Annotated in this window: 104 protein-coding genes and 1 pseudogene (2 of these 105 only partly in view); 52 read left to right on the top strand and 53 right to left on the bottom strand. The window is 67.2% G+C overall.

All coding sequences use genetic code 11. The features are described from left to right. Positions 1–690 carry the 5' portion of a lipase family protein gene (locus tag ED208_RS11095; RefSeq protein ID WP_123211959.1) on the bottom strand. It extends 624 nt beyond the left edge of the window, so only the first 690 of its 1,314 coding nucleotides appear in the window; the start codon lies at positions 688–690; the stop codon falls past the left edge of the window. Positions 691–738: 48 nt separating this feature from the next. Next, positions 739–2,304, bottom strand: a complete 1,566-nt coding sequence (locus tag ED208_RS11090; RefSeq protein WP_158608519.1) for a M28 family peptidase — start codon at positions 2,302–2,304, stop codon at positions 739–741. Positions 2,305–2,470: 166 nt separating this feature from the next. On the opposite strand from ED208_RS11090, the gene ED208_RS11085 reads away from it, so the two are divergent. From ED208_RS11085 to ED208_RS11015, 18 genes are all read left to right on the top strand, one after another. Further along, the gene (locus ED208_RS11085; RefSeq protein ID WP_123211957.1) at positions 2,471–3,547 is read left to right on the top strand and encodes an AraC family transcriptional regulator; all 1,077 of its coding nucleotides are present in this window, start codon (positions 2,471–2,473) and stop codon (positions 3,545–3,547) included. Positions 3,548–3,646: 99 nt separating this feature from the next. After that, positions 3,647–4,309 carry a YitT family protein gene (locus ED208_RS11080; protein WP_123211956.1) on the top strand — a complete coding sequence of 221 codons (663 nt, stop codon included), beginning with the start codon at positions 3,647–3,649 and terminating at the stop codon, positions 4,307–4,309. A gap of 74 nt (positions 4,310–4,383) precedes the next feature. After that, positions 4,384–5,838: a trypsin-like serine peptidase gene (locus tag ED208_RS11075; protein ID WP_123211955.1), complete on the top strand. Its 1,455-nt coding sequence runs from the start codon at positions 4,384–4,386 to the stop codon at positions 5,836–5,838. Positions 5,839–5,902: 64 nt separating this feature from the next. Continuing rightward, complete coding sequence (locus ED208_RS11070) at positions 5,903–6,823, top strand: MBL fold metallo-hydrolase (RefSeq protein ID WP_123211954.1); 921 nt, start codon at positions 5,903–5,905, stop codon at positions 6,821–6,823. Between the two features lie 14 nt (positions 6,824–6,837). After that, positions 6,838–7,668, top strand: coding sequence for an SDR family NAD(P)-dependent oxidoreductase (locus ED208_RS11065; RefSeq protein WP_123211953.1), 831 nt, complete (start codon positions 6,838–6,840; stop codon positions 7,666–7,668). Positions 7,669–7,747: 79 nt separating this feature from the next. Next, positions 7,748–9,520, top strand: coding sequence for a DUF885 domain-containing protein (locus ED208_RS11060; RefSeq protein ID WP_123211952.1), 1,773 nt, complete (start codon positions 7,748–7,750; stop codon positions 9,518–9,520). Between the two features lie 7 nt (positions 9,521–9,527). Then, positions 9,528–9,941 carry a PaaI family thioesterase gene (locus tag ED208_RS11055; RefSeq protein WP_148044739.1) on the top strand — a complete coding sequence of 138 codons (414 nt, stop codon included), beginning with the start codon at positions 9,528–9,530 and terminating at the stop codon, positions 9,939–9,941. 91 nt (positions 9,942–10,032) lie between these two features. Beyond that, complete coding sequence (locus tag ED208_RS11050; RefSeq protein ID WP_123211950.1) at positions 10,033–11,391, top strand: hypothetical protein; 1,359 nt, start codon at positions 10,033–10,035, stop codon at positions 11,389–11,391. An 11-nt stretch (positions 11,392–11,402) separates the two neighbouring features. Beyond that, complete coding sequence (locus tag ED208_RS17815) at positions 11,403–11,618, top strand: oxidoreductase-like domain-containing protein (protein ID WP_123211949.1); 216 nt, start codon at positions 11,403–11,405, stop codon at positions 11,616–11,618. Positions 11,619–11,630: 12 nt separating this feature from the next. Continuing rightward, on the top strand, positions 11,631–12,872 hold the full coding sequence (locus tag ED208_RS11040) for an NADH:flavin oxidoreductase/NADH oxidase family protein (RefSeq protein WP_123211948.1): 1,242 nt from the start codon (positions 11,631–11,633) through the stop codon (positions 12,870–12,872). Positions 12,873–12,886: 14 nt separating this feature from the next. Beyond that, positions 12,887–13,522: an arylesterase gene (locus ED208_RS11035; RefSeq protein WP_123211947.1), complete on the top strand. Its 636-nt coding sequence runs from the start codon at positions 12,887–12,889 to the stop codon at positions 13,520–13,522. A gap of 93 nt (positions 13,523–13,615) precedes the next feature. Then, positions 13,616–14,074 carry a hypothetical protein gene (locus ED208_RS11030; protein ID WP_123211946.1) on the top strand — a complete coding sequence of 153 codons (459 nt, stop codon included), beginning with the start codon at positions 13,616–13,618 and terminating at the stop codon, positions 14,072–14,074. 227 nt (positions 14,075–14,301) lie between these two features. Continuing rightward, complete coding sequence (locus ED208_RS11025; RefSeq protein ID WP_123211945.1) at positions 14,302–15,174, top strand: DUF1295 domain-containing protein; 873 nt, start codon at positions 14,302–14,304, stop codon at positions 15,172–15,174. Positions 15,175–15,793: 619 nt separating this feature from the next. Beyond that, entirely contained in the window at positions 15,794–16,069 is a 276-nt protein-coding gene (locus ED208_RS17110) for a hypothetical protein (RefSeq protein ID WP_148044738.1), read from the top strand. 55 nt (positions 16,070–16,124) lie between these two features. Further along, complete coding sequence (locus ED208_RS17105) at positions 16,125–16,499, top strand: hypothetical protein (protein WP_148044737.1); 375 nt, start codon at positions 16,125–16,127, stop codon at positions 16,497–16,499. A gap of 75 nt (positions 16,500–16,574) precedes the next feature. Continuing rightward, entirely contained in the window at positions 16,575–16,898 is a 324-nt protein-coding gene (locus ED208_RS17100; protein ID WP_148044736.1) for a hypothetical protein, read from the top strand. Positions 16,899–17,466: 568 nt separating this feature from the next. Then, a complete protein-coding gene (locus tag ED208_RS17470) occupies positions 17,467–17,652 on the top strand; it encodes an HNH endonuclease signature motif containing protein (RefSeq protein WP_199720593.1) in 186 nt (61 codons plus the stop codon). 108 nt (positions 17,653–17,760) lie between these two features. After that, on the top strand, positions 17,761–18,174 hold the full coding sequence (locus tag ED208_RS11015) for a hypothetical protein (protein ID WP_123211943.1): 414 nt from the start codon (positions 17,761–17,763) through the stop codon (positions 18,172–18,174). A gap of 791 nt (positions 18,175–18,965) precedes the next feature. Here ED208_RS11015 and ED208_RS11010 read toward each other — a convergent pair. The 3 genes from ED208_RS11010 to icd all read right to left on the bottom strand — a co-directional run bounded on the left by ED208_RS11010 (position 18,966) and on the right by icd (position 22,357). Next, positions 18,966–19,343, bottom strand: a complete 378-nt coding sequence (locus tag ED208_RS11010) for a group I truncated hemoglobin (RefSeq protein WP_123211942.1) — start codon at positions 19,341–19,343, stop codon at positions 18,966–18,968. 370 nt (positions 19,344–19,713) lie between these two features. Beyond that, positions 19,714–20,478 carry a competence/damage-inducible protein A gene (locus ED208_RS11005; RefSeq protein WP_123211941.1) on the bottom strand — a complete coding sequence of 255 codons (765 nt, stop codon included), beginning with the start codon at positions 20,476–20,478 and terminating at the stop codon, positions 19,714–19,716. A gap of 106 nt (positions 20,479–20,584) precedes the next feature. Next, complete coding sequence (gene icd, locus ED208_RS11000) at positions 20,585–22,357, bottom strand: isocitrate dehydrogenase (NADP(+)) (RefSeq protein WP_123211940.1); 1,773 nt, start codon at positions 22,355–22,357, stop codon at positions 20,585–20,587. A 188-nt stretch (positions 22,358–22,545) separates the two neighbouring features. On the opposite strand from icd, the gene ED208_RS10995 reads away from it, so the two are divergent. Continuing rightward, on the top strand, positions 22,546–23,100 hold the full coding sequence (locus ED208_RS10995; protein ID WP_123211939.1) for a DJ-1 family glyoxalase III: 555 nt from the start codon (positions 22,546–22,548) through the stop codon (positions 23,098–23,100). Positions 23,101–23,207: 107 nt separating this feature from the next. Here the strand turns inward: ED208_RS10995 and ED208_RS17330 are convergent, their stop codons facing one another. The 3 genes from ED208_RS17330 to grxD form a co-directional block, all read right to left on the bottom strand. Continuing rightward, entirely contained in the window at positions 23,208–26,453 is a 3,246-nt protein-coding gene (locus tag ED208_RS17330; protein ID WP_158608518.1) for a beta propeller repeat protein, read from the bottom strand. Positions 26,454–26,638: 185 nt separating this feature from the next. Further along, positions 26,639–29,848 (bottom strand): WD40/YVTN/BNR-like repeat-containing protein, encoded by a 3,210-nt coding sequence (locus ED208_RS17325; RefSeq protein ID WP_158608517.1) that lies wholly within the window; start codon positions 29,846–29,848, stop codon positions 26,639–26,641. A gap of 200 nt (positions 29,849–30,048) precedes the next feature. Beyond that, a complete protein-coding gene (gene grxD, locus ED208_RS10980) occupies positions 30,049–30,378 on the bottom strand; it encodes a Grx4 family monothiol glutaredoxin (protein WP_123211938.1) in 330 nt (109 codons plus the stop codon). 278 nt (positions 30,379–30,656) lie between these two features. Between grxD and ED208_RS10975 the strand changes: the two genes are divergently transcribed. From ED208_RS10975 to nadC, 3 genes are all read left to right on the top strand, one after another. After that, positions 30,657–31,232: a superoxide dismutase gene (locus ED208_RS10975; protein ID WP_123211937.1), complete on the top strand. Its 576-nt coding sequence runs from the start codon at positions 30,657–30,659 to the stop codon at positions 31,230–31,232. A 65-nt stretch (positions 31,233–31,297) separates the two neighbouring features. After that, positions 31,298–32,194 carry an ornithine carbamoyltransferase gene (argF, locus tag ED208_RS10970; RefSeq protein ID WP_123211936.1) on the top strand — a complete coding sequence of 299 codons (897 nt, stop codon included), beginning with the start codon at positions 31,298–31,300 and terminating at the stop codon, positions 32,192–32,194. Positions 32,195–32,216: 22 nt separating this feature from the next. Beyond that, a complete protein-coding gene (gene nadC, locus ED208_RS10965; RefSeq protein WP_123211935.1) occupies positions 32,217–33,080 on the top strand; it encodes a carboxylating nicotinate-nucleotide diphosphorylase in 864 nt (287 codons plus the stop codon). A 188-nt stretch (positions 33,081–33,268) separates the two neighbouring features. Here the strand turns inward: nadC and ahpF are convergent, their stop codons facing one another. The 4 genes from ahpF to sppA form a co-directional block, all read right to left on the bottom strand. Further along, entirely contained in the window at positions 33,269–34,852 is a 1,584-nt protein-coding gene (ahpF, locus tag ED208_RS10960) for an alkyl hydroperoxide reductase subunit F (RefSeq protein ID WP_123211934.1), read from the bottom strand. Between the two features lie 125 nt (positions 34,853–34,977). After that, a complete protein-coding gene (gene ahpC, locus ED208_RS10955) occupies positions 34,978–35,541 on the bottom strand; it encodes an alkyl hydroperoxide reductase subunit C (protein ID WP_123211933.1) in 564 nt (187 codons plus the stop codon). 147 nt (positions 35,542–35,688) lie between these two features. After that, the gene (locus ED208_RS10950; RefSeq protein ID WP_123211932.1) at positions 35,689–36,588 is read right to left on the bottom strand and encodes an alpha/beta fold hydrolase; all 900 of its coding nucleotides are present in this window, start codon (positions 36,586–36,588) and stop codon (positions 35,689–35,691) included. A 15-nt stretch (positions 36,589–36,603) separates the two neighbouring features. Beyond that, positions 36,604–38,466, bottom strand: a complete 1,863-nt coding sequence (sppA, locus tag ED208_RS10945) for a signal peptide peptidase SppA (protein ID WP_123211931.1) — start codon at positions 38,464–38,466, stop codon at positions 36,604–36,606. A gap of 289 nt (positions 38,467–38,755) precedes the next feature. On the opposite strand from sppA, the gene ED208_RS10940 reads away from it, so the two are divergent. The 5 genes from ED208_RS10940 (at position 38,756) to ED208_RS10920 (ending at position 42,748) form a co-directional block, all read left to right on the top strand. Beyond that, positions 38,756–39,352 (top strand): peroxiredoxin, encoded by a 597-nt coding sequence (locus ED208_RS10940; RefSeq protein WP_123211930.1) that lies wholly within the window; start codon positions 38,756–38,758, stop codon positions 39,350–39,352. 92 nt (positions 39,353–39,444) lie between these two features. Further along, the gene (gene trxB, locus ED208_RS10935) at positions 39,445–40,404 is read left to right on the top strand and encodes a thioredoxin-disulfide reductase (protein WP_123211929.1); all 960 of its coding nucleotides are present in this window, start codon (positions 39,445–39,447) and stop codon (positions 40,402–40,404) included. Positions 40,405–40,560: 156 nt separating this feature from the next. Continuing rightward, a complete protein-coding gene (locus ED208_RS10930) occupies positions 40,561–41,178 on the top strand; it encodes a glutathione S-transferase family protein (RefSeq protein ID WP_123212023.1) in 618 nt (205 codons plus the stop codon). Beyond that, a complete protein-coding gene (locus tag ED208_RS10925) occupies positions 41,178–41,630 on the top strand; it encodes a C40 family peptidase (protein ID WP_123211928.1) in 453 nt (150 codons plus the stop codon). The genes ED208_RS10930 and ED208_RS10925 overlap by 1 nt, the downstream gene beginning before the upstream one ends. A 77-nt stretch (positions 41,631–41,707) precedes the next feature. After that, a complete protein-coding gene (locus ED208_RS10920; protein WP_123211927.1) occupies positions 41,708–42,748 on the top strand; it encodes a cyclic nucleotide-binding domain-containing protein in 1,041 nt (346 codons plus the stop codon). Between the two features lie 25 nt (positions 42,749–42,773). Here ED208_RS10920 and ED208_RS10915 read toward each other — a convergent pair whose 3' ends face one another. The 11 genes from ED208_RS10915 to rrtA form a co-directional block, all read right to left on the bottom strand. Further along, on the bottom strand, positions 42,774–43,133 hold the full coding sequence (locus ED208_RS10915; protein ID WP_123211926.1) for a PilZ domain-containing protein: 360 nt from the start codon (positions 43,131–43,133) through the stop codon (positions 42,774–42,776). Positions 43,134–43,177: 44 nt separating this feature from the next. After that, complete coding sequence (gene holB / locus ED208_RS10910; RefSeq protein WP_123211925.1) at positions 43,178–44,206, bottom strand: DNA polymerase III subunit delta'; 1,029 nt, start codon at positions 44,204–44,206, stop codon at positions 43,178–43,180. Beyond that, positions 44,203–44,823: a dTMP kinase gene (gene tmk / locus ED208_RS10905; protein ID WP_123211924.1), complete on the bottom strand. Its 621-nt coding sequence runs from the start codon at positions 44,821–44,823 to the stop codon at positions 44,203–44,205. The genes holB and tmk overlap by 4 nt, the downstream gene beginning before the upstream one ends. Beyond that, positions 44,820–45,854 carry an endolytic transglycosylase MltG gene (gene mltG / locus ED208_RS10900; RefSeq protein WP_123211923.1) on the bottom strand — a complete coding sequence of 345 codons (1,035 nt, stop codon included), beginning with the start codon at positions 45,852–45,854 and terminating at the stop codon, positions 44,820–44,822. Before mltG ends, tmk begins: the two co-directional genes overlap by 4 nt. 40 nt (positions 45,855–45,894) lie before the next feature. Then, positions 45,895–46,746 (bottom strand): aminodeoxychorismate lyase, encoded by an 852-nt coding sequence (gene pabC, locus ED208_RS10895; protein WP_123211922.1) that lies wholly within the window; start codon positions 46,744–46,746, stop codon positions 45,895–45,897. After that, complete coding sequence (locus ED208_RS10890) at positions 46,743–48,077, bottom strand: aminodeoxychorismate synthase component I (RefSeq protein ID WP_123211921.1); 1,335 nt, start codon at positions 48,075–48,077, stop codon at positions 46,743–46,745. Before ED208_RS10890 ends, pabC begins: the two co-directional genes overlap by 4 nt. Next, positions 48,077–49,318: a beta-ketoacyl-ACP synthase II gene (gene fabF / locus ED208_RS10885; RefSeq protein ID WP_123211920.1), complete on the bottom strand. Its 1,242-nt coding sequence runs from the start codon at positions 49,316–49,318 to the stop codon at positions 48,077–48,079. Before fabF ends, ED208_RS10890 begins: the two co-directional genes overlap by 1 nt. A gap of 49 nt (positions 49,319–49,367) precedes the next feature. Continuing rightward, positions 49,368–49,613: an acyl carrier protein gene (acpP, locus tag ED208_RS10880; RefSeq protein WP_123211919.1), complete on the bottom strand. Its 246-nt coding sequence runs from the start codon at positions 49,611–49,613 to the stop codon at positions 49,368–49,370. Positions 49,614–49,759: 146 nt separating this feature from the next. Then, positions 49,760–50,503 (bottom strand): 3-oxoacyl-ACP reductase FabG, encoded by a 744-nt coding sequence (gene fabG, locus ED208_RS10875; RefSeq protein WP_123211918.1) that lies wholly within the window; start codon positions 50,501–50,503, stop codon positions 49,760–49,762. Positions 50,504–50,505: 2 nt separating this feature from the next. Next, on the bottom strand, positions 50,506–51,459 hold the full coding sequence (gene fabD, locus ED208_RS10870; protein WP_123211917.1) for an ACP S-malonyltransferase: 954 nt from the start codon (positions 51,457–51,459) through the stop codon (positions 50,506–50,508). A gap of 88 nt (positions 51,460–51,547) precedes the next feature. Continuing rightward, positions 51,548–52,228, bottom strand: a complete 681-nt coding sequence (gene rrtA, locus ED208_RS10865; RefSeq protein ID WP_233575034.1) for a rhombosortase — start codon at positions 52,226–52,228, stop codon at positions 51,548–51,550. A gap of 53 nt (positions 52,229–52,281) precedes the next feature. On the opposite strand from rrtA, the gene gspG reads away from it, so the two are divergent. The 11 genes and pseudogenes from gspG to ED208_RS10810 all read left to right on the top strand — a co-directional run bounded on the left by gspG (position 52,282) and on the right by ED208_RS10810 (position 60,185). Then, positions 52,282–52,728 (top strand): type II secretion system major pseudopilin GspG, encoded by a 447-nt coding sequence (gspG, locus tag ED208_RS10860; RefSeq protein ID WP_123211916.1) that lies wholly within the window; start codon positions 52,282–52,284, stop codon positions 52,726–52,728. Between the two features lie 212 nt (positions 52,729–52,940). Then, positions 52,941–53,534, top strand: a complete 594-nt coding sequence (gene gspH / locus ED208_RS10855; RefSeq protein ID WP_158608516.1) for a type II secretion system minor pseudopilin GspH — start codon at positions 52,941–52,943, stop codon at positions 53,532–53,534. Continuing rightward, positions 53,531–53,929: a type II secretion system minor pseudopilin GspI gene (gspI, locus tag ED208_RS10850; protein ID WP_123211914.1), complete on the top strand. Its 399-nt coding sequence runs from the start codon at positions 53,531–53,533 to the stop codon at positions 53,927–53,929. The genes gspH and gspI overlap by 4 nt, the downstream gene beginning before the upstream one ends. Further along, complete coding sequence (gspJ, locus tag ED208_RS10845; RefSeq protein WP_158608515.1) at positions 53,926–54,675, top strand: type II secretion system minor pseudopilin GspJ; 750 nt, start codon at positions 53,926–53,928, stop codon at positions 54,673–54,675. Before gspI ends, gspJ begins: the two co-directional genes overlap by 4 nt. Further along, on the top strand, positions 54,672–55,628 hold the full coding sequence (gspK, locus tag ED208_RS10840; protein ID WP_123211912.1) for a type II secretion system minor pseudopilin GspK: 957 nt from the start codon (positions 54,672–54,674) through the stop codon (positions 55,626–55,628). Before gspJ ends, gspK begins: the two co-directional genes overlap by 4 nt. A gap of 9 nt (positions 55,629–55,637) precedes the next feature. Further along, entirely contained in the window at positions 55,638–56,846 is a 1,209-nt protein-coding gene (gene gspL, locus ED208_RS10835) for a type II secretion system protein GspL (RefSeq protein WP_123211911.1), read from the top strand. Then, entirely contained in the window at positions 56,843–57,409 is a 567-nt protein-coding gene (locus ED208_RS10830) for a type II secretion system protein M (protein WP_123211910.1), read from the top strand. Before gspL ends, ED208_RS10830 begins: the two co-directional genes overlap by 4 nt. Continuing rightward, a complete protein-coding gene (locus tag ED208_RS10825; protein ID WP_158608514.1) occupies positions 57,406–58,161 on the top strand; it encodes a type II secretion system protein N in 756 nt (251 codons plus the stop codon). Before ED208_RS10830 ends, ED208_RS10825 begins: the two co-directional genes overlap by 4 nt. Continuing rightward, positions 58,158–58,598, top strand: a pseudogene (locus ED208_RS10820) (NUDIX hydrolase); the annotation flags it as partial. The gene ED208_RS10825 and the pseudogene ED208_RS10820, both read left to right, overlap by 4 nt. Positions 58,599–58,719: 121 nt before the next feature. Beyond that, positions 58,720–59,799, top strand: a complete 1,080-nt coding sequence (gene mnmA / locus ED208_RS10815; RefSeq protein ID WP_123211907.1) for a tRNA 2-thiouridine(34) synthase MnmA — start codon at positions 58,720–58,722, stop codon at positions 59,797–59,799. Between the two features lie 98 nt (positions 59,800–59,897). Beyond that, positions 59,898–60,185 carry a hypothetical protein gene (locus ED208_RS10810; RefSeq protein ID WP_123211906.1) on the top strand — a complete coding sequence of 96 codons (288 nt, stop codon included), beginning with the start codon at positions 59,898–59,900 and terminating at the stop codon, positions 60,183–60,185. A 383-nt stretch (positions 60,186–60,568) separates the two neighbouring features. On the opposite strand, the gene ED208_RS10805 is transcribed toward ED208_RS10810, so the two are convergent. Next, complete coding sequence (locus tag ED208_RS10805; protein ID WP_123211905.1) at positions 60,569–61,714, bottom strand: response regulator; 1,146 nt, start codon at positions 61,712–61,714, stop codon at positions 60,569–60,571. After that, entirely contained in the window at positions 61,711–66,813 is a 5,103-nt protein-coding gene (locus ED208_RS10800; RefSeq protein WP_123211904.1) for a PAS domain-containing protein, read from the bottom strand. The genes ED208_RS10805 and ED208_RS10800 overlap by 4 nt, the downstream gene beginning before the upstream one ends. Before the next feature lie 251 nt (positions 66,814–67,064). Between ED208_RS10800 and acnA the strand changes: the two genes are divergently transcribed. From acnA to ED208_RS10785, 3 genes are all read left to right on the top strand, one after another. After that, positions 67,065–69,728, top strand: a complete 2,664-nt coding sequence (gene acnA, locus ED208_RS10795; RefSeq protein ID WP_123211903.1) for an aconitate hydratase AcnA — start codon at positions 67,065–67,067, stop codon at positions 69,726–69,728. Positions 69,729–69,907: 179 nt separating this feature from the next. Beyond that, positions 69,908–70,942, top strand: coding sequence for a hypothetical protein (locus ED208_RS10790; protein WP_123211902.1), 1,035 nt, complete (start codon positions 69,908–69,910; stop codon positions 70,940–70,942). A gap of 133 nt (positions 70,943–71,075) precedes the next feature. Next, positions 71,076–71,840 carry a ParA family protein gene (locus ED208_RS10785; protein ID WP_123212021.1) on the top strand — a complete coding sequence of 255 codons (765 nt, stop codon included), beginning with the start codon at positions 71,076–71,078 and terminating at the stop codon, positions 71,838–71,840. Between the two features lie 67 nt (positions 71,841–71,907). On the opposite strand, the gene ED208_RS10780 is transcribed toward ED208_RS10785, so the two are convergent. From ED208_RS10780 to bcsD, 7 genes are read right to left on the bottom strand one after another with little or no spacing between them, the layout of a single operon-like run. After that, entirely contained in the window at positions 71,908–72,729 is an 822-nt protein-coding gene (locus tag ED208_RS10780; RefSeq protein ID WP_123211901.1) for a tetratricopeptide repeat protein, read from the bottom strand. Further along, on the bottom strand, positions 72,726–77,444 hold the full coding sequence (locus ED208_RS10775) for a cellulose synthase subunit BcsC-related outer membrane protein (RefSeq protein WP_158608513.1): 4,719 nt from the start codon (positions 77,442–77,444) through the stop codon (positions 72,726–72,728). The genes ED208_RS10780 and ED208_RS10775 overlap by 4 nt, the downstream gene beginning before the upstream one ends. Then, positions 77,423–78,589: a cellulose synthase complex periplasmic endoglucanase BcsZ gene (gene bcsZ, locus ED208_RS10770; protein ID WP_123211899.1), complete on the bottom strand. Its 1,167-nt coding sequence runs from the start codon at positions 78,587–78,589 to the stop codon at positions 77,423–77,425. The genes ED208_RS10775 and bcsZ overlap by 22 nt, the downstream gene beginning before the upstream one ends. A gap of 18 nt (positions 78,590–78,607) precedes the next feature. Continuing rightward, positions 78,608–83,125: a UDP-forming cellulose synthase catalytic subunit gene (gene bcsA, locus ED208_RS10765; RefSeq protein WP_123211898.1), complete on the bottom strand. Its 4,518-nt coding sequence runs from the start codon at positions 83,123–83,125 to the stop codon at positions 78,608–78,610. After that, the gene (gene bcsQ / locus ED208_RS10760) at positions 83,122–83,895 is read right to left on the bottom strand and encodes a cellulose biosynthesis protein BcsQ (protein WP_123211897.1); all 774 of its coding nucleotides are present in this window, start codon (positions 83,893–83,895) and stop codon (positions 83,122–83,124) included. Before bcsQ ends, bcsA begins: the two co-directional genes overlap by 4 nt. A gap of 24 nt (positions 83,896–83,919) precedes the next feature. Then, positions 83,920–84,876, bottom strand: a complete 957-nt coding sequence (bcsR, locus tag ED208_RS10755) for a BcsR/BcsP family cellulose biosynthesis protein (RefSeq protein WP_123211896.1) — start codon at positions 84,874–84,876, stop codon at positions 83,920–83,922. A gap of 12 nt (positions 84,877–84,888) precedes the next feature. Further along, a complete protein-coding gene (gene bcsD, locus ED208_RS10750; RefSeq protein ID WP_123211895.1) occupies positions 84,889–85,371 on the bottom strand; it encodes a cellulose biosynthesis protein BcsD in 483 nt (160 codons plus the stop codon). A 244-nt stretch (positions 85,372–85,615) separates the two neighbouring features. Here bcsD and sthA point away from each other — a divergent pair, with 244 nt between their 5' ends. Further along, positions 85,616–87,010 carry a Si-specific NAD(P)(+) transhydrogenase gene (gene sthA / locus ED208_RS10745; RefSeq protein ID WP_123211894.1) on the top strand — a complete coding sequence of 465 codons (1,395 nt, stop codon included), beginning with the start codon at positions 85,616–85,618 and terminating at the stop codon, positions 87,008–87,010. Positions 87,011–87,236: 226 nt separating this feature from the next. On the opposite strand, the gene ED208_RS17095 is transcribed toward sthA, so the two are convergent. Continuing rightward, positions 87,237–87,509 carry a hypothetical protein gene (locus ED208_RS17095; RefSeq protein ID WP_148044734.1) on the bottom strand — a complete coding sequence of 91 codons (273 nt, stop codon included), beginning with the start codon at positions 87,507–87,509 and terminating at the stop codon, positions 87,237–87,239. Between the two features lie 228 nt (positions 87,510–87,737). On the opposite strand from ED208_RS17095, the gene ED208_RS10740 reads away from it, so the two are divergent. Then, positions 87,738–87,953, top strand: coding sequence for a helix-turn-helix domain-containing protein (locus ED208_RS10740; RefSeq protein ID WP_199720592.1), 216 nt, complete (start codon positions 87,738–87,740; stop codon positions 87,951–87,953). Positions 87,954–87,956: 3 nt separating this feature from the next. On the opposite strand, the gene ED208_RS10735 is transcribed toward ED208_RS10740, so the two are convergent. The 5 genes from ED208_RS10735 to ED208_RS10715 all read right to left on the bottom strand — a co-directional run bounded on the left by ED208_RS10735 (position 87,957) and on the right by ED208_RS10715 (position 92,891). Further along, the gene (locus ED208_RS10735; RefSeq protein ID WP_123211892.1) at positions 87,957–88,898 is read right to left on the bottom strand and encodes a DegV family protein; all 942 of its coding nucleotides are present in this window, start codon (positions 88,896–88,898) and stop codon (positions 87,957–87,959) included. A gap of 77 nt (positions 88,899–88,975) precedes the next feature. Further along, the gene (locus ED208_RS10730) at positions 88,976–89,605 is read right to left on the bottom strand and encodes a CoA pyrophosphatase (protein WP_123211891.1); all 630 of its coding nucleotides are present in this window, start codon (positions 89,603–89,605) and stop codon (positions 88,976–88,978) included. Next, complete coding sequence (locus ED208_RS10725) at positions 89,602–90,786, bottom strand: O-succinylhomoserine sulfhydrylase (RefSeq protein ID WP_123211890.1); 1,185 nt, start codon at positions 90,784–90,786, stop codon at positions 89,602–89,604. The genes ED208_RS10730 and ED208_RS10725 overlap by 4 nt, the downstream gene beginning before the upstream one ends. A gap of 9 nt (positions 90,787–90,795) precedes the next feature. Next, positions 90,796–92,310 (bottom strand): amidophosphoribosyltransferase, encoded by a 1,515-nt coding sequence (gene purF, locus ED208_RS10720; protein WP_123211889.1) that lies wholly within the window; start codon positions 92,308–92,310, stop codon positions 90,796–90,798. A 44-nt stretch (positions 92,311–92,354) separates the two neighbouring features. Beyond that, complete coding sequence (locus ED208_RS10715; protein ID WP_123211888.1) at positions 92,355–92,891, bottom strand: CvpA family protein; 537 nt, start codon at positions 92,889–92,891, stop codon at positions 92,355–92,357. Positions 92,892–93,027: 136 nt separating this feature from the next. Here ED208_RS10715 and ED208_RS10710 point away from each other — a divergent pair, with 136 nt between their 5' ends. Continuing rightward, a complete protein-coding gene (locus ED208_RS10710; protein ID WP_233575024.1) occupies positions 93,028–94,524 on the top strand; it encodes a M48 family metalloprotease in 1,497 nt (498 codons plus the stop codon). A 34-nt stretch (positions 94,525–94,558) separates the two neighbouring features. Here ED208_RS10710 and ED208_RS10705 read toward each other — a convergent pair whose 3' ends face one another. The 14 genes from ED208_RS10705 to ED208_RS10640 all read right to left on the bottom strand — a co-directional run bounded on the left by ED208_RS10705 (position 94,559) and on the right by ED208_RS10640 (position 107,792). Continuing rightward, entirely contained in the window at positions 94,559–95,692 is a 1,134-nt protein-coding gene (locus ED208_RS10705) for a tetratricopeptide repeat protein (protein WP_158608512.1), read from the bottom strand. Positions 95,693–95,698: 6 nt separating this feature from the next. Then, positions 95,699–95,989, bottom strand: a complete 291-nt coding sequence (locus ED208_RS10700; protein WP_123211885.1) for a LapA family protein — start codon at positions 95,987–95,989, stop codon at positions 95,699–95,701. After that, a complete protein-coding gene (locus ED208_RS10695) occupies positions 95,986–96,285 on the bottom strand; it encodes an integration host factor subunit beta (RefSeq protein WP_123211884.1) in 300 nt (99 codons plus the stop codon). The genes ED208_RS10700 and ED208_RS10695 overlap by 4 nt, the downstream gene beginning before the upstream one ends. 160 nt (positions 96,286–96,445) lie before the next feature. Continuing rightward, positions 96,446–98,110, bottom strand: a complete 1,665-nt coding sequence (gene rpsA, locus ED208_RS10690; RefSeq protein WP_123211883.1) for a 30S ribosomal protein S1 — start codon at positions 98,108–98,110, stop codon at positions 96,446–96,448. Positions 98,111–98,246: 136 nt separating this feature from the next. Next, a complete protein-coding gene (gene cmk / locus ED208_RS10685) occupies positions 98,247–98,924 on the bottom strand; it encodes a (d)CMP kinase (RefSeq protein ID WP_123211882.1) in 678 nt (225 codons plus the stop codon). Next, on the bottom strand, positions 98,921–100,240 hold the full coding sequence (gene aroA, locus ED208_RS10680; RefSeq protein ID WP_123211881.1) for a 3-phosphoshikimate 1-carboxyvinyltransferase: 1,320 nt from the start codon (positions 100,238–100,240) through the stop codon (positions 98,921–98,923). Before aroA ends, cmk begins: the two co-directional genes overlap by 4 nt. Positions 100,241–100,242: 2 nt before the next feature. After that, the gene (locus ED208_RS10675) at positions 100,243–101,103 is read right to left on the bottom strand and encodes a prephenate dehydrogenase (protein ID WP_233575012.1); all 861 of its coding nucleotides are present in this window, start codon (positions 101,101–101,103) and stop codon (positions 100,243–100,245) included. Between the two features lie 114 nt (positions 101,104–101,217). Next, positions 101,218–102,342: a histidinol-phosphate transaminase gene (gene hisC / locus ED208_RS10670; RefSeq protein ID WP_123211879.1), complete on the bottom strand. Its 1,125-nt coding sequence runs from the start codon at positions 102,340–102,342 to the stop codon at positions 101,218–101,220. Positions 102,343–102,354: 12 nt separating this feature from the next. Next, the gene (pheA, locus tag ED208_RS10665) at positions 102,355–103,446 is read right to left on the bottom strand and encodes a prephenate dehydratase (protein WP_123211878.1); all 1,092 of its coding nucleotides are present in this window, start codon (positions 103,444–103,446) and stop codon (positions 102,355–102,357) included. Between the two features lie 91 nt (positions 103,447–103,537). Continuing rightward, a complete protein-coding gene (locus tag ED208_RS10660; protein ID WP_123211877.1) occupies positions 103,538–104,713 on the bottom strand; it encodes a phosphoglycerate dehydrogenase in 1,176 nt (391 codons plus the stop codon). 192 nt (positions 104,714–104,905) lie between these two features. Beyond that, positions 104,906–105,991 carry a 3-phosphoserine/phosphohydroxythreonine transaminase gene (gene serC / locus ED208_RS10655; protein ID WP_123211876.1) on the bottom strand — a complete coding sequence of 362 codons (1,086 nt, stop codon included), beginning with the start codon at positions 105,989–105,991 and terminating at the stop codon, positions 104,906–104,908. A gap of 35 nt (positions 105,992–106,026) precedes the next feature. Next, a complete protein-coding gene (locus ED208_RS10650) occupies positions 106,027–106,431 on the bottom strand; it encodes a PIN domain-containing protein (protein WP_233575010.1) in 405 nt (134 codons plus the stop codon). Then, positions 106,428–106,679 carry a CopG family ribbon-helix-helix protein gene (locus ED208_RS10645; RefSeq protein WP_123211875.1) on the bottom strand — a complete coding sequence of 84 codons (252 nt, stop codon included), beginning with the start codon at positions 106,677–106,679 and terminating at the stop codon, positions 106,428–106,430. The genes ED208_RS10650 and ED208_RS10645 overlap by 4 nt, the downstream gene beginning before the upstream one ends. A 252-nt stretch (positions 106,680–106,931) precedes the next feature. Beyond that, entirely contained in the window at positions 106,932–107,792 is an 861-nt protein-coding gene (locus ED208_RS10640; protein WP_123211874.1) for a DUF4394 domain-containing protein, read from the bottom strand. 177 nt (positions 107,793–107,969) lie between these two features. On the opposite strand from ED208_RS10640, the gene ED208_RS10635 reads away from it, so the two are divergent. Continuing rightward, a complete protein-coding gene (locus tag ED208_RS10635) occupies positions 107,970–111,083 on the top strand; it encodes an efflux RND transporter permease subunit (protein ID WP_123211873.1) in 3,114 nt (1,037 codons plus the stop codon). Beyond that, positions 111,080–111,616 (top strand): lipocalin family protein, encoded by a 537-nt coding sequence (locus ED208_RS10630; protein ID WP_123211872.1) that lies wholly within the window; start codon positions 111,080–111,082, stop codon positions 111,614–111,616. Before ED208_RS10635 ends, ED208_RS10630 begins: the two co-directional genes overlap by 4 nt. Positions 111,617–111,619: 3 nt before the next feature. Here ED208_RS10630 and pspF read toward each other — a convergent pair whose 3' ends face one another. Continuing rightward, entirely contained in the window at positions 111,620–112,705 is a 1,086-nt protein-coding gene (gene pspF, locus ED208_RS10625) for a phage shock protein operon transcriptional activator (RefSeq protein ID WP_123211871.1), read from the bottom strand. A gap of 185 nt (positions 112,706–112,890) precedes the next feature. Here pspF and ED208_RS10620 point away from each other — a divergent pair, with 185 nt between their 5' ends. The 6 genes from ED208_RS10620 to ED208_RS10595 form a co-directional block, all read left to right on the top strand. Then, positions 112,891–113,268, top strand: a complete 378-nt coding sequence (locus ED208_RS10620) for a hypothetical protein (RefSeq protein WP_123211870.1) — start codon at positions 112,891–112,893, stop codon at positions 113,266–113,268. 56 nt (positions 113,269–113,324) lie between these two features. Next, positions 113,325–113,543 carry a hypothetical protein gene (locus ED208_RS10615; protein ID WP_123211869.1) on the top strand — a complete coding sequence of 73 codons (219 nt, stop codon included), beginning with the start codon at positions 113,325–113,327 and terminating at the stop codon, positions 113,541–113,543. A gap of 15 nt (positions 113,544–113,558) precedes the next feature. Further along, the gene (locus tag ED208_RS10610) at positions 113,559–114,212 is read left to right on the top strand and encodes a PspA/IM30 family protein (RefSeq protein ID WP_123211868.1); all 654 of its coding nucleotides are present in this window, start codon (positions 113,559–113,561) and stop codon (positions 114,210–114,212) included. 12 nt (positions 114,213–114,224) lie between these two features. After that, positions 114,225–114,539: an envelope stress response membrane protein PspB gene (gene pspB, locus ED208_RS10605; RefSeq protein ID WP_123211867.1), complete on the top strand. Its 315-nt coding sequence runs from the start codon at positions 114,225–114,227 to the stop codon at positions 114,537–114,539. Between the two features lie 269 nt (positions 114,540–114,808). Then, on the top strand, positions 114,809–115,261 hold the full coding sequence (locus ED208_RS10600) for a PspC domain-containing protein (protein ID WP_123211866.1): 453 nt from the start codon (positions 114,809–114,811) through the stop codon (positions 115,259–115,261). Positions 115,262–115,269: 8 nt separating this feature from the next. Continuing rightward, on the top strand, positions 115,270–115,343 hold the beginning of the coding sequence (locus tag ED208_RS10595; RefSeq protein ID WP_123211865.1) for a hypothetical protein. It continues 133 nt past the right edge of the window; only the first 74 of its 207 coding nucleotides appear in the window; the start codon lies at positions 115,270–115,272; its stop codon lies beyond the right edge, outside the window.

Here is a 115,343-nt window from a genome sequence, read left to right as displayed (position 1 = left end):
CAGCGTCCAGTCGGCCTGGGCGGTGCCCTTGTTGGCACCGGCCATCGAGGTCCAGCTGGCCAGATGCCGATACATCAGCTCGCCGCTGAATTCATTGCGCACCGCCGCCAGCATGTAGCGCGAATCCGGGCAGCCCTGCGAATGACAGATCAGGTTGAACTTGAGGCCACGCCGGCAGCTGTCCTCGTCGCCAAACCCGCTGCGCGCGCGCAACGCGGCATCGCCGCAGTACTGCAACGTCGCCAGGTAGACCCCGTCAACCGGCTGTGGCCGGTCGCCCTCGCAGAGCAGTTCCGGCAGGGTGCTGCCCGCGCACTTCTTGTAGAGGAGCCGACCACGGGTCTCGTGCGCGCCGTAGGCCAGTTTGTCTGGCTGGTAGACCACCGCCCCGCCCGCTTCCAGCATCTTCTTCACCCCGTAGGCGTCGAAGCCGCTGCCCTCCGGCGTGTCCCCCCGGAACGAGCGTTCCGCCGTCAAGGAAAACGGATGCGACAGCAAGATCGGCCAGCGGGTGGCGAGCGATTTTCCGCTGCCATCGGCCGGCGCCGCGTAGAAGCTGCCGTCGGGACCGGCTCCGGGTATCAGCGGCACTGCCGCCAGGCGCCCAGTCACCGGGTCGCCGTCGTCAGTACCGCAGGCGCTGAGCAGGCACAGACCTGATAGCAGGCCGCAGGCAAGCACGCTCTTCATCACCGGCTCACTCCAGCACGGGGCTCTGGCAGCGCCCGGCAAGCACGCTCATTCGCGCAGGCTCGCGGCGGTCGGCAGCGCGGAAATGCCGGGAATCCCGATCAAGGCCGAGGGCGTGGCGTCCATCGCCTCCACCAGCTCGGCGAAGAACCGGTTCACCGGCACCAACTGGTCCTTGGCGACCTTGTCGAGGGTATCGGCCTCGTCATAGAGATAGTTGGGACCGGCGATCAGGCTGGCAGTGGGAACCCCGGCCACGCAGGCGAAGGCGTCGGTGGGGATGCCCACGGTCGGGCACAGCAGGTGCGCCTGCAGCAGCGCGGTGCGGCGCAGGTCGTGCTTGATCAGGCCATTGATCATGGTCAGCTTCAGTGACGGCCCGAGGTTCTCGAAGATGCCGCGAAACTCCGGCTGGTCGGTGACCGCGAGGTTGCCGTCGGCATCCTTGATGCCCTGCTTACCGATGTGCTCGATGGTGACGTTGCCGACGATGTTGTAGGGCGTGAGCTTGTCGGTGATGTACTTCTTGGCGAAGGCCTTGTGCACCTGGTAGCCGGTCCAGTGGCTGTCCATGGTGGTGAACAGCAGGGTTTTCTGACGCTCCTGCGCCGGCTTGGAGGCGAAGTACTGCGCTTGCGCGATCACGCTGGCGGCGCCGCTGCCGTCCTCGACCGCGCCGTTCCAGGCGGCGTCGTGATGGGAGGTGACCAGGATGGTGTCCAGGCTCTGCCCCGGCAGGGTGCCCACCACCGCCCGGCCTTGGGTTTCCTCGCGACTGCCTTCCATCACCAGGTTGGCGGTGGGTTTGTCGCCGGCGGCCTTCATCAGGGCGCGGATCCGCTTGCCGTCCTTGGGCGCGACCCAGACGCCGGGGATGGTCACCGCCGTGTGGTAGGACTCGTTGTAGTACTTGTTGGAGTTGAAGTAGTCGGCCAGCACGCCGACGAAGCCCGCCGCGCCGGCATTGAGCACCTGCTGTACTGCGGTCTCGTAGGTGGTCTGGAAGGGATTCGCGACCAGCACCGACAGCGAGGGATCGAGCAGAGTGGTCAGCGCCGGGTCCCAGAGGAACTCCATCAGCGGCGCCAAGGCAGCGGTCGGCACCAGGAATTTCAGGTCGAACACCACGATCTTGCCCTTGACGTCCTTGACGATGGGCACGCCGAGGCCGACATCGACGATCTCCGCATTCAGCCCGCCAGGGCCGGTAGAGAACACCGAGGGCTTGTCGGCGGTGATGAACGAGAACGCGGTCGGCGTGCTGTCCACCGCTTCGCCAGCCACCCGCAGGCTGGAGCGTGTCGCCTCCCACTTCCAGGTGGTGGCGGTCTCGTAATGGACATCCTCCAGCCCCAGGGCCTCGAAGCGGCACTTCATGTAGGCCGCCGCCTTCTGGCCACCGACGGTCCCGGTGCGACGGTTGCCGAAGCGGGTGAGATCGGCGATCCAGCCGAAAATACGGTCCTCGCTGGGCATACCCTGGGCTTCGGCACTGGTATCACGCAGGCACTTGCCGTCGGCATCGTAGGCCTCGCCGCCGCCCTCCCCGGAACCACAGGCGGCGAGCAGCAACAGTCCAGCCAGGGCCGCAGCCCTCGCGCAGGTTTTCAACACGGTCATCTCCTCGGTAAGGCAGCTTGGGCGGCGATGAGTCATCGCCGTCTCGTCTTGTTTTCAGGGCGCCATTGTTGCGCCGGCCGGCCCGGGACCGCTTTTCATCAGCGGTCAATCTCGCATTCATTTTCCGCCACTGACCGGTGGGCTCGCCCTAGAATCGGGCATGCGAACCAACGACCTGATCGTCCCGACCGTCCCCATCAGCTACGTACTGCTGATGCTGGACATCGCTGCCGACCTGGGCATCGAGCGGGAGCGGCTGCTGTCCGGCATCGCCATCCCACCAGAACTGCTGCTGCGCCCGGATGGCCGCATCAGCCTGTTGCAGGAATACGCGACGCTCTGCCAGCGCGCACTGGATCTGACCGGCGAACCGGGCCTGGCCTACGAGTTCGGCCTGCGCGCCACGCTGACCACCCACGGCATCCTCGGCTACGGCCTGATGAGCCAGCCCTCGCTGCGCCAGGTCTTCGATTTTGCCCAGCGCTACGCCTCGATCCTGCGCATGCCTGCCTGGGACATGCGCTTCTACACCGAAGGTCCCTATGCGGTGATGGAGGGTCACGAGTCGATCTCGCACGGACACTTGCGCCGCTTCTCCTGCGAGCAGCTGCTGGTCAGCGTGTCCTCGATTGCCCGCCAGCTGCTGCCGGCGGACGCGCCGCTGGAACTCTGGTTCGACCACCCGGAGCCCGACTACCACCCCCGCTTCCGGCACCGCCTGCCACAGGCGCGCTTCTCGACCGGCCTGACGCAGGTGCGGATTCCGAGCCAGTACCTGGATATTCCGCTGAAGATGGCCGACTCGGTATCGGCGCAACTCGCGGAACGGGAATGCGAGCGCGAGTTGACGCTGCTCGGCCACAACCGCGATCTGGTCAACCAGGTGCGTGCGCTGCTGGTCAACCAGCCGGATGGCTATCCCTCGCTGGACGCCGTCGCCGACAGCCTGCACACCACCAGCCGCACGCTCACCCGGCAGCTGGACAAGCGCGGCAGCGGCTTCCGCCTGTTATTGGAGGAGGCGCGCAAGCGCGACAGTCTGAATCTGCTCAAGGATCCCCGCCTGACCCTGACCGACATCGCCCACCGCCTTGGCTACAGCACCATGGCCAACTTCGCCCGTGCCTTCCGTTGCTGGCATGGCGACTCCCCCGGCGGGTGGCGCCAGCAGCTGGGTGCCACCGAAGGCCCGGCGCCGAGCCCGCCGGCACGGCCTTCCGGCGTGCGGGGAGCTTAGACCGCCCGCCGTCGCTGGCTGGCTGGCTGGCACGAATGTAGCTACCCAGCGCGCTCAGGCGCGCATACTGCGCGCCGCTCGACCCGCTGCCTGCTTTCGATGTCCGACGACGCCCCCGACAATGCCCCGCTGCTGCCGGCCCTGAACGAAGAGCCGGAGCGCATCGCCCCCGAGCCGCACAGCCTGCTGGACGACATCCAGGGCTTCCTGATGGGCGGCATGCTCAGCGCCATGGGCGTGGTGCTGCTCAGTGCCTGCGGGCTGATGACCGGCGGCACCGCCGGCCTGGCGTTCTTCCTGCACTACCTCACCGGCTGGGGCATCGGCCTGGTGTTCTTCCTCATCAATCTGCCGTTCTTCCTGCTGGCCATACGGCGCATGGGCTGGCTGTTCACCTTCAAGTCCTTCCTGTCGGTGAGCCTGCTCAGCCTGCTGGTGGACCTGATGCCGCGCTATCTGAGCTTCGCGCACGTCAACACCGCCTTCGGCGCGGTGGCCGGCGGCATGCTGCTGGGCATGGGCGTGCTGGCTTTCGTGCGCCACGGCTCCAGCCTGGGCGGCATCAACATCCTGGCGGTGTATCTGCAACAGAGTCGCGGCCTGCGCGCCGGGCATATCCAGATCGCGGTGGATGCCGGCCTCACCATCGGTGCGCTGTTCGTGCTGGAGCCCCGGCAAGTCCTCTACTCCGGGCTCGGTGCGTTGGTGCTGGGAGCGGTACTGGCCTTCAACCACAAACCCGGGCGCTACATGGGCGTCTAGCGGTCTTGGACGAACGCCGTCCGCGCTGACGCGGTGCCCATCCGGGGCACCGCCCGCACCGGGTCTCGTCCGCCATGCGCCACCGCTGCACGCTGCTGCTCGCCATCCTGCTGCTGGGCCTCACGCCGCTGGCGCGTGCCGCCATCCCGCTGCTGGAGATGCCGGCGGTGGACATCGCCACCACGCTCGCCGCCGATGCCCGCAAGGCCGGTCCGCAGCCCTACCGCTTCGCGCTGCCGGTGCCGCTGGCTGCCGCGATCAGCCCCGACAGCGCTGGCGACTGGCAGACCCTGGCCGACGGCAGCAGCGTCTGGCGGCTGCGCATCCGCTCGGCCGGCGCGACCTCGCTCAACTTCGGCTTTACCCGCTACCAGCTACCAGCGGGCGCGAAGCTCTACGTGCAGACCGCCGACGGCCGCGAGCGGCGCGGCCCCTACACCGACAGCCACAACCGCCTCGGCCAGCTCTGGACGCCAGTACTGCGCGCCGAAGAGGCATTGATCGAGCTGCACCTGCCCGCCGGCAGCCGGCCGCAACTGAGCCTGCTGCTGGGCGTGGTCAATCACGGCTTTCGCGGCTTCGGCGCCAAGGACACGGTCAACGCCAAGTCCGGCAGTTGCAATATCGACGTGGTCTGCTCCGACGGCGACGGCTGGGGCAACGAGATTCGCAGCGTTGCGCGCTACACCATCGCCGGTGCGCTGCTCTGCACCGGGCAGTTGGTCAACAACACGGCGCAGGATTTCACCCCGTACTTCCTCACCGCCAACCACTGCGTCAGCACCGCCGTCGAAGCGCCGACCACGGTGTTCTACTGGAACTACCAGACCAGCCGCTGCGGCGGCGCCCCCGACGGCAGCCTGGAACAGACCCAGAGCGGCGCGCTGTACATGGCCGGCTCGGCGGGCATGACCACCGCCGGTCCCGACTTCACCCTGCTGCGCCTGCTGAGCACGCCCGATCCCGCCTACCAGGTCTATTACTCGGGCTGGGACCGCCGCGATCTGGCGCCGGTGGGCGTGGTCGGCATCCACCACCCGAACGGCGACGAGAAGCGCATCAGCAAGGACTTTGACCAGACCTACATCGCCGCCTACGGCGAGCTGCCGGACTCGGCACTGTCGCGCCTGCAACCCACGCATCTGATGATCCAGAGCTGGGATCGCGGCGTTACCGAGGGCGGCTCCTCCGGCTCGGGCATCTGGAACTTCCAGCACCGTCTGGTCGGCCAGCTCTCCGGCGGCAGCTCGTCCTGCGACGCCCCCAAGGAGCCGGACTGGTACGGGCGCATGTACCAGAACTTCAGCTATCTCAATACGCCGCTGACCAGCCTGAGCTACTGGCTGGACCCGACCGGCAGCGGCGCCGAAACCCTGGACGGCGCCGATCCCAACGGCAAGTCCGGCGGTGGCACTGGTGGCGGCGGTAGCAGTGGAGCCAGCGACGGCGGTGGTGGCGCGCTCGGCCTCGCCAGCCTCGCGGGCCTGCTGCTGGCCGGCCTGCGGCGACGCCTCGATCCAGCCTGCTGAAGCCGGGGCCGGGCAAGGGTCGGCGGGGTTATGCTGCCGACCCCGCACCAACGAGCATCGCGCCATGCCCACCTGGCTGAGACGGCTGCTGCAAACCCTGATCCTGCTGCTGGCCATCGGCGGCCCGGCCTACTTCCTGCTGGTGGTGCACAGCCCGGTGGCGCGCAGCGAGTTTCCGCTCGACCTCGCCCAGGTGCGGGCGCTGGCGGAGTCGCTGCCCGGCGACAAGCCCGGCGAGATCCGCTACGAGCGGATCATGGACTTCAAGTTCGCCGAGGCGATGGTGATGGCCGGCGAGCCCTGGCAGGCGACGCCCATTCCGGTCTACTCCTACCAGCTGGTCTACCCGGACCGCACGCTGATCGTCGATACCGCGATGAACCAGGCCATCGCCAAGCCGGACTTCCTGGTGCCGATGTACGACCCCGCTGCCTATCAGCGCATGAGCAAGGGTCTCGCGGCGGCCTCGCTGATCGTGCTCACTCACGAGCACATGGACCATATCGGCGGCCTCGCCGCGCAGCCCAATCTCGCCGCCCTGCTGCCGGCCCTGCGCTTGACCGAAGAGCAGCTCACCAACCCCAAGGGCATGGCCCCGGCGGAGCTGCCGGCGGCGCTGATGCAGGGCTACCAGCCGCTGCGCTACCAGGGCCTGTACGCGCTGGCGCCGGGCGTGGTGCTGATCCAGTCGCCCGGCCACACGCCGGGCAGCCAGATGGTCTATGTGCGTCTGGCCGACGGCCGCGAGCTCTTGTTCCTCGGTGATGTGAGCTGGCAGATGCGCAATCTGGAAAGCGTGCGCGAGCGGCCCTTGTTCATGACCCTGATGATCGGCGAGCAGCGCGACGCCGTGCTCGCCGAGTTCAAGACCCTCAACCGGCTGATGCAGACCGAGCCCGGCCTCAATCTGCTGCCCGGCCACGACGGCGCGGTGGTCGAGCGCCTGCGCGCCGCCGGCCTGCTGACCCCCGGCTTCAAACTTTAGAGCAGGCCCCACACATGAACCGCAAGATCCTCATCACCGGCGGCAACAGCGGCATCGGCTACGAGATGGCGCTGGCCTTCGCCGCCCAGGGCGACGAGGTGCTGATCGCCGCCCGCGACCAGGCCAAGTCGGCGGCGGCCATCGCCCGCATCCGCGCCCTGCATCCGCAGGCGCAGATCGAAGCCCTGAGCCTGGACCTTGGCGACTGGCCGGGCGTGGATCGCTGCGCCGAGGCGGTGCTGCAACGCTGGCCACGGATCGACGTGCTGATGCTCAACGCCGGGCTCTACACGATGAAGCTCTCGCGCCTCGCCAACGGCTACGAGACCATGATGGGCACCATGCACTTCGGGCACTTCCGACTCGCGCAGCGCCTGCTGCCGGCGGTGCAGGCGGCCGAGCAGGGGCGCATCGTGGTGACCAGCTCGATGATCCACCAGCTCGGGCGCATCGACGAGGCCAGCTTCACCGATCCCGGCCGCCACAAGTCCGGCCTGCATGCCTACGGCCAGGCCAAGCTCGCCAACCTCCTGTTCACCCGCGAGCTGGCGCGCCGGCTGCAAGGCAGTGCCGTCACGGTCAACGCCTTTCACCCCGGCGCGGTCGCCACCGACATCTATCGCCAGGTGCCGGCGGTGCTGCGGCCGCTGGTCACCCGCTTCATGCTCAGCCCGCGCCAGGGCGCCGATACCGCGATCTGGCTGGCCACCGCGCCGGAGCTGGTCGGCACCAGCGGCGAGTACTTCATCAAGCGCCAGCGCAAGGCCGGCAGTGCACTCAGTCGCAAGCCCGAGGAGGCCGCGCGGCTGTGGGCGCTCAGCGAGCGGCTGTTCGCGGAAAGCTGATTTTTTCGCAAAGGCTTTAAACCCTGCCGCCGGTTGCGATGTCCACTGTGGTCATCTCCTTACCCTCATCGAGCCCACCATGCGCCCTGCCCAACCGCGCCGCCTCGCCCTGCTGCTGCTGATCGCCCTAGCGGGCACGGCTTGCGGCAAGAAGACCGAACCCGCCACCGCGCCCACCCCGGCCGCTGCCAGCACGCCGGCCGAGAACGCCGAGTGGCGGGGCTTCCTGAAGCAGTACCAGGAGGACTACTTCGTCGCCAATCCCAGCTTCGCGGTGGTGCAGGGTCGCCACGAGTTCGACGGCAAGCTGCCGGACTGGAGCCGCGAAGGCATCGGTCGCGAGATCGCCCGGCTGGAAGCGGCGCGCGCCAGGGCGCTGGCGTTCAGCGGCCTGTCGCCGCAGCAGAGCTACGAACGCGACTACCTGCTCGCGCGCATCGACGGCGATCTGTTCTGGGCACGCGACTCCGGCGCGCCCTGGAAGAACCCGGCCTTTTACAGCGGCAGCCTGGAACCCAGCGTCTACCTGACCCGCCCCTACGCACCGCTGGAAGCGCGGATGAAGGCCTTCATCGCCTACGCCCAGGCCATCCCCGGCGCCGCCGCGCAGATCCGCGCCAACCTGAAGACGCCACTGCCGAAGACCTTTGTGCAACTGGGCATCAATGGCTTCGGCGGCTTCCCCGACTTCTACCGCAAGGAGGTGCCGACCATCTTCGCCGAGGTGAAGGACGAGGCCCTGCAAAAGGAACTCAAGGCCGCCATCGAGCCGGCCGCCAAGGCCATGCAGGAGCTGGCCGACTGGCTCAAGAGCGAGCAGCCCAAGGCCAATGACGACTACGCGCTCGGCGCCGAGAAGTTCGCGGCGATGCTGAAGATGACCGAAGGCGTCGATACCCCGCTGGCGGAACTGGAGGCGATCGGCAAGGCCGACCTCGCCCGCAACCAGGCGGCGCTGAAGGAAGCCTGTGCGGCCTTCGCGCCCAAGGCCAGCATCGCCGCCTGCATCGCCAAGGTCGGCGCCAACAAGCCCAAGGGCGGCGCGGTGGAAGGCGCTCGCGCGCAGCTCGCCGGCTTGAAGCAGTTCCTGATCGACAAGGATCTGGTCAGCATCCCCGGCAGCGAGGAGGCGCTGGTCAACGAGGCGCCGCCCTACCAGCGCTGGAACTTTGCCTACATCGACATCGCCGGCCCCTACGACAAGGGCATGCCCAGCACCTACTACATCGCCCCGCCCGACCCGAGCTGGCCGAAGGCCGAGCAAGAGGCCTACATTCCCGGCCAGGCCGATCTGCTGTTCACCTCCGCGCACGAGGTCTGGCCCGGCCACTTCCTGCAATTCCTGCACGCCAACCGCTCGCCCTTCGAGTTTGGCCAGTTGTTCGTCGGCTACGCCTTTGCCGAAGGCTGGGCGCACTACACCGAGGAGACGATGTGGGAAGCCGGGCTCGGCGCAGGCTCGCCGGAAATCCACATCGGCCAGCTCTCCAACGCCCTGCTGCGCGACGTGCGCTTTCTCTGCGCCATCGGCCTGCACACCCAGGGCATGAGCGTGCAGACCTGCGAGACGATGTTCCGCGAACAGGGCTACCAAGACCCGGGCAACTCCCGCCAGCAGGCGGCGCGCGGCACCTACGACCCGGCCTATCTCAACTACACGATGGGCAAGCTGATGATCCTCAAGCTGCGCGAAGACTGGACCGCCAGCCGTGGCGGCCGCAGCGCCTGGAAGGCCTTCCACGACCAGTTCCTCTCCTACGGCGGCCCGCCGATCCCGCTGGTGCGCGCGCAGATGCTGGGCAAGTCCGAGGGTGGTCTGTTCCCCACACCGCCCAGCGCTGCCAAGGAGTAAGCCGGCCTTGAGTCCTCTCGAACAATTGCTGCCCTTCGTCACCGACCATCCGCTACACCGGGCAATGGGCGTCGAGCGCATCGCCGTTGCCGACGGCCAGGCTTCGACCGAGATCCTGGTCGGGCCTGGCCTGGTCAACCCCGCCGGCATGTTTCACGGCGGCGTGGTCTACACGGTCTGCGACATGGTCTGCTTCGCCGCCCTGCTCAGCCGCCTGCAGCCGGGCGAGACCGCCGCCACCCACGACATCCACGTCTCGGTGATGAAGGCGGCGCGCCTGGGCGAGCGCGTGCTGTTCACCGGCCGGGTGCTCAAGCACGGCCGCGCGCTGGCCTTCATGGAGGCCGAGGCGCATTGCGGCGAGACGCTGCTGGCGCGGGCGACGGTGACCAAGTCGATCCTGAAGATGCCGGCCCGCTAGGACGATCCGGCCAAGCTTGGTGGCAGCAGATTTCGCCGGCCTGTAACCGCAGGCCGTTAACCTGCGCGACGCGCCGTCGCCCCTGTCCGCCATGTCCATCGTCTCCCGCCTGCTGCCGTCCCTGCTGCTGCCGTCCCTGCTGCTGCTCTCCCTGCTCGCCGCCTGCGATAGCGGCACGGCCACCGACGACGGCTCGGCGTTACCGCCGCCAGCGGGTGACAGCCTCTACGGCCGCTTTGAAGGCGGCAGCGGCGGCCCCGAACTGGGCATCGCCGGACTGTATTACCAGGGCAGCGGCTACGCGGCACGCACCGAGGACGATGGCAGCTACCGCCATCTCGCCGGCGACCGCCTGCGCTGGCAGATCGGCGATGTGCTCCTCGGCGAGACCGCCGCCGGCCCACTCACCAGCCCCTATGCCCTGGCCGGCAACTGCGACTTCGACGCCGCGCTGGTGCGCCTGGCGCGCCTACTGCTGAGCCTGGACCGCGACGCTGACCCCGACAACGGCCTGCAACTGCCGGCCATCCCGGCCGCCGCTGCGCCGCGCCCGCTGATGGACTTCAGCGAGGACGAGCTGGCCGAGCGCGTACGAGCTTGGCTCGGCGCCGGACGCGGGCTGGTGGAAGAGCGCGCGGCGGTGGACAGCTTCGTGCGCGTACTCGACGGCGAGCGCTGGGAGCAGACCAATCGCGAGGAATTCCGCTTGAGCGCGATTGTCCGCTCCCAGGGCCTGTCCACCGACGGTAGCGGCTGGGTGTTTTCCTGGCAGAACGGCCTGCAACGCACCGGCGAAGCGCCGCTGTACCTGGCCAGCCGCACCGTGCTCGACGCCATCCCCGCCGAGCTGCGCGCAGCCGGCAGCGACCACATCGGCGATACCGACATCCTCGATGACCGCCTCTACGCGCCGGTGGAGAACGCCGGTTACACCAACCCGCTGATCCTGGTCTACGACCCGGCGACGCTGGCGTATCTCGGCGAGGCCTATCCGCTGGCGCCGCACCAGGCGCACGTCGCCTGGATCGCCCTCGACGGCGCCCGCCGCCTTGCCTACAGCGGCGACTGGGACCCGATGCCGGTGGTCAATGTCTACGCGCTCGACCAGGGCTTCGCACTGCTCCGCCAGATTCCGCTCAGCGAGCCACTGAGCCGCGTGCAGGGCGGCAAGGTCTACCAGGGCGCGCTCTACCTGAGCCGCGACGACGAGGCCAACAGCGTCTACAAGGTCAATCTCGACACCGGCACGGTGCTGCCACTGTTCAGCCTGGAGTCCGACCTCAGCGGCCAGCTCGGAGAGATGGAGGGCCTGGCCTTCCGCGACCTCGACGACGGCAGCCAGTTGCACACTCTCGAACTGAAGGCGAGCTATCTCGGCGCCAACTTCCGCCACCACCGCCGTAGCCAGCCGCCGCCGCGCCAGCGCTGGTGTGGAGCACCCGGCTCCTGAATACTGCGGGCATGCCCGCCGAGCCCCAGCCTCTGCCACCCCGACCGCAGCCGCCCAGCGAGGATGACTGCTGCCACCAGGGCTGCGCGCCCTGCATCTTCGACCTCTACGAACGCGAGCTGGAACGCTGGGAAGAACAAGTGGCCGCCGCGCAGCCGGCAGCGACGCCAGCGCCAACCGGAGTTGAAGGGCCGCCGCCTACAATCCGGCCCCGCTCCCCTGCCTGAACTAGCGCCTCCATGACCCCCGTCCAGACCCTTGCCCAGCCCTTGCAGCTCGCCTGCGGCATCAGCCTCAAGAACCGCCTCGCCAAGTCGGCGATGAGCGAGGCGCTGGCCAGCCTCGACAACCGCCCGGGCGAGAAGCTGGAACGCCTCTACGGCGTGTGGGCCCAGGGCGGCATCGGCCTGTGCATCACCGGCAATGTGATGATCGACCGCAACGCCCTCGGCGAGCCCGGCAACGTCGTGGTGGAAGACGAGCGCGACCTCGACGCCCTGCGCCGCTGGGCCAGTGCCGGCAGCGCCCACGGCACCGCGCTGTGGATGCAGATCAACCATCCCGGCAAGCAGGCCCCCAAGGGCCTCAACCGCGAAACCGTGGCGCCTTCGGCGATCCCCTTCGGGCCGGAGATGTCGAGCTTTTTCGCCACTCCGCGCGAGCTGCGCGCCGAGGAGATCGAGGCCCTGGTGCAGCGCTACGGCCGCGCCGCCGGTATCGCCAAGCAGGCCGGCTTTGGCGGCGTGCAGATTCACGGCGCGCACGGCTATCTGGTCAGCCAGTTCCTGTCGCCGCGCCACAACCAGCGCAGCGATGCCTGGGGCGGCAGCCCTGAAAAGCGCCGTCGCTTCGTACTGGCGGTGCTGGCGGAGATGCGCCGGCAGGTGGGCGCGGGTTTCCCCATCGGCATCAAGCTCAACTCGGCGGACTTCCAGCGCGGCGGCTTCACCGAGGAGGAATCGCTGGACACGGTGCGGGCACTGGCCGAGGCCGGCATCGACCTGATCGAGATTTCCGGCGGCACCTACGAGGCGCCGGTAATGACCGGCGTCAAGAAGGTGAAGGACAGCACCCGCCGGCGCGAGGCCTACTTCCTGGAGTTCGCCGAAAAGGCGCGCGCGGCGGTGTCGGTGCCGCTGATGCTCACCGGCGGCTTCCGCAGCGCCGAGGGCATGACCGAGGCCATCGCCAGCGGCGCGGTGGATCTGGTCGGCATCGCCCGCTCGATGGCGATGGAACCCGACCTGCCGAACCGCCTGCTCGCTGGCCAGGCGCCGCGCCATCAGGTGCGGCCGATCAGCACCGGCATCGCCATGGTCGACCGCATGGCGCTGATGGAAGTGGCCTGGTACACCCGCCAACTGCGCCGCATCGGCGAAGGTCGCGCGCCGCGTCCCACCGAATCCGGCCTCGCCGCCTTCGCCATCGGTCTGGTCGAGAACGGCTGGCGGACCTTCCAGACCCGCCGTCTACGCGCCTGAGGCGCCGTTTGGCCATGCGCCGCGACTCCGCCCGCCGCTGGTTTGCCGTCTGCGCGCTGGGCTTGGCGCTGCTGCTGGGCTTGAGCGCCTGCGGCGACAAGCCGCCGCGCATGGCGCGCCTGCCCGATGACGCGGTGATCCTCGCCTTTGGCGACAGCCTGACCTTCGGCACCGGCACCACGCGCGAGCTGGCCTACCCGGCGCAGTTGGCGGCGCTGGTGCAGCGGCACGTCATCAATGCCGGCGTGCCGGGTGAAACCAGCGCCGAGGGCCTGGCGCGACTGCCGGCGGCGCTCAACGAGCACCAGCCGCAACTGGTGATCCTCTGCCTGGGCGGCAACGACATGCTGCGCCAGCAGAACCGCGCAGCGATGCGCGACAACCTGGCGGCGATGATCGGCGAGATTCGCGGACGCGGCATCGCGGTGCTGCTGCTAGGCGTGCCCGAGCCCAAGCTGCTCAGCCTCAAGGCCGAGCCCAGCTACGCCGCGCTGGCGCAGGAATTCGGCCTGCCGCTGGAGGCCGAGGTGATCCCGGACGTGCTTGGTGACCGCGACAGCAAGTCCGACGCCGTCCACCCCAATGCCGCCGGCTACCGGCAGATCGCCGAGGCGATCGCCAGACTGCTGAAGAAGTCTGGAGCGGTCTAAGCCCCATCACGCCCGCGCCGGGCAGCCACTACCGGCCGCCGAGCCCGCGCGCTTAGGATGCGAGGCACAACAACCGCCTGGGGAGGGCAAGAAATGATCCGCAAGCACTTCGTGCGCGTCGCAATAATCCTGGTGACCTGCGGGTTCTACGCCTGCATGCAAAGTGTCGGTCCAGGCGGCGTGCAGCAGAGCGCCGGCCCGTTCCAGCAGAGCGTCGGGCCGGGCGGCGTCAGCCAGAACGCCGGGCCGTTCGGCTCGCAGACCGTCGGACCCGGCGGTGTGCAGCAGAGCATGGGGCCGTTCAAGCAGAGCGTCGGCCCCGGCGGCGTCCAACAGAGCGCCGGCCCCTTCGGCTCGCAGTCGGTGGGCGCCAATGGCGTGCAGCAGACCGCCGGCCCAGCGGCCGCCAGCAGCAGCAGCGGCAACACCTGCCGCATCAGTTGCTCCGGCCGCAGCTACAGCGCCAGTTGCCCGGCGCGGGAAAACCCGCTCTGCCAATGCGGCCAGCCGCCCTACGCCAGTTGTGTAGGCCGCGTGCAGCCGCGCCAGTAAAGCCCGCACTCGCCGCTACCAAAACCCACAAGCCAAAGTCCCCTCCCCCGCGAGCGGGGGAGGGCTAGGGTGGGGGCGTTCGGCCCTGCCCCTGGCGCGCCTTGGCCCACCGCACCCGGCAAGCCCCAAACCCTACTCCGCTCAGAGTAGGCCCCAGCCCTGACGCCCCCCTCATAGTCCCCGCACTCAATCCCGATAACGCCGACCCATCCTGAGGGGGATGAACCATGGCCAGCCGCAGCGACTTCGCACCCATCGTGGTTTCCTACCTGCTCTGCGTCGCCGCCGGCGCCGCTCTGCTGCTCGGCGGCAGCGGCCTGCCGCAACCCTGGGACGCGCTGGCCGCCGATGTGCTCGCCACCGTGGTGATCTTCGGCTTTAGCTACGCCTACAAGAACTCCAGCTTCTACGACGCCTACTGGAGCGTGATTCCGCCGCTGCTGGCGGTGTACTGGTACTGGGCCAACCCCGGCAGTTTCGAACCCACCCGTGCGGCGCTGGTGATCGGCCTGGTCTGGCTGTGGGCGATCCGCCTGACCACCAACTGGTCGGTGTACTGGGGCGGCCTGCACCACGAAGACTGGCGCTACCCCATCGTCCGCGCCCGCGCCGGCCGCTTTGCCACGCTGGCCGACTTCGGCGGCATCCATCTCTTCCCCACCCTGCAGGTGTTCGCCGGCTGCCTGCCGATCTACGCCGTGATGAGCCAGGGCAGTGCGCCGCTGGGCTGGCTGGATGCGCTGGCCTTCGCCGTCACCCTGGGCGCGATCAGCATCGAACTGATCGCCGACCTGCAACTGCACGCCTTCATCGCGCGCCGGCAGCCCGGCGAGTTCATCAAGACCGGCCTCTGGGCCTGGTCACGCCACCCCAACTACCTTGGCGAACTGAGCTTCTGGTGGGGCCTGGCCCTGTTCGGCCTCGCCGCCGCACCGCAGGCCTGGTGGTGGGTGCTACCCGGCGCGCTGACCATGAACCTGATGTTCGTGTTCGTCAGCGTGCCCTTCATGGACGAACGCAGTTGCGAGCGCCGCCCCGCCTACCGCGAGCACATGCGCAAGGTTTCGGCGCTGATGCTGCTGCCGCCGCGCAAGGGCTGAGCTGCGCCAACGACACCGCGCGCGGCTAGCGCGCTTGCGACCTGCCCTCTTGCGGAACACCGGGGCAGGCGGCGCATACTGCGTTCATAAAGGCCGGTGACGGGAATCCCGGCCCATAGAACCATTGGGAGCCAAGAGCGTGTCCACCCTGTGTTCCGTGTTTCGCATCCGCGCTTCGACGAATCCTCAATGGATTCAGCGCGTTGTATTTTCTCGTTCCAGATTATACGGATGTGCCGCCAGATTAGGCGGCGATCCGTGTTCCATCTAATTGGCGTTAGTAATTGTTAGGCGGTTTCGGCGGGTAATTCTTGGGGCAAAGCCGCACAGCGTAGACATCTTTTTGAGCTGTATGAATGACCGCTTGGTGTGCTATTACAAAGCCTCTGAAATTGTGCCGCATAACAAGTTGATACGGACAAAATTTCAGAGGCTTTGTAAGGAGCGCTCATTGGGTTCAAGGGGCGCTTTTTTGGCGAGGGGGAGTAGCTCAGGGGCAGGGATCGCGTGATAACAATTTCTAACCAGTCGTTGCAGCGGACGTGGCCTTCGGCCATTCCCTCGCTTCGCTCGGCGCCGCTGAACTCCATGCGTTATGTTGCAAAAGCATGAGCATCCTGTGAGCAGAAAAATTGCGTGGTCTTTTCTGGCAGTTGCTCCAATCGTCGCGCTCGTCTGCTTTGAGGTTTTTGTTCTGCTTCAAGGCTACAACGGTCGCTGCGGCTTACTTGACGCCGGTTGGGACTGCTCAAAAACCGAATACGTTTCTTCAGTCATGCTCAGTCCATTCTTCCTGCCCGTTCTATTTATCTGCGGCGGCGGCTGGCTTCTATTTTTGCTCTTGGCTGGCCTTGGCATTCGCACGTATCGGCGGAGGCAACGTGTTGCAACATAACCAGGCATTCAAGCGGACGGGCTTCGCCCGCCGCTTAACTTAGGCGTTGGGCTGTATGAAAAGACTTGTTGAGCTAGACCTCAATACTCGCTACGCACTTGAGGTCGATGGTCTGCGCCTCATTCGTGAGGCCCGTGATCTCCAGGAGTATTTGGTTGCATTGAAACCTAGTCGAGTCGCCGAGTTGCTCCGCAGCAAGGTGCTGCCATTCACGAGCGCCGCGCTGAGAGGCTCACTCAAAGTGCCGCTTGAACCTCACGCCAATCCAATACACGTCACCCGCTTTGAAGACATGTACGGTGAGCCGTTGCCTCCAGGCTTCGAGCACCTCTATGCGTGCTTCTTCAACACAGCGGTTGGAGCGCGAGCTGATGTAGAGCACAAGATTGAAAGAGACGGGCGGCTTTGGGCTTGGATGGAGTTCGAGTGAAGCTATTGCCCAACAAAGCATTCAAGCGGACGGGCTACGCCCGCCGCTTAACTTAGGCGTTAGAGCGGTAAAGACATGACTCTGAAATTTTCCTACATCGCCACCGCAGCTGGCAGCGTCCTGGCTTCTATCGGCTTCATCTTCTCCGCTAGAAGTTTTCTTACTTCGCGCTACCAACAAGAACTTGTGTCGGCGCTAGATCCGTTGCCACAAGATGGCGCAGTAGCAAAGAACATCTACAGTGCCACGGCATCGTTGGCGCAAAGCCTGCAATCTCAAGCGTTAGTTCAAATTTGGTTCTGGGGTTTGGCTTTTGCTTTGTTCGCTTTTGCGACCATCGCAATACATCGCTCTAACCAGGCATTCAAGCGGACGGGCTTCGCCCGCCGCTTAATTTAGGCGTTGGGCGTTATGAGAGCAGCACTTGAGGTCGTCCACGGCTTTGCAGCGGTAGCGAGCCTGTGCGCTTGGGCCGCAGCAATGTATTTCTGGTGGGTAGCAAACAACTCATTGCAACCGGGCACGTCTCGTCTCAGCCTCCTAAATCCGGTTGCTTATCTGCGGTCCAGCAATTTCACCGCACTAGGCTTGGTCGCACGTAAGCGCGTTGTTGCGTCCTTTGCAATCATGCTTGCCTGCGCTTTTGTCGCATGGGCAGTTCGCACTCAGCTTCAGCACGGTACATGAGCGCATCGCCCAACAAGGCATTCAAGCGGACGGGCTTCGCCCGCCGCTTAACTTAGGCGTTGGGCCTAAAACAGTTACGACCTAACATGCGTCTAGGAACAGGATCGGTAGATATAGCGTCAACCACACGTAGCACTTAACGGGAGGGCTGGAAATGCCAAATAGAAACTCGAGAGGTGGAGCTTGGACGGCACAAGAGATTGCTGCTGTATGGCAAAAGGGGACGGCAGTAGCGGGCCAAGACGCCAATCGTTTCAGAAAGGATACTTGCGGCGCGTGGATGGAATACTCCAAGCATGGAGACACCATCGAAGGTGGCAATGGCTGGGAAATCGACCACATCAAGCCTCTTGCTAAAGGAGGAACCGATGATTTGGCAAATCTCCAACCGCTTCAATGGCAGAACAATCGCGGCAAAGGCGATGACTGGCCAAACTGGAACTGCTCCATTAAAGCAAAGAGCTAGTTGGTGAATCTCGCAATTGCAAAGGCCCAACAAGTGCTTCCAGTGGACGTCCTCGCCTTCGGCGAGGCCGCCACTGAAGCTGGGCGTTGGACCTAAAGGGAGAAAGCAGTGGGGAAGTTCTGGGACAAAATCATCAAGCACTCCGCGGAGTGCGCCGTCGCGGCATTGTCGGTTCTGCTCGTCTACGTGGCCGGACAACTGGCACCAATTGCTTTGCCGCTGGTGGACGCACTTTCTAATCGGGTGCTGTTGGCGTTAATGCTCGCGTCACTTCTTATAAATGTTCTGCTCGCGCTGCTCATCTATTACGTGACGCGCAAATCTCCCCTACGCCTGAAATACGGAATCTATTGGGACACAGAAAAGAATCCGCATTGCCCTTCGTGTCAGAAGCCAGTCGCCACCTACGACGAATACGATGCTGGTTGGGGCTATTACTGCAAGCCGTGCGGCAAAGTGTTCCCGCTGGCTGATGCTGCCGGCAACAACAAGAAGCCAGCAGAGGTTGTGCGTGAGCTTTAGGTCCAACAAGGCACTCCAGCCGACCGCTACGCCTCCGCTTCGCTGCGGCTCCGCGTCGGCTGAGTTTGGGCGTTGGGCCTAAAAGCCATGCTTGACTCAGATTCGCAGCGCGCACTTTCTAGCTACATGTCTTCACTATCTGAATGCGCGTATCGAGCTGGCTGGATGCAAGATCTTGAGCACCACCTTTGGAGAGCAGTAACGGAGGGTCCTTTTCGCTACGGGCATCTCGATATCACGAGTGAGCATGTGTGTGAACTGCGGCGGCTGAGCACCAACTGCGGCGGTTGGGTTTACTTCGACGACAACACAGAACAGACGTATATGCCTATAGAGCAGTGGCTCAACGAAGGCTACCAGCACGAGCTAAGTAGTCCGGCCCAACAAAGCGCTCAAGCCGACGGCCCCGCCTCCGGCGAGTCCACGGCTTAGCTTGGGCGTTAGGCGCGCAGATGCCAAACCAAATTGCAGTTGATGTGGAGCGAGAGCTGCGGCGCGCCGGCACGGTAACGTCCGCTCAGCGGCTTTTTGCTTGTGCATGCTGCCGTCGCATTTGGTCGCTACTACCGGAGGCAAGCCGGCGTGCCGTTGAGGTTCGCGAGCAATTCGAGCGCGGCGCAGCGTCGGAGTCCGATCTTGCAGCAGCGTTAGAGGCGGCTGAGGGCGCACGACGCACCGCTCGCTCCAGCAAGCGTAGCCTGGATGCAATCCGGGACTTTGCGAGTTTGGCAGTCCGATCCCGGATTTCATCCGGGCTACCAGCCGGCCACCGAGAGCGGCCGCCTCCCACCTCACAACGGGTCCGTCGTCCCCACCACATCGTCGGTATAGGTATTGAGCCGGGCGATGACTTCGTAGCGGTCGGCGTCGGAGAGCGCGTAGCTCTCCAAGGTCTCGAACAGATGCGCGACGAAGCGCTGGAACTGCTGGGTGGAGATGTTGAGGCTGGCATGCGCGTGGCGGACCGGGCGGCCGCTGTAGAGGCTGGGGCCATCGAGGGCGGCGCTGAAGAACTCGGTCTGCATGTGTTGCAGCTTGCTCATCGGCGCGTGGCGGAAATGGGGCGCCAGTTGCTCGTCGGCCAGCACGCGCTGGTAGAACTGCTCCACCATGCTGCGGACGGCTTCCGCGCCACCGATACGTTCGTAAAGAGAGGCTGCTGCTTGCATCGACTGCGCTCCGAAAGTGCCGCCACGGCCCGTCGCCCGCCGCGATGCAGGGGACTTATTGCCGTGAGGCCAAGCTAGTGAGCCCGGGACGGCGCCGTATTGACGCCGATCAACTTTCCTCAAGTGAAGAACGCCTGCATGGCAAGGCATTGTCCGATCGGGGACGAACCTCAGCCAGCCCGCAAAACCACGTCAATCGCGCGAAAACGGTAACCCTGGCGACACCGATCAGCAGATGTCGCAAGACGGGAAATCGCCACCATCAGCAAGCAGCGACTCGCCGCCACGGGCTATCGCGAAGAAATGTCGGCTGAGCCCGGAGGCTTCTACGAAGGGATTCTCGACCGCCTCGTTGAGGCCGTGGAAAAACCTAAACTTTCCAGGGGCTTTTCAGCGGCTCAAGCCGCAAACCACGTGCGCTCAAGCCCGCTTCGAACAGCCCATACGCACTGGCCGCCTGCGCCTGTGCGCCCTTGAATCCAAACTCGATGTGCGCCGGCTCGTGCGGTCGGGCGCGGTACGGCAGGCTGGAAAGCTTCAGCCCCGGATGCGCGGCAAGCGTTTCCTCCATCAGGGTCAGCAGATCGCCCTCGCCAGCGTCGTAGGCCCGCAGGCGGTATTCCACCGGCGGCTCGGCATTGCGTAGCTGCGGATAGCGCTCGTCCAGCACCCATTCCAGCATCGGCCAGGCCATCTCTGGAAAGCCCGGAACGAAGTGGGCGTCGCCGACATGGAAGCCGGCGACGCGATTGATGGGATTGGGGATCAGGCCGCAACCCTGCGGAAACTCGGCCATGATCACGCGGTGCGGGTAGGCGCGTTCGCCGTACTGGGACTCGATCAGGGCCACTGCCTCCGGATGGCGCTCCAGCGGTAGATCGAAGGCCAGCGCCGCCGCCTGGCGAGTGCAGTCGTCCGGGGTGGCGCCAATGCCGCCGCAGGACAGCAGCAGATCGCCACGGGCGCTGACGCGACGGATGGCGGCGGCGATCTGGGCGGGGTCGTCGCCGAGGAACTCCGCTGCCGAAAGGGCCATGCCCCGGGCGGCGAGCAGTTCGATGACCTTGGAGAGGTGTTTGTCCTGGCGCTTGCCGGAGAGGATTTCGTCGCCGATGACGAACAGGGTGGTGTTCATTGGTTTTGCTTGCTCCGAAATGGAAAAGGCGACCTTGCGGTCGCCCTCCCCCTTTCCCTGACCCTCTCCCACGAGGGCAGAGGGAACACAATCAAAAGCCTCGCAATCAGATCGCCTGATCAAGGCCCCAGCCGAACTTCTCGACGGCCTTGACGATGTCGGTCTCGGTGACGATACCGATGATCTTGCCGCCCTGCTCGACCGTGAGGCGCGAGAAGTTGTGGTCGGCGAGCATCGCGGCAGCCTCTTGGATCAGGGTTTCCGCCGGCACCGACTTGAGCGGCCGGGTGGCGACATCCTTGACCTTGGTGGCGCTGGGCGACTTACCGGCGCGGACGATCTTGGCGATGATGTCACGGCGGGTGATGATGCCCCACTCGCCAGCGGCGTTGGGCTCCACCACCACCGAGGAGACATCGTTCTCGGTCATCACATGCATCGCTTCTTCCACCGTCTCGTTGTCGGTGACGGTGATGAGGGTGCGGGTCATCAGGTCGGCGACGGTGTGCGGCACGCGACCGGTGTCGAGCATCTCTTCCATCGGCTGCAGCAGGCGGCGAATCTCGCGCTGCTTGCGCTCCTTCACCAACTGCTCGGCCTGGGCCTTGCGCTTGGCTTCGAGATCCACGCCGCCCTGGATGCGCTCGATCAGCGCGTCGGCGAACTGGCTGGTGCCGACTTCGGTGGCGCCTTCGATCTGGCGGGCGAAGTCGTAGGTGACGATGCCGTCGCCGATCACTTCCGGGTAGACCAGGGTGATGAGGTCGGCAGCTTCCTGCCAGCCCATGTACTCCAGCATCATCACGCCGGAGAACAACAGCGAGCCGGGGTTGACCTTGTTGAGGTTGGCGTACTTGGGCGCGGTGCCGTGGGTGGCTTCGAACACGGCGACGTGGTCGGCGATGTTGGCGCCCGGGGCGATACCCATGCCGCCGACTTCCGCCGCGATGGCGTCGCTCAAGTAGTCGCCGTTGAGATTGGGCGTGGCAAGCACGTCGAACTCGTCGGGACGCAGCAGCATCATCTGGAACATGATGTCGGCGATGCGATCCTTGATGACGATCTTGCCTTCCGGCTGCTTACCCTTGTACTCGCCGTAGAGCTGCTCTTCGGTGATGGTGACGTTGCCGAACTCCTCACGGGCGACTTCGTAGCCCCAGTTACGGAAGGCGCCTTCCGTGAACTTCATGATGTTGCCCTTGTGCACCAGGGTCACCGACTCGCGGCCGTTGTCGATGGCGTACTGGATGGCCTTGCGCACCAGGCGCTTGGAGCCAAAAGAGCTGATCGGCTTGATGCCGATGCCGGCGCCCTCGAAGAACTTCGCCTTCATCTCCTCCTTGAGGAACTTGGCGACCTTCTCGTTCTCCGGCGTGCCGGACTTGTATTCGATGCCCGCGTACACGTCTTCGGTGTTCTCGCGGAAGATCACCACGTCGACCTTGCCCGGGGTCTTCAGCGGGCTGGGCACGCCGGCGTAGTGGCGCACCGGGCGCACGCAGGCGTAGAGATCGAGGTCCTGACGCAGCGCGACGTTGAGGCTGCGGAAGCCGCCGCCCACCGGGGTGGTGAGCGGGCCCTTGATGGAAACCACCAGGTCCTGCAGCACCTTCAGGGTTTCATCGGGGCAGTAGTTGCCGTCGTAGAGACCGGCGGCCTTCTCGCCGAGATAGGTTTCGCACCAGTGGATCTTGCGCTTGCCGCCGTAGGCCTTGGCGACGGCCGCGTCCCAGATGCGCAAGCAGGCCTTGGTGATGTCGGGGCCGATGCCATCGCCCTCGACGTAACCGACGATGGGCTGATCCGGGACGACAACCTTGCCGTTCTGGATGGTGATTTTTTCGCCCGTAGTCGGGATTTTGATGTGGCGGTATTCCATGCGCTCCTCTGGCGTATTCGCGTCCTTGGGGTATCGTGCGAACTTGAAGGCCGGCATTGTAACAACCTTGCGTTCGGCACTCGCCCTGCGTACGACCAAATGTTGAGCGCAAACGCAGCGGCACTGACCTGGGTCAAGATGCCGAGGCGGCAGAACAATAAAAACCCTGAGCAGACGAGGAGAACCCGATGGAAAAAGCGTCCAAGACGGCCCTGGTGGTGGTTGCCGATGGCTCTGAATCGCTGGAGACCGTCACCGTCGTCAACGTCCTGCGTCGAGCCGGCGTCAAGGTCACGCTCGCGGCCCTGGGCAACAGCCCGGTCAACGGCACCCGTGGCATCGCCCTGATGCCCGACAGCCATTACGACGTGGTCGCCAGCCACCCGTTCGATCTCATCGTGCTGCCCGGCGGCGAGGCCGGCGCCCGCACTCTGGGCGCGCACGCGCCGCTGATCGAAAAGCTGCGCCAGCAACGCCTGGCGCACCGCTGGATCGGCGCCATCTGCGCCGCGCCGGCCCTGGCGCTGGCACCGCACGGCCTGCTCGACGGCAAGCAGGCCACCTGCTACCCGGCGTTCCGCGACAGCCTCCTGCACTACGTCGACCTGCCGGTGGTCAGCGACGGCCACACGGTTACCGGCCAGGGCCCGGCCAGCGCCCTCGCCTTCTCGCTGCAATTGGTGGAGAAGCTCTGCGGCGAAGGCACGCGCCGCGAGGTGGCGGAGGCGATGCTCGCCGCCTAGGGCGGCTGCGGTTTCGCCGGCACCATAACCCCGACCGCAGCGGCGGAACCCGCCGCAAACAAGAACGCCCGCAACAGCGGGCGTTCTTGTTGCTGCCTGCGGCGCAGCTAGCGCCCTGGACGGTATCGCCGGCGTAGCAGCAGCAGGCCACTCAGGCCCAGCAGCAGCGGCAGGCCGAAGGCGCCACCGAAGCGGCCTTCCTGGCTGCCGCCGGAGGAGCCGCCGCTGGAAGAGCCGCCCGAGGACGCGCCGGACGACGAACCACCGGAGGACGAGCCGCCGTCATCGTTGAACACGTAAAGCTGCACGCCGCGCCCGAAGGTGCCGGCGAACAGCTGCTTGTCGTCATCGGGCTTCAGCACCAGCTGGTTGACCGGCACGCTGGGCAGATCGCCGAGCGGCGCCCACTCCTTGCCGCTGAGGTCGCTGGAGATGAACACGCCCAGGTCGGTGCCGACGATCAGCTGCGAGCCACGGCGGATCACCGCGCTGGCCACGGTGTCCGGCAGATTGCCGCTGATGTTGACGAAGGTTTCGCCGGCGTCGGTGGACTTGAACAGGTTGCCGGTGCCGATGTCCGGGTTGCTGTCGAGGTACTGGCCCGGCGGCGCCCAGCGCGCCGAGGAGTAGCCGCCCAGCGCCACGTAGATGGTCTTGCTGTCCTGCGGGTCGATGTGGACGTTGTAGATGTAGCGGTTGGGCAGGCCCTCGGCCTTGGCAAAGTGCCAGCCGTCGGCGCTCCCCTTGGCCGGCGGCTTGTCGCCGCCGACATTGGTGGCGAGGCCACGCTGGAACTGCGCATCGGCGCCGGCCAAGTTGCAGGGGCCGCAGAAGCCGACGTAGATCGCCTCGCCGCGCACGTCCAGCGAGCGGTTGCGGGCCTGGTAGGCCGCGCCGTTGGCCGCGTTGACGCCGAGGTCGAACACCGTCGTCCACTCGGCGTCGGTGGATGCATTCAGCGTCACCGCCACCTTGGTGCCAGCGCCAACCAGGTGGTTGGCGTCGAGCGGGTCCATGGTCCAGGGCGAGAGGAAGTGGCCGGCACCGAAATCGGCGCTGGTGTAGATGCTGGTCGCGGTCTTGCCGCCGTCGGTGCTGCGGACGATGGACAGCCCCGGCGTGGCCACGTAGGCGGTCTGCGAGTTGTCCGGGTCCACCGCCGCCCACATGCCGTCACCGATCCAGAGACCGACCTGCCGACGGGTATCGGGCTCGATCTTGCCGGAAGCGTTGTCCTGGTTGCCGTAGTAGACGGTGCCGTCCTTGGCGACCGCGATGCCGTAGTGCATCAGGGTGTAGAAGCCCTGGTTGGCGCCGTCGCCCCACTGGTTGTTGGTGAAGTCGTCGAGCAGGCCGCTGGAATGCTGCTTGTAGACGCCGCCGTCGTTGCCGGCGAACAGCCAGACGCCGCCCTCGCCGTCCGGGATGTAGATGCCGTCCTGCTGGTCGGGATGCGTGGTGGTGCCGTTGATGAGGCCGTCGTAGGTCGGGCAGACCGGCACCGGGATACGCACCGGCAGCGTCGGCGAGCCGATCAGGAACAGGCAGGTGTCACCCGCGAAGTAGGTGCCGAATACATCCAGGCCCACCGGCAGGCTCTCGATCAGCCCCAGCGGCGGCAGCGGCAGGCGGTTCTTCCACAGCTCTTCCAGGCCGAAGGTCAGGCGCGTCGGCATGCCGGCCAGCTGCTGGGTCGGATCCGGCTTGACCCACATGTTGTACCAGGCCTGGATGCCAGGGCCGACGCCGAGCGGGATCGGCACCACCAGCGAGGAACCGGACAGCGGCGCGTTGAGCAGCAGGCTGAGGTCGTCGGTGATCCGGGTCCAGGTATCGCCGAAATCGGAAGAAGCGTAGAGGCCGTTGAAGTTGGTGGAGCTGATGGTCACCAGGCCCAGCAGCTCGCAGACCGTCGAGACCAGCGGGCTGAGGCCGATGCCGCCGTCGGGAATGTTGCCGAGCAGCAACGCGCAGATCGAACTCAGGTCGGCCGGCAGATCGCCGACGTCGATGTCGATCAGCGGAAAGCCGCCATTGAGCAGGACCGCGTCCTGGACGATGGCGTAGACGTAATCGTGGTTCTGGGCGTCGCCGATGGCATTGCCCAGTTCGATACGGCCGAGGCGCTCGTTCGGCGCGAAACCGAAGGGCGATAGGCCAGTCGGGGTGGCCCTGCCGACCCGGGCAAAGCTGCCGGCCTTGCCGGAGTCGGAACGGTACAGACCATTGCCCGGCGACTGCGGCTTGCCGTCCGGGTACGGCGCGGCGCCCGAGCGGAAGCCGACGGCCGCCAGCACCGGGCAACCCTCAGCGCCGCATTCGATGCCGGTGCTGCCACCCGGCTTCTTCACCACCACGTCGGTGACGAAGTTGGCGAACTGGCAGGGGCCCAGGCTTTCGACCCCGGCGCACTCTTCCGAAACCGGCAGCTTGACGTTGACGAAGCTGCTGCCGGCGTCGTCGGAGCGGAACAGCCCCTTGCCGGTGGCGGCGTAGATGATGTTGGGGTTGGACTCGTCCACCGCCAGCTTGAAGGCGAAGGCGGCGTCCGGCACGCCGCTGGCGTGGTGCCAGGTCTGGCCGAGGTCATCACTCCAGTAGGCACCGAGGCCGACGTAGGAGTTGCCGCCCATGGTGTGTTCGCCGGTGAGCGACAGCACCCGGCCACCCGCCGCCGGGGTCCAGGCAACGGCGCTGTTCACCAGGGTCGGCAGCTTGTCGCCAATCGGCCGCCACAGGTTGCCGAGGGTGGCGAGGTCGCCGTCCACCGCTTCGCTGACCCAGATGCCGCCATTGGCGACCGCGGCGAACAGCCGCTTGTGCTCGGGGTCGTAGGCGAAATTGTCGGTGCGCCCCATCACCTGGGTGTGGCCCATCACCGCATTGGCGCTGTTGTAGGCCGGGTCGCCGACCTGCGGCCCCTGGCCGTAGGGCTGCCACTGGCCACTGGCGTTGCTGACCTTGGCCTGGCTGGCGCTGAGCGCGGCCTTCTGCTCCACCGCGCGGCGCATCGCGCCGGCCGGGGCCGACTTCATGTCGGCCAGATCGCGACGGCTCAGGGCCACCTCGACGGTCGATTCCGGCAGGTGCGCGGAGACGCAGAGACGGTCGCCGAACTCGGCGCGGATACGGTCGCCATGCTGACGCGCATACGCGGGGTTGAGCTGCTGCGATACCGCCAGTGGATCGCGGGCCGTGTAGCCCGCCGGGCAGTTGCCCTGTTCGGGGCTCCGAGGCGCTCCCGACTGCCAGAGCACGGCGGAGACGGCAAGCACCGAGAGCAGACCGGCATACCCGGCCGCAGGCAGACGGAACGCCGCAGACAGCCGAGCGGGGATCGACAACGTGAACATACCTTCAGTCTCCTGACCTGAGTGAACTTCCTTGTACGGCGGCTTGCGCGCACAGCCCGAGCCGCGACGCCAGGGACTATACGCAAAATTGACACCATCACGACATCAGGCATAGATCCCAAGGCGCAAAAAAATGGGCGGGATCGCTCCCGCCCATCTGCTGCCAGCCCAGTCCTCGAGGACGATCAGCGGTGCCGTCGCCGACGCCAGAGACCCAGGCCGGCCAGCACCGCCAGCAGGGACAGGCCGCTGGCGCCGCCGAAGCGGCCGCCGGACTCGCCACCCGAACCGCCGCTGGAACCGCCGCCCGAGGAGGCGCCGGACGAGCTACCGCCGCCGGTGGGAAACACGTACTGCTGCACACCGCGGCCGAAGGTCGCCGCGAACAGCTGGCTGTCGTCGCCCGGCTTCAGCACCAATTGATTGATCGGATTGCTGGGCAGCGTGCCCAGAGGCACCCACTCGCTGCCGCTGAGGTCGCTGGAGATGAACACGCCGATGTCGGTGCCGACGATCAGCTGATTGCCGCGCCGCAGGATGGCGGTGGTGATCACGTCCGGCAGATTGCCCTGCACGGAGCTGAAGGTCTGGCCGGCGTCCTTCGACACCCAGACGTTCTTGCCCTGCTGGAGATTGTCGTTGGTGTCACCGTACTGGCCCACGGGCGCCCAGCGCGCCGTCGAGTAGCCACCCAGGACCACATAGACGGTCTTGCCGCTGGGATCGTTGCGGTCGATGTGGACGTTGTAGATGTTGCGGTTGGGCAGTCCGCCCATCGCGGCATCGTGCCAGCCGTCGGCGGTGCCCTTGGCCGGCGGCTTGTCGCCGCCGACATTGGTCACCAGCTTGCGCTGGAACTGGTTGCTACTGCCGACCAGATTGCAGGGACCACAGGCGGCCACGTAGGCAAAATCGCCATAGACGTCGGCGGTGCGGCCACGCGCCTGAAAGGCAGCGCCGCTGGCCGGATCGCTGCCCAGGTCATAGACCGTGGTCCAGGTCGCGTCGGTGGAAGCGTTGAGAGTCTCGGCGATCTTGGTACCGGCGGCCAGCAGGTGGTTGGCATCCTTGTCGTCCATGATGAACGGCGACAGGAAGTGGGCAGTGCCGACATCGAAGTCGTCCACGTAATCGTTGCTGACGCCGCCGTCCAGGGTCCGCACCAAGGACAGGCCCGGGGTCTGGAAGTAGGCGATGTTGGCGTTGTCGGGATCGACGGCGGTCCACATGCCGTCGCCGATGTAGATACGGATCTGCTCGCGGGTAGTCGGATCAATCTTGCCCGAGGTGTTGTCCTGCAGGCCGTACCAGACGGTACCGTCCTTGGCCACCGACACGCCGTAGATCATCAGCGTGTAGAAGCCGTTGTTGATGCCCGAGCCCCACTTGTCGTTGCTCAGCGGATCGGTCAACGGGCTGCTGGAGTGCTGCTTGTAGGCGCCGCCGTCGTTGCCGGCAAACAGCCAGACGCCACCTTCGCCATCGGGGATGAACAGACCACCCTGCTGGTCGGGATGGGTGGTGGTACGGCCGCCGATCTGGGTGCTGCTGGTCGGGCAGACCGGCGTGCCGACACCGCCGACATTGCCGATCAGGAACAGGCAGGTCTCGCCAGCGAAGTAGGTGCCGATCACCTTGAAATCCGAGGGGCTGGCCGCCTGCGGCGCGCCGATCAGGGGCACTGGCAGGCTGTTGGTCCAGACCTCTTCCAGGCCGAAGGCGATGCGGGTGGGAGCACCGGTGAGCGGATCGGCCTGGGTCGGATCGACCGCGATCCACTGGTTGTACCAGGACTGGATGCCGGGAGCGACGCCGAGCGCGGCGGTGGCCGCCAGCGAGGAGCCGGTGGCGCCGCCGGTGCCGACCAGTTCGAGGTCGTCGGCCATGCGGAACCAGGTATCGCCGAAGTCAGTGGAGGCGTAGATGCCGTTGAAGTAGGTCGGATTGACCCCCTTCGCCAGCAGCTCGCAGACGAACTGCGGATCGCCTTCCGGCAGGCTGCTGCATTCGATGGGCAGCTGCGTGCCCGGAATCAGGTCGCTGTCCAGCAGCGGGCCCGAGGTGCCATTGAGCAGGCGCGCGTCCTGCACCATGGCGTAGATGATGTTGTGGTCCTGCTCGGGGCCGTAGGCCTGCCCCATCTCGATGCGGCCCAGGCGGTCCTGCGGGGCGAAACCGTAGGGCAGCAGCGGGTCGGGGCCGGGCGCGGCGATCTTCGCGTAGCTGCCGGGCAGGCCGTTGTCGGAGCGATACAGACCGTTGCCGGGCGACTGTGGCGTGCCGTCGGCATAGGGCAGATTGCCGGCGCGATAGCCCACGGCGGCGATCACCGGGCAGCCGGCGGCCTCGCAGACCTCGTCGGTAACGCCGCCCGGCACCTTGATGATGACGTCGGTGACGATGTTGGCGAACAGGCACTTCGGATTCTCGGCATTGCCCGCGCACTCCTCGGAAACCGGCAGCGCGACATTGCTGTAGCTGCGTCCGGCATCGGTGGAGCGATAGAGGCCCTTGCCGGTGGCGGCGTAGACGATCTCGGGATTGGAGGGATCGACCTTCACCTTGGAGCCGAGCGCCCCGTCCGGGACGCCGCTGGCGTGATTCCAGGTCTTGCCCAGGTCGGTGGTCCAATAGGCGCCGAGACCGGTATAGGTGTTGCCGCCGGCGGTGTGCTCGCCGGTCAGCGCGATCAGGGTGCCGCCGCCACCGGTGGTCCAGGCCACGCCGCTGGCGATCAAGGTGGGCAGACCGTCGCCGAGCGGGCGCCAGCTGTCGCCGAGGGTGCTGAGGTCGCCATCCACCGCCTCGCTGAGCCAGATGCCGCCATTGCCAACCGCCGCGAACAGGCGCTTGTTGGCCTCGTCATAGACGAACTCGTCGACACGGCCGGCGACGGTGGGAATGCCGTCGTTGCCGGCGCTGCCGGAGAACTCCTCCTTGTAGATCTGCGGGCCCTTGCCGTACTCGCTCCAGCTGCCGCTGGCATTGGCCACCGCTTTCTGGCGCGACATCATCGCCGCCTTCTGTTCGGTGGCCTTGCGCAGCAGGCCGGTGGGGATGTCGCCAGCCGCCTCGGCACGCGCCTTCTGGAATTCACCGGCCTCCAGCAGCGACTCCGGCAACTTGCGCCAGACGCAGGCCTGGTTGCCGTAGTGCTGGCGCAGGCGGGCGGCGTGGGACTCGCTCACGGTGCCGAACTGCCGGGCGACCTCGGCCGGATCACGCCACTCGTAGCCAGCGGGACAATTAAAGGTATGCTTGCCGTCCTCCTGGGCCAGCCGCTGTGCCGGCATGTCCAGCGCGATCAGTCCGACCAGCAGGGCGGAGGCGGCGAATGCGAATACCGGGGCACGACCGAAGCCGAGCAGCCAGGCGGGCCAGCGTTTGATTTCCATGGATGAGGACGAGCGGAGTTCTGTGGAGGACGCCGCCAGCGCGACAGCGCGCGGATGGCGGGATGACTCCGAATGAACGCCCCACGGAAACACCGGTTGACAGTTTGTTCACATAAATTTGACGCCAATGTCAGCGTTCTGGAACCCGGACAAGAAAAAACCCGCCATCGGGGCGGGTTTTTCGTCCAGCAAGGCGGGCGTCAGGCGGCGGCTTTGCGACCGACCGCCTCTTCCAGCATCTTCTTCAGCTCACCGGTCTGGTAGAGGTCGAGGGTGATGTCGCAGCCGCCGACCAGTTCGCCCTTGACGTAGAGCTGCGGGAACGTCGGCCAGTTGGCGAACTTCGGCAGCGCGCGATAGACCTCTTCGTCCTCGTAGATGTTCACATAGGCGTACTCCACACCGCAGGCGTTGAGCGCCTGCACGGTGCGCGCGGAAAAGCCGCACTGAGGGAAGTCCGGGCTGCCCTTCATGTAGACGATGACGGGGTTTTCGCTGACCTGCTGCTTGATGCGCTCTAGCGCGTCCATCTGGAACTCCTTGTTCGGATTCTTCAGACCCGGGAAACCCGGCCTTGAATCCCTTGCTGACTGATACGGTGCCTCGTAAGGCGGCGGATTATACGCGCGAGTTCCGTGCCAAAAATGAACACCGGCCGCCACCCACCTGCGCGAAGTTGATCGGTAGGCAGCTCGACGCCGACCGGCAAGGTTGAATTTGCAGGGTCGCTCGCCTATGTTGCCCATCCGCTTTTGCACCCCGCTAGGTTCCATCCCAGCCCACGAGGACCTGTTTTCAGGAAAACGCCATGGCCTTTACCCTCCCAGAACTGCCCTACGCGAAGGACGCCCTCGTGCCGCACATGTCGGCCGAGACCTTCGACTACCACTACGCCAAGCACCACAAGGCCTACGTCGACAACGCCAACAAGCTGGTCGCCGGCACCGAGTTCGAGAACCTGTCGATCGAGGACGTGATCAAGAAGTCTTCCGGCAAGATCTTCAACAACGTCGCCCAAATCTGGAACCACACTTTCTTCTGGCACTGCCTGACGCCCAAGCAGACCCCGCCCGGAAAGAAGCTCACCGATGCGCTGGTCAAGCAGTTCGGCGGCGTCGAGGACTTCAAGAAGGCCTTCACCGAAGCCGCGATCAACACCTTCGGCTCCGGCTGGGCCTGGCTGGTGCAGAACGCCGACGGCTCGCTGGCCATCGTCTCCACCCAGGGCGCCGGCAACCCGATGACCGCCGGCCAGAAGCCGCTGCTCACCGCCGATGTCTGGGAACACGCCTACTACATCGACTACCGCAATGCCCGTCCCACCTACCTGGAACACTTCTGGGCGCTGGTGAACTGGGAGTTCGTGGAACAGAATCTCGCCTGAGATTCGCTCCGCCGCCGCACCCGGGCCGCCCAACCAGGCGGCCCTTCTCTTTTGAGTGCCCTGCCATGCCGCGTCATTTCCTCAAGCTTTCCGACCTTTCCGCCGCCGAGATCAACCGGGTCATTGACCGGGCGCGGGCGCTGAAAGCCCAGAAAGCGGCCCTGCCCCAGCCCTTCGCCGGCAAGACCCTGGCGATGATCTTCACCAAGAACTCGACCCGCACCCGGGTGAGCTTCGAGGCCGGCATGGCCAAGCTCGGCGGGCACGCGCTATTCCTGCACGGCGACGCCACCCAGCTTGGCCGCAACGAGCCAATCGCCGACACCGCGCGGGTACTGTCGCGGATGGTCGACGCGATCATGATCCGCAACGACTCGCACCGCGATCAGCAGGAGCTGGCGCGCAATGCCTCGGTGCCGGTCATCAACGGCCTGTGCAATCTGCACCACCCCTGCCAGTTGCTCGCCGACCTGCAGACCTGGATCGAGCATCGCGGTCCCCTGGCCGGCAAGACCGCCGCCTGGGTCGGCGACGGCAACAATGTCTGCCACTCCTGGATCGAGGCCGCCAAGCTGCTCGGCTTCAAGCTGCGCCTGGCCTGCCCGGCCGGCTTCACGCCCGAGGCCGACTTGCTGGCCTGGGCCGGCAACGCCGTGGAAAGTTGCGCCGACGCCGCCAGCGCGGTGCGCGACGCCGACCTGGTGGTCACCGATACCTGGACCAGCATGGGCCAGGAGAAGGAGGAAGCGCAGCGCCTCGCCGCCTTCGCTGCCTACACGGTCAACGCCGAGCTGATGGCGCTGGCCAAGCCGGAAGCGATCTTCCAGCACTGCCTGCCCGCGCACCGTGGCGAGGAAGTGAGCGCCGAGGTCATCGACGGCCCGCAAAGCGTGATCTGGGACGAGGCCGAGAACCGCCTCTGGGCGCAGATGGCGCTGCTCGAATTCCTGCTCGCCGCCTAAGGCCCACGCGAGGTACACGGCCATGAACGAAATCCGGCTGCCCGGCTACGTCAACAATGTGGAAGCCTCGGTGCGCGCCGCGCTGGCCGAAGACCTCGGCACCGCCGGCGACCACACCGCTCGGCTCAGTCCGGACCGCCCGGCGCAGGCGCGGGTGATCTGCCGCGAACCGGCGGTGATCTGCGGCCGCCCCTGGGTGGACGAGGTGTTCCGCCAGCTCGACCCGGAAATCGCGGTGGACTGGCTGGTCGGCGAAGGCGAGCGCGTGGCCGCCGACCAGGTGCTGTTCACCCTCGCCGGTCCGGCGCGCGCCCTGCTCAGTGGCGAGCGCAGCGCCCTGAACTTCCTGCAGACCCTGTCCGGCACCGCCACCGCCGTCGCCACCTACGTGGCGGCGGTCGCCGGCACCGGCTGCGCCATCGCCGACACCCGCAAGACCCTGCCCGGCCTGCGCAACGCCCAGAAGTACGCGGTGCTGATGGGCGGTGGCATCAACCACCGCATCGGTCTCTACGACGGCATCCTGATCAAGGAAAACCACATCGCCGCCGCCGGAGGCATCGCCGCCGCGCTGGCCGCCGCCCGTGCGCTGAATGCCGGCGTGCCGCTGATGACCGAGGCCGAGGACCTCGACGAGGTGCGCGCCGCGCTGGCCGAGAACGTCGATCTGCTGCTGGTCGACGAGCTGCCGGATGACGAAATCCGCGAAGCCGTGCGCCTCACCCGCGCCCACCGGGCGGCGGGCGGGAAGACCGTGATCGAGTATTCCGGCGGCGCCAACCTGGACAACATCCGTCGGCTGGCGGAGACCGGCGTTGATCGCATCTCGGTGGGCGGCATCACCAAGCACCTGCGCGCCGTCGATCTGTCGATGCGCTTCGTCTAGGGAAGCGCCATGCCTCCCCTGCGTGCAGGGGACGGTGTTCGGCGGTCTGCCGGAGGCGCCTGTGGCGCGTCCGGCATGGCCGAACACCCGAAGGCGACGGAGGGGTCCGCACACTCGACGACCCGCGCAGACCCCTCTGTCGCTGGCGCGACATCTCCCCTGCAAGCAGGGGAGACAATACTGAAGCCTCAGGCCGCCGCCTTCTGCGCCTCCGGCGCCGAGCTGCGGATCAGATGATCGAAGGCGCTGAGCGCCGCCTTGGAGCCCTCGCCGATCGCAATCACGATCTGCTTGTAGGGCACCGTGGTGACGTCGCCAGCGGCGAACACCCCCGGCAGCGAGGTCTGACCACGGGCATCGACCTCGATCTCGCCGCGCGGCGACAGTGCCAGCGTGCCCTTGAGCCACTCGCTGTTCGGCAGCAGGCCGATCTGCACGAAGATGCCTTCCAGCTCCACCGTGCTCAGCTCGCCGGTCGCCCGGTTCTTGTAGATCAGACCGTTCACCTTCTGGCCATCGCCGGTCACTTCGGTAGTCTGAGCCGAGGTGATGACCTTGACGTTGGGCAGGCTGTAGAGCTTTCGCTGCAACACCGCGTCGGCGCGCAGCTGGGCATCGAACTCGATCAGGGTGACCTGGCTGACGATGCCGGCGAGATCAATCGCCGCTTCGACGCCGGAGTTACCGCCGCCGATCACCGCCACCCGCTTGCCCTTGAACAGCGGGCCATCGCAGTGCGGGCAGTAGGCCACGCCCTTGTTGCGGTACTCGTTCTCGCCGGGCACGTTCATCTGCCGCCAGCGGGCGCCGGTGGAAACCACCACGGTCTTGGCCTTGAGCGAGGCACCGCTGGCCAGCTGCACCTCGATCAGGCCATCGGCGCCGGCCGGAATCAGCTTCTCGGCGCGCTGCAGATTCATCACGTCCACGTCATAGGCCTTGACGTGCTGCTCCAGCGCGGCGGCCAGCTTGGGGCCTTCGGTTTCCGGCACCGAGATGAAGTTCTCGATGCCCATGGTGTCGAGCACCTGGCCGCCGAAACGCTCGGCGGCGACGCCGGTGCGGATGCCCTTGCGGGCGGCATAGATCGCCGCCGCCGCGCCGGCCGGGCCACCACCCACCACCAGCACATCAAAGGCTGCCTTGGTCTTGAGCTTCTCGGCCTCGCGGGCAGTAGCACCGGTGTCGAGCTTGGCGAGGATTTCCTCCACGCCCATGCGGCCGTTGGCGAAGGGCTGGCCGTTGAGATAGACGCTGGGCACCGCCATTACCTGACGCTGCTCGACCTCGGCCTGGAACAGGGCTCCGTCGATGGCGGTGTGGCGGATGCGCGGATTCAGCACCGCCATCAGATTGAGCGCCTGCACCACGTCGGGGCAGTTCTGGCAGCTCAGCGAGAAATAGGTCTCGAACTGGTAGTCGCCGTCGAGAGCCTTGATCTGCTCGATGACTTCCGGCGACAGCTTCGAGGGATAGCCGCCCACCTGCAGCAGGGCCAGCACCAGCGAGGTGAACTCGTGCCCCATCGGCAGGCCGGCGAAGCTCAGGGCGATCTGCTCACCCGGCGAGCCGAGACTGAAGGACGGCACCCGCGCGCCCTCGGCGCCGCGTTCGCTGACGCTGATCTGCGGCGAAGCTTCCTTGAGGTCTTGCAGCAGGGCCCGCAGTTCCTGCGAGCTGTCGCCGGCGTCAAGGTGGGCGACGATCTCGATGGGCCGCGTGACCCGTTCGAGATAGGTCTTCAACTGGGTTTTGAGATCGGTGTCCAACATGACGGCGGCTCCGTGAATTTTGGGCAAGATTTCCCCGTCCGGAACACCCGGCCGGCGAAACCTTGCGATTTGAGAGTGACTGACCGACCGCCCCAGGCGGGCGGCCAGCCTTGCAGCGGTACGACTTAGATCTTGCCGACCAGATCCAGCGAGGGGGCAATGGTCTTCGCACCTTCCTTCCACTTGGCCGGGCAGACCTGGCCAGGGTTGGCGGCGGTGTACTGGGCCGCCTTGAGCTTGCGCAGGGTCTCCGACACGTCGCGGGCGATCTCGTTGGAGTGGACCTCGGCGGTCTTGATGATGCCTTCCGGGTTGATGACGAAGGTACCGCGCAGGGCCAGGCCCTCGGCGTCGATATGCACATCGAACGCCTTGGTCAGCGTGTGGGTCGGGTCGCCGACCAGCGGGAACTGCGCCTTGCCGACCGCCGGCGAGGTCTCGTGCCAGACCTTGTGCGAGAAGTGGGTGTCGGTGGTGACGATGTAGACCTCGGCGTTGGCCTTCTGGAACTCGGCGTAGCTGTTGGCGGCGTCCTCGACCTCGGTCGGGCAGTTGAAGGTGAAGGCGGCCGGCATGAAGATCAGCACCGACCACTTGCCCTTGAGGCTGGCGTCGGAGACCTCGACAAACTTGCCGTTGTGGAAGGCGGTGGTCTTGAACGGCGGGACAGCGGTGTTGATCAGGGACATCGGCAACTCCTGTTGGGGGGCTAAGGGAACAAACCAGATTTCGATGCGGGCATCTTAGGGGCGGCGGCGGCATACCTGAAATTGATTGCTGCCATGGCCGCCATTGGTGGAGCAAATCGTCGGTACCGCCGTGGGGCGGTGCTGGCGTCAGGACTTCTTGAGCAATTCGCGTACGTCGATCTTGGGCATGGCCTGGGTGTCGACGCGCAGCCAGCTGAGCGTGCTCTCCGCCTTGGCCGACAGCGCGCCGCCGGGCATCAGGAAGTCCATCACCGCGCGATTGAACTCGTCCGGAAACTCCATCGGCAGACCGTGATGGGCAGCCTGGAACAGCCGGCAACGGCCGTCCGGCAGGGCTTCGGTGAAGTTCTGTGCCAGCCGGGGCTCGAAGTAGTCGAGTTCCGAGGCCAGCACCAGGGTGGGCATGCGCAGCCACTGCAGCTTGTCCTGCACCGACCAGCCGGACAGGGCACGCAGGCTGGCCAGGTACACCGACTTCGGAACCCGGCCGTTGCGCAGCGCAACCTGGGCACGCAGCTCGGCCTGCTCCGGCCGGGGGAACATTGCTGCGGCGGTCCGGCGCGACAGTGCCGGGATACCGATCAGACGCACCATCAGCAGGCGGTACCAGAGCATCTGCCGCTGCTTGAAGGTGCGCGGCCGGAACTCCGGCAGGGTGTTGCTCAGCACCAGCTTGACGATGCGCTCGGGCCGCAGGATGGCCATCTGCATGGCCACCGCGCCACCCAGGGAATGGCCAACCACGGCATGACTGCCGAGTTGCAGCTGTTCAACCAGTTGCAGCAGATCGGTAGCGAAGCGCTCTACCGAATAGGGACCGATGTCATCGCTGTCGCCATGGCCGCGCAGATCGGGGGCGATGACCCGGAAGATGCGCGAGAAATGGGCGATCTGCGCCTCCCAGTCGCCGTGGCTGGCGCCCAGGCCGTGGATCAGCAGCAGCGGCGGACCCTGGCCCTGGTCGACATAGGCCAGCCGCGCGCCGTTAACCAGGGCCTGGCGGATCGGGGCGGGTTCGCTGTTCACCTCACCGCTCCGCCATCAGGGCCGGCCCAGGTTCACCGCGCAGAAGCAGCGGGCGTAGGCGCCACGGGGATCGTTGATCCAGCCTAGCGAGGAGCGCAGTTCCGGGGCCTGGCTGAGCTGACGGACCAGGCCGGAAAGGCTGCCCAGCGCCTGTGACCGCACCGCCGCCTGACCGAAGAAATGCAGTAGCGCCTGGAACGGCGTGGACATGCCCGGATGACGCTCGTCCAACTCGTAGCTGCCGCTGTCGAGTTGCGCCAGCTCGGCGGCGGTGGTCACCGCCGCGTCCAGCCCACCGAAGCTGTCGACCAGCCCCAGATCCTTGGCCTTCAGACCGCTCCAGACCCGGCCGCGGGCGATGCGGTCCACCGCCTCCGGCTGCAGCGAGCGCCCCTCGGCCACCCCGTTGATGAAGTCGCGATAACCCTTCTCGATGCTGCTCTGGATGATCGCCTTCACCTCCGGCGTCAGCGGCCGGTCGATACGCATGGCGCCCGCCAGCGGCGTCGTACCAACACCGTCGGTATGGATACCCAGCTTTTCCAGCGGCTTGTCGATGGTCGGCACCAGCCCGAAGATGCCGATCGAACCGGTGATGGTGCTCTCGTGGGCGATGATCTTGTCCGCCGCCATGCTCACCCAGTAGCCGCCGCTGGCCGCCACCGAGGACATCGAGGCCACCACCGGCTTGCCGTCGGCCTTCAGCGCCTGCACCGCGCGACGGATCTGCTCGGAGGCGTAGACGCTGCCGCCGGGCGAGTCCACCCGCAGCACCACGGCCGCCACCTGATCGTCGCGGCGCGCCTCGTCGAGCAGGTCGGCGATGGTGTCGCCACCGGCATAGCCGGGCTCGCCCGGGCCGTCGACGATCTCGCCCTGCACCACCACGAGGGCGATCTTGCTGGCCGCCGGCGGGGCCTTGCGGCTGGAATGCACGGCGCGCAGGTAATCCTCCGACCAGATCTGGCGGAAGCTGCCGAGGTCCTCGTCCATGCCGACGGTCTCGGCCATGCGCTGGCGGAATTCGCTGAGCGTCTCGATGTGGGTGACCAGCTTGGCTTCCTTGGCGTAGGCGGCGGCGTCGCCCTGCAGGCGCTGCATGCCGTCGGCCATGCCATTCACGTACTGGTCGATGCTGTCGGTGGGCAGCTGCCGCGCCACCGAGGTGAGGCTGCCGTAGCGGCTCCAGAGATCGCCCAGCCAGTCGAGGTTGGCGGTCTTGGCCTCCGCCGACATGTCGTTGCGGATGAACGGCTCCACCGCCGACTTGTACTCGCCGACCCGGAACACATTGACCACCACCCCGAGCTTGTCGAGCGCGTCCTTGAAATACATCTGCTGGCTGGACAGACCCTCGACCGCGACCATGCCCAGCGGGTCGATGGAGATGTCGTTGGCGTGGGCGGCGACGAAGTAATGGCTCTGCTCGTAGCTGGGCGCGTAGGCGTGCACCGGCTTGCCGGATGCCTTGAAGCGGTCGATGGCGGCGTTCAGCTCTTCCAGCTGCGCCAGACCGGCGCTGTGCAGACCGTCGAGCTTGACCACCGCCATGCTCACGCGCGGATCAATACGGGCCGCGTCGAGGGCGTCGATCAGGTCGCGCAACAGGGTCTGCGAGGGCAGCTCGCCGCCGAACTGCTCGGCCAGGCGTTGCGCCGGCTCCAGGTCGATCTGCTCGACCAGGGCGCCGGACGGCGCCACCACCAGGGCGACATTGTCCTCCACCACCACCGGCGGGCCGCCGCGGGTGCTGACCCAGAGCAGACTCAGCGAGGTGATCAGCAGCAGGATCACCACCAGCCGGTAGGCCCAGACCACCAGATTCCAGACACCCTGGAAAAGACGCACGAACAAGGGGCGGCGGACGGGTTCGCTCATGGAGGCATCACGGAGAGTTGAGTGGAAAGTATGACACGCGAGTTCCGGTGAACGTTCTAATCGGCCCGCTGTGCTCTATGCGGGATGGGCGGATCAACGGGCTTCGCGCCGGGGCCAAACGCGGCGGAACCAGCCCTTCACGCCATAGTCTCGCGCTATGCGGCGGATACGCGCTCTTGCTTTGACCGTCGCGGCACCCATTCCTAGACTGCCCGGCGTCCGCTAGAGTCGCCGCCCCGCGCCGATCCACCGCCGTCGCCAACCCGCATTCGCACCAAGGAATCCAGCCATGAGCGTACTCGTCAACCGTCCCGCCCCCGACTTCAAGTCCGCCGCCGTGCTCGGCGACGGCAGCCTGGGCGAGTTCCGGCTTTCCGAACTGCGCGGCAAGCCGGTGGTGCTGTTCTTCTGGCCGCTGGACTTCACCTTCGTCTGTCCCAGCGAGATCATCGCCCATGACCACCGCCTGAAGGAGTTCCAGGAGCGCGGCGTGCAGCTGGTCGGCGTTTCCATCGACAGCCAGTTCACCCATTTCGCCTGGCGCAACACCCCGATCAACCAGGGCGGCATCGGCCCGGTCGGCTTCCCCATCGTCGCCGACATCAACCACGACATCGTCCGCGCCTACGGCGTCGAGCACCAGGACGGCGTCGCCTTCCGCGCCTCCTTCCTGATCGACAAGAACGGCATCGTCCAGCACCAGACGGTCAACAACCTGCCGCTCGGCCGCAATGTCGACGAGATGCTGCGTCTGGTCGACGCCCTGCAATTCCACGAGGAGTACGGCGAGGTCTGCCCGGCCGGCTGGAAGAAGGGCGACCAGGGCATGAAGGCCACCGCCGAGGGCGTTGCCAGCTATCTCGCCGAGAACGCCGGCAAGCTGTAGGGCTGACTGGCCGTCGGCCGTAAGCCGACGGCGATGGCGGGCCGGGCGTCCTCCGCCTGGCCGCCGCACCGAATTCGCGCAAGGAGCAAACCATGTCCACCCCCGTCCACCATCCCCTGATCATTCTCGGCTCGGGTCCCGCCGGCTACACCGCTGCGGTCTATGCCGCGCGCGCCAACCTCAAGCCGGTGATGATCACCGGCCTGGAAGTCGGCGGTCAGCTGATGACCACCACCGAAGTCGACAACTGGCCCGGCGATGTCCACGGCCTGATGGGCCCGGACCTGATGGCGCGCCTGCAGCAGCATGCCGAGCGCTTCGAGACCCAGTTCGTCTACGACCACATCCACACCGTCGATCTCAAGAACAAGCCCTACACCCTGGTCGGCGACCAGGGCAGCTACAGCTGCGACGCCCTGATCATCGCCACCGGCGCCTCGGCGAAGTACCTGGGCCTGCCCAGCGAGCAGGAATTCCGCGGCAAGGGCGTTTCCGCCTGCGCGACCTGCGACGGCTTCTTCTACAAGGGCCAGGAAGTCGCAGTGATCGGCGGCGGCAACACCGCCGTCGAGGAGGCGCTCTACCTCGCCAACATCGCCAGCAAGGTCACCATCGTCCACCGCCGTGACAAGTTCAAGGGTGAGAAGATCCTGCACGACAAGCTGTTCAAGAAGGCGGTCGAAGGCAAGGTGGAAATCATCTGGAATTCGACCCTGGACGAGGTGCTGGGCGACGCCAGCGGCGTCACCGGCATGCGGGTGAAGAACCTGCAAACCGGCGAACTGCGCGAGATCGGCCTGAAGGGCGTGTTCGTGGCCATCGGCCACTCGCCCAACACCGCCATCTTCGAAGGCCAACTGGCGATGGAAGGCGGCTATCTGAAGGTGAAGTCCGGCTCCGCCGGCGACGCCACCGCCACCTCGGTGCCCGGGGTGTTCGCCGCCGGAGACGTGCAGGATCACGTCTACCGCCAGGCGATCACCAGCGCCGGCACCGGCTGCCAGGCGGCGCTGGATGCCGAACGCTATCTGGATCAGCTCGGCGGGCACTGAAGCGGTTTTTCGCGACAAGACCACGCCCGCCAGCCCCCTGGCGGGCGTTTTGTCGCATACGGCAAGCCCCCCCTGAACCGGCGAGGCGAGCAGCCCCTCGGGCGCCGTACTATGCGTGAGGATCAACACAGCACGGCCGAGGGAGGCCGGATCGGCATGAAGATGAAGCTGTACGGCTCCAAGACCTCGCCGTTCTCGCGCAAGGTGCTGGTCGCCATCGAGGAACTGGCGCTGGGCAGCCTGGTAGAGCGTGTCGGCGTGGACCCCTTCAATCCTCCGGAGGAATTCCTGGCCGCTAATCCACTGGCGCAGATCCCCGCCCTGGTCACCGAGAAGGGGGAATGCCTGCCCGGCTCCGATCTGATCATCGAGTACCTGATGGGTCGCAGCCGTGGTCTCGCCTCGCTGCCGCGCGGCAGCCAGCGCTGGGCGGCGCTGCGGCGGGCGACGCTGGCCGATGGCGTCACCGAGGCGGCGGTAGCGATGCTGCTGGAATCACGCCGTCCGCCCGAACGGCAACACCAGCCCTGGACCGAGCGCAAGCGCGCCGCCGTGCTGCGCGGTCTGGACGGGCTCGAACGGGACGCCGCCGGCCTGCTCAGCGAGCAACCCAGCACCACCGAGATCAGCGTCGGCTGCGCCCTGGGCTATCTCGACTTCCGCTTCCCCGAACTGCAATGGCGTGAGGGCCGCCCCGCCCTCGCCGCCTGGTATGCCGGCTTCAGCCAGCGCCCCTCCATGCAGCGCACCGCACCACCCGGCAGCACGATCTGATGCGAGCCGCCTGGCCTCTGCTGCTGCTCGCCTTGCTGACCGCTTGCGCCTCGCGGCCACCCGGCGAGGAACGCGCGCTCAGGCAGGCAATCCGCGTCGATGCCCTGGCGCAGGTCGGCAAGCCCTACCGCTACGGCGGCCGGGGGCCGGACGCTTTCGACTGCTCCGGACTGGTCGGCTATGTCTACGGCCGCGCCGGCATCAAGCTGCCGCGCAGCACGCTCGACCTCTACCGCAGCGGCGATGCCATCGACCGCGACGAGGCCCGCAGCGGCGACCTGCTGTTCTACCGCTTCGAGGATGGCAAGCGCGATCCCAGCCATGTGGTGATCTATCTCGGCGACGGTGAGGCCGTACACGCACCCGTCAGCGGCGGCGCGGTACGCGCCACCCGCATCGACGTGCCCTGGTTCCAGAAGCGCTATGCCGGCGCCCGGCGGGTGATCGAATAAGGGTCCAGCCGCACTAGGTCGGCGTGTTATCGTTCCGACCAACCCGCAGGGACCCAATAGAGACTAGGGATCGCACGATGTCGGAGCTTGTCAGCCCAGCCCTGTTCGCCACGCTGGTGCCGCTCAATGCCTTGAAGTCGGACAGCCAGTCACGACTGGCGAAGACTGCCAGCATCGGCGAGGTCGCCGCCGGAGATCTGCTGTTCCGGGTCGGCGAAAGCGCCAGCAAGGCGCTGTACCTGCTCTCCGGCGAAGTGCAACTGGAAGACGCCAGCGGCCGGCCACTCGCCCGTCTGGTCGCCGGCAGCCCCGAAGCCGCCCACCGTATCGCCCATCAGTCGCCGCGCAAGGTGGCGGCGCGCGCGCTCGGCAACGCCCGTCTGCTGGCGGTCGATGCCAGCCTGCTGGACGTAATGCTGACCTGGGATCAGACCGGCAAGTTCGAGGTCGAGGAACTCGGCAGCCAGCCGGACGACGCAGGCGACTGGATGACCCGGCTGCTGCAGATGCCGATCTTCCAGAGCGTGCCGCCGGCCAACTTGCAGGCGATGTTCCTGCGCATGCAGCCGGTCGAGGTCGAGGCTGGCCAGGTGGTGCTCAAGCAGGGTGAAGCGGGCGACTACTTCTACGTCATCACCGAAGGCCGCTGCATGGTCACCCGCGAGGCGCCCAACCAGAAGCCTGTGCGACTGGCCGAGCTGGAGGCCGGCTCCTGCTTCGGCGAGGAGGCGCTGATCTCCGACGACCCACGCAATGCCACCGTCACCATGCTCACCGGCGGCAAGCTCACGCGACTCTCGAAGAGCGATTTCCGCGCCCTGCTCAACGAGCCCTTGTCGCGCAAGCTGAAGTTCGACCAGGCCCAGCGCATGGTCGCCGCCGGAGAGGCGCAGTGGCTGGACGTGCGCATGCCCAGCGAAGTGCAGGCCCAGCCCCTGCCCGGAGCGCTGAACATCCCCTTGTTCATGCTGCGCATGAAGCTGGCGCTACTGGACCGCAACCGCTGCTACATCACCTGCTGCGATTCCGGTCGCCGCTCCTCGGTAGCGGTGTTCGTGCTCACCCAGAAGGGCTACAACGCCTACACCCTCGACGGCGGCCTGCCGCCCAGGCTCTGAGCCTGGCGGCGGTCCGGGCCACCGATCACATCGTGTGGGTCGGCCTATCGGCGCCCAGGGCGCCGGCCAGCAGGGCCTCGATCTTCTTCTGGGTGGCGCCGGCGTCCTGGCTGGAGAACTGCACGCCGATGCCCTGCTGACGCTTGTTCTGGGCACCGCGCGGCGTCACCCAGACCACCTTGCCGGCCACCGGCAGGCGCTCGGCGGAATCCATCAGCGTCAGCAGGATGAACACCTCGTCGCCGAGCTTGTATTGCTTCTCGGTGGGGATGAACAGGCCGCCGTTCTTCACGAAGGGCATGTAGGCGACGTAGAGCGCGCTCTTGTCCTTGATGTTGAGCGTGAGGATGCCGGGCTGGCCGCCAGGTCGCGCGGGGGTGCTCATTGGGGAGGAGATTTCTGGTCGTTGCTGCGAGATGTGATTCGAGATTACGCGCTTGCGCCGGCACCCGCCAGCGTGCGCCAGCGCAGCAGCAGCGACTCCAGCACCAACTGCGGCTGGGCGTTCTGGTTCTCCAGCAACCGCAGGTTTTCGAGCAGCAGCGCCAGAAACTGTTCGTGCCTGGGGCTCCACTGGCCCTGACGCAACTGCCGCAGCAGCGCCTCCTGCCAGTAGCGGCAGAGCGCCGCGACCTCCAGCTTGTCGCGGCCGAACTCGGCGGCGGCCTGCAGGGGGTCGAGCTTGCGTTCCAGCACCTGGCTCAGCAGGGTCTGCCAGCGGCGACGGCGGGCCGGCTGATCCTCGGCGATCCACTCCGCCGCCCGCAGCGGCGCACCACCAGCGTCGGCAAGCAGGGCGGCATCGGCGGCCGGATGCCGCGCCCGCAGCCAGTCCAGCGCCTCGGTGGTCGGCGGCGGCGCGAAACGCAGGGTCTGGCAGCGGCTGCGGATGGTCTGCTTGAGCGCCTGCGGAAACTCGGCGAGAAACAGCAGGTAGGTGTTGGCCGGCGGCTCTTCGATGGTCTTCAGCAGCGCATTGGCGGTGGCCTCGCTCATCGCGCTGGCGGGATGCACCACCACCACCCGCGCGCCACCGAGATGGCTGGCGACGGTGAGCTTTTCCAGCAGGCTGCGAGCGGCATCGACGGCGATGTCGCGACGGGCGCTGTCCTTCTTCGGGGTCCAGAAGCTCAGACCGTCTTCGTGTTGCAGGGAGTCGCTGGCGGCGAGGCCGAGATGCCCATCGGGCGACAGCAGATGGGCGTCCGGATGGCCTCCGGCGGCGAGCATCCGGCAGCCACGGCAATGGCCGCAGGCGCGGCCGAGTTCGTCCGGCTGGCTGCACAACAGACTGGCGGCGACGGCACGGGCGAAGGCGCGCTTGCCGACACCTTCCGGCCCCGCCAGCAGCCAGGCATGGGTGAGTTGGCCGCGCCGGCGCGCGCCGTCGATCTGCGACCACTGCGTCTGTTGCCAGGGCAGCGGCTGGTACCACTCGGTCTCCGCAGCCGCGCTCACAGACGCGCTTCCAGCGCCGCCGCCAGTTGCGCCTGCACTGCGGGCAGCTCCAGGCTGGCGTCGATCAGGGCATAGCGCTCGGGTGCGGCGCGGGCGCGGTCCAGGTAGGCCTGCCGCACCCGCTGCTGGAAGGCCATCGCCTCCGCCTCGAAGCGGTTGGCATCGCCCCGGCTATGCGCTCGCGCCAGGCCCTGCTCGGGCGGCAGATCGAAGACCAGGGTGAGGTCGGGCCGCAGTTCACCGAGCACGAAGGCTTCCAGCTCCGCCAACCGCGCCGCCGGCACGCCACGGCCGGCGCCCTGGTAGGCCCAGCTGGCATCGACGAAACGGTCGCTGATCACCACCGCGCCACGCGCCAGCGCCGGCCGGATGGTGGCGGCCAGGTGGGCGGCGCGGGCGGCGAACATCAGCAGCACCTCGGTTTCCGCCGGCACGCCCTCGTCCCAACTCGACAGCACCAGTCCACGGATGGCCTCGGCCAGTGGCGAACCACCCGGCTCGCGGGTCAGCACCACCTCCCTGCCTAGAACCCGGAAGCGCTCGGCCAGATAGCGCGCGGCGGTGGACTTGCCGGCGCCCTCGCCGCCTTCCAGGGTCAGGAACAGGCCTTGGCTCATGGCGAATCGCGCCGGGGCTGGCCCTTCAACTGGTACTGGCGCACGGCGGCATTGTGCTGGTCCAGGGTCTTGCTGAACTGGTGGCTGCCGTCGCCACGGGAGACGAAGAAGACGCTGCCGTCGTCCTCGGGGTGCAGGGCGGCATGGATGGCGGCACGGCCCGGCAGGCAGATCGGGGTCGGCGGCAGGCCGGAGCGGGTGTAGCTGTTGTAGGGCGTGTCGGTGAGCAGATCGACACGGCGCAGATTGCCGTCAAAGTTCTCGCCCAGGCCGTAGATCACGGTCGGGTCGGTCTGCAAGAGCATGCCCAGGCGCAGGCGACGCACGAACACGCCGGCGATGCGCGGCCGCTCGTAGGCGGCACCGGTTTCCTTCTCGACGATCGAAGCCATGGTCAGCGCCGCCGCCGGGTCGGCGTAGGGCAGGCCTTCGGCGCGCTGCGCCCATTCGGCGGCGAGGGTCTTTTCCATCAGGCTGTGGGCATGGCGCAGGAAGTCCAGGTCGCGCATGCCCTTGGTGAAGCGGTAGGTGTCGGGGAAGAACCGACCCTCCGGGTGCTGCCCGGGCAGCCCCAGCAGGGCCATCAACTGCTCCGGGGAGACCTCCTCCGGCAGGCTGTGGGCGAGGTCGGGATGGATGCGTACCAGATCCAGCATCTGCGCATAGCGCCAGCCTTCGGGGATACGCAGCTCCGACAGCACTGCGCGGCCTTCGACGAACATCCGCAGCGCCTGTAGCGGCGTGGTCCCCGGCGCGAGGTCAAAGTCGCCGGCCTTGATCCGCGTCTGCTGGTCGCGCAGGCGGGTCAGCAACAGCAGGTAGAGCCCCTGGCGCGGGGTGACGAAGGCGTCCACCGCCTGCAACTGGTAGACGACATCGCGCATGCGGTTGCCGCGCTCGATGCTGATCCGCTCCACCTCTTCCAGCGCCAGCGGCTGGTGCAGCAGGCGGTTGGCGTCGTAGTAGCCGACCGCCAGCCCCAGCAGGCCGAGCACGAACAACAGCGCGAGCACACGCAGGAGCTTTTTCATGCGGCAAACCTTAGCAGGAGGTGGGCGGAAAACGACAGCATCAGGGGCTGTCCAGCAGCGCCGGGTGCGCCAGCCCCTGCTGCAGGCGCAGGCTGACCGTCCCCGGCGCCCCGAAGTCGTGATCGTCGAACCGGCGCAGCGGCCAGAGCCCGATCAGGCTGTTGGTGATGAAGGCCTCGCGCGCCGCGCGCAGGCGTTCGACCGGCGCCTCGACGCTGTCCACCGGCAGGCCCAGGCTGCGCGCCAGTTCCAGCACCCGCGCCCGCATCAGGCCGCTGACGCCGCAGTGAGCGAGCTTGGGCGTGCACAGACGGCCCGGCTCCACCCAGAACAGGTTGCTGCGGGTGCCGCAGACGAGATTGCCGGCGGCATCGCACATCAAGGCCTCCTGCACGCCGGACGGCCAGCCGCGCGCGGCGAGGACGTTCTCCAGCCGGTTGAGGTGCTTGACCCCGGCCAGCCGGGGCTGCGCCGCCAGCATCACGGTCGAGCGGATGGCGTTGACGCCCTCGCTCCAGTGGCTGGCCGGGAAACGCGGCGCCGGATAGCGCAGCAGGATGCGGTCGCACTGGCGGGTGGTCGGCGTGTAGCCACGGCCACCGCCGGCACGGGCGAGGATGATCTTGCCGACCACCGGCTGCGCGCGGCCACCGCCCAGCGCCTCCAGCTCGGCTTCCAGCTGGCCGACATGCGGCGGATCGAGTTCCAGTGCCCGGCAGTCGTGCACCAGCTTCACGTAGTGGCGGTCGAAGTCCAGCCAGCGGCCTTCGTGGCGCAGCAGGGTGCGGAACACACCGTCGCCGTAATGCAGCGCCCGGCTGGTGAGGATGGCGGTGCCCGGCGGCCCGCCGTTGACCAGGGCCACCACCTCGCGCGGCAGGTCGGGCGTCATGCCGCCACCCCCAGCGCGCGCAGCAGGCCCTTGGCCTTGGCACGGGTCTCGGCCAGTTCGGCCTCCGGCGTGGAGTCGGCGACGATGCCGCCACCGGCGCGCAGGCTCACCTCGCCATCGGCGACCACCAGGCTGCGGATCAGGATGTTGAGATCGAGCCGGCCGGAGCGCGACAGATAGCCCATCGCACCGGTGTAGGCGCCACGCCCCTCGCCCTCCAGCTCGGCGATGATCTCCATCGAGCGCACCTTCGGGCAGCCGGTGATGGTGCCGCCGGGAAACACCGCAGCAATCGCCTCGCCGGGGCCGACGTCCGGACGCAGCCAGCCGCGCACATTGGAGACGATGTGGTGGACGTGGGCATAGCTCTCCACGGTCATCAGCTCGCTGACCTCGATGCTGCCCGGCTCGCAGACGCGCCCGAGATCGTTGCGTTCGAGGTCGATCAGCATCACGTGCTCGGCGCGCTCCTTGAGGCTGCCGATCAGTTGCTGGCGCAGGGCTGCGTCCTCGCCGGCCCGCTCGGAGCGCGGCCGGGTGCCGGCAATCGGGCGCGTCTGCGCACGCCGCCTGCCGTCCACGTTCTCGATGGCGATCAAGCGCTCCGGCGAGGAACTCAGCACGGTGCTGGAGCCCATGCGCGCCAGGCCGGCGAACGGCGCCGGGTTGCGGCTGCGCAGGCTGCGATAGAGCTGGCCAATGCCGACGCCCGGCTTCAGTCGGGCTCGCCAGGCGCGGGACAGATTGATCTGGAAGGTATCGCCGGCGCGCAGATAGTCGAGCACCCGGCGGACTCCGGACAAATGCCGCTCGGGGTCTTCCTCGCGCACCGTCTCGACCAGCGCTCCCTCGGGCAGCGCCGCGACCGGCTCCGGCACCCGCAGGTCGGCGAGCAAGGTCGCCAGTTCGGCGCCGCTTTCGCTCAGGCAGTGGCTGATGCCGCGCTCGCGATCCACGATGATCGCCGCCGGGCAGCGCACCGCCAGCGCGGTCGGCAGGGCCTGTGGTGCCGACGGCAGGCGCAGGCCCGGCTCGATGTAGCGCGCTGCCTCGTAGGCCAGGAACAGGAACCAGCCGCCGGCGAACGGCAGGCCGTGATCCTCGGCATCCTCGCCAACGGCGGCGCTGAGTTCCGAAAGTTTGCGGAAGAAGTCCGGACTGTCCTCCAGCGTCTCGGCCGATTGCCACTGCGGAAACGCGAACAGCAGATCGTAGCGGCCGGAGGTGGGATGGCCGGCGACGCTTTCGAGCAGGAAGGGATACCGCTCCGGGTTCCGCTCGTGCAGGGCTAGAAGATCGGGCGTTCCTGGAAGCTCGGCGTGTTGCGCCACTAGAGCCGACGGAACGCCAGGGTGCCGTTGGTGCCGCCGAACCCGAAGGAGTTGGAAAGCACCACCTCGACCTTGGCCGGGCGCGCCGTGTGCGGCACGTAGTCCAGGTCGCAACCCTCGCTGGGGTTGTCGAGGTTGATGGTCGGCGGTAGCACCTGATCGCGGATGGCGAGGATCGAGAACACCGCCTCGATGCCGCCAGCAGCGCCGAGCAGGTGCCCGGTCATCGACTTGGTCGAGGACACCGGCAGCTTGCGGGCATGGTCGCCGAAGGCCGCCTTCACCGCCGTGGTCTCGGCGCCGTCGCCGGCCGGCGTCGAGGTGCCATGGGCATTGACGTAATCGACCTGCTCGGGGTTGAGGCCGGCATCCTTCATCGCGCCCTGCATGGCGCGACGGGCGCCGTTGCCGTCTTCCGGTGGCAGGGTGATGTGGTAAGCATCGGAAGACATGCCAAAGCCGATCAGCTCCGCGTAGATGCGGGCACCACGGGCCTTGGCGAACTCGTATTCCTCCAGCACCAGCACGCCGGCACCGTCGCCGAGCACGAAACCATCGCGGTCCTTGTCGAACGGCCGGCTGGCGCGGGTGGGATCGTCGTTGCGGGTGGACAGCGCCCGCGCCTGGCAGAAGCCGGCCATGCCGGCCGGCGCGGAGCCGCACTCGGCGCCACCGGCGACCACCACCTCGGCGTCGCCGTAGCTGATCATCCGGTGCGCCATGCCGATGGAATGCGCGGCGGTGGTGCAGGCGGAGACAGTGGCGAAACTGCCGCCGGTGATGCCCATCTCGATGGAGACGTAGCCGGCGACCATGTTGATGATCGAGCTGGGGACGAAGAACGGCGATACCCGCTTCGGCCCCTTCTCGTGCAGCGCGCGGCATTCGTCCTCGATGGAACCGATGCCGCCGATGCCAGAGCCAATCGTGACCGCGATGCGCTCACGATTGGCGTCGGTAATTTCAAGTCCGGAGTCGCGCAGGGCCTGTTTGGCCGCCGCGACTCCGTAATGAATGAAGGGATCCGTCTTGCGGAGTTCCTTCACTCCCATCCATTCCTCCGCCTTGAAGTCCGGCGAGACCAGACCCGCGAACTTGGTGGTGTAGGCGGAAACATCGTAATGGGTGATCGGGACAATGCCGGATTTACCGGCAAGGATGTTGGCCCAGGCCAGGTCCACGGAGGACCCGACCGGGGAAACAACACCAAGACCCGTCACCACCACGCGGCGGCGCGTCATGCGTGCAGTCCGTGAAATCGGGGAGGGAGTACAGCGAGGCCGGGGAGCCTCAGGACGCCGAGCTGGCGTGGGTCTTGATGTAGTTCAGCACGTCCTGGAAGGTGCGGATCTTTTCCGCTTCTTCGTCGGGGATGTCGATTTCAAACTCTTCTTCCAGCGCCATCACCAGCTCGACGGTGTCGAGGGAATCGGCGCCGAGGTCTTCCACAAAAGCGGATTCCGGCTTGATCTGGTCTTCGCTCACGGAGAGCTGTTCAGCGATGATCTTCTTGACTTTTTCTTCCAAGCTACTCATGTCGGCTCCTTAAAGCCTCGGTTCGTTGTGGCGGGCGGATTCTAAGCGATGGTTTGTGACGGTCGCCACCCAGGTCCGGGTACAGCTGTTGCAATGCAGCATCCACTATAGGGGCAAACGCGCGGCCGACGACGGCCCCGGCGAAACTATTGCATGTACATGCCGCCGTTCACCTGCAGGGTTTCGCCGGTGATGTAGCTGGCGGCCGGCGAGGCCAGGAAGCAGACCGCCGCCGCGATGTCTTCCGGCGCGCCGAGACGACCGGCCGGCACCTGCTCCAGCAGCGCGCCGCGCGCGGCCTCGGGCAGGGCCTTGGTCATGTCGGTGTCGATGAAGCCGGGCGCGACGACGTTGACGGTGATGCCACGTGAGCCGATCTCGCGCGCCAGCGACTTCGAGAAGCCGATCAGACCGGCCTTGGCCGCGCAGTAGTTGGCCTGGCCGGCATTGCCCATCAGGCCCACCACCGAACCCACGGAGACGATGCGGCCGTAGCGCGCCTTCATCATCCCGCGCAGCACCGCGCGGCTGAGCCGGAACACCGCGCTGAGGTCGGTGTCGATCACCTGCGCCCAGTCCTCGTCCTTCATCCGCATCAGCAGAGTGTCGCGGGTGACGCCGGCGTTGTTGACCAGGATGGCGATGGCGCCCTTGTCCTTGGCAATGGCCTCCACCAATCCCTCGGTGGCGGCGCCGTCGCGCACGTCCAGCACGCGGCCTTCGCCGCCGTAGGGCGCCAGCGCCTCGCTGATCGCCGCCGCGCCGGATTCGCTGGTGGCGGTGCCGATCACCGTGGCGCCTGCCTGCGCCAGCGCGAGCGCGATGGCGCGGCCGATACCACGCGAGGCGCCGGTGACCAGGGCGACCTGGCCTTGATAGGAAATCTGCATGTTCAGTTCACTCCCTTGAGGGTTTGCAGGGCGGCATCGAACTGCGCCGGATCCTCCAGCGCGTAGAGCCTGGCGCCATCGACGCTGCGCTTGACCAGGCCGGTGAGCACCTTGCCGGGGCCACATTCCAGCCAGTGCCCGACACCCTGCCCGGCCAGCGCCTGGATGCTGCGCGTCCACTGCACCGGCTGGTGCAACTGCGCAGCGAGCGCGGCGCGGATCTCCTGCGGGTCCTGGCGCGGCGCGGCGTCGAGGTTGTGCAGCACCGGAATCTTCGGCGCCTGCACGGCGGTCGCGGCCAGGGCTTCGGCGAGTTGCGCGGCGGCGTCCTTCAGCAGGGCGCAGTGCGAGGGCACCGACATGCCCACCCGCATCACCATGCGCGCGCCCTTGGCCTTGCCGTTGGCGAGCAGCCAGTCGAGCGCCGGGGTTTCACCGGCCACCACCACCTGGCCGGGGCTGTTGTAGTTGGCCGGCGTCAACAGCTCGTGGCCGGGATACTCGGCGCAGAGCCGCGCCACCGCCTCGTCGTCGAGGCCGATCACTGCCGCCATGCCGCCCTGGCCCTCGGGCACGGCGGCCTGCATCAACTGGCCGCGCAGGCGCACCAGACGCAGCGCGTCGGCGAAGCTGATGGATTCAGCGGCCACCAGGGCGCTGTACTCGCCGAGGCTGTGGCCGGCCAGCGCCAGCGGCCGCGCGCCCGACCGCGCCTGCCAGGCGCGCCACACCGCCACCGCCGCCGCCAGCAGTGCCGGCTGGGTGTTCTCGGTGCGATCAAGCTCTTCCTTGGGGCCCGCCCGGACCAAGCCGGCGAGGTCGAATCCGAGCACCTCGGAGGCTTCGGCGTAGGTTTCGGCAATCGCCGGCTGGGTGCCGGCCAGGGCCTGGAGCATCCCGACCGACTGGGAGCCTTGCCCGGGGAACAGGAAGGCGTGCGCATGGGCTTCGGACATCGGGTCCTCGAAATGAAGGTGGATTGGAAGCGGCGCCGACTCTACACAAAGGCCGGCGCGCCGACCTACTCCCAATTGGTGGAGGGCCTCAGCGCCAGAACGCCCAGCGTTCCGGCTTCCAGAACGACCGGAACACCAGGCCGTAGACCAGACCGGAGATCGCGCCCCAGAGATGCGAGTCCAGCGCCACCTTGCCGCCGATGGCGTGCTCGTCGGACACCGGCGCGCCGGCATACAGCTCGTAGCCGAGCTTGCCGAGCAGATAGAGGATGCAGCCGAGGGCGACGATGTCCTTCTTCAGCGCCTGTGGCATCAGGCCGAGCAGGAACAGGCCGTGCATCACCCCGGACAGACCCACGTACCAGCGCAGGTCCGGCGCGTAGAAGTAGAGGCCGGCGCTCATGCCGAGGCCGAGGAGAATCACCCGCCGCGCCCACACCGCCGCCGACAGTCGCTCCGGGCAGAGCAGCACCAGCACCAGCACGCCCAGTTCATTGAGGAACAGATGCCAGGGGCCGTGGAACCGGAAGCCCTCCCAGACAATCGTATTGCCCGGCAAATGCACGAGGTTGCCGGTCAGCAGACGCCACCACTCTCCGCCGGCGATCGCGACGCGGTCGTAGCGCAGGGCGTTGATCCAGGGCTCGCCGCCCAGGGCCAGCAGGGCGATCAGAGCCATCAGCAGCAGCGGCGAGGACCAGACGGCGAAGTCGGTCCAGGGATTTTTCAGTGCCGTCGTCGCGGTGTTGTCAGACGCGTTTGTTATCATCCGCAGCGTTCCAGCAGTGTTCACGAAGTCTAAGCAAATCAAGGATTTTTACGATGCCCACATCGAAGCACCCGACCCGCCAACGCGGCTTCACCCTCATCGAGATCATGGTGGTGGTGGTGATTCTCGGCATCCTGGCCGCCGTCGTGGTGCCGCGCATTATGGATCGCCCGGATGACGCCCGTATCGCCAAGGCCAAGCAGGACATCCGCGTGCTGGAGTCCTCGCTCAACCTCTACAAGCTCGACAACTTCTACTACCCCTCGACCCAGCAGGGCCTCGAAGCGCTGATCGCGCCGCCGCAAGGCGACCCGCCGGCCAAGAACTGGAAACCGGGCGGCTATGTGCAGAAGCTGCCCAACGACCCCTGGGGCAATCCCTACCAGTACCTGCAACCCGGCACCAAGGGCGAGTTCGACCTGTTCAGCCTGGGCTCCGACAACAAGCCGGGCGGCGAAGGCGCCGCCGGCGACATCGGCAACTGGGATCTGGGTGGGTGAGCCACCGCGCTTCGCGAGCGAAGCTCGCGGCGGTGGCGAACGCCTCGCCAGGGATGGCGAGGCCGGGGCCAGATACGAAGTGCCAGGCCGCGTCAGGGATCGCAACAACACCAGTCCATCACCCTGAACCGTTGCGAGCACCGCTCGCGGCGGTCGCGAACGCTTCGTCAGTGATGGCTAGAAATCAGGCCAGCCTTGGCAGACCAGAGCGAGTGAAATTCGCTGCAGTCGCGAAGCGCGCAGCCTCCGGCGGCTTCACCCTGCTCGAACTCGCCGTTGTCATTTTGATCATCGGCGTGCTTGCCACCTTCGCGATGCTGTCGGTCGGCAACCGCGTGCAGGAGGACCGGCTGGAAAACGAGGCCCGGCGGATGAAAGCCCTGGTGCAACTGGCGGCCGAGGAAGCCGAGGCCAAGGGTGTCGAGATCGGCCTGCGCTTCACCGAAAGTGAGTTTCGCCTGCTGGTGCTGGACGAGGACCGCAAGTGGGCCGATCTGGAGAAGACCGGCAGCCTGCGCCGGCGCCAGATTCCGCCGCCGTTGGCGGTGAGTCTGAGTGTCGACGGCCGTCGCGTGGTACTGCCCGCCAACGACCCGTCCGAGGCAGAGCTGCAAAAGCAGGCCAAGTCCCCGTCGATGACCGCCGCAGTGAAGAAGATGGAGCCCCAGGTGCTATTGCTGTCCAGCGGCGAACTGACGCCGTTCGCGCTTGACCTCGGCGCGCCGGGCCTGGGCTTCTTCTACCGCCTGGAAGGCGATGTGCTCGGCCGGCTGCAACTCAACCGTGTCGCGGTGCCACGCGAATGAACCTGCCCCGCCACCTCAGGCAGCGCGGTTTCACCCTGCTGGAGCTGCTGGTGGCCGTGGCGATACTGGCCATCGCCCTGGGCGCCATGCTCTCCGGCTTCGCCCGCTACGCCTCCCAGGCCGGCTATCTGCGCGAACGCAGCATCGCCACCTGGGTGGCCCACAACCGCCTGACCGAGATTGAGCTGGAGCCATCCTGGCCATCGACCGGCAGCCGCGAGGGCAAGACCGAGATGGCCGGCGTCGAATGGAAGTGGCGGCTGGAAGTGCGCAGCACCGACGACCCGGATCTGCGCCGCCTGGATCTCAAGGTGATCTCGCCCAGCGCCAAGGATGCCGACAGCGCCGATGCCGCCAGCAGCGCCGACCTCACCGCCTTCATGAGTCAGCGATGAAAGCCAACCGCGGATTCACGTTGCTGGAACTGGTCGTCGTGCTGGCGATCTTCTCGGTGTTTGCCGCCATGGCCTATGGCGGTCTCAACTATGTGCTCAACACCCGTCGCGAACTGGAAAGCCGGCTGGACCGCACGGCCGAGTGGCAGAAGGCCTTCCAGCGTCTGCGTAACGATTTTCAGCTCGCCTCCACCCGCGGCGTGCGCGACGGCTTCGGCCAGAACCGCCCGGCGCTGGAGTTCGAGGAATACCAGCAGCGCGTGGAGTTCACCCATGGCGGCTGGCGCAACCCGCTGTACCAGCCGCGCTCCAGCCTGGAACGTATCGCCTATCGCTACGACGAAAAGACCGACGAACTGCTGCGCGAAACCTGGCGGGTGCTGGACCGCGCCGAGGACCGCGACCCGGTGCGTCTGGTGGTGCTGAGCAAGCTCGACGAGGTGCGCTGGCGCTTTCTCGACCGTGATCGCGAGTGGCGCGAGCGCTGGCCGGCCGGAGCCGGCGGCCTGGCGGCTGCGACCGGCGCCAGCAGCAGCCCACCGCCACGGGCGGTGGAGCTGACACTGAAGAGCAAGGATTACGAGGAGGTGCGCTGGCTGTTCCGCATCGGCGTCGATCCCATCCCCGCCAGCAGCGGCAGCGGTTCCTCCGGTTCCGGGTCCAGTTCCGGCTCGGGTTCCGGCTCGGGTTCCGGTTCCGGCAGCAGTGGTAGCAGCGGCAGCTCTTCCGGCAGCGGTGGCGAATGAAGCGTTCGTCCCGACTGCGATCCCGCGGCATCGCCCTGATCACCGCCATGCTGGTGATGGCGCTCGCCACCATCGCTACTGCCGCCGTGCTCGGCTCGGCCAATGCCGCGATCCGGCGCACCGCCACCCTGATCGACGGCGAACGCGCCTGGTGGTACGCCGACGGCCTGGAGTCCTGGGTGCTGTCGGTGCTCAAGCGCGACCTGCAGAAGAACAACATCGACTCCCTGGACGAGGACTGGGCGCGCCCGGTGGACTACCTGCCGGTGGAACAGGGCGCGCTGCGCGGCCATCTCGAAGACCTGCAAGGCCGCTTCAACCTCAACAATCTCGGCTCCAACAAGCCGCTGGTGTTCGTGAAGCAGTTCCAGAGTCTGTTCGGGCAGGTGCCAGGCCTCGACGCCAGTCAGGCCAGCGCCATCGCCGAAGCGATCCGCGACTGGATCGACAGCAACCAGGTTCCCGGTGGCAGCGGCGGCGCCGAGGACAGCGACTACCAGAGTCTGGCCCAGCCCTACCGCAGCGCCGACCAGCCGCTGCGCAGCCCCACGGAACTGCTGGCGATCAAGGGCGTCACTCCCGAGATCTACCGGGCGCTGGCCCCGTTCGTGACCGCCTTGCCCCTGGGCGGCGGCGGCGCGCCGACGCCGGTCAATGTCAACACCGCCAAGCCCGAGGTTCTGTATTCGCTCTCGGATCAGATCGACAAACAGAAGATGGATCAGTGGCTACAGAAGCGGAAGTCCGAGCCGGTGGACAACCCGCAGAAGTTGCAGAGCGACGGCACCCTGCCCGCCGATGTCACCGCCGACTTGGTCTCGGCCAAGACCAGCTACTTCCTGATGGTCGCGGAAGCCTTCATTGGCAGCGGTCGTGTCGCCCTCTATAGTGTGGTGCTGCGGCCCGGTTCGGGTACGCCCACTATCATCAGCCGCAGCCTCGATACCGAATAAGCCAGCCCCATGCGCGAGACGCTGCATATCCGCCTTCGCGAGCCTGGCTCGGAAGCCCCCGTTGCCTACGCCCTGACCAGCAGCGACAACCCGGTCAGCGTGCTGGTCCGTGAAGCGCCGCTGACCGAGGTGCTGGAACTCGCGCCACAGCGTCGCCTGGTGCTCTACGTGCCCGGCGAGGATGTGCGCCTGCTGAGTGCCAATCTGCCGGTGCGTCAGGCCGCCAAGGCCCTGCTGGCGGCGCCCTATGCGCTGGAAGACCAGTTCGCCGAGGACGTCGAGACCCTGCATTTCGCGGTCGCGCCGCAGCCATTGGCCAACAACGAATGGCCGGTCGCGGTGGTCGCCGAGGAACAGTTGCGCGCCTGGCTGCAACCCTTGCTGGCGCGCGGTCTGGCGCCCGACGCCCTGGTGCCGGAAACCCTGGCCCTGCCCTGGCGCGACGACGCCCGCTGGACCGTGCTGGCCGAGCCCGGAAAGCTCAGCGTGCGCACCGGCCCCTACGCCGGTTTCGGCTGCCTGGCCGAGGACTTCGAGCTGTTCCTCGACCTCGCCGAAGGCGGCCAGAAGCACGCCCTGCGCATCCTGGTCGGCCGCGAGGTCGAAACCGACTTCACCCGCCTGGAGCGCGATGTCGAGCTGCTGCCCGGCCTGGAACATCCGCTGGAAGCCTTCGCCCGCCATTACCGGCCGGCGCAGAGCATCAACCTGCTGCAGGGCGCCTATGCCCAGCAGCGGGGCTTCAGCAAGCAATGGCAGGCCTGGAAACTCAGCGCCGGCCTGCTCGCCCTCGCCTTCCTGCTCGGCGCCGCCGGCAACGGCCTGAGCGCACTGGCGCTCAAGCACCAGGCCAACCGCCAGCAGGCCGCCAACGAAGCACGCTTCCGCGAGCTGTTCCCCAATGAGCAGCGGGTGGTGAATCTGCAGGCGCAGGCCGAGCAGCAGTTCGCCCTCGCCCAGGGCAATGCCAAGGGCGCCGGCCTGCTGCCGCTGCTGGATGCCCTGGCCGCCGGCCTGAAAGCCGCGCCCAGCCTGCAACTCGACGGTCTGCAATTCCGCGAAGGCGCCTTGTTCCTGAGCCTGAGCGGCAGCGATCTGGCCGCCCTCGACCAGTTGCGCGCCTACTACACCCCAGCCAGCGGGGCCCACCTCGACGTGCAGTCCGCCAACAGCGGCGAAGAGGGCCTGAAAATCCGCATCAAGCTGTCGCCCGCATGAGCGCCCTCGATCACATCTCCACCGCCGTCCAGACCCGGTTGTCGACCCTGGCGACCCAGGCCGAGCCGCATCTGGCGCCGCTCATGGCGCGCTACCGCGAGCTGCAACCGCGCGAACGTCTGATCGTCGCGCTCGGCGCCGCCGTGCTGGCGCTGACCCTGATCTACCTGCTGCTCTGGGAGCCTTTCGCCAAGGCACATGAGCGCCAGCAGGCGGCGCTGACCGAACAACGCGCCCTCGCCGAGCGCCTGGAAACCATCGGCGTAGTGGTGCAGCGGGCCCGCGCCTCCGGCCTGGGGGCCGTGCAGGGCGGCGGCCAATCGTTGCTGACCCTGGTCGACCAGGCCGCGCGGCTGCCGGAACTGGGCAAGGCGCCAACCCGGCTGCAGCCGGACGGCGAGACCGAGGTGAAGATCTGGTTCGAGGACGTGCCTTTCGACAATCTGGCGCGCTGGATCGGCATCCTCCAGAGTCGCTACGGGGTCAGCGTCAGCGGCGCCGAGATCGAGCGCCGCGCCAGCGCCGGCCTGGTCAACGCCCGCCTGAGCCTGGTACGTCCGTGATCGCCCGCAAGCACATCCTCTGGGCAGCCGGCGCGGTATTCCTGCTGACACTGATCGCCAACATCCCGGCGGCGCTGCTGTACGCCGCCTTCAAGCCCCAAGCCTCGCCGGTGCAGGTTTATGGCCTGCAGGGCCCCTGGGCGGCCGGACAGCTCTCCGGCATCACCGTCAACAACCGCCTGGTGGCTCAGGACCTGCGCTGGCACTTCCAGCCCTGGTGGCTGCTGCTGGGCCGCGCTTCGGTCTGGGTGGAGGGTGGCGGCGGGCTGGCAACCCTGCAAGGCCGTGCCTCCGCTTCGCCACTGGCGCTGCGGCTCAGCGACTTCCGCATCGCTGGCGAGGTCAAGCGCCTCGCCGCGCTGGCCAATTTCAGCTACCTACCGGTCAGCGGCCAGGCTGGCGCCCAGATTGACAGCCTGATCGTCAAGAAAACCGGCATCGACACCGTCACCGGCCGCATTGAGCTGCGCGGTCTGGCCTGGACCCTGGCGCGCGAACCGCTGGCGCTGGGCGACTTCCAGATCGAGCTGCTGACCACACCGGAGGCGCTGATCGCCAAGGTCAGCTCGCCTTCCGGGCCGCTGGAGGCCGACGGCGAGGCGCGGCTGTTCCCCGACCAGCGCTACGAAACCGACATCCGCGTCCGGCCCAAGCCCGGCGCCAGCGAAATGCTGAAGAACTACCTGCGCTCGCTGGGCCCGGCCGACCCGGAGGGCTACCAGCACCTGCGCCAGAAGGGCCAGCTGAAATGAGCCTGCGTACGTGGATGCCGCATGTCACGGTCGCCACCGTGGTGGAGCGCAACGGCCGCTTCCTGCTGGTGGAGGAGCAGGTCGGCGAGGAGCTGGTCATCAACCAGCCCGCCGGCCACTGGGAGCAGGGCGAGACCCTGATGCAGGGCGCGGTGCGCGAAACCCTGGAGGAGACCGGCTGGCACGTCGAGATCACCGGCCTGGTCGGCGTCTACGAATACCAGCCGCCCGACCTCGACTACGCCTTCCTGCGCTTCGCGTTTTCCGCCAAGCCGCTGGAGCACGACGCCTCCCGACCGCTGGATACCGGCATCCGCCGCTGGTTCTGGATGGATCAGTACGAATTGCAGGACGAGATCTACCGCCACCGCAGCCCGATGGTGCAGCAGTGCGTGGAGGACTACTGGACCGCGAAGCGCTATCCGCTGCGCGTGCTCACCCATCTGACGCCGCTGGGCGGCGCGCCGGTGCCGGACGACGAGGAAGCGCCGCTGGCGCAATCGATCCCCGGCAGTGGCTCGCTGACCCTGCCCGACGAACTCTAGGACGAGGCGGGTCATGAGCCGGCACGTCATGGTCGGCCTCTCCGGCGGGGTCGATTCGGCGGTTTCCGCCTGGCTGCTGAAGGAGCAGGGCTACCGGGTGTCCGGGCTGTTCATGCAGAACTGGGCCGAGGACGAGTCCGGCTACTGCACCGCCGCCGAGGACTACCAGAGCGCGCGCGCGGTGGCCGAGGAACTGGGCATCCCGCTGCACCGGGTGGACTTCTCCGTCGAATACCGCGAGCGGGTGTTCGCCAGCTTCCTGCGCCAGTTGCGCGAGGGCAAGACCCCCAACCCGGACGTGCTCTGTAACCGCGAGATCAAGTTCCAGCCCTTCGTCGAGCATGCCCGCCGGCTCGGCGCCGAGTTGGTCGCCACCGGCCACTACGCCGATCTGGCGGCCTCCGCCGAAGGTCCGCTGCTGCTGCGCGCCGCCGACGAGAACAAGGACCAGAGCTATTTCCTGGCCGGGGTGCCGCGCGCGCAGTTCGAGAATGTGCTGTTCCCGCTCGGCGGCCTGAGCAAGCCGGAGGTGCGCGCCCTCGCCGCCCGCGCCGGGCTGCCCAACCACCGCCGCAAGGACTCCACCGGCATCTGCTTCATCGGTGAGCGGCCGTTCGCCGACTTCCTCGCCGAGCACCTGCCACCGGACCCCGGCCCGATCGAGTCCGATCAGGGCGAGGTGCTCGGCGAACACCGGGGCCTGCAGTTCTTCACCCTCGGCCAGCGCAAGGGCGTTGGCATCGGCGGCCGGCGCGGCGCCAGCGAGGCGCCCTGGTACGTGGTCGACAAGGATCTCGCCCGCAAGGCCCTGATCGTCTCCCAGCAGGCCGAGCATCCACGGCTGTTCCGCCGCACTTTGCATACCGGGCGCTTTCACTGGCTGGCGCCGCTGTGCGCGCGGGAACCGCTGTTCGGGCGCTTGCGCCACCGCCAGCCACTCGCCGCCTGTCGCCTCGTCGAGACCGCCGACGGCGCGCTGCGGGTGGAGTTCGAGCAGGCGCAGCGGGCGGTCACTCCGGGTCAGTATCTGGCGCTATACCAGGGCAGAACCTGCCTCGGCTGCGGGGAAATCGCGGCGGCCGGACCGGCCTAGGGATTTTCTCTACAGATGTTTTGACGGCGTTCCCCCCGCGCGTCGGAGGACTAGGGTTCCAGGGTCGATAACAGGCCCGTGAACCGGAGGACACCGACATGCGCCGTCTGCAACTCTGTGGCTTTGTGCTGTGCCTGGTCGCCACTGCCTCCGTCGCGGCCGAGGCGCCAAGACGCTATCTCTACCCGGTGCCCGGCGCCGAAGATGCCTGCGTGCAGACCTGCCTGAGCGAACACGAGATCTGTCTGCTCGGTGCCGATGGCGAACCCGGTCTGTGCGGCGACGAACAGCGGCTCTGCGTCGAGCGCTGCGATCCGCAGATGATGAACACGGTGCTGACCGGCACGGTCGAAGATCGTCATCCGCGCGGACCCAAGACGCCCTAGGGTGTGTCATCAATTACCTGGTCGCTGCGGCCGAAGGCTGTTTTGGGGCAGTGCAAGGAAGCCAGGGAGGGGAATAGTGGTTCTATTTCCCTCTCTGGCTGACGCCGCAATGCCCCAAAACAGTCCGGCGCCGACACGGTGTTTGCGCAGCAAGGGGTGCGGGAGGCGCCGGCGGGGCTCGCTCCCGCACCCGCCTCGCTACGCTCGGGCACCGTGTCGCGAGCCGGCCCCACAGGGTTGCGGCCAAAACCGCGCATTGCGTCGTTGCGAGACTTGCTCAGGTTCCAACCTGCGCTACGTCTCGCGCCTCGCACTGCGCGGTTTTGACTCGCAACGCAGCGAGCAGGTAATTGATGACACACCCTAGCTTCAGGTGGCCTCGCTCAGGCCTCCGGCAACTGCTCCCAGGCTGCGGTCCCGGGCGCCGGCTGCGGTCCCTGGTCGGCATACAGCTCCCGGATGTGGCGGATCTCCGGCAGGTGCTGGATGAACAGCTCCACCAGCCTCGGCTCGAAGTGGCGGCCGCTCTCGCGGCGCAGGAAGGCCACCGAATCGGCTTCCGACCAGGCCGGCTTGTAGGGCCGCTCCGAAGTCAGCGCGTCGAACACGTCGGCGATGGCGACAATGCGCCCGCCGATGGGAATCTTCTCGCCCTTGAGGCCACGCGGATAACCGCTGCCGTCCCATTTTTCGTGATGGGTCAGGGCGACGATGCGGGCGGTTTCCAGCAGCGGGTGGTCGTGCTTGCCGATGATGCCGGCACCGATGCTCGGGTGCTTGCGCATCACCTTCCATTCCTCCTCGGTGAGCATGCCCGGCTTCATCAGGATCGCTTCCGGAATGCCGATCTTGCCGACGTCGTGCATCGGCGCGGCATTGAACAGCACCTCGACATCCTCCGCGCTCATCCCCGAGGCCTCGGCGAGGATGCGGGCGTAGTGGCTCATGCGGATGATGTGCTGGCCGGTCTCGTCGTCCTTGAATTCGGCGGCGCGCCCGAGCCGGCGGATGATCTCCAGGCGGGTGCTTTCCAGCTCGCGGGTGCGCGCCGCCACCAGCTCGCTGAGGTTTCTTTCGTGGGCGTAGAGGCGCAGATGGGTGGCGACCCGCGCCTGCACCAGCGGTGGGCTCACCGGCTTGGTGATGTAGTCGACCCCGCCAACCTCGAAGCCGTGCTGTTCGTCCTCGACCTCGTTCATGCTGGTGACGAAGATCACCGGGATGCCACGGGTCTGCGGATTGGCCTTCAGCCGCCGGCAGACCTCGTAGCCGTCCATGCCCGGCATCATCACGTCGAGCAGGATCAGGTCGGGTTGCGGCTGCATCTGCGCCAGCGCCAGCGCCTTTTCGCCATTGGTTGCCACCTTCAGGGTGTAAGCGCCGGCCAGCACGCCGCGCAACACGTCGATGTTGAAGGGCGTGTCGTCGACCAGCAGCACTACTGGGCGGCTCAGCGGTTTGCCTGACTCCGGGCTGCTGTAGCCGATAGCGCTGCCGACGGCGCGGTCGGCGGAGGCTGATGGGGTCATGTCTGGGTTCCGGGCGGCGTCGCCGCCAGCGGCAGGTTGAGTTCGTGCATCAGATCATCCAGGGCCAGGGCGGCGGTTTCAAAGTCGTAGTTGTCGATCGCCATCCGCAAACGCAGGAAGGCGGGCGTGGCTGACTGCGCCAGCCGCGCCGAAAAGCCGGAAAAATGCACCTTGGCCTCGGCGTCGTGCTCGGCCAGCAGGCGCGCCAGCTGCTGCAACTGGGAGGCAAGTCCGGCTTCGATGGCCACGTCCCGCTCCGGCGGCGCGGACGCCTCTTCCAGCGCCTGCATCGCCGCCAGCGTCTGCTGCTGAGTCTGTTGCAAGCGCGCCAGTTGCTCACCGCTGGGCTGCTGATCCTGGCGCAAGGCCTGTTCGATCTCGCCGGCAAGGCCGGCCAGCCGCAGCGCGCCGAGATTGGCGGCGACGCCACGGAGGCTGTGCGCCTCGCGGCGGGCCCGTTCCCAGTCCTGCCCGCCCAAGGCCCCGGTGATCTGTTCCGCAGCCTGGTGATGATCCCGCTGGAAGCGCTCGACCAAGCGCCGGTACAGATCGCGGTTGCCGCCCAGATGCCGGATCGCCCCTTCGGCGTCGAGCAGCGCCGCATCGACCAATGCGCCCTCCGTCGCCGACACGACCGCCGGCAGGTCGGAACCCGCGACGGCCGGCGGTGGCAATCCGAGTTGCGCGCGTTGCAGGGCCAGCACCAGGGCGTCCCGCGCGACTGGCTTGCTGAGGTAGTCGCTCATGCCGGCCGCGAGCGCCTGCTGGCGATCCTCGGGCATCGCGTGGGCGGTCATGGCGATCACCGGCATGCGCCGGTAGCGGCTGTCGGCACGCAGTTTCCGCACCGTCGCCAGGCCGTCCAGTTCCGGCATCTGCAAATCCAGCAGCACCACGTCGAACGGCTCCTCGGCCAGCCTGGCCAGCACCTCCAGACCGTTGCGCGCCAGACCGACACGGGCACCGGCCGACTCCAGGATCTCGCGCTCGACCTGAAGGTTCACCTCGTTGTCGTCCGCCGCCAGCACCCGCAGGCCGGCCAGCGGCCGTACCGGCTCCGGCGGTTCCGAGGCAGATGGCGATTCCGGATGCCCCAGCGCCCGCAGCACGGCGCGAAACAGGCCGGCGGGGATGGCCGGACGGCTCAGGAAAGCCTGGACTCCGGATGCCTTGGCCAGTTCGGTCATGGCCTCGCCGAGCAGCGAGGACAGCATCACCAGCGCCGGCCGGGGTGCCAGCCCAAGCCCGTACAGGCGCTGCACGGTTTCCACCCCGCTCAGGCCGGGCAGGTCCCAGTCCAGCAGCAACAGGCGGTAGGGGTCGGTGCCGGCCTGCGCCAACCGCGCCAGTGCCAGCTCGCCAGTGGCGACCGGCTCGGCCCGGCAGCCGTAGGCCTTGAGCCAGCTCACCAGCAGCTCGGCACTGCCACGCCGGCCGTCCACCACCAGCGCCCGGCAGCCCTGCAAGTCCGGCGGCAGGCGGTAGCGGGGCTGCTCGCCCGCCGGCAGTTCCAGCAGCGCGTCGAAATGGAAACAGCTGCCCTGGCCGGGGCTGGATTCGACGCCGATCTCGCCCCCCATCAGCCGCACCAGGTTGCGCGAAATCGACAGCCCCAGGCCGGTTCCACCGTACTTGCGGGTGGTGGTGGCGTCGCCCTGCGCGAAGGACTCGAACAGCCGGCGTATCTGCTCGGCACTGAGGCCGATTCCCTGGTCGCGCAACTCGAAGCGCAGGCGCAGACCACTGCCCTCGCGGCCGGCCTCGCGTATCCGCAGGCAGACCTCGCCGGCGTCCGAGAATTTGATGGCATTGCTGGCCAGATTGAGCAGCACCTGGCCGAGGCGCAGCGGATCGCCGATCAGGCGGGTGGGCAGGTCGGTCGGCAGCTCAAAGCGCAGGTCCAGCGACTTCTCCGCCGCGCGCAGGCCGATCAGTCCGGCGAGGTCTTCCAGCACGTGGTTGAGGTCGAATTCGACGCGCTCCAGCTGCATGCGCCCGGCCTCGATCTTCGAGAGATCGAGAATGTCGCTGATGATGCCCAGCAGCGACTGGCTGGCGGTCTGGATCTTGCCGATGTAGTCGCGCTGACGCGGACTCAGTTCGGTCTGCAGCGCCAGCTGGCCGAGGCCGATGATGGCGTTCATCGGCGTGCGGATCTCGTGGCTCATGTTGGCCAGGAACTCGCTCTTCATCCGGCTCGCCGACTCGGCGGCGCGCTTGGCCTGCGCCAGCTGATCCTGCAGGGCCTTGATGTCACTGATGTCCTGCCAGGTACCGCTCCAGACCGTGCCTTCGGCATCCTCGCGCGGCAGCGACAGCGCGCCGCGCACCCAGCGCAGCCGGCCATCGGCGCCGCGCAGGCGGAAATCGTAGTGCAGGGGCTGCCGCTCGCGCTGGCTGCGTTGCAGGGCCTGGTCGAGCAGTTCGGCGTCTTCCGGCGGCAGTCGCGCCCACAGTGCCTGGATGTCGGCCTCGGCGGCCTGCTGGGAGACGCCGGCGAGATCCAGGAGGCTATCGCTGACAAACAGCAGACGCTGTCGCCCATCGGCTTCGCGCCGCAGCTGAAAGACCACGCAGGGGACGGTGGCGGTGATCTCCACCAGCCGCCGTTGCAGGGCTTCGGCACGGGCCTGGGCCTCCCTCTCGGCGGTGACATCCTCGGTGAAGCCGTTCCAAACCATGATCTCGCTGTCGGCGGAGGGGGCCGGGCGGCAGCGGGTGCGCAACCAGCGCAACTCGCCGTTGCGGCGACGGAAGCGGAAATCCAGGCTGACCAGGCTGCGCTCGCGGCGCGACGCCGCCAGCGCTTCGGTGATCCCGACCAGATCTTCGGCAACGGTGCGCTCGCGCAGTAACTCCGGCCGGCGTGCGATGTCCTCGGCGGCCATCTCGAACACCTCGCTGGCGACATCGCTGATGTAGGGATAAGCCACCTCGCCGCTCAGCGACTCCAGACGCTGGTAGACCACCCCCGGCAAGGCATCGGTGATGGCCTTGAGTCGCTCCTGGGCACGCTGGGCCTCGGCCTGCAGCAGCTTTTCCTCGCTGATCTCGTTGGTGACGCCATTCCAGACCAGGCTGCCGTCCGGCAGCCGGCGCGGCGCGGCCTGGGTGCGCATCCAGCCGATCACGCCGGACGGCAGTTGCACGCGATAGTCGAGGCGGTAGGGAGTCAGCGTCTCCATGGAGCGAGCCACCGCCGCACTGAGGCTCTGCTGGTCCTCGGGCGGTAGACGGGCGTAGATGCGCCCCTGCTCGGCCAAGGCCTCTGCCGCACTCAGGCCGTGGCTGCTGACGCCGGCCGAGATGAAGCTGAGCCGCCGTTCGCCGGTTTCGGCGTTCTGCCGCAACTGGTAGACGAAGCCGGGGATGTTGTCGGTGATGTCGCGGACGAAGCGTTCGGCTTCTTCCAGCCGCTGCTCGACCTGCTTGAGCCGGCTGACATTGCTGATGTAGCCGTTCCAGACCGTGCTGCCATTGCCCAGGCGCAGCGGCCGGGCGCTGGCGCGCAACCATTCCAGCTGGCCGTCGGGTCTGCGCAGACGGTACTCCACCTCATAGGCCTCCAGTCCCAGCGCCGAGCGCTGCACCGCCGCCCGCACACGCTCGCGGTCGTCCTCGTGAATGGCGTGGAAGATCGCCTCGCTGTCGCGCATCACCTCCTGCGGACTGAGGCCGCAGATCGACAGCAGCGAGGCACTGACGAAGTTGAAGCGGTAGCTGCCCTGGGCATCGCGCTCCAGCTGGAACACCACCTCGGGGACGTTGTCGGTGATCTCCCGCAGCCGCCGCTCGGCGCGTTCGGACTGCGCTTCCGCCAGCTTCTGCGCGGTGATGTCCACCGCCACCGCCTGCCAGAGCAGGCCACCGTCGGCCTGGCGGCGGGGCTCGGCGGTGCACTTCACCCAGCGCAGACCGTCCTTGCCAGCCAGGCGGAACTCGACCTCGCAGCGGCGCAGTCCCGGCCGGCTTTCGGCGACCGCTTCGGCGATCAGGGCCTGATCCTCGGCCGGGATGCCGGCCCGCAGCGTGGCCAGGGCCGGCAGCTCGGTGTCGGCGGCCAGCCCCAGGTAGTGCAGCACCTCGGGGCTGCAATCGCGCAGGCGCGGCGCGGCGGCGGGGGGCTCCTCCAGCTCGAACATCAGGCCCGGTCCGTATCCGGCGCGGGGCACCGGCGCCACCGGACTGGCCTGGCGCAGCGCGCGGCGGCGATACCAGTACCAGCCGGCGACCAGCAGCAACATCGGCAGCAGCAGATAGGGCCAGACGGAGGCGGCATCCTCGGCCGGCGGCGGCGCGCTGTGGCGCTCCTCGCCCAGCCAGGTTTCCCGCAGATGACGGTGGCGCGGCTCGGGGATTTCGTCCCAGGCGCGTTCGAGCAGGCCGGCGAGAACGGTGGCATTGGCCGGCAGCCACCAGCGCAAGGGCTGCGCCGGCTCCGAGGCCAGACCGCTGAACTGCAGATCGCCAAGGCCACGTTGACGAATCAGGTAGTCCGCGACCGCCAGGCCCTGGACGCTGGCGTCGGCATTGCCGAGCGCGACATCGACCAGCGCCGGCTCGAAGTTCTCGCTGTAGAGCAGCTGACTGCCGGGCTGGCGGGCGCCGTAACGCTCGCCCGGTGCGTAGCCGCTGACCAGGGCATAACGGCGGGCGCGACCGGCACCGAGACCGTCGTAGTCCGCGCCTAGCCGGCGGCTGACCAATACCGGGTAGTCCTGCGCCAGCACCCTCGCAAACGGACGCAGGCCGGCACCGGGGGGTACCTCCAGCGCGTAGGCCACCAGCAGCTGCGCCTGGTCGTCGTTGGCCATCTGCGCCAGCAGGCGGGCCCGTCGTGGCTGCGGCGACCACTGGAAGCGCAGCCCGGTGCGCTCCGCCAGTTCCTGCAGATAGTCGGTGACCAGCCCGAAGTGCCGGCCCTGCTCGTCGATGGCGTCGAACGGCGGCGCGCCGGCGTCGGAATAGACCGTAACCACCGGGTGCTGCGCCAGCCAGGCGGTCTCTTCGGCGCTGAGCTTGAGTGCCTGCGCCGGCCAGGCAAGCAGCAGCGCCGGGATCAGGGCCATCGCGCGCCGCCAGCCAGACCGGTTCAGCACGCCGCAACTCCGGCGGAGGTCAGCGAGTCGGCGGAAGCGGGAGTCAAAGCCTTGGCAAGCCTGTGGTGGTGGAAGAATCGAAGGATCGGCGGCCGCCGGAACGCGCGCGCCTCAGACCAAAGTGGTCGGGCTCAAGCGGTCGACGATCAGTATAATTGCGAGCTGCGCACCGCCAGGCCGGACATTGGGCCCGGACCAGCGGGCGGCGCACAGCCTCACGATTCCAGCCACCTCCCGGGAGCGAGCACGCCATGTCGGACAGCTTCAAAGCGAAGTCCACCCTTTCCGTCGGTTCCAAGAACTATACGTTCTTCGACCTCACCAAGCTGGAGGGCCAGTACAAGGTCTCCCGCCTGCCCTACTCCTACAAGGTCCTGCTGGAGAACCTGCTCCGCCACGAAGATGGCGTGAACACCACCAAGGAGACCATCGCCGCTCTCGCCAGCGCCGATCTCAAGAAGCTGCCGGCCAAGGACATCGACTTCACCCCGGCGCGCGTGATCCTGCAGGACTTCACCGGCGTGCCCTGCGTGGTCGACCTCGCCGCCATGCGCGATGCGATCAAGACCCTCGGCGGCGACGCCGCCAAGGTCAACCCGCTGTGCCCGGTCGAGCTGGTCATCGACCACTCGGTGATGATCGACCACTACGGCAGCAAGGCCGCGCTGGACTTGAACGCCAAGGTCGAGTTCGAGCGCAACGCCGAGCGCTACACCTTCCTGCGCTGGGGCCAGGAAGCGCTGAAGAACTTCAAGGCGGTGCCGCCGGATACCGGCATCGTCCACCAGGTCAACATCGAATACCTCGCCCGCGTGGTGTTCGAGAAAGACGGCCTGCTCTACCCCGATAGCTGCTTCGGCACCGACAGCCACACCACCATGGTGAACGGCATCGGCGTGCTCGGCTGGGGCGTTGGCGGCATCGAGGCCGAGGCCGCCATGCTCGGCCAGCCCTCCTCCATGCTGATGCCGGAAGTCATCGGCGTGCGCGTCACCGGCAAGCTCGCCGAAGGTGCGACCGCCACCGACCTCGTGCTCACCGTCACCGAGATGCTGCGCAAGCGCGGCGTGGTCGAGAAGTTCGTCGAGTTCTTCGGCCCGGCCATTGCCAACCTCTCGGCCTCGGATCGCAACACCATCGCCAACATGGGCCCGGAATACGGCGCCACCTGCGGCATCTTCCCGATCGACGAAGAAACGCTCAACTACCTGCGCCTGACCGGCCGTGGCGAGGACGACATCGCCAAGGTCAAGGCCTACGCCCAGGCCCAGGGCATGTGGTGGACGCCGGACGCGCCGGAAGCCGAGTACACCGACGTGCTGCACCTCGACCTCGGCAGCATCAAGCCCAGCCTCGCCGGCCCCAAGCGCCCGCAGGACCGCGTGCTGCTCAGCGATGTGAAGGCCAACTACAAGAAGGCCTTCGAGGCCGAGCAGAAGGCGCGCCCCTCCAAGGGCCCGGCCACGGTCACCGACAACGGCAAGACCTTCGAGCTGAAGGACGGCGCGGTGATGATCGCGGCGATCACCTCCTGCACCAACACCTCCAACCCCAGCGTGCTGATCGGCGCCGGCCTGCTCGCCAAGAAGGCGCGCGCGCTCGGCCTCAGCAGCCAGCCCTGGGTGAAGACCTCGCTCGCCCCCGGCTCGCTGGCGGTCACCGAGTATCTGAAGAAGGCCGGTCTGATCGAGGACCTGGAAGCCATGGGCTTCTACGTCACCGCCTACGGCTGCACCACCTGCATCGGCAACTCCGGCCCGCTCAACGAGCCCCTGGGCAAGGCGATCCAGGAGAACACCCTGTCGGTGTCGGCAGTGCTCTCGGGCAACCGCAACTTCGAGGGCCGCGTCCACCAGGACGTGCGCATGAACTACCTCGCCAGCCCGCCGCTGGTCGTGGCCTACGCCATCGCCGGCTCCACCGACCTCGACCTCACCAGCGAGCCGATCGGCAAGGGCAAGGACGGTCAGGACGTCTACCTGAAGGACATCTGGCCCTCCAACGCCGAGATCCAGGAAACCGTCGCCAAGGCGGTCACCGCCGACCTGTTCAAGGCCAGCTACGCCGACGTGCTCAAGGGCGATGCCCGCTGGCAGTCGATCAAGGTCGCCAAGTCCGACAGCTACCCCTGGGACGACAAGAGCACCTACATCCAGAACCCGCCCTACTTCAAGGGCATGACCATGACCCCGCCCGGCATCCAGCCGATTGCTGGCGCGCGCGTGCTGGCGGTGCTGGGCGACTCGATCACCACCGACCACATCAGCCCGGCCGGCGACATCAAGAAGGACGGCCCGGCCGGCAAGTACCTGATGGAGCACGGCGTGCAGCGCGCCGACTTCAACAGCTTCGGCAGCCGTCGCGGCAACCACGAGATCATGATGCGCGGCACCTTCGCCAACACCCGCATCAAGAACGCGATGACCCCGGGTGTCGAAGGCGGCGTTTCCAAGTACATCGGCAAGGACGGCAAGGCCGGCGATGTCGAGTCGATCTACGACGTGGCGATGAAGCACCAGGCCGATGGCACCCCGCTGGTGGTGCTGGCTGGCAAGGAGTACGGCACCGGCTCCTCGCGTGACTGGGCGGCCAAGGGCACCATCCTGCTCGGCGTGAAGGCGGTCATCAGCGAAAGCTTCGAGCGTATCCACCGCGCCAACCTGGTGGGCATGGGCGTGCTGCCGCTGAACTTCGTCGACGGCCAGAACGCCGGCTCGCTGGGCCTGGACGGCAGCGAGGTGTTCGACTTCGACGGCCTCAAGGCCGGCGCCACCGAGCTGAGCGTCAAGGCCACCAAGGCCGATGGCAGCGTGGTCAGCTTCAAGGCCAAGGTGCGCATCAACACGCCGAAGGAGTGGGACTACTACGCCCACGGCGGCGTGCTGCAGTACATGCTGCGGCAGATGGCGGCCTAAACCGCCGTCGCGGAAAAGACCCGGGCCTGGCCCGGGTTTTTTTTGCCCGAGCCCCAGCCCGCGGGCCGGGGTTTGCGGCGACGCCTGCCTGCGCCACGGCGAAGCGGGCATACTGCCTGGCCCTGTCTACCCAGCCGCCGCCGCAGCGGCAACCTGTCCTCCCGAGGAGCCCATTCAAGATGGCCAAGAAAGCCGCGAAACTCTCCAGCAAGGCCAGCGCCCTGCTCGATGCCCAAGTCGAGTGGTGGCTGGCGCGCCTGGATGCCAAGGCCCTGGAGCCCTGGCTGGAGGCCGAGGTCGACGCCCTGCTGCACGACGCCAGCAAGCTGAAGCTGGAGGAAGTGGTCAGCCGCAAGACCGTGCAGGAAATCGCCCGCCACTACGCCGCCGAAATGGAGCCGCACGGCGCCATCCCGGAGCTGGTCGGCGAGATCGCGCAGGCGGTGCAGGCGCACCCGATCCAGCGCAAGACCAAGCTCGGTGAGTTGCTGCCCGACCGCCACTTCCGCCACTGGCTGGACAAGCTCCTGGAACTGAAGGAGGCGCGTGCAGCGCTGATCCACGCCGGCCTCTCCAATCCGGTGGTGCACACCGTCGCTGGCGATCTGATCTATCGCGGCATCAGCGGCTACCTGGCGCAGAACAGCCTGACCAAGAGCATCCCCGGCGCCTCGTCGATGCTGAAGCTGGGCAAGTCGGTGCTGTCCAAGGCCACGCCCAAGCTCGACGCCGCCATCGAAAGCACCCTGCGCAAGTACATCCAGCAGAGCCTGGACGCAACCTTGCGCGAGAGCGAAAGCTCGCTGCAAACCCTGCTCGACGACCATCTGCTGCGCGAATCGGCGCTGGAGATCTGGGCCGGTCTCAAGCACCAGAGTCTGGCCGAGGCGCGCGCCACGGTCAGCACCGGCGATGTCGAGGAGCTGTTCGTGGTCGGCTACGAGCACTGGCGCAGCCTGCGCAAGACCGAGTGGTACTCGGCGGTGATCGACGCCGGCATCGAGGCCTTCTTCGACAAGTACGGCAAGACCCACTTGGCCGAACTGCTCGATGAAATGGGCATCAGCCGCAAGATGATCCTCACCGACCTGATGCGCTTCGCGCCGCCGGCGCTGGCCGCACTCAAGAAGAAGAAGCTGCTGGAACCGCTGATCCGGCGCTGGCTGGAGCCCTTCTACAGCTCGCCAGCGGCAGCCGCGCTGCTGGCCGATTAGGACCGGCGCGTCGATCACCGCCCGTCGCGTGGCGATTCCAAAACCGTCGAGACGGATTCGGAATCGCCGGTGATGGCCCGATTCTGGCGATAATGGAAAGGCATCCAACACCACTTCCAGCGGTTCCGACATGATCAAGCGCGTTGTCTTCAACCAGAAAGGCGGGGTCGGCAAGACCACCATCGTCTGCAATCTCGCCGCCATCGCGGCGGCTTCCGGCCTGCGTACCCTGGTGATCGACCTCGACACCCAGGGCAACTCCACCCAGTACCTGCTGGGCTCCGGCGGACTCAAGGCCGACCGCAGCATCGCCGACTTCTTCGAGGCGACGCTCAGCTTCACCCTGCAGATGCCGCCGCTGATGAGCTTCGCCACCAATACCCCGTTCGAGAACCTCGACGTGGTGGCTTCCAGCCCCAAGCTGGAGGAGCTGATCGTCAAACTGGAAGCCAAGCAGAAGATCTACAAGCTGCGCGACGCGCTGAAGAAGCTGAAAGGCTACGACGCGGTGTTCATCGACACCCCGCCGGCGCTCAACTTCTACTCGCGCTCGGCGCTGATCGCCGCCGACCGGGTGCTGATCCCCTTCGATTGCGACGAGTTCGCGCGCCAGGCGCTCTACACCCTGCTCGACAACATCCAGGAAATCCGCGCCGACCATAACGACGACCTCGCCATCGAGGGGATCGTCGTCAACCAGTTCCAGGCCCGCTCCAATCTGCCGCAGCGCCTGGTCAACGAGCTGAAGGCGGAAGGCCGACCGGTGCTGGAACAGACCATCGGCAGCTCGGTGAAGGTGAAGGAATCCCACGACCGCCATCTGCCGCTGGTGCACCTGGAGCGCTCGCACCGCATTACCCAGGAGTATCTGGCGCTGTATGAGTCGATTGCCGGCTGAGTGGCGCCGCAAGCCGCCAGCAGAAAGGCCTCGCATCGCGAGGCCTTTTGGTTTCAACAACCACCCGTCAGGGCGCAGGAGTGGGGCAGCCGCTACTGGGACCGCTGCGACTGACGGTTTTCGGTTTGCTCTTCTTCTTCGCCGGCGCGGCGGCGCTCGGTTCGCGGCAGGCCTCGGAGATGTAGTAGCCGCTGCCGTCGCCAGTGGCGAACGATCCCGCCGCCGCGTTCGACACCCGGCTCGCTGCACTGGCGGACGGGACCGAGGCCGGCAGGGCCAAACCGCCGTCGTCCACCAGCACCGCAGCACCATAGCTGGGCTGGCTGACCCGGCGGCTACCCCATAGAGCCGGCGGCGCGGGCGGCAGGCTGCCATTGATCGCGGCGGGACTCTGGCCGGCCGGTTCGACACCGGCCATCGCATAGCCCTGCACATAGCCGCGTAGACGCGCCAGGTTGGCGGCGATCTCGGCATTGTCCGGTTGCAGTTTGGCGGCGCGTTCCAGCATCGCGGCGGCCTCGTGAAACTGGCCCTGCTCGGCCTTGGCGACGGCGAGATTGTTGAGCGCGACCGGATCGAAAGGATTGACCTCCAGCGCCCGCTCGAAGCTCTGCTCGGCGCGCTCGGTCTCGCCCTCGGCCATGCCTTGCAGACCGGCATCGGCCTCGCCGAACTTGGCCGTTGGCATCGCCGCAGCCGGTGGGCGGATCGGCTGCCCCAGCGTCGGCGGCTGCGCCAGGTAGCGCTGATCCGCCCTGGCGCCGTAGGCACCTGGATAGGCGACTCCGGCCATCCCGGCCGGGGCCGGCACCGGGCTCTGCGGCGGCGCGGAAGCGCAGGCGACGCAGGCCAGCAGCGGCAGCGCCTTCAGCAGGTCGCGGCGGCTCATAGGCGGGGGTCTCCGAAATTGAAGTAAGGCAGCAGCAAGGCCGGCGGGTTGGAGACGCGGCTCTGCGGATAGAAGCTGTAACGCAGATAGCCCAGCGCGCTGCCTTCCTGGTAGTCGCGGGCATTGTCGATGGACAGCCGCGCGCCAGCGGACAGATTGGGATCAAGCAGGTATTCGAACTGGCCGCCAAAGCTGAAGCCGATGCCAGTGGACTGCTTGGAGCTGTAGCCGCCCTGTAGCTGCAGCTCCGGGTCGGCCAGTTCCAACGCTGCCGTGTAAGCGTCGGCGAGACCAACATCCGAGGGGTAGTAACCGGCGCCGTCCTCGCGGAAGGCCTGGATACCGATGGCGCCGCCGATGCGGTAGCTGAAGCGGTTGTAGTAGCCCTCCCACTCCACCGGCACGCTCACCGCGAAGTAGGACTGTGGGCTGAAGTAGCCGCCGTGCCCGAAGCTGAACCGGCGCAGGTTCTTGTCGTAGCCGAAGGCAGTCAGGTTGAGGCCGTAGGTGAGGCGCATGCTGCGACGCTCGACCGCGCGGGCATAAAGGCCACCACCGATCTCCACCACCGAGTTCTCCGGCAGGTGCTGGCCATCCAGCAGGTAGTAGCTGCCGTTGCCATAGACGCCATAGCGGCCGAGGTCGTAGGCGACATCCAGGCGCCCGCCGGTCTTGGTCACGCCGCCCCAGACCAGACCGGTGCCGGGATCGCGGGCGCCGGCGTAGGACAGCAGGCTGTCGGTCACCGAGCGGCGGGCGACGTCGATCTTGAAGCTGGTCTGGCCGACGCTGGGGCGCCAGTTGACGCCACCGACCAGGGTTTCCACCGGGAAGCCCAGCGGCGAGGTACCGAAGTCGGCGCGAAAATCGCCCACTTCGTAACCCAGCCCGAGGGCAACGCCCGACTCGCTCTGGCTGATGCGGCGGCTGGTGATGGTGGTGGGGTCCTCGCCGTTGGCCGAGGCCAGGGCGGTCGCCAGCCCCAGGGTGCCGAACAGTGGCAGGCTGCGACCGGAGAGGGTGCCCGCCTCCAGCGACACCGGCACCGCACGAAACTTGAAGCGGCCAGCCTCGGTGGCCGGGAACCCGATCTCCACCGGCGCCTCGATGCCGTCGAGCCGGTCCAGGCCCTCGACGCCGTCGCGCGAGCGCAGGCTCAGGCCGATCTGTCCGTAGGGACTGCGCTTGGCGCGCAGATCGCCGATCTCGCGCAGCAACTGCCGGCGGTCCTCCGGGCTGCTGCTCTCCTGGCTGAGCACGACCTCGGGACGGCTGAGCTTGAAATCCATTGCCGGGCCGGCGACGCGGGCGGGCGGCGGTGGCGGCAGGCTGTAGCGCGGTGCGGCGACCGGTGCGGAGTAGCCACCACTCTGCCTCGGCACCTCGTAGACGCCGTAGCTGTCGCCGTAATAGATCTGCGGCGCTGCCTTGGCTGCCGCGCCCGCCGCCGGTGGCTGCAACTCCGCGATGTCGCCGAGCAACTCTTCGCGCAGGCTGGGCTGCGGCCGGCTCAGGGTGGTCTGCAAGCCAGTGCCGTTGGCGCGACGGGGCGCGGGAAACTCGCTGCGCGTCGGCGTGATCGGGGTCGGCGCCGGGCTGCTGGCGGGGACGCTGCGATAAACCGGAGCAGTGGCCGCTGGCGCTGCTGGCGCCATCGTGGCGCCGCTGGCGCCTTCGACGTAGCGATAGGCGGCGCTGTCACCGCTACTGCGCAGCTCCTCCGCCCAGTAGCCGCTGGGACGGCTGACGGTAGCGCTGGCAGCCTTGCTCTGGCCGCTCTCAGGCGGTGTGGACACTTTCCAGAGCCGCCCTGCCGTGTGGCGGGCCGGGATCGAAACATCGCCCCGGGTCCAGGCGGCGCGCATGAGACGCGCTGCCGGCAGCGGAACGGCGGCCCGCCGCGATCCGTTTCCCATGGCCAGCTGCACCGGCACTGCGGCCGGAGCCAGCTTGGCGCGGACTGCCGGGATCGACTTGGCGGACGAGGACCGGGCGACGGCCAGCACGGCGGTCTGCTGCGGTGTTTGGCTGGCGGAGGCCGGCTTCACGGCCGCCACCGCCGGCACCGGGGCGAGCGCACCCAACACCTGCGGCGAATACGGCACCCGGCTGCCGGCGGCAGCGGGGTCGATCAGTTGCAGCAGCGGCTGGGCATTGCTCTTGCTGAACGGGTTGCCGCCTTCGCCGGCCCGCTGGGCGTCGATGCGCAGCGCCTGCTGGAACAGCTGCAGGGCGCGACCGTCGTCGCCACGGCCACGTGCCGAGCGACCGGCCATCGCGTACAGGCGCGGGTTCTCGGGATCGAGTGCGAAGGCCCGCTCCAGCAGGGCATCGGCCTCGTCCCACTGCGAGAGCGAGAGCGCGGCATTGATCGCGCCCTTGTAGGCATCAAGATCCTGATCGTTCTGCGCCAGCACCTGCCGATACAGACGAGAGGCCTGATCGTAGTCCTTGGAGTCGTTGTAGAGCCTCGCCAGCGCCATCATCAGGCGCGGGTCCTTGGGGTTCAGGCGCAGCAGGGGTTCCAGGTACTCGTAGGCGCGGGCGAGGTCGCCCTCTTCGCGTACCAGATCGGCCTGACGCAGACGGTAGGCGATGCGCAAATTGGCCAGGCCCTGGCTCTGCTCGGCGTCGAGGTCGCCCTTGCGCAGCAGGTCTTCCATCACCACTTCGAACTCGGCGTCCTGACGCAGCTTGAACAGCAGGCCGGCGTATTGCAGACGCAGGCCGGACCCGGGGTTGCTGGTCCGGGTCAGGGCCTGCCGGATGTAGGCCAGCGCGCGACTCTCGTCGCCGACATCGGCATAGGCGGTGGCCAGCGCACCCAGCAACTCCGGCTGGTCGGCGGCATAGGGCTCGACCTCGGCCAGGATCTGGCTGGCGACGCCCGGCTGCCCCAGGTGCGAATACACGCCGGCACGCTGGGTCTGGTAGCGCACCCACAGCCGCTTCTGCAGCTCGGTCATGCCGGCGTTGCGCGCGCCGGGCTCGATCCGCTCCAGCAGTTGCAGCCCCTCGTACCAGTTCTGTTGCTCGGCGAGCAGCAGCGCCTTGATGTACAGGGCCTCGGCCTGGACATTGCCGCTGCCCGGCGCCAGCAGGCCGTCGATCAGCGTGCTGGCCTCGCGGCTGCGCTGCTGGCGCTGGTAGATGCGCGCCAGGTCGAGACGGGTCCAGGGGCTCTCCGGGTCGACCAGCAGCGCTTCCTTGAGCAGGACTTCGGCGCGGGCATCGTCCTTGGCCTTGAGCGCCTCACCAGCCTGGTCGCGCAAGCTCTGGGCCTTGAGCACCCCGAAACCGCCCAGCTGGGCACGCACTTCCGGCGACGCCCGCTCGCCCAGGGCGATGGCCTCCGGCAGCCGCCGGTCGCGCGCCAGCAGCGCCATCAAGCTGCGCAGGGCATCGGCGTTGTCGGGCTGGCTGCGCAGGATGTCGCGGTAGATCTTCTCCGCCTCCGGCAGCTGCTCTTCCTCGACCAGCAGGTCGGCGAGGCTGATGCGCACGGTGGGCTGTTCGGCGGCCCGCTGCGGATCCTGGCTCAGCGCCCGGCGCAGTTCGCGCACCGCCAGGGCGTTGTCGCCGGCCTTGCGCGCCGCCTCGGCAGCGCGCACCAGCTGCCAGAAGCGGGCGGTATCCAGGGCATCCTTCCAGCGGCTGGCGCGCGCCTTGTTGAGATTGGAGGCCCGTGCCAGCAGATCGGCGGCCTCGCCGTAGGCCTCCTGGCGCAGTCGGATGATGCCCAGACCGCCGAGCACGTCGGCGGACTCGCCGTAGTTCTTGAGAGCCTGGTTGAACTGCGCCTCGGCCAGCTCCAGACGACCGTCGTTGAGGCTGTCGAAGCCCTGCTTGACCAGCTGGCCGCGCAGTTCCTCGGCGCTCGGCGGCTGATCGACCGGCTCGCTGCGCGCAGCAACCACGGCGCTGCTGCGGGCCTCGCGCAGGGAGTTGAGCTTGGCGCTGATCTGGCTGTCGTCGCCGCCCTGGCGCAGATAGTCCTGGTACAGGTTCTCGTCTCCGGCCTTCGCGCCCAGCCAGAGCAGCGCCTGACGCCAAGCCTGACGGGCCGGGCTGGCCAGCGTGCTGTCCTTGCTCAGCTCGGCGAGGCTGCGGATGCCTTCGCGGCGGGTCGGTTCCTGGTAGGTGAGGTGCTGGGCCAGCGCCAGCCGGTAGATCGGCTCGCCCGGGTTGTCCTGCGCCAGCTTCTGGATGCCGGCATAGGCCGGCTGCCAGCCGTTATCGGTGCCGGCCAGGGTCTGGTAGTACTCCAGGCCCAGACGGCCACCCGGGATGTCGTTGTTGAAGACGCTGCGGTAGGCCTCCACCGCCTGCTGGTACTTGCCCTGGCGGGCCAGACCGCGCGGCTGCGCCAGCTTGTCCGGATCGTAGCTGCCGGCGCGGATCGCGGCTTCCAGGCGGCGCAGGTCGGGGTGATTGGGGTGTGCTTCCCGCAGCCGGTCGAGATACACCTGGGCGGCGGCGCCACGGCCACTCACTGCCTCGGCATTGGCCAGGCCGGATAGCGCCGTGGGATTGTCGGGCGAGACCCGCAGCAGCTTCAGCCAGTTCTCGCGGGCGAGGTCATAGCGGCCCTTGCCCTCCCAGTAGCGCGCCTGGGTGGCAAGCTGGTCGGTGGTCGCGGCTGCGGTCGGCGGCTGTGCCTGAGCCGTCGCGGCGGCGCAGGCCAGCGCGAGACTCAGTAGGGCCAGCCGCAACATGTCTTTGACCATCGTGGAATGACCTGACCCTGGGTATCAATGCGATAACGCTGCTCGGCCCACCCCTCTCCGAACAGGGCGAGCACCTGGTCGTAGTAATGGGGTGGCGTTCCGAGGTTGCCGTCGCCCCCCTCCTGCCGACTGTTTTTCAAGCGGACACGCTGGGTTGCAGCAGTATCTTCATCCACTACTGCGAGGAAAGGCAACACGGCCGCAGAGTAGCCAATGGGGGCACCGCCGGAACTCCGGCCAGTGGCGGCATCGACCACCTCCGGCGGCTGGCCCTGGGCACGGACCAGAGCGGCGTAGGGGGCAAGTAGTTGTAGCAGCGGCGCGGCGGCACGCTCGCCGCTGGCGACCGCACTGATCCCCGCCCACAGGTAGACGCGGATGGCGTCGTAACTGCTGCGCTCGCCACTGACCGCATCCAGCAGCGGCTTGCCGGCGGCATCGACCTGATACCAGTCGGGAGCAATGCCGCTCCGCAACAGGCGCTGCATCTGGGTGAGGTGATTGCTCCAGACCGACTTCCAGGGCCCGTAGGGGTCGATCCCGGCGAAGTAGCGCAGCTGGAATTCCGGCAGGTAGCTGGGGTTCAGGCGCCAGCGGCCGTCCTCAAGCTGGAAGCCCTGCGGCGCCGGTAGCAGCATGACGCCGACCCCTGGCACCTCCGCCAGCTCCTGGGCACGGATGAGGTTCAACAGCGCCCTGCCCTTGCGGCCGTAGGCCGGCGCCTGCCAGAGCCGCGCCGCCTCCATCAGGCTGTAGGCGATCCAGAGATCGGCGTCGCTGGCCGGGTTGGGATCCTTGACGCCCCAGCTGCCGTCCTCGCGCAGGCCCCAGAGCCAGGCCGGCAGCCGCTGTTCCAGAGGCCCGCCGCTGAGGTTGGCTTCGGTCCAGCCGAGTATGCGGTCAAACAGCGGCCGGTCATTGGCGACCAGCGCGAAGAACAGGCTGTAGGCCTGTCCCTCGGAAGTACTGCGGTCGCCGGCGGTGCGGTCGATCACCCGGCCGTCGTTCTGCACGAACACCGTGCGGTACGACTGCCAGGCGCGCCAGGGGCGGCTCCACTGCCAGTAGCTGTAGGCCGTCACCGCCACCACGACGGTGATCGCGGCAGCGACCGCCGTGATCGCATAACGCATGTCAGGAGCAGACCTCGCTCAATGACCGACCTGCTTGCGGCGCATCGCCATCCGCCGCAGCGAGCGGTACAGCACCGTCGCCAGCAGCAGCGCCGCCAGCAGGCAGAGCATCACCAGCACCAGCGGCTGACGCGAAGCCCACCAGCGCAGATGGGTGAGCAGCGGCAGGCTGCCGACGTTGTACTGCGGCCCGAGCAGGTAGTTGTTGACCTGGTCGCCGTTGAACAGCACCAGGTCGCCGCGCACGAACTGCGCCTTGCCGGCATCGGTGAACAGGTTGGCGACCTCGGTCAGCCGCTTGGGCGTACCGGCGGTCATCACCACCACCGTGCGCTTGGACGACAGCGGCGACTCGAAGCTCATGATCAGCCCCAGGGAGCGCCCGGCTTCCAGCACCACCCGGCCGGCATGGTCGATGGCGCCGCTGAGGTCGCGACCCTCCCAGCGCGCGCGCAGACGCTCGATCGGACCCAGCACATTGAGGCTGACCGCGCCGTCGGCAACCGCCACCGGCATCGCGCTCGCCCAGCGTTCCAGCAGCGGCTGGTTGCCGGCGCTGCCCAGGATCAGGATGTCGTGGTCGTCGTAGGCGTCGATCTCGGCGGCGCGAACCAGCGCGAAGCGGTGCGCCGGGTAGCCGGTAGCGTTGCCGATGCGGCCCATCACGGTCAGGAAGGCCTCGATCTCCTCGGCGTTGATGTTGTCCGGCATCACAATCGCGGTCTGGCTGAGGTCCGCGTACTTGGTGAACGGGAAGCCGCCGTTGGCGAACAGGGTCAGCTCCGGCAGCGCGGTGTAGTGCGGGAAGGCCGACAGGTCGATGGTCGAATCCTGGTCGATGGCGCCGCGCAGATTGTCGAGCACCACGTCCTTGCAGGCGCCTTCCTTCTTGCGCTCGAAGTAGTACTGGAACTGCAGGGTGTTGTCGGCGCTGAACTTGTAGTCCGGCACGTAGACGGTGCCGCTGTTGACCGACTCGTACTGCGACACGAACGGCAGCTTGATGCGCTGCTCGGCCGCCTTGTCCTCGCCGCTGTAGGACAGCGCGATGGCCTCGACGAACTCGTTGTTGATGCTGATGTTGAGCGTCGACTTGGAGCCGACGGTGGGCGTGTAGCGGTACTTCAGCGCCAGCTTCATGCCCTTGCTGCGCCAGGTGAACAGATCCGGCGGCGCGTGGAAGGGCACGCGGATGGTATCGGGGTACAGACCCGCCGCTTCCAGCTGCCAAGGCTGGGCCAGCTCGCCGACCTGCACCGGGCGGTCGGTGGGAATCCAGCGCGGCGCGTCGTAGGGCTTGCGTGCGCCCGGATCCTTGAACTCGCGGATCACCGCCTCGGCACCGGACAGGCCCTGGGCGCCCAGAGCAAGACTGCGCGCGGCGGCCTTCAGACCTTCACCGGTGCTGCCCCGGATGACCAGCAGGCTGGACATCGGATCGCGCGGATTGGCGACCAGCATGATCTTGGCATTGCTGCCGTCGCTGGGCAGGTTGAGGCCGGCCGGCGCGCGGTTGCCGTTCACGAACACCACCGCATGGCCCATCGGCAGGCGGTCGAGATAGACCGGGAAGCTGGCGCCACGGTAGTCGGCCAGGGCGCCGAACCAGGACGAAACCACTGCCGCCGAGTCCAGTTCTTCCAGGCCCGGCGAGCCGCTGAACACGAAGGGCAGCGTCAGCTTGCGGGAATCACGGGCGTCGAAGAAGGGCTTGGGCAGCAGATTGAGATCCTGCGGCAGCGCCAGCGGCTTGGTCTCGATCTCCAGCGTCGACTTGTTGCTGACGATGGTCCACAGGCCGGTGCCGAGCGGGTTCTCGCAGTCCATGGTGTAGGACATGATCGCCTGCAGGCCGATCTGGTTGTATTCCACGAACAGGCGCGGGTCGATGTCGATGATCCGCTCGGAACCACCGGCGGACTCCGACGAATACTGGATGGTCGCCGCCAGCTCGTTGTTGACCAGCACGTTCATGTGCGAGAGCGGCATGATCAGCGAGGGCGAGTGCGCAAACTTCAGGCGCAGGCGCGCCTTGGTCACCACCTCGTCGTCACGCACCGCCACCGGCAGCGTCATCTCGCCGGTGACACCGCGCAGGCGGATCGGCTTCTGGGCGCCCATCGACTGGAAGGTCAGCAGTCGCGATTCCACCCGACTGCCGCTGAGCGCGTTGTCTCCAGCGGGTGCGGAGGCGGCGTCGGCCTGCTGGGCGCGCGCCGGGTGCGGCAGGCCCAGCAGAGCTGCGGCCAGCAGCGCCGGCAGCAGCACAGCGGCGGCACGGCCGGCCTTCAGTTTGGGAAAGATCCGATTCAGGGCTTCCATAAGGGAACTCTTCAGGTTCTGAGCAGTGAATTTGGTGAGGTGTATCGCCCCGGCCAGGCCGAAGTCGAGAATGGTGCGGAAGCTTTCGCCGATGCGATCCACCGGACGGGTGGCCGACCAGTCCACCCAGGCGTCGGCGCGGCCGAACAGCGCGTAGACCAGTTGCCGCTCCTGTGCCACGTCCAGCGGCTGGAATTCCAGGGTCAGCATCTCGCCGCGCGAGCGCACCACCCGTACCGGGGTCCAGACCAGGCTGCGCTCCGGCACCAGGGCGACCTGCACTTCCGCGCCCTGGGGCAAGGGATAGGGCTGCGACAGCTTGAGGCCGACACCGCCTTCGGAAAGATCGGTGGTCACCGCCTCGATCATCGGTCCGTCCGGCACCCGCAGCCGGGCGTTGATGGTGGTGTCGACGCGGATCGAGCGGCGCACCTGCTTGGACTCCCAGGCCACCGCCAGCGCGGCGCTGATGATGATCAGGTTGTAGACGCTCCAGAGGATGTTCAGCACCACGGTATCGACCTCGTGGGTGTTGAACTTCAGCGCCCGGGCGATACCCACCGCGACGCCGGCGAGATTCAGCACCAGCAGCCAGAGGTAGGGCTTGGCGATGTCGGAGTCGAAGTAGGTCCGCTCGTTGATGCCGCCCTTGGCGGTCACGTTGAACGAACCCAGCTTGGGGTTGATCATCGCCAGCAGCGTCGGCCACATGATGTAGGTGGCCAGCACCGTCTCGTAGACCTCGGCCCAGAACGAGTGCCGGTACGGCCCCTGGATACGCGAGTTGGTGAGGTTGCCGTGGGCGATGTGCGGCAGCGCGTAGGCGGCGATCACCAGCGCGCCGGCGCTGATGATGTGTGCCTCGAAGAACAGATAGGACAGCGGCGCGGTCATGAACACCAGGCGCGGCAATCCGTAGAAGAAGTGCAGCATGGCATTGGCGTAGCAGAGCCGCTGGCCGAAGTGCAGACCGCGCCCGAGCAAGGGATTGTCGGTGCGGAAGATCTGCGCCATGCCGCGCGCCCAGCGGATGCGCTGACCGACGTGCGCCGACAGCGATTCGGTCGCCAGACCGGCGGCCTGGGCGATGTTCAGATAGGCGGTGCTCCAGCCACGCCGGTGCATCTTCAGCGCCGTGTGGGCGTCCTCGGTGACGGTCTCGACGGCGATGCCGCCGACTTCCTCCAGCGCGGTGCGCCGCAAGACCGCGCAGGAGCCGCAGAAGAAGGTGGCGTCCCAGAAGTCGTTGCCGTCCTGCAACAGGCCGTAGAACAGCTCACCCTCGTTGGGCACCTGGCGGAAGGTGCCCAGATTGCGCTCGAAGGGGTCGGGCGAAAAGAAATGGTGGGGCGTCTGCACCATCGCCAGCTTGGGGTCGTGCAGGAAGCCCCCGATGGTCACCTGCAGGAAGGAGCGGGTCGGAATGTGGTCGCAGTCGAAGATGGCGATGTACTCGCCATGGGTCTTCTGCATGGCGGCGTTGAGATTGCCGGCCTTGGCATGCCGCGAGTTGTTGCGGGTGATGTGGATCGCACCCACCTGCTCGCAAAACTCCCGGAACTGCTGGCGCTTGCCGTCGTCGAGCACGTAGACGTTGAGCTTGTCCTTCGGCCAGTCGACATCGAGCGCGGCGAGGATGGTTGGCCGCACCACCTTCAGCGGCTCGTTGTAGGTGGGGATGTAGATGTCCACCACCGGCCATTCCTTGAGGTCCCGGGGCAGCGGCGTCGGCTTGCGATTGAGCGGCCAGAGCACCTGGAAGTAACCGAGCAGCAGCACCACGTAGGCGTAGAACTCCGCCGCCAGCAGGCCGCTGGAGAAGAACATGTCGCCGTAGCGGTCGCTCGAATAGATCGAGCCCAGCGACTCGGTGAGCCGCCAGTACATGTAGCGGGTGCTGACCAGCACCGACAGCAGCATGAGGATGTGCGAGACCAGGCGCCCTTCAATGCGGTTCAGCCACACCGCCAGCAGGAAGGTGCAGATCGCGAACAGCACCTGCCCGCCGAACGATAGCGGCGTGGTCACCACCATCACCGCCGGAATCGCGCACAGCAGCAGGCTCAGCGGCAGCATCCAGCGCCAGTCCCAGACCCCCAGTTCGATCAGCCGCTCGATGCGGCGGTCCCAGTTCTGGTTGATCAGCACCCGCGACCAGGGCTGTCCCACCCGCGCGGCGTTGCTCAGCACATAACTGGGATTGCGTTCGCTCATGGCAGCTTGAGCAGCCAGTCCGCCAGCGCGGTGATGTCGCGGGTGGCCGGCGACTCCGGGGCGTACTTGAGGATCGGCGTCTGCGAGGCCAGGGCTTCCTCGACGGCGGAGTCGAAATGCACTTCCACCGGAATCAGCCGCTCGCCGAGATCGCGCTCGAGCGCCGAGGCGACGTCACGGCACAGCACCCGGGCATTGTTCATGCGGTTGAGCAGGTAATAACCGCCCTGAAAGTCCGGGCGCGGGCGGCTGTACTCGTCCAGCCAGCGTTCCATCGAGGGGATGGTGATGAACGAGGCGGCGTCCGGCAGCAGCACGCAGACCGCGACATCGGCGGCCAGCAGCGCCTGGGTCAGGTAAGCAGAGCCCCCCGGCGGGGTGTCGACGATCACATAGCTGCCGGGCGACAGCCGCAGGGCGTCGAGGTTGCGCACCAGCCAGGTCGGATCGCTGTCGAGCCGGCGCTCGAATTCCCGGCGATCCGATTCGGAAATCAGTCCGAACGGCAGACAATCAATGCCATAGGGGCTGCGATAGACACAGTCCGCCCAGGGCAGGCCGCGCAGGGTCTGCACCGCGAGGCCGGAGGTATCGTCCAGCGGCATCTGGTGATGCAGGCGCAGGCTGTTCTGGGAGTCGAGATCCACCAGCAGCGAGGCCTGCCCGCGCGCGGCCAGGGCCGTCGCCAGGTTGGCCGCGATGGTGGTTTTGCCGACGCCGCCTTTCGGCGACACGATCGAAACGATCAGTCGGTTGGTGTTCGGATTCATGCGCCTTGTATGCCGGCCGGTCCGCTATTTTGACGGCCCATTGTGGCCCGAGATGCGGCGCAGTACATCATCCAGCCGCGCCTCGCGACTGGCGCTGCCCTGCACCTGCGGCGTGGCAGGGGTACGCAGACGCAGCCGACCGCTGGCGGCCGCGCGCGGCGGCTCGGGTTCGGCCAACCGACGGAACGCCGCTTGCAGATCGCCGCCCAGCTCCGCAACCCCGGCACCGGCCTCCGCCACCGGCGGCGGCGCTGGGCGCGGCGGCTGGCGGTTCTTGGCAGGCACCGGAGATTCCGCGCGTTGCGGCTCCGGCCGGCTGGCGGCCGGTGGCATGGTGGAAGCAACACGGGCCGGAATCGGCGCCGGAGCAAGCGGCGCGGTCGGCACGACCGCCGGCTTGCTCGCGGCGGGCGGAACGGCGTAGCGGGTTTCCTGCTCGGCGTCGTAGCCCGCCCAGGCCGGCGGCGGCAAGGGGGCCGGCGGGATCGCCGCGCCGCCGCGCAGTTCCCGGTATACCTGCTCGGCAGCAGCTTCCGCTGGCGGCGGCACGGCCAGGGTCGGAGCGGTCGGCAGCGGCGCGACCGGAACCGGCTCGCGCACCGACTGGAACAGCGAGCGCAGGCCCTCGGCCAGCGGCTGGTCGGCCACTGGCGCCGGCGCCGCAACGGTCGGTACGGCCACGGTCGGCACAGCGGCCGGCGCCGTGGTGGCGCGCGGCAGCAACTCGGCCCATTGCGAAGGCGTGGCCGGGGCCGGCGCACGCGGCACCGCCGCCGGAACGGCGGCAGGCGGAGTGCTGAGGATGGGGGCGACCTTGGTCGGCAACGGCTGTTTGCTAGTCGCCTGCAGCAGCGACCAGCGCCGGGGCGCTTCGGTCACGGTGGCATTGGCGCTCGGCGCACTGCGGATCTCCTGGTAGTCGCTGGGGTTCAACCCCAGATGGGAGAACAGCTGCTTGATGTCATCGCTTTTTTCCGACATGACGATCCTCCCTTAGAGGAACTGACTCGGGTGCGCCAACCGAAAACGCAGGGTGTCCTGCACACCCTCCGGCTTGCCCAGTTGCTGTAGTACCAGCGTCTCCTCGGCCCCCAGCTGCTTGAGCCAGTCGCTGTAGAGTCCTTCGAGCAAACCCGGAGCCCATTCCATGGCGGCATCGCCGAAAGCCTGCCGCAGCGGCGCACAGGAATGCAGGAACTCCAGGCTGGTGTTCAGATCCCGCACCCGCATCCAGCCCCAGCCCATGTTGCGCAGCTGCTCGTTCGCGGCCTGCTCGAGGTCTTGCAGAGTCTCACCGGCGATCAGCGGATTACGCCGGGCGATGCGGCGGCCCAGCAGCAGGAAGAAGGCCCGGATTTCCTCCGGACTCATCTGCTCGCTCAGTTCCTCGCCCAGCACCCGCAGAAAATCCGCCCACTGCGGGCTGACCGGCTTGGATAGGAAATAGGCCAGACTGCCCTGCTCGAGATCGCTCATCGCCCACGCTCCAGAAATTGTCGACCCGACCTTCAAAGCACCCCTGCAACTTTGGTCGTGGCCACGAAACCGAGGTTTGTTTAAAGCTTATTATCTACCTTAAGGTAAACTTTGAACTACCTGATTTCAATGAGCTTTTTTTACAGCATTCGCCCGGACGGATAAATTTCTGTACGGACAGTCAGGCAAGCCGGCCGGTCATCATCCCTGCAAAAGCCACGCAACCCCTACCGTAGTAAGAAATATCGACATGAAGCATTACGACCTGGCGGTGATCGGTAGCGGGCCCGGCGGCGAAGGCGCCGCGATGATGGCCGCCAAGAATGGCCTGAAGGCGGTCGTGATCGAGCGCCATTTCGACGTAGGCGGTGGCTGCACCCACTGGGGCACCATTCCCAGCAAGGCGCTGCGGCACGCGGTGAAAACCCTCAGCGACTTCCAGAACGAGCCCCTGCTGAGCGAGTTCCGCAGCTCCCTGCGTCTGTCCTTCCCGCAATTGCTGACCCGCGCCGGGCGGGTGATCGAACAGCAAGTGGCGCTGCGCCGCCGCTTCTACGAGCGCAACCGGGTGCCGGTGCTGGCCGGCAGCGCCCGCTTCGTCGACGCCCAGACCCTGGAAGTGGACAGCAGCCTGGGCAGTTCGCAGAAGCTGCGCGCCAAGCATTTCGTGGTCGCCGCAGGATCCCGCCCCTACCGGCCGCCGGACGTCGACTTCAATCATCCGCGGGTACGCGACAGCGACACCATCCTGCAACTGGCCGACAGTCCGCACGCCATCACCATCTACGGCGCCGGTGTGATCGGCTGCGAATACGCGTCGATCTTCGTCAAATTGGGCTGCAAGGTGAACCTGGTCAACACCCAGGACCGCCTGCTGTCCTTCCTCGACGACGAGATCGCCGAGGCCCTGTCCTACCATTTGCGCGAGCAGGGCGTGATCGTCCGCAACAACGAGCAGTACGCCCGCATCGAGGCGCGGGCCGACGACGTGGTGCTGCACCTGAAGTCGGGACGCCGGATCAAGTCCGACCTGCTGCTCTGGGCCAACGGCCGCACCGGTAATTCCGACGGCCTGGGACTGGAGGCGCTGGGCTTGAAGCCCAACTCGCGGGGGCAGCTGGCGGTCAATGAGCATTACCAGACCAGCCAACCGCAGATTTACGCCGTCGGCGACATCGCCGGCCCACCCGCCCTCGCCTCCGCCGCCTACGACCAGGGCCGCTTCGCGGTCGAGCACATCCTGACCGGCGGCGGCAGCTCCGAGCGCTTCCGACTGCTGCCCTCTGGCATCTACACCATCCCCGAGATCAGCAGCGTCGGCAAGACCGAACGCGAGTTACAGGAAGCCGGCGTGCCCTACGAAATGGGCCACGCCCAGTTCAAGAGCCTGGCGCGCGCGCAGATGACCGGCGAAACCGTTGGCATGCTGAAGATCCTGTTCCATGCCGAGACGCTGGAAATCCTGGGCGTGCACTGCTTCGGCGACCGCGCCTCGGAGATCGTCCACATCGGCCAGACCGCGATGGCCAGCCCCACGCTCAACAATCTGCGCTACTTCATTAACACCACCTTCAACTATCCGACGATGGCCGAGGCCTACCGGGTAGCTGCGCATAACGGTTTGAATCGCCTCGCGTAAGGGTAAAGACCTGATTCCTGTAGCCCCGATGAAATCCGGGATTGCGCCCTCAGCGGAGAAATGCCCCGGATTGCATCCGGTCTACCTGCCGGGCTGGGTGCAGGGTTATCGGAGGCTATTCCGCTACTCAGAGAACGACAGAGATTTTCTCCACTGCCATCCCGTTGGCGACAGCCTCACCCGTGCATGCGGGTTCCACGGGAAGATTGCCCCATACCTGACCAGTTCATCTGGCACTTAAGTCTTTTCGTATCTGGCTTGCACGCTTGGCGACTCCGAGCATGAGCAACATCAAGTGCTCGACATACTCGCCGTCCCCGCGCCCACTGGCATTCTCCAAGGCACCATGAAGCAGTGAACGTAGCTGGGTCAGGCTGTACTCCGTTGGAATCGTCAACGCATGTCGCAAACCTTCGCGCGTCATGACACCGCGCCCCGGCAGCGCAAGACCGGCCAAGTAAAAATGATGATCGCTCTTTTCATGATTTTTCCCATTCACTCGGCACTATTCCGGCTCCCCAGCCAGGAATGTGGCACCCGAGTTTCCCAATAGCACCCCGACCAGGAACCAGACGCATCCCGGAACAAGGTGTCCGTATAAATTCTGCTGTCCGCCAAGCATCTCAAGACGCTGGCCAGATTATCCCGTTTCGGGTTATCCCGCAACAGGTTTTAGCGTGCTTGCACTATGGCGAGCAGGCGTAACTGGGAGACCCGCAGGCAGGACTTGAGAGTCCTGCTTAAATCGGTGCGCCTAGAGACAGGGCTCACTCAGATGGAGATGGCGGCACGCCTGCGCTCCCGCCCTCAGAGCTATGTCAGCAAGAGTGAGAGCGGCGAGCGAAAGATCGACCTGGTCGAACTCGAAGAAATCTGTGAAGCCATCGGCGTGGACTTGCTGGATTTCGTCCGCCGCTATCAGGCCTCGCGCGCTCCAGACTAACCTCTACAGGTCCACTTCGTGCTCGGCGGCGGCAAAGGCCACACCCACCGCGCCCTCGCCGACATGGATGCCGGCGACCATGCTCATCATCGCCACGAACACCTCGACGCCATGCGCGTGGGCGGTGTTCACCAGTTGCGCGTAGCCAGGGAGCGCCTCAAGCAGACGCGGATCGCCGCCGTACTCGACCAACAGGCTCGGCGTCAGCAGGCCCTTGCGGATCTGGCCTTCGACGTACTTGAAGACCTTGGCGATGCCCTCGTCGAAATGCCGCAGCCGGGTCACCGGCTGGGTGGTGTTGCGGTAGCCGCGCACCAGGGGCTTCACGTCCAGCGCCGAGCCCAGCACGTACTGCAATAGCCCGACGCTCTTGTCGCCCTTCTTGTGGGCGCGGGCGCGCAACTGTTTCAGGTCGCGCGGCAGCAGGTAGCCGTAAGTGTTCTGGGTGAGGAATTCCAGGCGCTCGCGAATCTTGTTGTGGCTCTCGCCGGCCTTGATCATGCGCACGCACTCGATCACCGGAATCGCCTGACCGCCGAAGCAGTTCTGGGTGTCGATGATGCGCAGGCCGAACGGCGTGGGGATACCGGCGGCGGCGCGGATCGGCTTGTACTCGTTCAAGATCTGCAGCGCCGCGCGATTGGCGTTGTCGAACATCGGGCTGCGCGAGCTGGCGATGGTGAAGCAGAACACCAGGTCGTAGTCGAGGACCAGCCGCTCGAGAAACAGTTTCTTGATCTGCTCGACGGTGAACGCCGAGGTCTCCGCCCGCGCCGCGTCGGTGACGTGCTTGCGGTAGAACTCGATGGTGGTCGCCGCATTGCGGTCGTCCAACATCGTCTGCCCATCGAGATGCAGCGTGATCGGCAGAATGACGATCTTGTTTTCGTCGATGAAGGATTGCGGCAGATCGCACGCGGAATCCACCACGATGCCAATTCTCATGTCTCCCCCTTTAAAGGTTTATCAAGGGATCATAAACATGACGGGCCGGTCTTCATAGCCGGGCTGCCGAAGACGCCTCAAGCGCGGTGCGAATTTACCTTGCGGCACAGCTCCCAGAGCATGCCGGCGGTCGCGCCCCAGATGCGACGCTCGTGGTAGTTGATCTCCAGAAACGGCAGCTTGAAGCCGTCGCGGCTCAGCAGCCCGCGCTCGAAGCTTCCGGGATCCAGCGCCACCGCCAGCGGCAGCTCGAAGACTTCCGCCACTTCGCCCGGATCAACCCGGAACTGCGCCGGCGGCTGCACCAGCGCCACCACCGGCGTGATGCGGTAACGACTGATGGTCGGGTAGTCGTCGAGATAGCCGATCACCTCGGCATTCTCCGGCGGCAGCGCCACCTCCTCCTCGGCCTCGCGCAGCGCGCAGGCGGCAAAGCTGGGATCGCCAGGATCACGGCGACCACCAGGAAAGCTGACCTGGCCCTTGTGGTTGCGCAGGGTCTCGGCGCGGCGGGTCAGCAGCACCGTCAGCCCCTCGGGGCGTCGCAGCAAGGGCACCAGCACCGCTGCCGGCTTGAGCAGCGGCAAAGCCGGCAACAAGGCCTTGCGCATCACCGCCGGCATGTCCAGATCGACCATCGGCCTGGGGCCCTGCTCGTCGCTGCCGGCCAGACTCGCCCGCAGCAGGGCCTCGCTGGCGGCGGTCATGCCGTCAGGGCTTGCCGCAGATCGGCGATCAGATCCTTGACGTCTTCCAGCCCGACGGCGATGCGCACCAGGTTCTCGCCGATGCCGGCCTTGGCCCGCGCCTCGGCCGAAACCCGGCCGTGGGTGGTGGTGGCGGGATGGGTGATGGTGGTGCGGGTATCGCCCAGGTTGGCGGTGATCGACAGTAGGCGGGTGGCGTCGATCAGCTTCCAGGCCTGCTCGCGGCCGCCGCGCAACTCGAAGCTCAGTACGCCGCCGAAACCCCGCTGCTGGCGCTTGGCCAGGGCGTGCCCGGGGTGACTTTCCAGGCCGCTGTAGTAGACCCGCTGCACCTGCGGCTGCTGCTCCAGCCAGCGCGCCAGCTGCATGGCGTTGTCGCCGTGCGCCTGCATGCGCAGCGCCAGGGTCTCCAGGCCCTTGAGGAATACCCAGGCGTTGAACGGGCTCATCGAGGGGCCCGCTGTGCGCAGGAAGCTGAACACGTCCTTGCCCACAGACTGCGCGTCGCCGACCACCGCGCCGCCCAGGCAGCGGCCCTGCCCGTCCAGATACTTGGTAGCGGAGTGGATCACATAATCGGCGCCGAGCTTGAGCGGCTGCTGCAGCACCGGCGTCAGGAAGCAGTTGTCGACCGCCAGCTTGGCGCCGTGGGCATGCGCCAGTTCCGCCAGGGCGGCGATGTCGGCCACCTCCGAAAGCGGGTTGGAGGGGGTCTCCACGAACAGCAGCCGGGTCTTGGGCGTGAGCGCCTGCCGCCAGGCGTCGAGGTCGGTCAGACTCACCCAGCGGGTGACGATGCCGAAACGCGACAGCACGTTGTTGAACAGATTGACGGTCGCCCCGAACAGGCTGGTGGAGGCGATCACCTCGTCGCCGGTCTTCAGGGTCGCCAGGCACAGCGAGAGGATTGCCGCCATGCCGCTGGCGGTGGCCACGCAGGCCTCGCCCCCCTCCATCGCCGCCAGCCGCCGCTCGAAGGCTTGAACCGTGGGATTGGTGAAGCGCGAGTAGACATAGCCCGGCGCCTCGCCGGCGAACACCGCCGCCGCTTCCGCCGCGCTGCCGAACACGAAGGACGAGGTCGGGTGAATCGCCGCCGAATGTTCGCCGACGCCGCGCGCGGGCTCGAAGGCCCGCACGCCGAGGGTGGCGAAACCCCAGTCCGGGTCGAAGTCAGCCATGACCGGACTTCAGGCGGCGTTCTGCAGATCGAGCGTGCCCGAGGCCCCAGCTTTGCGGGTCTCCTTGGCGGCGTCGTTGCGGAACAGCTCCAACTGATTGAGGTACTTGGCGTCGACGTCCTGGGTGACGTACTCGCCGGTGAACACCGAGCAGTCGAAGCGCTCGATGTTGGCGTGCTTGTGCTTGACCGCGTCGATCAGGTCTTCGAGATCCTGGAACACCAAGCGGTCGGCGCCGAGCAGGGTGCACAGCTCTTCCTCGGTGCGGCCGTGGGCGACCAGCTCGGCGGTGGTCGGCATGTCGATGCCGTAGACGTTGGGATAGCGCACCGGCGGCGCGGCGGAGGCGAAGTAGACCTTGCGGGCGCCGGCGTCGCGCGCCATCTGGATGATTTCCTTCGACGTGGTGCCACGGACGATGGAGTCGTCCACCAGCAGCACGTTCTTGCCACGGAACTCGACATCCACCGGGTTGAGCTTCTGGCGCACACTCTTCTTGCGCTGCGCCTGGCCGGGCATGATGAAGGTGCGGCCGATGTAGCGGTTCTTGATGTAACCCTCGCGGTAGGGCACGCCCAGCACCTGCGCCAGCTCGGAGGCCGGCACCCGCGAGGTATCGGGGATCGGGATGACCACGTCGATGTCGTGGTCTGGCCAGATGCGCTGGATCTTCTCGGCCAGCTTCACGCCCATGCGCAGGCGCGCCTTGTGCACCGAGATGTTGTTCATCATCGAGTCCGGGCGGGCCAGATAGACGTACTCGAAGATGCAGGGCGAGTACATCGGCTTGGCGGCGCACTGCTGGCGGAACAGGCGGCCGTCCTCGGTGACGATCACCGCCTCGCCGGGCTCGATGTCGCCGAGCACCGTGAAACCGAGCGCGTCGAGCGCCACCGACTCGGAGGCGATCAGGAAGTCCGGGCCATGCGGGCCGTCGCGACGGCCAACCACCGCCGGACGGATGCCGTAGGGATCGCGGAAACCGACGATGCCGTAGCCGGTGATCATCGCCACCACCGCGTAGGCCCCGCGCACCCGGCGATGCACGCGGGCAACGGCGGCGAAGATGTCCTCCGGCGTCAGCCGCAGGGTGTTCTGCTGCATCAGCTCGTGGGCGAAGACGTTGAGCAGCACCTCGGAGTCGGACTCGGTGTTGATGTGCCGGCGGTCCTCCTCGAACAGGGCCTGCTTGAGCTCCTCGGTATTGGTCAGATTGCCGTTGTGCGCCAGGGAAATGCCGAACGGCATGTTGGTGTAGAAGGGCTGGGCTTCCGCCGAGGTGGCGCAGCCGGCGGTCGGGTAGCGGACGTGACCGATGCCCATCAGGCCGCGCAGCTTGTTCATGTGCTCGTCGGCGTGGAAGACATCGCGCACCAGACCGTTTTCCTTGCGCAGGTGCAGGCGGTCGCCATCGGCGGTGATGATGCCGGCGGCGTCCTGGCCCCGGTGCTGCAGCATGGTCAGGGCGTCAAACAGTTCCTGATTGACGGGCGATTTGGAGACGAGGCCGGCGATGCCGCACATGGGTCAGGAAGCTCCTAGAGACGAAAGGCTGTTCTGAGAACGGCTCAGGAAAACCGGCCCTGCCGTGGAACGGCAGGTTCGGAAGGGGAATGTGGGGACTCCAGTGCCCGAATCCAGCTCTCGGGTAACACGGAGTGTAGGGCGTCGGCCAGCCATTCCAGCTCGGGCACCAGCAGCGACTGGCGCCACCAGAGATCCTGGCGTGCGGTAGTGGTGCCGGCGACCATCAGCAGGGCGGCGATCAGCAGCAGACCACGCAGGAAGCCGAAACCGCCACCGAGGGTCCGGTCAACACCGGAAAACTGGCTGTCGCGGATCATCGAAGCCAGCAGGAAGGCGGCGATCGACGACAGCAGCAAGGTGATCAGGAAAATGCCGCCGAAGGCCACCGCCCGCCGCACCGACGGAGTGGCGATGCGACCGTCGAGCCAGGCGGCGACCGGGTCGAGGAAGTGGAACGCCAGCCAGAACGCCAGCACCCAGCCGACCAGGCCCAGCAGCTCACGGGTCAGCCCACGGAAAATCCCCACCAGGATGGAAACCAGGACTATCGTGAGGATCGCGTAATCCGCCCAATTCATGCGTGCTGCCGACCGTGGTGAAGTGGCATTTTATCATTGCGGCATCGCGACTCCGCAGTTGCGACGAACCAATCTCCTTTTGCATCACACTATAGGCAGCAGCACCCGGCATTCAGCCGGCTACCGGACTCCTTCCTTGCGCACCTACCCTGCCCTGCACCTGCTTGCCGCACTGACCCTGACCACCGCCCTGGGCGCCCAGGCCCAGGGCACGCCGGCCGCGCTCGACCTGCCGCAGATGGGCGAGCCCGCCGACCTGACGCTGTCTCCGGCACAGGAGGCCAAGATCGGCGCCGAGGTGGCCGCCGAGCTGTACGGCGGCGACTATCTGGTCGAAGACCCGGAGGTCTCCGACTACATCAACTCGGTGGGCTGGAAGCTGGCGGCCAAGGGCGCCGCCGCACCGGTACCGTTCAAGTTCTATGTCATCGGCGATCCGCGCATCAATGCCTTCGCGGTGCCGGGCGGTCTGGTGGGCATCAACGCCGGCCTGCTGCTGTCCGCCGACAACGAGAGCGAACTGGCGGGCGTCATGGGCCACGAGCAGGCCCACGTCACCCAGCGCCATCTGGCGCGCACCGCCGCCGATACCCGCACCGCCAACATCGCCACCTGGGCGGCGATGATCGCCGCCATCATCGCCGGCTCGGCCAATCCCGACGTGATCTTCGGCGCCCTGGCGCTGGGGCAGTCGGTCAACTACCAGCGCGAGGTCAACTACACCCGCGCCCACGAACTGGAAGCCGACCGCATCGGCATCCACACCATGGCCGAGGCCGGCTACGACCCCGAGGGCATGGCCAGCTTCTTCGCCAAGCTGGAACAGCAATCACGCCTGTACGGCGCGGGGCTGCCGGAAATCCTGCGCACCCACCCGGTCAACACCACCCGCATCGCCGAGGCCCGGGCGCGCGCGGAGGCGCTGCCCAAGACCGAGCATCGGGATTCGGTGGAGTTCTCGCTGATGAAGGCGCGCACCCAGGTGCTGATGGCCGAGCGCGTCAATGAGGCGGTCGACGACTTCGGGCGGCGACTGCGCGCCGGCGACAACTCGCCGGCGGTGCGCTACGGCTATGCCTTCGCTTTGTCGAAGGTGGGTCGCGCCGACGATGGCCTCGAAGCCCTGAAGCCGCTGGTCGCCAGCCTGCCACGGCAGGTGAACGTGCAGTTGTTGCAGGCCGAGCTTCTGGCCGACTCCGGCCACAGCGCCGAAGGCCGCGCGCTGCTGGCCAAGGCGCTGACCCTGAACCCGCGCTACGCCCCGGCGATCCTCGCCCAGGCGCAAGCCCTGCTCGATGACAAGAAGCCGGCGGAAGCTCGTCAGCTGCTACTGACCCGCGACCAGGCCCTGGGCACCCGGGTGGAAACCTACCGCCTGCTGTCCGAGGCCTCCCGGCAGCTGGGCAACATCGCCGAATCGCAGTTCCAGATCGCCACCTATTACCTCCAGCGCGGCGACCAGCGCGGCGCCCTGACCCAGTTGGACGCCGGCCTGCGGCTGGCCAGCCTGGACCCGCAGGACCGCGCCCGGCTGTCGGCCATGCGCCAGGACCTGATCGAGAAAATTCCCAAGAACGTGCTGGCCGACATCAATCGCGGTGATCGTCGCTACCGCAACACCTACGGCCAATAGCGGATACCCGGGCCGGGCGCGACCGGCCGGCGCTTCAGAGAGTGTCTGGTGCCGGATGCACACTGCCCCACTGCTTGCAGCTGGGGCAGCGCCAGAACAGCAGACTCGGCGCGAACCCGCAGTGACTGCAGTGGTAGCGCGGCCGCTTGTCCAGCACCTTCACCAGGGACTCGCGGAAGGCCTGCACAGGCCGACTCAGGCGACCGGCGTCGCCGGCAACCGGGAGGCTGAGAAACTGCACCAGTCCGCGCCAGGACGGACGCTGCGCCAACTTGTCGGCCAGGTACAGCGCCTGGGCGTTGGCATCGGGCAGCTGGTGCGCCCGCGCCAGCCAGACGCTGGAATCGAGGCCGTGCTGGGCCTCGACCTTGTCGAGGAACTGCCGGAAGGTATCCACCTCACCACCGGCCGCGCACACCCGCTCGATGGCCGGCAGCACCTCCGGCAGGAAGCGGGCGTCCTGCTCGGACACCTTCAGGTAGGCCGCCAGCGCGTCGTGCCAATGCTGGCGGGTCTCCTCCAGTCGGCCCAGACATAGACTGGCGCGCACGCAGCCCGGATCGGTCTCCAGTGCCTTGCGCGCCCAGCGCAGCGCTTCCTCTTCGCGGCCATCCTGACTGGCAAGATCGGACAGCTCGCAGGCGTAATGGGCACGTTGCAAAGCCAGGCTCTGGCCTTTCAGCGCTTCCAGCCGGCCGGCGACATCCAGCGCCGGCTGCCAGTCCCCCAGCAGTTCGTGGATTTGCAGCAGCAACTCCAGAGCCACCACCGCGTGCGAGGCATGTTGCGAAGCCTCGCGCAGCAATTCTTCGGCACGGTCCAGCAAGCCGGCCTTGAGGCAGTCCTGGCCGAGCTCGTAGAGCGCCTGGGTGCGCAGGTCGCTGCGCAGCTCCTTGCGGGCCAGCACGCTCTCGTGCAGACGCAAGGCCCGGTCGATTTCGCCGCGCTTGCGAAACAGGGCGCCAAGGGTGAGGTTGAGTTCGGCGGCTTCCGGGTCGCGCTCGACCGCCTTGGTCAGGGCGGCAATCGCGCGGTCGGGATTTTCATTGGCGAGATGACTGAGACCAGACAGGGTCTCCGGATCGCCGGCCGGTCGCGGGTTGCGGCCCAGCGCCCAGCCGAGCGCCGCGCCCAGCGGCAACAGCAGCCACAGGATGAGTCCTTCCACCACGGTTTACTGATCCTTCAAGGGCAGGTTGCGCAGGCTCTGGAGTTCCGCCTGGGCATCCTTGATCTGCCGACGCAGACGGCGGATTTCGCCGCGCAGGCTGAGAATGCGACCGCCGCAGACCAGCAGGGTCAGCAGACTCACCAGCACGAATTCGCCCAGCACCAGACCGATCAGCGGCAGCTGCAACTGCCCGGCCAGGTAGTCGAGGGTGACCGGGGTGGCGTTGTAGAAGCCGATGGCGACCCCGAAGATCAGTACCGCCAGCAGCACCGCGATGATCAGCAGGCGGATCACGATTGCGCCGCCTGGCCCATTTCGTTGACCCGCTCGCGCATTTCCTTGCCCGGCTTGAAATGCGGCACGTGCTTGGCGGGGATGTGCACCGGCTCGCCGGTCTTGGGATTGCGTCCGACCCGCGAAGGGCGGTGATGCAGGGCGAAGCTGCCGAAGCCGCGGATTTCCACCCGCTGCTGCCGCGCCAGGGCATTGCTGATCTGGTCCAGAACCAGCTTCACGGCCAGCTCGACATCCTTCTGCATGAGGTGCGTCTGCTTCAGCGACAGCGCCTCGATCAGCTCGGATTTCGTCATGGGATTCAGTTATTTATGGCCACTTTCTGAGGCGGACGATAGACCATTGCCACGCGCCGGCGCAAGCGCTGCGCGCCAAGGTCGGAGCGCCCTTCGTCCAGCAACAGGCAAAAAAAAGCCGCGCAGAACTGCGCGGCTTTTCCCAGCAACGGCGTGAAACTTAGCCGAGCTGATCCTTCAGCAGGTCGCCCAGCGAGGTCTTGCCGGTCGAGGCGTTGCGGCTGTACTCGGCAACGATCTCCTGCTCCTCCTGGATTTCCTTCTCGCGCACCGACAGGGTGACCGAGCGGTTCTTGCGGTCGACGCCGATGAAGCGCGATTCCAGCGTGTCACCGACCGACAGCACCTTGGTGGCGTCCTCGACGCGCTCGCGCGACAGGTCGTTGGCCTTGATGTAGCCCTCGACGCCGTACGGCAGCTCGATGACCGCACCACGGGCATCCACCGTCTTGACGGTGCCCTTGACCATCACGCCCTTCTGGTACTCGGCGAGGAACTGGGTCAGCGGGTCCTGACCGAGCTGCTTCACGCCCAGGCTGATGCGCTCGCGGGCGCCGTCGATGGCGAGCACCACGGCTTCCACTTCCTGGCCCTTGCTGAAGCGACGCACGGCGGTTTCGCCCGGCTCGTTCCAGTCCAGATCGGAGAGGTGCACCAGACCGTCGATGCCGCCCGGCAGGCCGATGAAGATGCCGAAGTCGGTGATCGACTTGATGGCGCCACCGACCTTGTCGCCCTTCTGGTGGTTCTGCGCGAACTCTTCCCAGGGGTTCTGGCGGCACTGCTTCATGCCCAGCGAGATACGGCGGCGTTCGCCGTCGATGTCGAGGATCATCACCTCGACCTCGTCGCCCAGGTGCACAACCTTGCCCGGGTTGACGTTCTTGTTGGTCCAGTCCATCTCGGAGACGTGCACCAGACCCTCGACGCCCGGCTCGATCTCGACAAAGCAGCCGTAGTCGGTGATGTTGGTGACCTTGCCGAACAGGCGGGTCTTCTCGGGGTAGCGACGGGCGATGTCGGCCCAGGGATCGGCGCCGAGCTGCTTGAGGCCCAGCGACACGCGGCGACGCTCGCGGTCGTACTTCAAGACCTTGACTTCGATTTCCTGGCCCGCAGTGACGACTTCCGCCGGATCCTTGATGCGCTTCCAGGTCATGTCGGTGATGTGCAGCAGACCGTCGATGCCGCCCAGGTCCACGAACGCGCCGTACTCGACGAGGTTCTTGACCACGCCCTTGAGCACCACGCCTTCCTGCAGGTTCTGGAGCAGGCTGTCGCGCTCGGCCGAGTACTCGGCCTCCAGCACTTCGCGGCGGCTGACCACGATGTTGTTGCGCAGCTTGTCGAGCTTGATGACCTTGAACTCGAGCGGCTTGCCTTCCAGGAAGGTGGTGTCGCGCACCGGACGCACGTCAACCAGCGAACCGGGCAGGAAGGCGCGGATGGCGCCGATGTCGACGGTGAAACCGCCCTTGACCTTGCCGGTGATGATGCCGATGACGGTTTCCTTCTTCTCGAAGGCGGTGTCGAGACGGACCCAAGCCTTGATGCGCTCGGCCTTCTCCTTGGAGAACTTGGTTTCGCCGAAACCGTCTTCGAGGGTTTCCAGCGCCACTTCCACCATGTCGCCGACGGCGACCTTCAGCTCGCCGTCGACCTTGAATTCGTCGAGGGGGATCACGCCTTCGGACTTCAAGCCCGCGTCGACGATCACCACGTCGGATTTAACGTCCAGGACCAGCGCATTGACGATGGTGCCAGACTGCATCGATTGACCAGCCTTAAGGCTGGCTTCAAACATTTCCGCAAAAGATTCGCTCATTGGGTACTCGGTTAGGTTGAACATCCGCCTTCGTCCAGTTGGCGGGCCCGGTGGGTGGAAAAAACGTCAGCGCATCCTTGCCCTGACGGCACAGCAAAACCTCTTTTGCGCAAAAACCGGGGCAAAAGCCCAGGATTCAGAATCCGGCGGCAACGCTCAGCGCCTCCACCCTCGCCAGCACGGCTTCGGGGGAAAGTCCTGTTGTGTCAATGAGATGCGCGTCGCTTGCCGGCTTCAAAGGCGCCACGGCCCGACCACGATCCCGGGCGTCGCGCGCCCGGATTTCTTCACAAAGGGTGGCGAAATTAGCAGCAATGCCGGCTTTGCTCAACTGCCGCTGGCGTCGGGTCGCGCGTTCTTCCGGGCTGGCGTCGAGGAACAGTTTCAGCCGGGCATCCGGGAACACCACCGTGCCCATGTCACGGCCGTCGGCGATCAGACCGGGCGCGAGGCGGAAGTCGCGCTGGCGTTGCAGCAGCGCCTCTCGCACCTCGGGCGAGACCGCGATGCGCGAGGCCAGCGCACCGGTGGTCTCGGCGCGCAGCTCGCGGGTCCAGTCCTGACCTCCGACCAGGATCGCCTCGTCGTCCTCGCTGCTGCCGGTGAAGCTGATTTGCAGGCCCGGCGCCAGCGCCGCCACCGCCGCGTGCGCGTCGAGATCGACGCCGGCCGCCACCGCCGCCAGCGCCAGGATGCGGTACAGCGCGCCGGAGTCGAGGCGATGAAAGCCGGTGCGTTGCACCAGCCAGCGGGTGACCATGCCCTTGCCGACGCCGGCCGGGCCATCGACGGCGATGACCGGGACCGTACTCATGACCCGCTCACGGTCAGACGCAGACCGGCGCCCGCCGCCAGCGTGGCGAAGCCGGGGAAGGAGGTGTTGACGTTCAGGCAGTCGAGGATGCGGATCGGCTGCTCGGCGCACAGCGCGGCCATCGCGAAACTCATGGCGATGCGGTGATCGCCATGGCTGTCCACCTCGCCACCGTGCATGCGGCCGCCGCAGATACGCATGCCGTCCGGCGTGGCGATGGCGGAAATCCCCAGCGCCCTGAGGCCGTCGCACATGGTCTGGATGCGGTCGGATTCCTTCACCCGCAGCTCCTCGGCGCCGGTCACCACCGTCTCGCCCTCGGCGAAGGCGGCGGCCACGAACAGCACCGGGAACTCGTCGATGGCGCTGGCGACCAGTTCCTTGCCGATATGCACCCCTTTCAGGCGGCTGCCGCGCACCCGCAGGTCGGCAACCGGCTCGCCGCCCAGTTGGCGTTCGTTAAGCAGGTCAATCTGCGCGCCCATCTGACGGAGGATGGTGACGATGCCGTCCCGGGTCGGGTTGATGCCGACCTCGACCAGGGTCACGTCCGAGCCGGGGCTAATGGCGGCGCCAACCAGAAAGAAGGCGGCGGAGGAGATGTCGGCCGGCACTGCGATGTCGGCTGCGCGCAGCGACTGGCCGCCCTGCACCGCCGCATAGCCTTCGCGCGCCTCCACCTCGATTCCGAAGGCGCGGAACATGCGCTCGGTGTGATCGCGGCTGGCTTCCGGCTCGTAGACCTCGGTGCGGCCCTGGGCGTAGAGCCCGGCCAGCAGCAGGCAGGACTTGACCTGCGCGCTCGCCACCGGCGAGTCATAGCGCAGGCCCTTGAGCCCGCCCTGCACCGCCTGCACCTGCAGTGGCGCGCGGCCGTCCTGCGACTCGATGCGTGCGCCCATGGTCGCCAGCGGGTTGATGACCCGCTTCATCGGCCGCCGCGACAGCGAAGCGTCGCCGATCAGCGTGCTGGCGAACGGCTGTCCGGCCAGGAGGCCGCACATCAGCCGCATGGCGGTGCCGGAATTGCCCATGTCCAGCGCCGACGCCGGCGCCTTCAGCCCGCGCAGGCCGACGCCGTGCACGCGCAGATGGGTGTCGCCCAGCCGCTCGATCCGCACCCCCATCTTCTGGAAGGCCTTCATGGTGCACAGGCAGTCTTCGCCACTGAGGAAGCCGGTGATTTCCGACACCCCATCGGCCAGCGAGGCCAGCATCACCGCGCGGTGGGAAATGGACTTGTCGCCCGGCACCCGCAGGCGGCCGTGCAATTGGCCGCCGGGAGCGACGGTATAGCTGAGGTTGCTCTGATTCATGCTCATTCGATGTGGGCGAGGTGCTGCTCGCGGGCATTGCGGGCGCGCTCGAAGCGAGCCTGCAAGGCCGGCCATTGCTCGTCGCGGATCAGGCCCAGCAGCTCGGAAAGCTCGGCGATCTGCTGCTCCAGCAGGCCGGCCACCGACTCGCGGTTGGCGCGCACGATGTCGTGCCACATGCGTGGGCTGGAACTGGCGATGCGGGTGAAGTCGCGGAAGCCGCCGCCAGCGTTGGCGAAGATTTCCTCGGCGTCGCCCAGCCGCGACAGCATGTCGACGAAGGCATAGGCGAGCACATGCGGAAGGTGACTGGTGGCGGCGAAGATGGCGTCGTGTCGGCTGGCGTCCATTTCCACCACCCGGGCGCCGACCGACTCCCAGAGGCCGCGCACCAGCGCCAGCGCTCCCGCGTCCTGCGCGGCATGCGGGCTCAGGATCAGCCGCTTGTTGCGGAACAGCTCGGCATTGGAGGCGGCCACCCCGCTCTTCTCGGTGCCGGCGATGGGATGCCCGGCGACGAACCAGGGCGGCAGCGCGCCGCAGACCGCCTGCACATCGGCCAGCACCGACTGCTTGGTGCTGCCGACATCGGTGACCACGGCACCCGCCTTGAGCGCGGGCAGCACGGCGGCCATGGCCTCGGCGGTGCGCAGCACCGGCACCGCCAGCACCACCAGATCGGCATCGGCGACCGCCTCGGCGGTGCTGCCGGGCGCGGCATCGACCACCCCGAGGTCCACCGCCAAACGCCGCTGACGCTCGTCGGCGTCGTAGCCACGAATGGAGCTGACCTGGCCGGCCGCCCGCAGCGCACGCGCGAACGAGCCGCCGATCAGGCCCAGGCCGACGACGGCCAGCTTCACGCGCGGCCCGTCATGCCAGGATTTCCCGCAGCGACGTAGGGCGGGCAAAGCGCAGCGTGCCCACATGGGCCGGAGCATGCGAGGCCGCGTGGGCCAAGGCCCACCCTACGAACGTCACTGCAGAATCTCCTGCAGTGCTTTCAGCAGCCGGTCGTTCTGCGCCGGCGTGCCGATGGTGATGCGCAGGAAGTTCGGCATCTCGTAGCTGGCGGTGGGCCGCACGATGATGCCCTTCTGCAACAGCGCCTGGTGGATCGGCGCGGCGTCGCGGCCGAAGTCGATGGCCAGGAAGTTGGCCTGCGAGGGCAGCCAGCTCAGCCCCAGCCTGGCCAGCTCAGCCTCCAGCCGGGCGCGCTCGCTGTTGTTGAGCGCCACCGACTTCCTGACGTGCTCCTGATCGGCCAGCGCCACTTCCGCCGCCAGCAGCGCCAGGCTGTTGTTGTTGAACGGCTGGCGCACCCGGTTCATCAGGTCGGCGACTTCCGGCGAGGACAGCGCATAGCCGGCGCGCAGCGAGGCAAGGCCGTAGGTCTTCGAGAAGGTGTGGGTGACGACCAGATTGGGGTACTTGTCCAGCCAGCCGCGCACGTCGCCGCGCAGCGCCGGGTCGAGGTACTCCCAGTAGGCCTCGTCCAGCACGACGATGACCTGCTTGGGCACGAAGGCGAGGAAGGCCTCGATGTCCTGCGCCGGCAGCCAGGTGCCGGTCGGGTTATTGGGATTGGCGATGAAGACGATGCTGATGTCATCGCGCCAGAGCTTCTTGAAGCCCTCCAGGTCGTGACCCAGCGGCATGGTCGGGTGGCTGCGCGGCAGCGCCGGCACGATCACCGCCTCGGCGCTCTGCGACTGGGTGACGATGGGATACACCGCGAAGGCGTGCTGGCTGAACATCGCCGCCCGCCCCGGCCCCAGATAGATGCGGCCAAGGAACTCCAGCATGTCGTTGGAGCCATTGCCGAGAGTGACGCGGCTGGGGTCGATGCCGTGCATCTTCGCCACCGCCGCCTTCAGCTTGAAGCCGCCGCCGTCCGGATACAGGGCCAGATCCTGGTTGGCGATGGCCTCGGCCAGCGCCGCCTTCACCTTCGGGCTGGGGCCGAGCGGGTTCTCGTTGCTGGCCAGCTTGATGGCATCGCTGATGCCGAGCTGGCGCTGCAGCTCGTCCAGCGGCATGCCGGGCTTGTAGGGTTCCAGCGACAGCACGCCGGGAGTGGCGTTTTGGGTCAGGGCGGACATGGGGGCAATCACTCAGATGGCGGCCTGGGGATAGGAGCCCAGCACCTTGAAGAACGCGGCATTGGCACGCACCGCATCCAGCGCCTTCTTCACCGGCTCGTCGTTGGCGTGGCCGATGAAGTCGACGAAGAAGAAGTAGTCCTGCACCGGCGCGCCCTTCATCGGCCGCGACTCGATGCGGGTGAGATCGAGCTTGGCGTCGGCGAAAGGCTGCAACAGGGTGAACAAGGCGCCCGGCTGGTTGCGGTGCGCCGACAGCACCACGGCGGTGAGGTCGTGGCCGGTGGGCGTCGGATCCTGCTTGCCGATGATCAGGAAGCGGGTGGTGTTGCTGGGATCGTCCTCGATGTTGCTGGCGAGGATGTTGAGGCCGTTGAGCTTGCCCGCCTGCAAGGAGGCAATCGCCGCCACACCGGCGCCTTCCTGCTTGGCCAGTTGGGCGGCGGCGCCGTTGCTAGCCAGCGCTTCGCGGTCGGCCTTGGGCAGACGCGCGTCCAGCCACTTGCGGCACTGCGCGAACGACTGCGCGTGGGCGTAGACCTTGCTGACCTTGCTCGGATCGGATTCCACCGACAGTAGATGGTGATGCACCGGCAGGGTCACCTCGCCGCAGATGCGCAGCTTGGTGTGCACCAGGGCGTCGAGGGTATTGCTGACCACGCCGCCGATGGAGTTCTCCACCGGCACCACGCCGTAGTCGGCGGCACCGGATTCGACATCGCGGAAAATCTCGTCGATGGCGGTCACCGGCCGGGCGGTCACCGCCTCGCCGAAGTGCTTGAGCACCGCCGCCTGGGTGTAGGTGCCTTCCGGCCCGAGGTAGGCGATGGTCAGCGGCGACTCCAGCGACAGGCAGGCCGACATGATCTCGCGCATCAGCTTGGCCACCACCTCGTCGGTAAGCGGGCCGGTGTTGCGGGCCATGGCGGCGCGCAGCACTTCCGCCTCTCGCGAAGGCCGGTAGTGATCGCCGGTATCGCCCTGACGCTGCTTGATGTGGGCGACTTCCTGGGCGATGCGGGCACGCTGGCTGATCAGCTCCTGGATCTGCCGATCCAGCGCGTCGATCTCGGTACGGGCCTGGGGAAGGGTTCTGACGGTCATTTCAGGGGTCGGCGGCAGTCCATGGCGCAACGGCGGACGCGAAGTCTACTCACTTCGCGCCGCCAGTTCCGCCCTGACCGCCGCCGCAGGCTCAGCGCGCCGCGATCACTCGCAGCTTCAGCACGCCCTGGATGGCGGCGATCTCGGCCACCACCGCCTCGCCCACCGCCGAGTCGATGTCGACCAGGGTGTAGGCGATGTCGCCACGCGACTTGTTGAGCAGGTCGGCGATGTTGAGGTTGTGCTTGGCCAGCGCCGTGGTGATCTGGCCGACCATGTTGGGCACGTTGGCATTGACCACGGTGAGGCGGGTCTTGCCCGGCAACAGCGGCATCACCGCTTCCGGGAAGTTCACCGAATTGCGGACATTGCCCACCTCCAGGAACTCGCGGATCTGCTCGGCCACCATCACCGCGCAGTTGTCCTCGGCCTCGCCGGTGGAGGCGCCCAGGTGCGGCGTCGCCAGCACCCGAGGATTGCCCTTGAGCGCGTTGGACGGAAAGTCGCAGACATAGGCGTGCAGCGTGCCGGCCGCCAGCGCCTCGACCACCGCCCGGTCATCGACGATCTCGGCGCGGGCGAAGTTGAGGATCACGCCCTGCTTCTTCATCAGCTTCAGGCGCTCGGCATTGATCAGGCCACGGGTGGCCTCCAAGAGCGGCACATGCACGGAGATGAACTGCGACTTCGCCACCAGATCGTCCACCGACAGCGCCTGCTTGACCCGGCTGTCGAGCTTCCAGGCGTTCTGCACGGTCATCGCCGGGTCGTAGCCGAACACTTCCATGCCCAGTTCGACCGCCGTGTTGGCCAGTTTCACGCCGATGGCGCCGAGGCCGATCACGCCGAGGGTGCGGCCGGGCAGTTCGAAGCCGACGAACTTCTTCTTGCCATCCTCCACCTGCTTGTGCAGGGCGTGGTCGTCGCCGTCGAGCTTCTTCACGAAGTCCAGCGCCTGCGGGATATTGCGGGCCGCCATCAGCAGGCCGGCCAGCACCAGCTCCTTCACCGCGTTGGCATTGGCGCCCGGCGCGTTGAACACCGGCACGCCACGCTGGCTCATCGCCGCCACAGGAATGTTGTTGGTGCCGGCACCGGCGCGGCCGATCGCTTTGACACTGGCCGGAATTTCCAGCTTGTGCATGTCGGCGCTGCGCACCAACACCGCGTCGGGGCTGCCGATCTCGCTGGCAACCTCGTAGCTGCCGCGCGGCAGCCGCTCCAGGCCCAGGGGGGAAATGTTGTTGAGGGTTTGAATTTTGAACATTGGTTTTGCTCTCTCGAAATCGGTTTTCGCCCCGGCATTACTGCCGCGCCTTCTGCCTCCTGATCGCAGCCCGGCCCGACAGGCCTTCTGCCTCAAGCGGGACTGACCTTGAGTCAGTCCCGATCCAAGCAGAAGGCGGCCGGGCGTTCGCCGGGGGCCGAGTGCCATGCCAGGCACTCGGCCTGATCCGGCTCAACCGCGCGTGCGGACGAATTCCTTCATGTAGTCGATCAGCGCCGCGACCCCGGCTTCCGGCATGGCGTTGTAGATCGAGGCGCGCATGCCGCCGACCGCGCGGTGGCCCTTCAGGCCGTTGAGGCCGGCGGCCTTGGCGCCCTTCAGGAACTCGGCATCGTTGGTCTCGGCGTTGGCGAGGGTGAACGGCACGTTCATGATCGAACGGTCTTCCTTCTTCACCGGGTTCTTGTAGAAGTCCTGGCTGTCGATGTAGTCGTACAGCGCCTTGGCCTTGCGCTCGTTGCGGGCGCCGACGGCGCTGAGGCCACCCTCGGCCTTCAGCCACTGGAACACCAGGCCGCAGACGTACCAGCTGAAGGTGCTGGGGGTGTTGAGCATGGACTCGTTGTCGGCGACCGCTTTGTAGTCGTGGATGCCGAAGGTGCCGGGCAGGGTCTGGCCGATGAGATCGTCGCGGACAATCACCAGGGTCAGGCCGGCGGGACCGATGTTCTTCTGGGCGCCGGCATAGATCAGGCCGAACTTGCTGACATCGAGCGGACGGCAGGCGATGTCGGAGGAGGCGTCCGCCACCAGCGGCACCGCGCCCACTTCGGGAACCTCGCGGAACTGCACGCCGTGGATGGTCTCGTTGGTGGTGATGTGCACGTAGGCGGCGTTCGGGTCCAGCTTCCAGCCGGCGCGATCCGGGATGTGGTTGAACTTCTCGGCCTCGGCGCTGGCGGCGATGTTGGCCTTGCCGAACTTGGTGATTTCCTTGGCCGCCTTCTTGCCCCAGTCGCCGGTCAGCACGAAGTCGGCGCTGGTTTTGCCGCGCAGCAGGTTCTGCGGAACGATGCCGAACTGCGCGGTGGCGCCGCCCTGCATGAACAGCACCTTGTAATTGGCCGGCACCGCCAGCACCTCGCGCAGGTCCGCCTCGCACTGGCTGGCGATGGACATGAACTCCTTGTCGCGGTGGCTCATCTCCATCACGCCCATGCCCGCACCGCGCCAGTCCAGCAGTTCTGACTGAACCTGCTTGAGAACGGATTCCGGCAAGGTCGCAGGGCCGGCGCTGAAATTGAAGATGCGGGACATCGGGGTCTCCAGGGGTTGGGGGTGCAGCTTTGTGGTTATTTGGCCCAGGACTCTGCTTCCAGGCCGGGGACGAAAGCGAAGCGTTGCGGTGTATCGGTGACCAGGGTCAGCCGGTGCGAGAGCGCGGTGGCGGCCAGCAGCAGCTCGTAGGCCGAGGGGCTGCCGGCGTCCTGCGGCAGATAGGGCGCGAGGCCGACCAACTGACCGGCGTCCTCGGCGCGGAAGTCCAGCACCCGCACGGCCTCGAAGAAGTCCCGCAGCAGCCGCGAATAGCGCGGCTGGGCGCGCGGCGCGCGGCGCAGGGCGACCTCCACCTGCATCTTGCTGACCGCCGACACCGCCACCTCGCCCGGCTTCAGCCGGGACAGGCGCAGCACCACCGGCAGCCGGCCCTGCACGGCGGCAGCGACGGTGGCGGCATCGAGCAGGTACCGGATCACCAGCGCGGCTCCCGCTCGGGCGCCAGGGCGCTGGCCCAGGCCTGCACGTCCAGGGCCTCTTCCACCAGCTCCGGCGCCGGATTGCGGAAGTGCTCGCGCAGGCTCTCCGGCCAACCCGGCTCCTCGTTGCGCTCCAGCCACTCCCGCACCGCCTGCACGATGATGCGATTGCGGGTCAGCCCGCTACGCTCGACGGCGGCGCCGAGGCGGTCGATGGTGGCCTCGTCGAAGTGGACGCTGAAGTTCATGGGCGCGCATCCTAACAGGTGATGTTAGTTTGTCCAGACCCAGGATCGGCGGCCGGCGATACGGGAGACGAACGACGGGGAAGCCAGCAGACAGTCGCCGACCAGCGAGGGACTATCCGCGCGAGGAGCCTGCACAAGAAAGCACCGTCGACACTGGCCGGCCCGGCATGACCACGCGCCAGCCGACCAATGCGCGAAGAGAGCCCGCAGCCGCTGGCAGGAGCGCCGCGAACCGGATGCCGCCCAGCCGACTCAGTTGGTGTTGCGGTCCGTCTTTTCCTCGGGCGCCACCGCCAGCGAGATGATGGTGCGGTCGCCGTCATCGATGCTGCCGACCAGATCGGCGTTGCCGTCGGACAGATTCAGCCGATACAGGGCAGCGCCGACACCGTTGGCGCCGAGCACCGCATAGGCAGTGTCGCCGCCCGGCTCGATGTCGAGCGCGGCGTTGGCGGTAAAGGCGACACTGGTCTTGGCGATGGTGAACAGCTTGCCGCCGTTGGGGGACTCGGGGCTGCCGCCCTCACTACCGATCCGCACCAGACTCTGGGTCACGACATCCAGGCCATAAAGCGTGGTACTGGCGGCGCCGCTATCGTTGTGGTCGTAGGCAATCGCCGCCAACTGCGGCGAGCGGCCGTCATTGGCATCGTCCTCGTCATAGGCGAGATCGGTGTCGGTGGCCAGCAGGCTGCCATCGGCCGGATTCACCCGCAGATTGTCGGTATTGGCCACCACCCGCAGCCGGTCCACTACCGGATTGAAGTCGATCGCCGCATTCGGCAGCGCCGTGCTGCTGAACGCGACAGTACCGACCAGACTGACATTGCCGGACTGCGGGTCCAGCGTGCACAGGCGCTCCTCACTGGTGAGGCAGTAGTAGCCGCCGGTCGCCGGGCGGTAGGCGATCTGCACCAGACTTTCGCCGCTGGACAGGCCGCTCACACTGACTTCGCTGTCGATCTTGTCCGGCGCCGAACTGTCGAAGCCGAGAATCTTGCCGGTTTGGGTCAGCGCGTAGATCTTGCGCTCGCTCTCGCAACCGGACAGCCACAGGGAGACCAGGATCAGCAGAACAGAACGCGAAACCAAGCTGCGATGGGAGACGGTCATGGGCGACGGTAACCACGGATAGGACGAACGAGACACCGGATGCACGGCGGCCGGCAGGCGTCGCGCAACGGCGGTACTGCCACTTTAACCCGCAGCAGCGACAATACGCCCGGCCCCGATGCGAACCCGCCCGGATCAGCAGGGTCTACCCCTCGCCACTTGCCTCCCCCGCCCGCCGTGAAGCTCTCCGACCTGTCGGTACAACGCCCCGTCCTGGCCTGCGTGATCAACGCCCTGCTGGTCAGCTTCGGCCTGTTCGCGCTGTCCGCCCTGCCGGTGCGGGAGTATCCGGACATCGACCCGCCGGTAGTCTCGGTCGCCACCTTCTACTCCGGCGCCAATGCCTCGGTGGTGGAAAGCGAGATCACCCGCCTGCTCGAAGACCGGGTGGCCGGCATCGAGGGCATCAAGAGCATCAGCTCCAGCTCGCGCGACGGCCGCAGCAACATCACCCTGGAATTCAATCTCGACCGCGACATCGACTCCGCCGCCAACGACGTGCGCGACCGGGTCTCGCGGGCGCTCAACGACCTGCCCGACGAGGCCGACCCGCCGGAAATCTCCAAGGCCGACGCCGACGCCGATCCGGTGATGTTCCTGGTGCTGTCGCAGGCCGGCGCCGACCGCATGGCGCTCACCGACTATGCCGAGCGCTATCTGGTGGACCGGCTGAGCGTGGTCAACGGCGTGTCCAGCGTGTTCCTCTCCGGCGACCGCGGCCAGGCGCTGCGCATCTGGCTGTCGGCCGAGCGGCTGGCGGCACGCGGCCTCACCGCCGGGGACATCGAAACCGCGCTGCGCGACCAGAACGTCGAGCTACCGGCCGGGCGCATCGAATCCAGCGAGCGCGAATTCAACCTGCGCGCAGCGCGCGGCCTGAAGTCGCCGGCCGACTTCGCCAACATGGTCATCGCCCGCGGCAGCGACGGTTACCCGGTCCGGCTGAGCGATGTCGCGCGGGTCGAAGTCGCACCGGAGAACCCGCGCAACGACTACCGCGTCAACGGCATCGAGGGCCTCGGGATCGGCGTCATCAAGCAGTCCAAGGCCAACGCCCTGGAAATGGCGCTGGCAGTGCGCGCCCAGGTCGCGCAGATCAACAGCGGCCTGGCACCCGGCATGAAGCTGGAAGTGGTATTCGACTCCTCGCTGTTCATCGAAGCCTCGCTGCAAAAAGTGCTGCGCACCCTGGCCGAATGCGCGGTGCTGGTGGTGGTGGTGATCTGGCTGTTCCTGGGCAGCCTGCGCGCGACCCTGATCCCGGCGCTGACGGTGCCCATCGCCCTCATCGCCAGCTTCACCTTCCTCTACGTGCTGGGCTTCTCGGTGAACATCCTCACCCTGCTGGCCCTGGTGCTGGCGGTGGGCCTGGTGGTGGACGACACCATCGTCGTCATCGAAAACATCCACCGCCGGCTGGAACTGGGCGAACCACCGCTGCTCGCAGCCTTCCGGGGCTCGCGCGAAGTGGGGATGGCGGTGATCGCCACCACCGCCGTGCTGATCGCGGTGTTCGCGCCGATCTCGCTGCTGCAAGGAAATATCGGCCGCCTGTTCCGCGAGTTCTCGCTGGCCCTGGCCGCCGCCGTCGCCTGTTCCGGCATCACCGCCCTGACCCTGGCGCCGGCGCTGGCCACCACGGTGCTGCGCGGCCATAGGGCTGGCGAGCCGCCGTCGGAGAGCCGCCTCGACCGCCTGTTCGCGGCGCTGTCGCGCGGCTACCAGCGCAGCCTCAGGCCGGCCATCCAGCGTCCGGCCTGGGCGGTGGCAGTGACGCTCGCCCTGCTCGGACTGAGCTGGTTCCTCTATGGCCTGCTGCCCAAGGAGCTGGCGCCGCAGGAAGATCGCGGCCAGGTGTTCATCCAGGCCGACGGCCCGGAGGGCGCCAGCCTGCCCTACATGCTGCGGGTGATGCGCTCCGCAGAAAGCCTGGTGATGCCCTATGTCGAGCGCGGCGAAGCCGAGCGCGCGATTGCCCGCACGCCGCGCTTCGGCGGCGGCGACGAGGTCAACAGCGGCAATGTGCTGCTGGCGCTGGCGCCCTGGGGCGAGCGCCCCAGCTCGCATGTCATCACCCAGCAGCTCAACGACCGACTGAAAGACATCCCCGACGCCCGCCTCACCGCTCTGGAGCGCGCCGCCTTCGGCGGCCGGCCGGGACAGCCGGTGCAGATCGCCCTGGGCGGCCCCGACTACCAGACCATCGCCGCCTGGCGCGACCGGGTATTTGCCCGCGTGCAGCGCGAAAACCCCCGCCTGCTGCGCCTGGACTCCGACTACAAGGCCACCAAGCCGCAGATCGCACTCAGCGTCGATCTGGTCAAGGCCGCCGATGTCGGCGTTTCCTCCAGCACCATCGGCCGCACCCTGGAAACCTTCATGGGCGGCCGCCGGGTCACCAAATGGCTGGACCGTGGCGAGGAATACGAGGTGATCCTGCAAGCCGAGGATGAACGTCGGCGCACACCGGAAGAGCTGGACCGCCTCTACGTGCGCGGCAGCAGCGGCAATCTGACGCCGCTCAGCAACCTGGTCAGCCAGAGCGAGGGCGCCAGCTCGCCCAGCCTCAACCGCTACGACCGCCTGCGCAGCATCACCCTCAACGCCGGACTGGCACCGGGCTATCCGCTCGGCGAGGCGCTGGACTATCTGGAAGGCGTGATCCGCGAGGAACTGCCGGCCGAGGTGCAGATCCGCTATCGCGGCGACTCGCGCGAGCTGAAGGAATCCGGAGCCGCGCTCTACGCCGCCTTCGCCGCCTCGCTGCTGGTGGTGTTCCTGGTGCTGGCCGCGCAGTTCGAGAGCCTGGTGCAGCCCTTCGTGATCCTGACCACGGTGCCGCTGGGCATTGCCGGCGCCCTGTTCGGTCTTCTGCAGATGGACCTCTCGCTCAACATCTACTCTCAGGTGGGCCTGATCATGCTGATCGGCCTCGCGACCAAGAACGGCATCCTGATCGTCGAGTTCGCCAACCAGCTGCGCGATGCCGGCAAGGGCTTCCACGAGGCCCTGCTGGAGGCCTCGGGCATCCGCCTGCGGCCGATCCTGATGACTTCGATCGCCACCGTCGCCGGCGCAGTGCCGCTGATGCTCGGCAGCGGTGCCGGTTCCGAGGCGCGGGTGGCGCTGGGCACGGTGATCTTCTTCGGGGTGAGTTTCTCCACCCTGCTGACGCTCTATGTGACGCCGGCCTTCTACGCTCTGTTCTGCCGCCGCCTGGCCTCGCCGGGCGCCCGCGCTGCGGAGCTGCTGCGTCTGGAAGACGACGAAACCCGTACGGGCACTGCATGAACATCGCACGTCCACTCGTCAGCGCACTGATCCTGCTCGCCAGCCTGGCGTCGGGCGGCTGCGCCAGCCAGCCGCCGCTGAAGACCGTCGACCACCTCGACCTCGACCGCTACCTGGGCCGCTGGTACGTCATCGCCCACATTCCCTACTGGCTGGAACAGGGCAAGGTCGCCAGCTACGACAGCTATGCCCGACGCCCGGACGGCCGTCTGCAGAACGATTTCACCTTTCGCCGCGAGCGCCTCGATGCGCCGGAGGAAACCTGGAAAGGCACCGCCAGGGTGGTCAACACCCAGAGCAATGCCGAGTGGGCGGTGCAGTTCGTCTGGCCGTTCACCGCCAGCTACCTGGTGATCGACCTCGACCCGGACTACCGCTGGGCGGTGATCGGCCACCCCTCCCGCCGCCTGCTCTGGGTCCTGGCCCGCGAGCGCCAGCTCGACGAGGCGACCTACCAGGCGATCCTGCGGCGGGCGGCCGCGCAGGGCTACCAGCCGGACCAGGTGCGCAAGGTGCCGCAGCCGGCGGACTGAGCTCTACTCGCCGCGCAGCTCCTTGAGCAGGTCGTACTTGCGCAAGAGGCCGCGCAGCTGGTGGTAGTTGAGCCCCAGCAACTCCGCCGCGCGGGTCTGCCGGAACTGGGCCTGCGCCAGCGCCGCGCGCAGCAGGCGCACCTCGTAGTCAGCGACCTGGGTCTTGAAGTCGAGCGGAAACTTCCAGACCGAGGGCGGCGGCGCCAGGGGCCCGGCCACCGGGGCCACCGCGACCGGGGGCAGGGCCGCCGCCGCCGATCCGACCGTGCCGGCCGGCGCCGCCCCGGACATCCTGAACGGCGACTCGAAGGGGTCCACCGCCACCCGCTCCACCACCCGGCGGGCGTTGTCCAGGCGGTAAACGGCGCGCTCCACGGCGTTCTTCAGCTCGCGGACGTTGCCGGGCCAGGAATAGTCCAGCAGCTGCTGCTCGGCAGCCGGCGAGAAGCCGGCAAAGTATTCGCGCCCCAGTTCGCGGGCCATGCCCTCGCCGAACTTCTGCGCCAGCAACAGGATGTCCTCGCGGCGCTCGCGTAGTGGCGGCAGGGTGATGACCTCGAAGGAAAGACGATCCAGCAAGTCTTCCCGGAAGCGGCCGCTGGCGGCCATGGCCGGCAGATCGACATTGGCCGCCGCGACCACCCGCACATCCACCCGCTGAGTTTCCGAGGAGCCGACCCGCTCGAACTCGCCGTACTCCAGCACCCGCAGCAGCTTCTCCTGCAGACGCAGGCTCATGCTCGCCAGCTCGTCGAGAAACAGAGTGCCGCCATGGGCCAGCTCGAAGCGGCCGGCGCGTGCCTTCACCGCACCGGTAAAAGCGCCGGCGACATGGCCGAACAACTCCGACTCCAGCAGCTCGTCGTTGACCGCCGCGCAGTTGAACTTCACCAGCCGCTTGGCCCAGCGCTCGGACAGATAGTGCAGACGCGAGGCGATCAGCTCCTTGCCGGAGCCGCGCTCGCCGATCACCAGCACCGGCTTGCTCAGCCGCGCCGCCCGCGAGGCCTGCTCCATGACCGCCAGGAAGCACTCGGACTCGCCGACCAGGGGTGGCGGCGCAACTTCTTCGAGTTCGCTGTCTCTCATGTTTTCCATTAAGTGGTATTTTTTACCACTATTGAACTATTATCACCAATATCACGGCTCGGTTCAGACTCATAAAAACACCTATAAATCTTTTTATTTCAGCGTCTTATCAGATTTTTTTTGGCCCTGGCACGCGCCTGGCTTTATTAGGGGCACAAGCCACACACAAGCCAAGGACCAGCCCCATGAACCGCATCGCCACCCTCGCCGCTCTCGCCGCCCTTTCCTTCGCCGCTCAGGCCGAAGGGATCACCTTCAATACTCCGGTGACCTACACCCAGCCGGTCACCTACGCCGCCGGCGTCACCTATCTGGCCCCGGTCACCTACAGCCAGTCCGCCCAGGCCGGCGCCCAGCTGCGTGCCGCCGCCGAGCCGGTGGTGCTGGAGCGGGTGATCGTCACCCCGACCCGCACCTACGCCGAAAGCGAGTGGCGCGCGCTGCGTCTGGCCCGCGCCGAGAAGTCGGCCCCCAGCCGCGCCGCCCGCTACATGCAGGTGCGCAGCGAGGCCCAGCCGAGCACCACCAGCCTGCACCGCTGGCTGCGCGCGCTGGTCCAGTAAGCCGCACCCACATCCGTTACGCCCCGAAGCACCCCGTCGCGATACCGAGACTGACCATGAAATCCCTGCTCCGCTTCCTTGCCCTCGTCCTGCTGCTGGTGCTGATCGCGCCCTTCGCGCTGCTGGCCATGGTGGTGCTGGTGCCGCTGACCGCGCCCTTGCTGGCGACCGCGGCCCTGCTGCCGCTGGCGGTGCTGGCGCTGCCGTTCCTGGCCGTCTACGGCCTCTGCCGCCTGCTGGCGCGCAGCGACGATGCCAGCCCCAAGGCCGCCTGAGGCTCGGTAAAGACCATGGGCATCTTTTCCCGCACCAAGGACGTTCAGCAGGCCGATCTCGAGGCCCTGCTGAACGCCTCCGACGATCCGCTCAAGACGGCGCGTCTGATCATCAATGAAATGGAGGACACCCTCGTGGAAGCCCGTTCCGCCGCCGTCCGCGCCCTGGCGCGCAAGAAGGAGATCCAGCGCCGCATCGGCGAGCTGGACGAACAGTCCCAGGACTGGGAGCGCAAGGCCGAACTGGCCCTGGCCAAGGACCGCGAAGACCTCGCCCGTGGCGCCCTGGCCGTCAAGCTGCGACTGAGCGAGGAGCGCGCGCAGATCGTCGGCCTGCTGCCGCCGGTGGAGGCCGAGATCGAGAAGCTCGACACCGATCTCGCCGACCTGCGGGTGAAACTGGCCGAGGCGCGCAGCCGCCAGCGCCTGCTGGCCCTGCGCGGCGAGTCGGCCAGCGCCCGCAAGCAGGTCAAGGGCGCGCTCCACGAGACCAAGACCGGCGACGCGCTCGACGCCCTGGCACGCGATGTGGATCGTCTGGACGCCGAGGCGGAAGCCTATGATCTCGGCAAGCGCAAGCTGGAAGACCAGTTCGCGCAACTCGAACAGGCCGATGCGGTGGAGGGCGAGCTCGCCCGCCTGCGCGGCAAACTGCAACAGAAAAACTAAGGGCCGCCCACCGTGGACATCACCGTAGACAAACTCCCCGACGCCGCCAGCCACGCGGTCAACGTCAGCATGAGCGGCATGCCGGAAGGCATCCAGGTACTCATGGTGCTGATGGGCGTCTCGCTGGTCCTGCTGATTCTCTTCGTGGTGCCGATGTGGCTGTTCCTGCACTACCGCGCCCGCGCCAAGCGCGAGGCACCGGCGCCCGTTCTCGGCCCCGACATCGCCGAGCTGGCGCAGATCGCCCGCATCGCCGAGCGCCTGGAGCGCCGGCTGGAAGCCATGGAAACCCTGATGGACGCTGATCGTCCTGGCTGGAGACGCTAGGGTGTGTCTCCAATCAGGACATCGCTGCGTTGCCGGTCAAAAACGCGTCAGGCAAGGCGCGCGCCGACGCCAAGGCTGGCCGCCTTGGCTAGGCGAGCAACGCAGCATGACGCGTTTTTGGCCAGCAACCCTTCGGGGCGGGACTGTTTTGGGGCATTGCGGCGTCAGCGAGTCTTTCGATGGCATCAACCATCGCGCAGCCTCGCTTCCTTGCACTGCCCCAAAACAGCCTTCCGCCGCAGTGATGTCCTGATTGGAGACACACCCTCATGAGCAACAACTCGAAGTTCCGTACCGGCTTTCTTGCCGAGATGCGCCGCTACCCCGGAGACGGCTGGATTTCCGGCGTCTGCGCCGGCATCGCCGACTACTTTGACTGGAAGCTCAAGCTGGTCCGGCTGGTGGTGGTGCTGCTGGCGATCTTCACCGCCTTCTGGGCCGTGTTCGTCATCTACGCCGTGCTCTGGTATCTGATGGACGACGGCGACCAGCTGCCCGGCCCGCGTCCGAAGTGGAACGACTACACGCCGCCGGCGCCGAGTGCCCCGACCGGCGGTGGCGGCTCCGGCGGCACGGCGACGGTGAGCACCGACCTGCGCGAGATCAAGGAACGCTTCTCGCGCCTGGACGAACGCCTGCGCCGCATGGAGGAAACCGCCCTGTCCAAGGATGACGCCCTGAAGCGCGAGATCGAAAAGCTCGAACGCGACGAGAAGAGCTGAGCACGACCATGGGCACTCTCTTCGTCCTGATCGGCTGGCTGATCCTGTTCGTGCTCTGCTGGCCGCTGGCCTTGCTGGCCCT

Origin of the sequence: Stagnimonas aquatica, from assembly GCF_003730135.1 — a bacterium.
Lineage (GTDB): Bacteria > Pseudomonadota > Gammaproteobacteria > Nevskiales > Nevskiaceae > Stagnimonas > Stagnimonas aquatica.
Note: the sequence above shows the minus strand (reverse complement) of the source record. Positions and strands in the feature narration are given on the sequence as shown.

Coding starts and splice junctions, on each gene's coding strand:
- ED208_RS11085 (WP_123211957.1), top strand. CDS start 2,471: ATGCGAACCAACGACCTGATCGTCCCGACCGTCCCCATCAGCTACGTA.
- ED208_RS11080 (WP_123211956.1), top strand. CDS start 3,647: ATGTCCGACGACGCCCCCGACAATGCCCCGCTGCTGCCGGCCCTGAAC.
- ED208_RS11075 (WP_123211955.1), top strand. CDS start 4,384: ATGCGCCACCGCTGCACGCTGCTGCTCGCCATCCTGCTGCTGGGCCTC.
- ED208_RS11070 (WP_123211954.1), top strand. CDS start 5,903: ATGCCCACCTGGCTGAGACGGCTGCTGCAAACCCTGATCCTGCTGCTG.
- ED208_RS11065 (WP_123211953.1), top strand. CDS start 6,838: ATGAACCGCAAGATCCTCATCACCGGCGGCAACAGCGGCATCGGCTAC.
- ED208_RS11060 (WP_123211952.1), top strand. CDS start 7,748: ATGCGCCCTGCCCAACCGCGCCGCCTCGCCCTGCTGCTGCTGATCGCC.
- ED208_RS11050 (WP_123211950.1), top strand. CDS start 10,033: ATGTCCATCGTCTCCCGCCTGCTGCCGTCCCTGCTGCTGCCGTCCCTG.
- ED208_RS17815 (WP_123211949.1), top strand. CDS start 11,403: ATGCCCGCCGAGCCCCAGCCTCTGCCACCCCGACCGCAGCCGCCCAGC.
- ED208_RS11040 (WP_123211948.1), top strand. CDS start 11,631: ATGACCCCCGTCCAGACCCTTGCCCAGCCCTTGCAGCTCGCCTGCGGC.
- ED208_RS11035 (WP_123211947.1), top strand. CDS start 12,887: ATGCGCCGCGACTCCGCCCGCCGCTGGTTTGCCGTCTGCGCGCTGGGC.
- ED208_RS11030 (WP_123211946.1), top strand. CDS start 13,616: ATGATCCGCAAGCACTTCGTGCGCGTCGCAATAATCCTGGTGACCTGC.
- ED208_RS11025 (WP_123211945.1), top strand. CDS start 14,302: ATGGCCAGCCGCAGCGACTTCGCACCCATCGTGGTTTCCTACCTGCTC.
- ED208_RS17105 (WP_148044737.1), top strand. CDS start 16,125: ATGAAAAGACTTGTTGAGCTAGACCTCAATACTCGCTACGCACTTGAG.
- ED208_RS17100 (WP_148044736.1), top strand. CDS start 16,575: ATGACTCTGAAATTTTCCTACATCGCCACCGCAGCTGGCAGCGTCCTG.
- ED208_RS17470 (WP_199720593.1), top strand. CDS start 17,467: ATGGAATACTCCAAGCATGGAGACACCATCGAAGGTGGCAATGGCTGG.
- ED208_RS11010 (WP_123211942.1), bottom strand. CDS start 19,343: ATGCAAGCAGCAGCCTCTCTTTACGAACGTATCGGTGGCGCGGAAGCC.
- ED208_RS11005 (WP_123211941.1), bottom strand. CDS start 20,478: ATGAACACCACCCTGTTCGTCATCGGCGACGAAATCCTCTCCGGCAAG.
- icd (WP_123211940.1), bottom strand. CDS start 22,357: ATGGAATACCGCCACATCAAAATCCCGACTACGGGCGAAAAAATCACC.
- ED208_RS10995 (WP_123211939.1), top strand. CDS start 22,546: ATGGAAAAAGCGTCCAAGACGGCCCTGGTGGTGGTTGCCGATGGCTCT.
- ED208_RS17330 (WP_158608518.1), bottom strand. CDS start 26,453: ATGTTCACGTTGTCGATCCCCGCTCGGCTGTCTGCGGCGTTCCGTCTG.
- ED208_RS17325 (WP_158608517.1), bottom strand. CDS start 29,848: ATGGAAATCAAACGCTGGCCCGCCTGGCTGCTCGGCTTCGGTCGTGCC.
- grxD (WP_123211938.1), bottom strand. CDS start 30,378: ATGGACGCGCTAGAGCGCATCAAGCAGCAGGTCAGCGAAAACCCCGTC.
- ED208_RS10975 (WP_123211937.1), top strand. CDS start 30,657: ATGGCCTTTACCCTCCCAGAACTGCCCTACGCGAAGGACGCCCTCGTG.
- argF (WP_123211936.1), top strand. CDS start 31,298: ATGCCGCGTCATTTCCTCAAGCTTTCCGACCTTTCCGCCGCCGAGATC.
- nadC (WP_123211935.1), top strand. CDS start 32,217: ATGAACGAAATCCGGCTGCCCGGCTACGTCAACAATGTGGAAGCCTCG.
- ahpF (WP_123211934.1), bottom strand. CDS start 34,852: ATGTTGGACACCGATCTCAAAACCCAGTTGAAGACCTATCTCGAACGG.
- ahpC (WP_123211933.1), bottom strand. CDS start 35,541: ATGTCCCTGATCAACACCGCTGTCCCGCCGTTCAAGACCACCGCCTTC.
- sppA (WP_123211931.1), bottom strand. CDS start 38,466: ATGAGCGAACCCGTCCGCCGCCCCTTGTTCGTGCGTCTTTTCCAGGGT.
- ED208_RS10940 (WP_123211930.1), top strand. CDS start 38,756: ATGAGCGTACTCGTCAACCGTCCCGCCCCCGACTTCAAGTCCGCCGCC.
- trxB (WP_123211929.1), top strand. CDS start 39,445: ATGTCCACCCCCGTCCACCATCCCCTGATCATTCTCGGCTCGGGTCCC.
- ED208_RS10930 (WP_123212023.1), top strand. CDS start 40,561: ATGAAGATGAAGCTGTACGGCTCCAAGACCTCGCCGTTCTCGCGCAAG.
- ED208_RS10925 (WP_123211928.1), top strand. CDS start 41,178: ATGCGAGCCGCCTGGCCTCTGCTGCTGCTCGCCTTGCTGACCGCTTGC.
- ED208_RS10920 (WP_123211927.1), top strand. CDS start 41,708: ATGTCGGAGCTTGTCAGCCCAGCCCTGTTCGCCACGCTGGTGCCGCTC.
- ED208_RS10915 (WP_123211926.1), bottom strand. CDS start 43,133: ATGAGCACCCCCGCGCGACCTGGCGGCCAGCCCGGCATCCTCACGCTC.
- tmk (WP_123211924.1), bottom strand. CDS start 44,823: ATGAGCCAAGGCCTGTTCCTGACCCTGGAAGGCGGCGAGGGCGCCGGC.
- mltG (WP_123211923.1), bottom strand. CDS start 45,854: ATGAAAAAGCTCCTGCGTGTGCTCGCGCTGTTGTTCGTGCTCGGCCTG.
- pabC (WP_123211922.1), bottom strand. CDS start 46,746: ATGACGCCCGACCTGCCGCGCGAGGTGGTGGCCCTGGTCAACGGCGGG.
- fabF (WP_123211920.1), bottom strand. CDS start 49,318: ATGACGCGCCGCCGCGTGGTGGTGACGGGTCTTGGTGTTGTTTCCCCG.
- acpP (WP_123211919.1), bottom strand. CDS start 49,613: ATGAGTAGCTTGGAAGAAAAAGTCAAGAAGATCATCGCTGAACAGCTC.
- fabG (WP_123211918.1), bottom strand. CDS start 50,503: ATGCAGATTTCCTATCAAGGCCAGGTCGCCCTGGTCACCGGCGCCTCG.
- fabD (WP_123211917.1), bottom strand. CDS start 51,459: ATGTCCGAAGCCCATGCGCACGCCTTCCTGTTCCCCGGGCAAGGCTCC.
- rrtA (WP_233575034.1), bottom strand. CDS start 52,228: ATGATAACAAACGCGTCTGACAACACCGCGACGACGGCACTGAAAAAT.
- gspG (WP_123211916.1), top strand. CDS start 52,282: ATGCCCACATCGAAGCACCCGACCCGCCAACGCGGCTTCACCCTCATC.
- gspI (WP_123211914.1), top strand. CDS start 53,531: ATGAACCTGCCCCGCCACCTCAGGCAGCGCGGTTTCACCCTGCTGGAG.
- gspJ (WP_158608515.1), top strand. CDS start 53,926: ATGAAAGCCAACCGCGGATTCACGTTGCTGGAACTGGTCGTCGTGCTG.
- gspK (WP_123211912.1), top strand. CDS start 54,672: ATGAAGCGTTCGTCCCGACTGCGATCCCGCGGCATCGCCCTGATCACC.
- gspL (WP_123211911.1), top strand. CDS start 55,638: ATGCGCGAGACGCTGCATATCCGCCTTCGCGAGCCTGGCTCGGAAGCC.
- ED208_RS10830 (WP_123211910.1), top strand. CDS start 56,843: ATGAGCGCCCTCGATCACATCTCCACCGCCGTCCAGACCCGGTTGTCG.
- mnmA (WP_123211907.1), top strand. CDS start 58,720: ATGAGCCGGCACGTCATGGTCGGCCTCTCCGGCGGGGTCGATTCGGCG.
- ED208_RS10810 (WP_123211906.1), top strand. CDS start 59,898: ATGCGCCGTCTGCAACTCTGTGGCTTTGTGCTGTGCCTGGTCGCCACT.
- ED208_RS10805 (WP_123211905.1), bottom strand. CDS start 61,714: ATGACCCCATCAGCCTCCGCCGACCGCGCCGTCGGCAGCGCTATCGGC.
- acnA (WP_123211903.1), top strand. CDS start 67,065: ATGTCGGACAGCTTCAAAGCGAAGTCCACCCTTTCCGTCGGTTCCAAG.
- ED208_RS10790 (WP_123211902.1), top strand. CDS start 69,908: ATGGCCAAGAAAGCCGCGAAACTCTCCAGCAAGGCCAGCGCCCTGCTC.
- ED208_RS10780 (WP_123211901.1), bottom strand. CDS start 72,729: ATGAGCCGCCGCGACCTGCTGAAGGCGCTGCCGCTGCTGGCCTGCGTC.
- ED208_RS10775 (WP_158608513.1), bottom strand. CDS start 77,444: ATGTTGCGGCTGGCCCTACTGAGTCTCGCGCTGGCCTGCGCCGCCGCG.
- bcsZ (WP_123211899.1), bottom strand. CDS start 78,589: ATGCGTTATGCGATCACGGCGGTCGCTGCCGCGATCACCGTCGTGGTG.
- bcsA (WP_123211898.1), bottom strand. CDS start 83,125: ATGAGCGAACGCAATCCCAGTTATGTGCTGAGCAACGCCGCGCGGGTG.
- bcsQ (WP_123211897.1), bottom strand. CDS start 83,895: ATGAATCCGAACACCAACCGACTGATCGTTTCGATCGTGTCGCCGAAA.
- bcsR (WP_123211896.1), bottom strand. CDS start 84,876: ATGTCGGAAAAAAGCGATGACATCAAGCAGCTGTTCTCCCATCTGGGG.
- bcsD (WP_123211895.1), bottom strand. CDS start 85,371: ATGAGCGATCTCGAGCAGGGCAGTCTGGCCTATTTCCTATCCAAGCCG.
- ED208_RS10735 (WP_123211892.1), bottom strand. CDS start 88,898: ATGAGAATTGGCATCGTGGTGGATTCCGCGTGCGATCTGCCGCAATCC.
- ED208_RS10730 (WP_123211891.1), bottom strand. CDS start 89,605: ATGACCGCCGCCAGCGAGGCCCTGCTGCGGGCGAGTCTGGCCGGCAGC.
- ED208_RS10725 (WP_123211890.1), bottom strand. CDS start 90,786: ATGGCTGACTTCGACCCGGACTGGGGTTTCGCCACCCTCGGCGTGCGG.
- purF (WP_123211889.1), bottom strand. CDS start 92,310: ATGTGCGGCATCGCCGGCCTCGTCTCCAAATCGCCCGTCAATCAGGAA.
- ED208_RS10715 (WP_123211888.1), bottom strand. CDS start 92,891: ATGAATTGGGCGGATTACGCGATCCTCACGATAGTCCTGGTTTCCATC.
- ED208_RS10695 (WP_123211884.1), bottom strand. CDS start 96,285: ATGACGAAATCCGAGCTGATCGAGGCGCTGTCGCTGAAGCAGACGCAC.
- rpsA (WP_123211883.1), bottom strand. CDS start 98,110: ATGAGCGAATCTTTTGCGGAAATGTTTGAAGCCAGCCTTAAGGCTGGT.
- cmk (WP_123211882.1), bottom strand. CDS start 98,924: ATGAGTACGGTCCCGGTCATCGCCGTCGATGGCCCGGCCGGCGTCGGC.
- aroA (WP_123211881.1), bottom strand. CDS start 100,240: ATGAATCAGAGCAACCTCAGCTATACCGTCGCTCCCGGCGGCCAATTG.
- hisC (WP_123211879.1), bottom strand. CDS start 102,342: ATGTCCGCCCTGACCCAAAACGCCACTCCCGGCGTGCTGTCGCTGGAA.
- pheA (WP_123211878.1), bottom strand. CDS start 103,446: ATGACCGTCAGAACCCTTCCCCAGGCCCGTACCGAGATCGACGCGCTG.
- ED208_RS10660 (WP_123211877.1), bottom strand. CDS start 104,713: ATGTTCAAAATTCAAACCCTCAACAACATTTCCCCCCTGGGCCTGGAG.
- serC (WP_123211876.1), bottom strand. CDS start 105,991: ATGTCCCGCATCTTCAATTTCAGCGCCGGCCCTGCGACCTTGCCGGAA.
- ED208_RS10645 (WP_123211875.1), bottom strand. CDS start 106,679: ATGAACTTCAGCGTCCACTTCGACGAGGCCACCATCGACCGCCTCGGC.
- ED208_RS10640 (WP_123211874.1), bottom strand. CDS start 107,792: ATGACCGTCTCCCATCGCAGCTTGGTTTCGCGTTCTGTTCTGCTGATC.
- ED208_RS10630 (WP_123211872.1), top strand. CDS start 111,080: ATGAACATCGCACGTCCACTCGTCAGCGCACTGATCCTGCTCGCCAGC.
- pspF (WP_123211871.1), bottom strand. CDS start 112,705: ATGAGAGACAGCGAACTCGAAGAAGTTGCGCCGCCACCCCTGGTCGGC.
- ED208_RS10620 (WP_123211870.1), top strand. CDS start 112,891: ATGAACCGCATCGCCACCCTCGCCGCTCTCGCCGCCCTTTCCTTCGCC.
- ED208_RS10615 (WP_123211869.1), top strand. CDS start 113,325: ATGAAATCCCTGCTCCGCTTCCTTGCCCTCGTCCTGCTGCTGGTGCTG.
- ED208_RS10610 (WP_123211868.1), top strand. CDS start 113,559: ATGGGCATCTTTTCCCGCACCAAGGACGTTCAGCAGGCCGATCTCGAG.
- ED208_RS10600 (WP_123211866.1), top strand. CDS start 114,809: ATGAGCAACAACTCGAAGTTCCGTACCGGCTTTCTTGCCGAGATGCGC.